113 protein-coding genes (1 of these 113 only partly in view) are annotated in these 113043 nt (G+C 63.8%); 53 read left to right on the top strand and 60 right to left on the bottom strand.

Going from position 1 to position 113043, the window contains the following annotated elements:
* Positions 1-615, top strand: the 3' portion of a protein-coding gene (locus tag AWB77_RS29440; protein ID WP_061138003.1) for an acyl-CoA dehydrogenase family protein. It extends 549 nt beyond the left edge of the window; 615 of the gene's 1164 nt are visible here — the last part of the coding sequence; its start codon lies off the left edge, out of view; it ends in the stop codon at positions 613-615.
* Between the two features lie 12 nt (positions 616-627).
* A complete protein-coding gene (locus AWB77_RS29435; protein WP_061138002.1) occupies positions 628-1806 on the top strand; it encodes a CaiB/BaiF CoA transferase family protein in 1179 nt (392 codons plus the stop codon).
* Between the two features lie 24 nt (positions 1807-1830).
* Here the strand turns inward: AWB77_RS29435 and AWB77_RS29430 are convergent, their stop codons facing one another.
* Positions 1831-3501 carry a PQQ-binding-like beta-propeller repeat protein gene (locus AWB77_RS29430; protein ID WP_061138022.1) on the bottom strand — a complete coding sequence of 557 codons (1671 nt, stop codon included), beginning with the start codon at positions 3499-3501 and terminating at the stop codon, positions 1831-1833.
* Positions 3502-3967: 466 nt separating this feature from the next.
* Here AWB77_RS29430 and AWB77_RS29425 point away from each other — a divergent pair, with 466 nt between their 5' ends.
* The 3 genes from AWB77_RS29425 to AWB77_RS29415 are packed head-to-tail and all read left to right on the top strand — an operon-like array spanning position 3968 to position 6981.
* A complete protein-coding gene (locus AWB77_RS29425) occupies positions 3968-4567 on the top strand; it encodes an SCO family protein (RefSeq protein ID WP_061138001.1) in 600 nt (199 codons plus the stop codon).
* A 23-nt stretch (positions 4568-4590) separates the two neighbouring features.
* On the top strand, positions 4591-6555 hold the full coding sequence (locus tag AWB77_RS29420) for an RICIN domain-containing protein (RefSeq protein WP_061138000.1): 1965 nt from the start codon (positions 4591-4593) through the stop codon (positions 6553-6555).
* Positions 6556-6981 carry a hypothetical protein gene (locus AWB77_RS29415; protein WP_061137999.1) on the top strand — a complete coding sequence of 142 codons (426 nt, stop codon included), beginning with the start codon at positions 6556-6558 and terminating at the stop codon, positions 6979-6981.
* Positions 6982-6985: 4 nt separating this feature from the next.
* Here AWB77_RS29415 and AWB77_RS29410 read toward each other — a convergent pair whose 3' ends face one another.
* From AWB77_RS29410 to AWB77_RS29370, 9 genes are all read right to left on the bottom strand, one after another.
* Positions 6986-7861 carry a D-psicose 3-epimerase gene (locus AWB77_RS29410; protein ID WP_061137998.1) on the bottom strand — a complete coding sequence of 292 codons (876 nt, stop codon included), beginning with the start codon at positions 7859-7861 and terminating at the stop codon, positions 6986-6988.
* Between the two features lie 82 nt (positions 7862-7943).
* A complete protein-coding gene (locus tag AWB77_RS29405; protein WP_061137997.1) occupies positions 7944-9485 on the bottom strand; it encodes a sugar ABC transporter ATP-binding protein in 1542 nt (513 codons plus the stop codon).
* A 60-nt stretch (positions 9486-9545) separates the two neighbouring features.
* Positions 9546-10493, bottom strand: coding sequence for a sugar-binding protein (locus tag AWB77_RS29400; protein WP_082852776.1), 948 nt, complete (start codon positions 10491-10493; stop codon positions 9546-9548).
* 34 nt (positions 10494-10527) lie between these two features.
* Complete coding sequence (locus AWB77_RS29395) at positions 10528-11532, bottom strand: ABC transporter permease (protein ID WP_061137995.1); 1005 nt, start codon at positions 11530-11532, stop codon at positions 10528-10530.
* A 142-nt stretch (positions 11533-11674) separates the two neighbouring features.
* The gene (locus AWB77_RS29390; RefSeq protein ID WP_061137994.1) at positions 11675-12958 is read right to left on the bottom strand and encodes a D-tagatose-bisphosphate aldolase, class II, non-catalytic subunit; all 1284 of its coding nucleotides are present in this window, start codon (positions 12956-12958) and stop codon (positions 11675-11677) included.
* Complete coding sequence (locus AWB77_RS29385; protein ID WP_061137993.1) at positions 12951-13937, bottom strand: tagatose kinase; 987 nt, start codon at positions 13935-13937, stop codon at positions 12951-12953. The genes AWB77_RS29390 and AWB77_RS29385 overlap by 8 nt, the downstream gene beginning before the upstream one ends.
* Before the next feature lie 59 nt (positions 13938-13996).
* The gene (locus tag AWB77_RS29380) at positions 13997-14806 is read right to left on the bottom strand and encodes a DeoR/GlpR family DNA-binding transcription regulator (RefSeq protein WP_061137992.1); all 810 of its coding nucleotides are present in this window, start codon (positions 14804-14806) and stop codon (positions 13997-13999) included.
* A gap of 100 nt (positions 14807-14906) precedes the next feature.
* Positions 14907-15176: a DUF3253 domain-containing protein gene (locus AWB77_RS29375; protein WP_061137991.1), complete on the bottom strand. Its 270-nt coding sequence runs from the start codon at positions 15174-15176 to the stop codon at positions 14907-14909.
* The gene (locus AWB77_RS29370; RefSeq protein WP_157694941.1) at positions 15173-15415 is read right to left on the bottom strand and encodes a hypothetical protein; all 243 of its coding nucleotides are present in this window, start codon (positions 15413-15415) and stop codon (positions 15173-15175) included. The genes AWB77_RS29375 and AWB77_RS29370 overlap by 4 nt, the downstream gene beginning before the upstream one ends.
* A 177-nt stretch (positions 15416-15592) precedes the next feature.
* On the opposite strand from AWB77_RS29370, the gene AWB77_RS29365 reads away from it, so the two are divergent.
* Positions 15593-16009 (top strand): ribbon-helix-helix domain-containing protein, encoded by a 417-nt coding sequence (locus AWB77_RS29365; protein WP_061138021.1) that lies wholly within the window; start codon positions 15593-15595, stop codon positions 16007-16009.
* A 31-nt stretch (positions 16010-16040) separates the two neighbouring features.
* Entirely contained in the window at positions 16041-17162 is a 1122-nt protein-coding gene (locus AWB77_RS29360; RefSeq protein ID WP_061137989.1) for an extracellular catalytic domain type 1 short-chain-length polyhydroxyalkanoate depolymerase, read from the top strand.
* Here the strand turns inward: AWB77_RS29360 and AWB77_RS29355 are convergent.
* The gene (locus AWB77_RS29355) at positions 17157-18011 is read right to left on the bottom strand and encodes a LysR substrate-binding domain-containing protein (protein ID WP_341845013.1); all 855 of its coding nucleotides are present in this window, start codon (positions 18009-18011) and stop codon (positions 17157-17159) included. The genes AWB77_RS29360 and AWB77_RS29355 overlap by 6 nt on opposite strands.
* 74 nt (positions 18012-18085) lie before the next feature.
* Between AWB77_RS29355 and AWB77_RS29350 the strand changes: the two genes are divergently transcribed.
* A complete protein-coding gene (locus AWB77_RS29350; RefSeq protein WP_082852775.1) occupies positions 18086-19027 on the top strand; it encodes a DMT family transporter in 942 nt (313 codons plus the stop codon).
* A 46-nt stretch (positions 19028-19073) separates the two neighbouring features.
* Entirely contained in the window at positions 19074-19736 is a 663-nt protein-coding gene (locus AWB77_RS29345) for an HAD family hydrolase (protein WP_061137987.1), read from the top strand.
* 48 nt (positions 19737-19784) lie between these two features.
* Here AWB77_RS29345 and AWB77_RS29340 read toward each other — a convergent pair whose 3' ends face one another.
* Positions 19785-19976, bottom strand: coding sequence for a hypothetical protein (locus AWB77_RS29340; RefSeq protein ID WP_061137986.1), 192 nt, complete (start codon positions 19974-19976; stop codon positions 19785-19787).
* Between the two features lie 219 nt (positions 19977-20195).
* Here AWB77_RS29340 and AWB77_RS29335 point away from each other — a divergent pair, with 219 nt between their 5' ends.
* Complete coding sequence (locus tag AWB77_RS29335; protein ID WP_061137985.1) at positions 20196-20579, top strand: DUF3331 domain-containing protein; 384 nt, start codon at positions 20196-20198, stop codon at positions 20577-20579.
* A 21-nt stretch (positions 20580-20600) separates the two neighbouring features.
* Here the strand turns inward: AWB77_RS29335 and AWB77_RS29330 are convergent, their stop codons facing one another.
* Positions 20601-20918, bottom strand: coding sequence for a hypothetical protein (locus AWB77_RS29330; protein WP_061138019.1), 318 nt, complete (start codon positions 20916-20918; stop codon positions 20601-20603).
* A 112-nt stretch (positions 20919-21030) separates the two neighbouring features.
* Between AWB77_RS29330 and AWB77_RS29325 the strand changes: the two genes are divergently transcribed.
* Positions 21031-22377, top strand: coding sequence for a Gfo/Idh/MocA family protein (locus tag AWB77_RS29325; protein WP_082852774.1), 1347 nt, complete (start codon positions 21031-21033; stop codon positions 22375-22377).
* Between the two features lie 189 nt (positions 22378-22566).
* Here AWB77_RS29325 and AWB77_RS29320 read toward each other — a convergent pair whose 3' ends face one another.
* Positions 22567-24918 (bottom strand): PAS domain S-box protein, encoded by a 2352-nt coding sequence (locus tag AWB77_RS29320; RefSeq protein WP_061137984.1) that lies wholly within the window; start codon positions 24916-24918, stop codon positions 22567-22569.
* A 215-nt stretch (positions 24919-25133) separates the two neighbouring features.
* On the opposite strand from AWB77_RS29320, the gene AWB77_RS29315 reads away from it, so the two are divergent.
* Positions 25134-25502 carry a hypothetical protein gene (locus tag AWB77_RS29315; RefSeq protein WP_061137983.1) on the top strand — a complete coding sequence of 123 codons (369 nt, stop codon included), beginning with the start codon at positions 25134-25136 and terminating at the stop codon, positions 25500-25502.
* Between the two features lie 118 nt (positions 25503-25620).
* Here AWB77_RS29315 and AWB77_RS29310 read toward each other — a convergent pair whose 3' ends face one another.
* From AWB77_RS29310 to AWB77_RS29295, 4 genes are all read right to left on the bottom strand, one after another.
* Positions 25621-27186 carry a methyl-accepting chemotaxis protein gene (locus AWB77_RS29310; protein ID WP_061137982.1) on the bottom strand — a complete coding sequence of 522 codons (1566 nt, stop codon included), beginning with the start codon at positions 27184-27186 and terminating at the stop codon, positions 25621-25623.
* A gap of 109 nt (positions 27187-27295) precedes the next feature.
* A complete protein-coding gene (locus tag AWB77_RS29305) occupies positions 27296-28948 on the bottom strand; it encodes a fatty acid--CoA ligase (protein WP_061137981.1) in 1653 nt (550 codons plus the stop codon).
* 42 nt (positions 28949-28990) lie between these two features.
* Positions 28991-29353 carry a BON domain-containing protein gene (locus AWB77_RS29300; protein ID WP_061137980.1) on the bottom strand — a complete coding sequence of 121 codons (363 nt, stop codon included), beginning with the start codon at positions 29351-29353 and terminating at the stop codon, positions 28991-28993.
* A 21-nt stretch (positions 29354-29374) separates the two neighbouring features.
* The gene (locus AWB77_RS29295; protein ID WP_061137979.1) at positions 29375-30523 is read right to left on the bottom strand and encodes a porin; all 1149 of its coding nucleotides are present in this window, start codon (positions 30521-30523) and stop codon (positions 29375-29377) included.
* A 328-nt stretch (positions 30524-30851) separates the two neighbouring features.
* On the opposite strand from AWB77_RS29295, the gene AWB77_RS29290 reads away from it, so the two are divergent.
* The 15 genes from AWB77_RS29290 (at position 30852) to AWB77_RS29220 (ending at position 45550) form a co-directional block, all read left to right on the top strand.
* Entirely contained in the window at positions 30852-31907 is a 1056-nt protein-coding gene (locus AWB77_RS29290; protein WP_061137978.1) for a beta-keto acid cleavage family enzyme, read from the top strand.
* Between the two features lie 93 nt (positions 31908-32000).
* A complete protein-coding gene (locus tag AWB77_RS29285) occupies positions 32001-33332 on the top strand; it encodes an MFS transporter (RefSeq protein WP_061137977.1) in 1332 nt (443 codons plus the stop codon).
* Between the two features lie 31 nt (positions 33333-33363).
* Positions 33364-33930 (top strand): RBBP9/YdeN family alpha/beta hydrolase, encoded by a 567-nt coding sequence (locus tag AWB77_RS29280; RefSeq protein ID WP_061137976.1) that lies wholly within the window; start codon positions 33364-33366, stop codon positions 33928-33930.
* On the top strand, positions 33927-34226 hold the full coding sequence (locus tag AWB77_RS29275; protein WP_061137975.1) for a Rieske (2Fe-2S) protein: 300 nt from the start codon (positions 33927-33929) through the stop codon (positions 34224-34226). Before AWB77_RS29280 ends, AWB77_RS29275 begins: the two co-directional genes overlap by 4 nt.
* Before the next feature lie 124 nt (positions 34227-34350).
* Positions 34351-34809, top strand: coding sequence for a PRC-barrel domain-containing protein (locus AWB77_RS29270; RefSeq protein ID WP_061137974.1), 459 nt, complete (start codon positions 34351-34353; stop codon positions 34807-34809).
* An 87-nt stretch (positions 34810-34896) separates the two neighbouring features.
* Complete coding sequence (locus tag AWB77_RS29265) at positions 34897-35610, top strand: PIG-L deacetylase family protein (RefSeq protein ID WP_061137973.1); 714 nt, start codon at positions 34897-34899, stop codon at positions 35608-35610.
* Positions 35603-36550: a glycosyltransferase family 2 protein gene (locus tag AWB77_RS29260; RefSeq protein WP_061137972.1), complete on the top strand. Its 948-nt coding sequence runs from the start codon at positions 35603-35605 to the stop codon at positions 36548-36550. Before AWB77_RS29265 ends, AWB77_RS29260 begins: the two co-directional genes overlap by 8 nt.
* A 183-nt stretch (positions 36551-36733) precedes the next feature.
* Positions 36734-38005: a glycosyltransferase family 4 protein gene (locus AWB77_RS29255; RefSeq protein ID WP_061137971.1), complete on the top strand. Its 1272-nt coding sequence runs from the start codon at positions 36734-36736 to the stop codon at positions 38003-38005.
* A complete protein-coding gene (locus AWB77_RS29250; protein WP_061137970.1) occupies positions 38002-38580 on the top strand; it encodes a D-glycero-alpha-D-manno-heptose-1,7-bisphosphate 7-phosphatase in 579 nt (192 codons plus the stop codon). Before AWB77_RS29255 ends, AWB77_RS29250 begins: the two co-directional genes overlap by 4 nt.
* Positions 38577-39734 carry a glycosyltransferase family 9 protein gene (locus AWB77_RS29245; RefSeq protein ID WP_061137969.1) on the top strand — a complete coding sequence of 386 codons (1158 nt, stop codon included), beginning with the start codon at positions 38577-38579 and terminating at the stop codon, positions 39732-39734. The genes AWB77_RS29250 and AWB77_RS29245 overlap by 4 nt, the downstream gene beginning before the upstream one ends.
* Before the next feature lie 3 nt (positions 39735-39737).
* Positions 39738-41483 (top strand): carbamoyltransferase family protein, encoded by a 1746-nt coding sequence (locus AWB77_RS29240; protein WP_061137968.1) that lies wholly within the window; start codon positions 39738-39740, stop codon positions 41481-41483.
* Positions 41480-42532: a glycosyltransferase family 2 protein gene (locus tag AWB77_RS29235; RefSeq protein ID WP_244158691.1), complete on the top strand. Its 1053-nt coding sequence runs from the start codon at positions 41480-41482 to the stop codon at positions 42530-42532. The genes AWB77_RS29240 and AWB77_RS29235 overlap by 4 nt, the downstream gene beginning before the upstream one ends.
* Positions 42529-43593: a glycosyltransferase family 9 protein gene (locus AWB77_RS29230; RefSeq protein ID WP_061137967.1), complete on the top strand. Its 1065-nt coding sequence runs from the start codon at positions 42529-42531 to the stop codon at positions 43591-43593. The genes AWB77_RS29235 and AWB77_RS29230 overlap by 4 nt, the downstream gene beginning before the upstream one ends.
* On the top strand, positions 43580-44539 hold the full coding sequence (locus tag AWB77_RS29225) for a glycosyltransferase family 4 protein (protein WP_061137966.1): 960 nt from the start codon (positions 43580-43582) through the stop codon (positions 44537-44539). Before AWB77_RS29230 ends, AWB77_RS29225 begins: the two co-directional genes overlap by 14 nt.
* A 30-nt stretch (positions 44540-44569) precedes the next feature.
* A complete protein-coding gene (locus AWB77_RS29220) occupies positions 44570-45550 on the top strand; it encodes a UDP-glucuronic acid decarboxylase family protein (protein WP_061137965.1) in 981 nt (326 codons plus the stop codon).
* On the opposite strand, the gene AWB77_RS29215 is transcribed toward AWB77_RS29220, so the two are convergent.
* From AWB77_RS29215 to AWB77_RS29195, 5 genes are all read right to left on the bottom strand, one after another.
* Positions 45547-48204: an ATP-binding cassette domain-containing protein gene (locus AWB77_RS29215; protein ID WP_061137964.1), complete on the bottom strand. Its 2658-nt coding sequence runs from the start codon at positions 48202-48204 to the stop codon at positions 45547-45549. The genes AWB77_RS29220 and AWB77_RS29215 overlap by 4 nt on opposite strands.
* On the bottom strand, positions 48201-48500 hold the full coding sequence (locus AWB77_RS29210; protein WP_157694940.1) for a hypothetical protein: 300 nt from the start codon (positions 48498-48500) through the stop codon (positions 48201-48203). The genes AWB77_RS29215 and AWB77_RS29210 overlap by 4 nt, the downstream gene beginning before the upstream one ends.
* A 123-nt stretch (positions 48501-48623) precedes the next feature.
* Positions 48624-50063, bottom strand: a complete 1440-nt coding sequence (locus AWB77_RS29205; protein ID WP_061137962.1) for an MFS transporter — start codon at positions 50061-50063, stop codon at positions 48624-48626.
* A 98-nt stretch (positions 50064-50161) separates the two neighbouring features.
* A complete protein-coding gene (locus AWB77_RS29200; RefSeq protein ID WP_061137961.1) occupies positions 50162-51313 on the bottom strand; it encodes a CaiB/BaiF CoA transferase family protein in 1152 nt (383 codons plus the stop codon).
* A 10-nt stretch (positions 51314-51323) separates the two neighbouring features.
* Complete coding sequence (locus tag AWB77_RS29195) at positions 51324-52274, bottom strand: hydroxymethylglutaryl-CoA lyase (RefSeq protein ID WP_061137960.1); 951 nt, start codon at positions 52272-52274, stop codon at positions 51324-51326.
* 133 nt (positions 52275-52407) lie between these two features.
* Here AWB77_RS29195 and AWB77_RS29190 point away from each other — a divergent pair, with 133 nt between their 5' ends.
* The 7 genes from AWB77_RS29190 to AWB77_RS29160 all read left to right on the top strand — a co-directional run bounded on the left by AWB77_RS29190 (position 52408) and on the right by AWB77_RS29160 (position 56635).
* On the top strand, positions 52408-53316 hold the full coding sequence (locus AWB77_RS29190; RefSeq protein WP_061138016.1) for a LysR family transcriptional regulator: 909 nt from the start codon (positions 52408-52410) through the stop codon (positions 53314-53316).
* Positions 53317-53440: 124 nt separating this feature from the next.
* Positions 53441-53689 (top strand): hypothetical protein, encoded by a 249-nt coding sequence (locus AWB77_RS29185; RefSeq protein ID WP_061137959.1) that lies wholly within the window; start codon positions 53441-53443, stop codon positions 53687-53689.
* Positions 53690-53795: 106 nt separating this feature from the next.
* A complete protein-coding gene (locus AWB77_RS29180) occupies positions 53796-54314 on the top strand; it encodes a DUF421 domain-containing protein (RefSeq protein WP_061137958.1) in 519 nt (172 codons plus the stop codon).
* Positions 54315-54403: 89 nt separating this feature from the next.
* A complete protein-coding gene (locus tag AWB77_RS29175; protein WP_061137957.1) occupies positions 54404-54778 on the top strand; it encodes a phage holin family protein in 375 nt (124 codons plus the stop codon).
* Complete coding sequence (locus AWB77_RS29170; protein WP_061137956.1) at positions 54775-55080, top strand: hypothetical protein; 306 nt, start codon at positions 54775-54777, stop codon at positions 55078-55080. Before AWB77_RS29175 ends, AWB77_RS29170 begins: the two co-directional genes overlap by 4 nt.
* A gap of 62 nt (positions 55081-55142) precedes the next feature.
* Complete coding sequence (locus AWB77_RS29165) at positions 55143-55397, top strand: hypothetical protein (protein WP_061137955.1); 255 nt, start codon at positions 55143-55145, stop codon at positions 55395-55397.
* A gap of 68 nt (positions 55398-55465) precedes the next feature.
* Entirely contained in the window at positions 55466-56635 is a 1170-nt protein-coding gene (locus AWB77_RS29160; RefSeq protein WP_061137954.1) for a zinc-dependent alcohol dehydrogenase, read from the top strand.
* A 3-nt stretch (positions 56636-56638) separates the two neighbouring features.
* Here the strand turns inward: AWB77_RS29160 and AWB77_RS36185 are convergent, their stop codons facing one another.
* Complete coding sequence (locus AWB77_RS36185) at positions 56639-56809, bottom strand: hypothetical protein (RefSeq protein WP_157694939.1); 171 nt, start codon at positions 56807-56809, stop codon at positions 56639-56641.
* A gap of 212 nt (positions 56810-57021) precedes the next feature.
* On the opposite strand from AWB77_RS36185, the gene AWB77_RS29155 reads away from it, so the two are divergent.
* From AWB77_RS29155 to AWB77_RS36180, 3 genes are all read left to right on the top strand, one after another.
* Positions 57022-57408: a DUF2231 domain-containing protein gene (locus AWB77_RS29155; protein ID WP_244158690.1), complete on the top strand. Its 387-nt coding sequence runs from the start codon at positions 57022-57024 to the stop codon at positions 57406-57408.
* Positions 57401-58720, top strand: a complete 1320-nt coding sequence (locus tag AWB77_RS29150) for a PQQ-dependent sugar dehydrogenase (protein WP_061137952.1) — start codon at positions 57401-57403, stop codon at positions 58718-58720. The genes AWB77_RS29155 and AWB77_RS29150 overlap by 8 nt, the downstream gene beginning before the upstream one ends.
* Before the next feature lie 176 nt (positions 58721-58896).
* Entirely contained in the window at positions 58897-59055 is a 159-nt protein-coding gene (locus AWB77_RS36180) for a hypothetical protein (protein WP_157694938.1), read from the top strand.
* A 2-nt stretch (positions 59056-59057) separates the two neighbouring features.
* Here AWB77_RS36180 and AWB77_RS29145 read toward each other — a convergent pair whose 3' ends face one another.
* From AWB77_RS29145 to kce, 3 genes are all read right to left on the bottom strand, one after another.
* The gene (locus AWB77_RS29145) at positions 59058-59936 is read right to left on the bottom strand and encodes a class I SAM-dependent methyltransferase (protein ID WP_061137951.1); all 879 of its coding nucleotides are present in this window, start codon (positions 59934-59936) and stop codon (positions 59058-59060) included.
* A gap of 61 nt (positions 59937-59997) precedes the next feature.
* The gene (locus AWB77_RS29140) at positions 59998-61353 is read right to left on the bottom strand and encodes an MFS transporter (RefSeq protein WP_061137950.1); all 1356 of its coding nucleotides are present in this window, start codon (positions 61351-61353) and stop codon (positions 59998-60000) included.
* Between the two features lie 46 nt (positions 61354-61399).
* Entirely contained in the window at positions 61400-62338 is a 939-nt protein-coding gene (gene kce / locus AWB77_RS29135) for a 3,5-dioxohexanoate:acetyl-CoA acetone transferase (RefSeq protein ID WP_061137949.1), read from the bottom strand.
* Between the two features lie 302 nt (positions 62339-62640).
* Between kce and AWB77_RS29130 the strand changes: the two genes are divergently transcribed.
* Positions 62641-63672: an AraC family transcriptional regulator gene (locus AWB77_RS29130; RefSeq protein WP_061137948.1), complete on the top strand. Its 1032-nt coding sequence runs from the start codon at positions 62641-62643 to the stop codon at positions 63670-63672.
* Positions 63673-63678: 6 nt separating this feature from the next.
* Here AWB77_RS29130 and bluB read toward each other — a convergent pair whose 3' ends face one another.
* Together bluB and AWB77_RS29120 are read right to left on the bottom strand one after the other, a co-directional pair.
* Positions 63679-64341, bottom strand: a complete 663-nt coding sequence (bluB, locus tag AWB77_RS29125) for a 5,6-dimethylbenzimidazole synthase (protein ID WP_061137947.1) — start codon at positions 64339-64341, stop codon at positions 63679-63681.
* 25 nt (positions 64342-64366) lie between these two features.
* A complete protein-coding gene (locus tag AWB77_RS29120) occupies positions 64367-65023 on the bottom strand; it encodes a FadR/GntR family transcriptional regulator (protein WP_061137946.1) in 657 nt (218 codons plus the stop codon).
* Positions 65024-65190: 167 nt separating this feature from the next.
* On the opposite strand from AWB77_RS29120, the gene AWB77_RS29115 reads away from it, so the two are divergent.
* The 5 genes from AWB77_RS29115 to AWB77_RS29095 all read left to right on the top strand — a co-directional run bounded on the left by AWB77_RS29115 (position 65191) and on the right by AWB77_RS29095 (position 72207).
* Positions 65191-66975, top strand: coding sequence for a gamma-glutamyltransferase family protein (locus AWB77_RS29115; protein ID WP_061137945.1), 1785 nt, complete (start codon positions 65191-65193; stop codon positions 66973-66975).
* A gap of 27 nt (positions 66976-67002) precedes the next feature.
* Positions 67003-68412 carry an MFS transporter gene (locus tag AWB77_RS29110; RefSeq protein ID WP_061137944.1) on the top strand — a complete coding sequence of 470 codons (1410 nt, stop codon included), beginning with the start codon at positions 67003-67005 and terminating at the stop codon, positions 68410-68412.
* Between the two features lie 12 nt (positions 68413-68424).
* The gene (locus AWB77_RS29105; RefSeq protein WP_061137943.1) at positions 68425-68958 is read left to right on the top strand and encodes a GAF domain-containing protein; all 534 of its coding nucleotides are present in this window, start codon (positions 68425-68427) and stop codon (positions 68956-68958) included.
* Entirely contained in the window at positions 68955-70259 is a 1305-nt protein-coding gene (locus AWB77_RS29100) for an MFS transporter (protein ID WP_061137942.1), read from the top strand. Before AWB77_RS29105 ends, AWB77_RS29100 begins: the two co-directional genes overlap by 4 nt.
* Positions 70260-70473: 214 nt before the next feature.
* Positions 70474-72207 carry an ATPase gene (locus AWB77_RS29095; RefSeq protein WP_244158689.1) on the top strand — a complete coding sequence of 578 codons (1734 nt, stop codon included), beginning with the start codon at positions 70474-70476 and terminating at the stop codon, positions 72205-72207.
* A gap of 17 nt (positions 72208-72224) precedes the next feature.
* On the opposite strand, the gene AWB77_RS29090 is transcribed toward AWB77_RS29095, so the two are convergent.
* From AWB77_RS29090 to AWB77_RS29080, 3 genes are all read right to left on the bottom strand, one after another.
* On the bottom strand, positions 72225-72971 hold the full coding sequence (locus AWB77_RS29090; protein ID WP_061137940.1) for an SDR family NAD(P)-dependent oxidoreductase: 747 nt from the start codon (positions 72969-72971) through the stop codon (positions 72225-72227).
* Between the two features lie 4 nt (positions 72972-72975).
* Positions 72976-73338 carry a cupin domain-containing protein gene (locus AWB77_RS29085; protein WP_061137939.1) on the bottom strand — a complete coding sequence of 121 codons (363 nt, stop codon included), beginning with the start codon at positions 73336-73338 and terminating at the stop codon, positions 72976-72978.
* A gap of 63 nt (positions 73339-73401) precedes the next feature.
* On the bottom strand, positions 73402-74718 hold the full coding sequence (locus AWB77_RS29080; protein WP_208601576.1) for a citrate synthase: 1317 nt from the start codon (positions 74716-74718) through the stop codon (positions 73402-73404).
* Positions 74719-74839: 121 nt separating this feature from the next.
* Here AWB77_RS29080 and AWB77_RS29075 point away from each other — a divergent pair, with 121 nt between their 5' ends.
* The 4 genes from AWB77_RS29075 to AWB77_RS29060 all read left to right on the top strand — a co-directional run bounded on the left by AWB77_RS29075 (position 74840) and on the right by AWB77_RS29060 (position 79477).
* Positions 74840-76201 (top strand): MFS transporter, encoded by a 1362-nt coding sequence (locus tag AWB77_RS29075; protein WP_061137938.1) that lies wholly within the window; start codon positions 74840-74842, stop codon positions 76199-76201.
* Positions 76202-76234: 33 nt separating this feature from the next.
* A complete protein-coding gene (locus AWB77_RS29070) occupies positions 76235-76996 on the top strand; it encodes a class II aldolase/adducin family protein (RefSeq protein ID WP_082852772.1) in 762 nt (253 codons plus the stop codon).
* Between the two features lie 119 nt (positions 76997-77115).
* On the top strand, positions 77116-79023 hold the full coding sequence (locus tag AWB77_RS29065; RefSeq protein ID WP_061137937.1) for an FAD-binding monooxygenase: 1908 nt from the start codon (positions 77116-77118) through the stop codon (positions 79021-79023).
* Positions 79024-79033: 10 nt separating this feature from the next.
* A complete protein-coding gene (locus tag AWB77_RS29060; RefSeq protein ID WP_061137936.1) occupies positions 79034-79477 on the top strand; it encodes a MarR family winged helix-turn-helix transcriptional regulator in 444 nt (147 codons plus the stop codon).
* Positions 79478-79569: 92 nt separating this feature from the next.
* Here AWB77_RS29060 and acnB read toward each other — a convergent pair whose 3' ends face one another.
* From acnB to AWB77_RS29010, 10 genes are all read right to left on the bottom strand, one after another.
* The gene (acnB, locus tag AWB77_RS29055; protein WP_061137935.1) at positions 79570-82155 is read right to left on the bottom strand and encodes a bifunctional aconitate hydratase 2/2-methylisocitrate dehydratase; all 2586 of its coding nucleotides are present in this window, start codon (positions 82153-82155) and stop codon (positions 79570-79572) included.
* A gap of 186 nt (positions 82156-82341) precedes the next feature.
* Positions 82342-82587, bottom strand: coding sequence for a hypothetical protein (locus AWB77_RS29050; protein WP_061137934.1), 246 nt, complete (start codon positions 82585-82587; stop codon positions 82342-82344).
* A gap of 249 nt (positions 82588-82836) precedes the next feature.
* Complete coding sequence (locus tag AWB77_RS29045) at positions 82837-83469, bottom strand: lysozyme inhibitor LprI family protein (RefSeq protein WP_061137933.1); 633 nt, start codon at positions 83467-83469, stop codon at positions 82837-82839.
* A gap of 222 nt (positions 83470-83691) precedes the next feature.
* Positions 83692-84162, bottom strand: coding sequence for a ribonuclease (locus AWB77_RS29040; RefSeq protein WP_061137932.1), 471 nt, complete (start codon positions 84160-84162; stop codon positions 83692-83694).
* Between the two features lie 108 nt (positions 84163-84270).
* Positions 84271-85578 (bottom strand): chloride channel protein, encoded by a 1308-nt coding sequence (locus AWB77_RS29035; RefSeq protein ID WP_061137931.1) that lies wholly within the window; start codon positions 85576-85578, stop codon positions 84271-84273.
* A 49-nt stretch (positions 85579-85627) separates the two neighbouring features.
* The gene (locus AWB77_RS29030) at positions 85628-86059 is read right to left on the bottom strand and encodes a MarR family winged helix-turn-helix transcriptional regulator (protein ID WP_061137930.1); all 432 of its coding nucleotides are present in this window, start codon (positions 86057-86059) and stop codon (positions 85628-85630) included.
* Between the two features lie 52 nt (positions 86060-86111).
* Positions 86112-87239, bottom strand: a complete 1128-nt coding sequence (locus AWB77_RS29025; RefSeq protein ID WP_061137929.1) for a YbdK family carboxylate-amine ligase — start codon at positions 87237-87239, stop codon at positions 86112-86114.
* A 202-nt stretch (positions 87240-87441) separates the two neighbouring features.
* Positions 87442-88200 carry a bestrophin-like domain gene (locus tag AWB77_RS29020; RefSeq protein ID WP_061137928.1) on the bottom strand — a complete coding sequence of 253 codons (759 nt, stop codon included), beginning with the start codon at positions 88198-88200 and terminating at the stop codon, positions 87442-87444.
* The gene (locus AWB77_RS29015; protein WP_061137927.1) at positions 88197-88451 is read right to left on the bottom strand and encodes a hypothetical protein; all 255 of its coding nucleotides are present in this window, start codon (positions 88449-88451) and stop codon (positions 88197-88199) included. The genes AWB77_RS29020 and AWB77_RS29015 overlap by 4 nt, the downstream gene beginning before the upstream one ends.
* Positions 88452-88593: 142 nt before the next feature.
* On the bottom strand, positions 88594-89850 hold the full coding sequence (locus AWB77_RS29010) for a tetratricopeptide repeat protein (RefSeq protein ID WP_061137926.1): 1257 nt from the start codon (positions 89848-89850) through the stop codon (positions 88594-88596).
* Positions 89851-89955: 105 nt separating this feature from the next.
* Here AWB77_RS29010 and AWB77_RS29005 point away from each other — a divergent pair, with 105 nt between their 5' ends.
* Positions 89956-90402, top strand: a complete 447-nt coding sequence (locus tag AWB77_RS29005; RefSeq protein WP_061137925.1) for a YjjA family protein — start codon at positions 89956-89958, stop codon at positions 90400-90402.
* A 78-nt stretch (positions 90403-90480) separates the two neighbouring features.
* On the opposite strand, the gene AWB77_RS29000 is transcribed toward AWB77_RS29005, so the two are convergent.
* The 8 genes from AWB77_RS29000 to AWB77_RS28965 all read right to left on the bottom strand — a co-directional run bounded on the left by AWB77_RS29000 (position 90481) and on the right by AWB77_RS28965 (position 97149).
* The gene (locus tag AWB77_RS29000) at positions 90481-90834 is read right to left on the bottom strand and encodes an H-NS histone family protein (protein WP_061137924.1); all 354 of its coding nucleotides are present in this window, start codon (positions 90832-90834) and stop codon (positions 90481-90483) included.
* Positions 90835-91053: 219 nt separating this feature from the next.
* On the bottom strand, positions 91054-91779 hold the full coding sequence (locus tag AWB77_RS28995; RefSeq protein WP_061137923.1) for a GGDEF domain-containing protein: 726 nt from the start codon (positions 91777-91779) through the stop codon (positions 91054-91056).
* A 2-nt stretch (positions 91780-91781) separates the two neighbouring features.
* Positions 91782-92177: a DUF1987 domain-containing protein gene (locus AWB77_RS28990; RefSeq protein WP_061137922.1), complete on the bottom strand. Its 396-nt coding sequence runs from the start codon at positions 92175-92177 to the stop codon at positions 91782-91784.
* A 19-nt stretch (positions 92178-92196) separates the two neighbouring features.
* The gene (locus AWB77_RS28985; RefSeq protein ID WP_061137921.1) at positions 92197-92760 is read right to left on the bottom strand and encodes a SiaB family protein kinase; all 564 of its coding nucleotides are present in this window, start codon (positions 92758-92760) and stop codon (positions 92197-92199) included.
* A 9-nt stretch (positions 92761-92769) separates the two neighbouring features.
* Entirely contained in the window at positions 92770-93888 is a 1119-nt protein-coding gene (locus AWB77_RS28980) for a SpoIIE family protein phosphatase (protein ID WP_061137920.1), read from the bottom strand.
* 298 nt (positions 93889-94186) lie between these two features.
* Positions 94187-94525, bottom strand: a complete 339-nt coding sequence (locus tag AWB77_RS28975) for a cupin domain-containing protein (RefSeq protein WP_061137919.1) — start codon at positions 94523-94525, stop codon at positions 94187-94189.
* The gene (locus AWB77_RS28970; protein ID WP_061137918.1) at positions 94506-96305 is read right to left on the bottom strand and encodes an ABC transporter transmembrane domain-containing protein; all 1800 of its coding nucleotides are present in this window, start codon (positions 96303-96305) and stop codon (positions 94506-94508) included. Before AWB77_RS28970 ends, AWB77_RS28975 begins: the two co-directional genes overlap by 20 nt.
* Before the next feature lie 100 nt (positions 96306-96405).
* Positions 96406-97149: an ATP-grasp fold amidoligase family protein gene (locus AWB77_RS28965; RefSeq protein WP_341845010.1), complete on the bottom strand. Its 744-nt coding sequence runs from the start codon at positions 97147-97149 to the stop codon at positions 96406-96408.
* 642 nt (positions 97150-97791) lie between these two features.
* Between AWB77_RS28965 and AWB77_RS28960 the strand changes: the two genes are divergently transcribed.
* From AWB77_RS28960 to AWB77_RS28945, 4 genes are all read left to right on the top strand, one after another.
* A complete protein-coding gene (locus AWB77_RS28960) occupies positions 97792-99000 on the top strand; it encodes a hypothetical protein (protein WP_244158688.1) in 1209 nt (402 codons plus the stop codon).
* A gap of 419 nt (positions 99001-99419) precedes the next feature.
* Positions 99420-100643, top strand: coding sequence for a glycosyltransferase family 4 protein (locus AWB77_RS28955; protein ID WP_061137916.1), 1224 nt, complete (start codon positions 99420-99422; stop codon positions 100641-100643).
* Between the two features lie 428 nt (positions 100644-101071).
* Positions 101072-102307 carry a glycosyltransferase family 4 protein gene (locus AWB77_RS28950; RefSeq protein ID WP_061137915.1) on the top strand — a complete coding sequence of 412 codons (1236 nt, stop codon included), beginning with the start codon at positions 101072-101074 and terminating at the stop codon, positions 102305-102307.
* Positions 102308-102345: 38 nt separating this feature from the next.
* Entirely contained in the window at positions 102346-102858 is a 513-nt protein-coding gene (locus tag AWB77_RS28945) for a hypothetical protein (protein ID WP_157694937.1), read from the top strand.
* 4 nt (positions 102859-102862) lie between these two features.
* Here AWB77_RS28945 and AWB77_RS28940 read toward each other — a convergent pair whose 3' ends face one another.
* From AWB77_RS28940 to AWB77_RS28900, 10 genes are all read right to left on the bottom strand, one after another.
* Complete coding sequence (locus tag AWB77_RS28940; RefSeq protein WP_061137913.1) at positions 102863-103021, bottom strand: DUF3563 family protein; 159 nt, start codon at positions 103019-103021, stop codon at positions 102863-102865.
* Positions 103022-103186: 165 nt separating this feature from the next.
* Positions 103187-104032: a helix-turn-helix domain-containing protein gene (locus tag AWB77_RS28935; RefSeq protein ID WP_061137912.1), complete on the bottom strand. Its 846-nt coding sequence runs from the start codon at positions 104030-104032 to the stop codon at positions 103187-103189.
* Between the two features lie 45 nt (positions 104033-104077).
* Positions 104078-104635, bottom strand: a complete 558-nt coding sequence (locus AWB77_RS28930) for a carboxymuconolactone decarboxylase family protein (RefSeq protein ID WP_061137911.1) — start codon at positions 104633-104635, stop codon at positions 104078-104080.
* 112 nt (positions 104636-104747) lie between these two features.
* Positions 104748-105626 carry a hypothetical protein gene (locus AWB77_RS37605; protein ID WP_510183491.1) on the bottom strand — a complete coding sequence of 293 codons (879 nt, stop codon included), beginning with the start codon at positions 105624-105626 and terminating at the stop codon, positions 104748-104750.
* A complete protein-coding gene (locus AWB77_RS37600; protein ID WP_510183490.1) occupies positions 105515-106633 on the bottom strand; it encodes a serine hydrolase domain-containing protein in 1119 nt (372 codons plus the stop codon). Before AWB77_RS37600 ends, AWB77_RS37605 begins: the two co-directional genes overlap by 112 nt.
* 78 nt (positions 106634-106711) lie before the next feature.
* Positions 106712-107944, bottom strand: a complete 1233-nt coding sequence (locus AWB77_RS28920; protein ID WP_061137910.1) for an MFS transporter — start codon at positions 107942-107944, stop codon at positions 106712-106714.
* 21 nt (positions 107945-107965) lie between these two features.
* Positions 107966-108520 carry a hypothetical protein gene (locus AWB77_RS28915; protein ID WP_061137909.1) on the bottom strand — a complete coding sequence of 185 codons (555 nt, stop codon included), beginning with the start codon at positions 108518-108520 and terminating at the stop codon, positions 107966-107968.
* A gap of 35 nt (positions 108521-108555) precedes the next feature.
* Positions 108556-109311, bottom strand: coding sequence for a hypothetical protein (locus AWB77_RS28910; RefSeq protein ID WP_061137908.1), 756 nt, complete (start codon positions 109309-109311; stop codon positions 108556-108558).
* Between the two features lie 150 nt (positions 109312-109461).
* Positions 109462-110835, bottom strand: coding sequence for a sigma-54-dependent transcriptional regulator (locus AWB77_RS28905; protein ID WP_061137907.1), 1374 nt, complete (start codon positions 110833-110835; stop codon positions 109462-109464).
* Positions 110820-112301, bottom strand: coding sequence for a sensor histidine kinase (locus AWB77_RS28900; RefSeq protein ID WP_061137906.1), 1482 nt, complete (start codon positions 112299-112301; stop codon positions 110820-110822). The genes AWB77_RS28905 and AWB77_RS28900 overlap by 16 nt, the downstream gene beginning before the upstream one ends.
* 145 nt (positions 112302-112446) lie before the next feature.
* Here AWB77_RS28900 and bfr point away from each other — a divergent pair, with 145 nt between their 5' ends.
* Complete coding sequence (bfr, locus tag AWB77_RS28895; protein ID WP_061137905.1) at positions 112447-112923, top strand: bacterioferritin; 477 nt, start codon at positions 112447-112449, stop codon at positions 112921-112923.
* Positions 112924-113043 lie beyond the last annotated feature (120 nt).

Raw genomic sequence — 113043 nt, 5'->3', positions numbered from 1 at the left:
ATGTCGATCTTTCTCGTCGATCTGCGCAAGGCGATCGGTCACGGCATGACGGTGCGGCCGATCCCGAACATGGTCAATCACGAGACCAACGAACTGTTCTTCGATAACCTCGAGATTCCGGCCGAGAATCTGATCGGCGAGGAAGGCATGGGCTTCAGGTACATTCTCGACGGCCTCAATGCGGAGCGCGCGCTGATCGCGGCGGAATGCATCGGCGATGGTTACTGGTTCATCGACAAGGTCTCGCAGTATGCGAAGGAGCGCGTCGTCTTCGGCCGGCCGATCGGACAGAATCAGGGCGTGCAGTTTCCCATCGCCCGGGCGCTGGTGAATGTCGAAGCAGCCAGTCTCATGCGCTACAAGGCGTGCGAGCTGTTCGACGCGCATCGGCATTGCGGCGCGCAAGCCAACATGGCGAAGCTGCTCGCCGCCGATGCTTCATGGGAAGCCGCGAATGCGTGTCTGCAATTTCACGGCGGCTTCGGCTTCGCATCGGAATACGATGTCGAGCGCAAATTCCGCGAGACGCGCCTGTATCAGGTCGCGCCCATTTCGACGAACCTCATCCTGTCCTACGTCGCCGAGCATGTCCTCGGTCTGCCGCGATCCTTCTGAGGGAGCATCGACATGCGTCCGCTTCAGGGCATCAAGGTCGTGACGTTCGAACATGCGATCGCCGCGCCTTTCTGCACGCGTCAACTCGCCGATCTCGGCGCGCGCGTCATCAAGATCGAACGGCCCGGCACCGGCGATTTCGCGCGTCACTACGACGAACGCGTGCGCGGTCTCGCATCGCACTTCGTGTGGACGAACCGCTCGAAGGAGAGCATCACGCTCGACGTGAAGCAGCCCGTCGCAATGAAAGTCATCCACGCCCTGCTTGCCGACGCCGACGTGTTCGTGCAGAACCTCGCGCCGGGCGCGACGCAACGCCTCGGGCTCGACTTCGCGAACTTGAGCGCGCGCTTTCCGAAGCTGATCGCGTGCGACATATCGGGCTATGGGCTTGACGGGCCTTATCGCGACAAGAAGGCGTACGACCTGCTCATTCAGAGCGAATCGGGGTTCCTGAGCATCACCGGTTCGGAAGACCGGCCCGCGAAAGCAGGTTGCTCGATTGCCGATATCGCCGCCGGCATGTACGGCTACACGAACATCCTCGCCGCGCTGATCGAACGCGGGCGTACGGGAAAAGGCAAGCATATCGACGTCTCGATGCTCGAAAGCATGGTCGAGTGGATGAGCTATCCGCTCTACTATTCGATCGACGATCAGCCCGCGCCCGAGCGCGCAGGCGCCGCGCACGCGACGATCTTTCCATACGGTCCCTTCCCCGCCGGCGACGGCAACACCGTCATGCTCGGCTTGCAGAACGAACGCGAATGGAAGCGCTTCTGCGATATCGTCATCGCGCGGCCCGAGCTTGCGCAAGACGAGCGATTCTCGTCGAACAGCCGCCGCACGGTGCATCGTGAGGCGCTCGCGCGGATCATCGTCGATGCGTTCTCGGCCTGTCAGGCGCAAGAGGTCATCGAACGGCTGGAGAAAGCGGGCATCGCGAACGCGCATATGAACGACATGCACGCGGTATGGAAGCATCCGCAACTCGATGCGCGAGGCCGCTGGACGCGCGTCACGACCGCGGCGGGCGACGTGCCCGCGCTCTATCCGCCGGGCATGTCGGCCGATGACGCGCCGCGCATGGATGCCGTGCCCGCGCTGGGCGAACACACGGTATCGATCCTGCACGAACTCGGCTACGACGAACGCGCGATCGAGCAGATGCGAAGCGCCGCCGCGATCTAGCGCAACGCTTCACACGAAGTCCCGCTATTGCGAGAACAGCCCGAACACCGCGACGCCGCTTGTCGTGCCCACATAGACCTTGCCGTTCGCGATCATCGGCGTGATGAACTTGTTGCCCGGGCCGAACTGGTCGCGCGCGCCTGCATCGACGCTGCTGTAGAGCTCGTGCGCGAGATTGGCCGCGTCGTATGCGCGCAGCACGCCGATCGAGCCGTTCTCGGCCGCCCACACGATGCCGTTCGACGCGCCGTTTGCGGACACGCTCGGCGTCGCGCCCGGAAAGCCGAACGCGTTCGGCGTCTGACTCGAGGGCGTTGCCGACAACGCGGCGTTCGACACCGTGAACGCCTTGATCGTGTCGTTCACCGAGCCGAAGTACACCGTGTTATTGAAATACGCGGGCGCGCCGAACATCGGCCCGCGAATCTGGCCGACGAGTTCCTGATAAATGTGGTCTGCGTTCGAATCGAACTTGCCCATCGACCAGCGATTGACGACGTAGATCGTCGAGTTCTTGCCCGCGCCGACGGCAAGACGCCAGACCTTGCCGTTCGCATCGGCGAAATCGGGCAAGACCATCGCGCCGCCGGAACCGAGGTCTTCGTCCTCGTTCGTTTCCTGCACCGTGTTCGACGGCTGGAAGTAGTCCTGCACCCTGAGCGGCGCGAGATTGAGGCGCAGGAAGCCATTGCCGAAATTGCCGTTGATCGGCATTTCATGCTCGTTCTGCGTCGGGTCGAAGGTGCCGTTCGCATCGAGCAGATAGATCGCCTCGCCATCCGACGCGGGCCCCGCGCCGCTCATCCAGATCGAACCCATCTGACCGTTCGGCGTGACGTTCAGCACGCTCGCCTGCTGCAGCGTGTTGGCGTCGTAGCCCATCACCCAGCCGGTATAGGGCATGTAATCGCAGTGCGACGTCCACGTGGTATAGACCACACCGTTCAGCAGCAGAAGCCCCGCGCGCTCGGCATACTGGCCCGGATCGAAGGTGAGCGTGCCGTTCTGGCTGCCCGCGCCGCTACCCGGATACGTCGCGCGAATCTCTGTTGGTCCGTTGAAGAGTTCGGCGCCGGTCGTGACGTCGAGCGCGTGAATGCGCTGGTGATAACCGCCCGAGCCATCCTTCGACATGCCGACGACATAGATCGCGCCATTCGGCCCGCGCGTGCGGTCGATGACCGGCGTCGCCGTTACGCCAATGGTCGGCGTGATCTGATGGCAGTTGTGATCGTCGCTCGGCTTTTCGCCGTTTCCGAGCGTCGAAACTTTCCACAGCACTGTGCCGTTATCGGCATCGAACGCGTAGACGCTCGCGTTTTCCGTAGCGACGTAGAGCACGTTATGCGTGGCGCCCGCGATCGTTACGCCCGCGAGAAAGAGCGGCTCGGCGTCGACCGCGCCATCGACCGAATAGATTGCGAGCTTGCCGAAGGCGTTCTTGGTGACGTTCGCGGGCGTCAAGACCGTTTCCGCCAGTTGCTGGCCGGTCCGGGCGATGTCGTTGTGCCACGTGACGACGTCCATCGCGTTGCCGGCTGTCGCGCCCGCCGCATTCGATACGCTCGACGCCGCCTTGCCCGCGGCCGCCGATGTCGAACTGACGCTGGAGTCACCGCCGCTGCACGCGCCGATGATTGCCGTGATCAGCACGGCGCCGAGTGCGGCTGCACAAACGGAAAAGCGCGCATTCATTGCATTCTCCTTCTCCGGAAGGGCCGGAACGGATAACGCGAGATCGACGGACACTGGTGCTGCATCAGAGCAATCGCAATGCCGCGTGATGCGACGGGCAGCTTCATGCACCCTACCGCACGTCGTGCCGCTGCCGCCACCGCGCGATGATGACAGAAAACGCGGACTTCATCGTCAAACTTGCGCGTCGAGGCGCAGCGCGTTCGATGAAGTCTAGGACATTCGCGGCACTATCAAGCATGCCGGAAGTTGCAAATTTTGAAATCGAAAGGCCCTGGATTACACACGGCTTGAGGCTTTAAGACCGAATGTGGCCGAGTGCACATATTTACCTACTTATTTCCGGCGCTGAATTTTTCTTGCCAATATGGGCTGCTAATCTTCGATCCAATGGTCATGCAATACGCGTAGCGCCAACCTCGCGCGAGTGCGGCCAGAGCGTTCGAAACGGGATCGTAACGTGCCGATGCCTGCTCCCTCACTGACTCGCCGCGCCCTGCTTCGCGACATGGCTGCGCTCGCGCTCGGCGCGGCGTCGCCGCTTTCGTTCGCGCAGCATGGCGGGCTGGGACTCGTGACGCCGCCGGTGCGTCTCGACGATGCCTGGCTCGTCGATCAGACCGGCAGAAAGCGGCAGTTGAACGATTTGCTGCAACGGCGCATCACCGCGCTGCAGACGGTGTACACCGGTTGCGGCACGGTATGTCCGCTGCAAGGCGCGTTGTTCAATGCGGTTCAGCAACGCATCGCGGGAATGCGCGCCGGTCGTCCCGTGCAGTTGTTGTCGGTCGGTATCGATCCGCTTTCCGATTCACCTTCGGCATTGCGCGCATGGCTCGCGCGTTTCGAGGCCGGTCCCGCGTGGAATGCCGCGACACCATCGCTCGAAGATGTCGACCGGATGCGTCTCGCGCTGTCGGGCAGCAAGGCGCCGCTCGGCGATCTCGCGGACCACTCCACGCAGGTCTATTGCTTCGATGCCAACGCGATGTTGCGCTGGCGCAGCGCCGATCTTCCCCGCGTCAACGACATCTGCGATGTTCTCGGCGCACTTGCACGTACATAACCCATTCGTGTACGGGAGCAACCATGTCAGAAGTCCGTTCGACGATGCCTGCGTCCGGCCTGTTCGCCCGATGCATGCGCTTCCTGGTGCTGATCGCGTTTGCGTTCGCGCTCGCGGGCGTATCGCACACCGTGCGCGCGCAAACCTCGGCGCCCATCACGCTCGCGGGCACCAACATGTGCGCCGATGTCAGCGGCGAATCGAAGACGCCGGGCGCGCCGGTGCTGTCCTGGCCGTGCTGGGGCGGCGCGAATCAGCAATGGCTTCCGTCCGCGACCGGCACGCGCTATAACCTCGTCAATCAGAACAGCGGTCTGTGCCTCGACGTATCGGGTCAAAGCACGAGTCCGGGCGGGCCTATCATCCAGTGGACCTGCAACGGCGGCCTGAATCAGGCTTTCTCGCTGATACCGCAAGGCGCGGGCTATGCCATCGTCGCGGGACATAGCGGCTTGTGCGTGAGCGCGTCGAGCACGACCTCGCAGGGCGTCCAGTTGACGCAGCAGGTCTGCAACGCGAGCGCGACGCAGACCTGGCAAGTGAGCGGCCTGCCGCCGCCGCGCTCCGCGTTGCCGTCGAAATGGACGGCGCCCATTCAGTTGCCGCTCGTGCCGTTGCAAGCCGCCAATCTTCCGAACGGCAACGTGCTGGTGTGGTCGGCCGACAGCGAACTCAACTTCACCGACGGATCGAGTCCGCCGGGCAGGACGTACACGGCGATCTTCAATCCGTCGACGGGCAAGAGCAACGAAGTCGTCGTGACCAATACCGGACACGACATGTTCTGCCCCGGCATCTCCAATCTGCCCGATGGACGCATCTTCGTGACCGGCGGGTTGAGCGTGCGGCAGACGAGCATCTATTCGCCGGCCACGAGCACATGGACCGCGAGCGATCAGATGAACATTCCGCGCGGCTATCAGGGCAGCGTGACCTTGAGCAACGGCAACGTGTTCGTGGTCGGCGGATCGTGGAGCGGCGGGCTCGGCGGCAAGAGCGGCGAAACGTGGACGGCGGGCTCGGGCTGGCGCATCAACAGCGCGATCATCGACGATTACATCGTCACCAACGACGCCCGCGGCGTGTTTCGCGCCGACAATCACGCGTGGATGTTCGCGGTCGGCGACGGGCGCATCTTTCATGCGGGACCGAGCCGCGCCATGCACTGGTTCGATACGGCCGGCAACGGCAGCGTGACGCCTGCCGGCAGTCGCGCCAACGACAACGACGCGATGAACGGCAACGCCGTCATGTACGACGTCGGCAAGATACTCGCGGTCGGCGGCGCGCCGAGTTATGACCAGTCGCAGGCGACCTCGAATGCGACGCTCATCGACATCACGAGCGGCAACGCAGTGACGCAGACCATCGCGCCGATGAGCTATCAGCGCGCGTTCAACAACAGCGTCGTGCTGCCGAACGGTCAGGTCGTCGTGGTCGGCGGACAGACCTTCGCCGCGCCGTTCTCCGACGACAACGCGATCCTCACGCCCGAGCTATGGGACCCGGCGACCAACTCGTTTTCGCCGCTCGCGCCGCAGGCCGTGCCGCGCACATATCACAGCGTCGCGCTGCTGCTGAACGACGGGCGCGTGCTGAGCGGCGGCGGCGGATTGTGCGGCGACTGCGCGACCAATCACACCGATGTCGAAATATTGACGCCGCCGTATCTGCTCAACTCGGACGGGTCCAACGCGTCGCGGCCGAGCCTTTCGTCCGTTCCGGGCGATGCGCAACTCGGCACCACGATCGTCGTCACGGCGAGCCGGAACATGCGCGCCTTCGTGCTGATGCGCTCGTCGTCGGTCACGCATTCGGTGAACAACGAGCAGCGGCGCGTGCCGCTCACGTTCAGCGTCGGCACGGCGGGCGAATATCAGTTGAACATTCCGTCCGATCCCGGCGTCGTGGTGCCCGGCTACTACATGCTGTTCGCGCTCAACGCGAGGGGCGTGCCGAGCGTCGCGCGCGTGCTGCGCGTGCATTGAATGCGCCGACGCTGTCGCTACGCCGCATTGACCCTCGCGCTCGCCGCGATGACATCGTTCGCGGGCGCGCAGACGGCGTGCGGCCCGGACGATGCCGGTTGCGCGATCTTCAACGGACAACATCCGATGGCCGCGCATCTGCGCGATGACGATCGCCCGTTGCCTGCGTGGACGACGCGTTGCGTGAACTGCCACGTCGCCACGCCGAAGTCGGCGGCGTTCGCCCCGCCGCTCACGCACGACACCCTGCTCGCGGCGGCATCGCGCCGTGGCGGGCCGATCAGCCACTACGACGAAGCCGCGTTCTGCCGCGCGGTGCGGGACGGCATCGATCCGGCGGGCGTCCTGCTGCGCAAGTCGATGCCCCGCTATCGTGTCTCCGATGCCGAGTGCGCGGCGCTCTGGCGTTTCGTCATGAATCGATGATGCGCTACGAAGAGAGCTTGCCGCGCACGAACTGCAAGGACCGGCGCGCGCGCTCGTCCATCTGCTCGTCGGTCGCACCGTTCGACATGTCGCGCCACACGCCCACGGCGCGGCTGACCGGGCCGCCCTTGCGCATGAACGGTTCCATGACGATGGTGCCGTCGTAGTCGATTTCCTTCAGCGCGCCGAAGATCTCATCCCACGGCAAGCGGCCTTCGCCGGGCGGCAGGCGGTTCGCTTCGCCCAGATGGAAGTGCCCGAGCTTGCCCTTGCACGCGAGAATCGCATCACGAAACGAACTCTCTTCGATGTTCATGTGGAACGTGTCGAGCTGCACCTTGCACGCGGGGCTGCCGACCGCATCTGCGAAAGCGATCGCTTCTTTCGCGTCGTTGCAAAGCCACTGCTCGAAGCGATTCACCACTTCCAGCGCGTAGATGATGCCGTAGCCTTCGGCGACATCGATGACGCGGCGCACGCTGTCGATCGCGCGATCGACATACGGGCGCTTGTCCTTCATGTCGAGCGGCGGCGACTGCGGCCATGCGCAGAACGTGAGGCCGGCGAAGACGGGCGCGTTCAGCATGTGGCAATCGTCGAGCAGACGCTTCACGTATTCCGTGCCCGCGTCGCGCACGCTCTGCTCCGGCGACGCGAAGTCGTATTCCGGCTTCAATCCGATGCAGCACATCACCGTGAGTCCGAGATCGTCGGCGACGGTCTTCAGCTCGCGCTTCTTCGCATCGGGAAGGTTATGAAACTCGCCCAGCGAAATCTCCATCATGTCGAAACCGAGGCCCGCGATGCGTCTCGCCGTTGCGGGAAAGTCGACCATCCATTCGGTCGACCAGTAGGTATAGAACATGCCGACTTTGTTCATGCTCGATGCTCCTTGAAATTTCGTTTATTCGGATTCCGAATCTATGTGACCTGAACCGCCGACACAGCCGCGAACGTGCGACTCAGGAGACGAAGCCGGTCGGCTTGACCTCGGGATGCGCGGGATCGGCATGTTCGAGCGCAGCCAGCGACATGATGCGTTCTTCGGACGCATCGTCGAAGCTGACTTCGCCGACCAGTTGACCCGCCCGCATCACCAGAATGCGATCGGAGATGGTCAGTATCTCGGGCAGGTCGCTGGAGATCACGAGAATCGCGAGCCCTTCGTGCGCGAGTTCGCGCATCAGCGCATAGATCTCGGCCTTCGTCGTGACGTCGACGCCGCGAGTGGGTTCATCGACGATCAGCACGCGCGGGTTCGACGCCAGCCATTTCGCCAGCACGACCTTCTGCTGATTGCCGCCGCTCAGGAGCTTGACGAGCTGTTCGACCGTCGGCGTCTTGATCTTGAACCGGCCGACATAGTTGTCGACCATGCGCGCTTCCTGCGCGGGCCGCACGATGGTCCCCTTCGACAGCCGCCCGAGCCCCAACGCCGCGAGTGAAAGATTGCTTCCAACAGACATGCCGAGCACGAGCCCTTGATCCTTGCGATCCTCCGGCGCAAGCGCGATGCCGAGCTTCATCGCATCGCGCGGCCGGGATATCTTCACCGGCTTGCCTTCGATGGAGACAGTGCCGTGCTTCGGCGGCGGCGCGCCGAAGATGCCCATCGCCACTTCGGAACGGCCCGCGCCGATCAGACCCGCGAGACCGACGATCTCGCCCCGGCGCAGCGAGAACGAAACATCGCGATAACGCTCGTCATCGCCGAGACCCTGCACCGAAAGCACGACCGGCTTGCCGTCGTTGTCGGGCCGCACGCGCTTCACTTCCGCGAGGTCGCGGCCGACCATGAGGCGGACCACTTCATCCGGCGATGTATCCGCGAGCCGCGCGGTGCGCACGTGCTTGCCGTCGCGCAGCACGGTGACGGCGTCGCAGTTGTCGAAGACTTCGCGCATGCGATGCGAAATATAGAGAATCGTCACGCCGCGATCGCGCAACTCGTGCACGACCTTGAAGAGCGTCAGGGAATCGGCTTCGGACAGACTCGATGTCGGCTCGTCCAGTATCAGAAGACGCGGCTCGTGAATGAGCGCCTTGCAGATTTCGATGAGCTGCTGCTGCGCGATGGTCAGATCGCCGAGACGCGTATCGGGATCGAGCGCGATGCCAAGACGGCGCATCGCGGCGCTCGCCTTGTCGAGCAGCGTGCCGCGATCGACGAGGACGCGCGCCATGCGCGGCTCCGCGCCGAGAAAGATGTTCTCGGCGATCGTCATGTTCGGCGCGAGCATCAGCTCCTGAAACACGATGGAGATGCCCTTCTTCGCCGCGTCGCGCGTGCCGGAGAACGCCACTTCCTGTCCGTCGAAGATGAGCCGGCCCGACGTGGGCGCATGCGCGCCCGCGATGACCTGCATCAGCGTGGACTTGCCCGCGCCGTTCTCGCCCATGATCGCGTGCACGGTGCCCGCCTCGACGCTGAACGAGACCTCTTGCAGCGCCTTGACGCCCGGATACGTCTTCGTGATCTGCTCAACGCTCAAAAGAACGGTCATGACGATGCTCTTCGCAAGGAAAGCGCGGGACCGGGCGCGCCCGGATCCCGCACGATTCGATTACTTGCCGCCGACGAACTTGTCGACGTTCGACGAATTCACGATGTCCACGCCCGTGTCCGTGACCGGCGGAATCTTCCCGCCCTTCGACAGTTCATCGAGCTGCTTGACCGACTCAATGCCCATCGCAAGCGGCCGCTGGCCGATCAGCGTCGTCGCATAGCCTTCCTTCAGCAGCTTGATCTGCGAGGGCAGCGTATCGAACGAAACGATCACGAACTTGCCGGACTTGATGTCGGCGGCCTTGTTCTTGACCGCGCGGATATACGCTTCGGGCGCGAACATCGGCCAGCCGCCCGCGAAGAAAATGCCGTCGAGATTCGGGTTCTTCGCGAGAATGTCCTGGATCAGCTGCACGCCCGTGCTCGAATCGTCGTTGCAGGCGAAGGGCGATCCCGAGACTTCCTTGAAGTTGCCGTTGAGCTTGGACTTGAAGCCCTTGATCCGTTCGTTCAGGTTCGCCGCCGACAAACCGCCGGTCAGGATCGCATACGTGCCGCCCTTCGGCAGCGCCTTCGCGAAGGCTTCGCCCGCCGCTTCGCCGCCCGCTTCGTTGTTCGTGCCGATGAACGCGGCGCGCTTGGACTTCGGCGCATCGGAATCGAACGTGACGATCGGAATGTTCTTCGCGACCGCCGCGCTGATCACGTTGCCGATGGAGTCCGCATTGTTCGGCGCGATCGCGATGCCGGCGACCTTCTTCGTAATCAGATCGCGCACGATGCGGCCCTGCTCGGCGTCATCGAGTTGCGCGGGGCCCGTGAAGAGGCATTCCGCGCCGAGTTTCGCGGCCTCCTCCTTGCAGCCTTTCTCCGCATCGGCGTAGAACGCGACGCCGAGCGCCTTCGGCACGACGGCGAACACTTTCTTGTCGGCGGCGTGCGCCTGCGTGATGCCGAGCCCGAGCAGAACGGTCGCGGCTACTGCACTGATCATGGTGCGTGTCATGGTCTTCTCCAGGGATTGTTATGGCTACAACTGCTCATCGACGTCGCCAGACGCCTTTTCTGAGTTGATCGATAAAGACGGCAAGCACGATGACAGATCCGACGAACACCCCTTGCCAATAAGCGTCCGTTCCAAGCAACACGAGACCATTGCGCAGCACTTCCAGAATCACGGTCCCGACGAACACGCCGATCACCGTGCCCTCGCCGCCGGACAGCGCGGTGCCGCCGATGACCGCCGCCGCGATCACGCTGAGTTCCTTGCCCAGGCCCTGATTGGAAATCGCGGAAGACAGATAACTCACTTCGATGATGCCCGCGACACCCGCCAGCACGGACGACATGATGTAGACGCTCATCTTCAGCCGGTCGACGTTCAGGCCCGTCAACGTCGCCGCGCGCTCGTTGCCGCCGACCGCGTACAACTGGCGGCCATACACCGTGCGCTTGAGCACGATCGCCGCGATGATCGCGAGCACGACGAAGATGACGAACGGAACCGGCAGGTCGAAAATGTCGCCGCCGCCGAGCGCGAAGAAGGCGTCGCCGTCGGGACGGAATCCGTCGATGGCCTTGCCGCGCGTGATGATGAGCGCGAGCGCGCGCGCGATGCTCATCGTCGCGAGCGTCGGCACAAAGGGCAGCATGCGCAGCTTCGTCACGCAGAAGCCGTTGAAGAATCCCACGGCCGCGCAAATGAGCAGCGTGAGCGCACATGCGGGCACGACGCCGATGCCCGACTGCATCATCGCGGCGGACGCCACCGCGGCAAGACCCCAGACGCTGCCGACCGAAAGATCGATGCCGCCGGTAATCATCACCGCCGCCTGCCCGAGCACCACGATGCCGATGAACGACAGATTGCGCGCGTCGTTGAGCAGATTGCCCTTGCTCGCGAAGTCCGGCGCGAAGATCGACAGCAGCACGACCATGATGACGAGCGCGCCGATGATACCGGTCTCACGTGAATGCATGAGTTGCGTCGCGAACCCCTTGCGAGGCTTCGGCTGTTTATCGTTGACCACGGTCGCCTTGCTCATGTGTCGCCTCCGGTAAGCCCCCGCGCGCGATCGGGCGGGCAAGCCTCTTTTGCCGTGAAAATTCTAGTTTCGAGTCGAAAGTCCAACAAAGCGGGTTTTCCCTGCACAGCGCGCCAAAAGCCGCACATCGGGCGCCCGGCGTTTACCTTCCGCATGCAGCCGCATACATGCCGATGACCTCCCTGACCTTGCTGAAGATCAGGCTCATCGGCGAGCCGTCGATCGATCCGCGCCGCAATTGCCAGTACTGGTACGGAAGATATCGGCTGATGAGGTTTTCGCTGATGACAACGCGCTCCAGATTGGCGACGAGCTTGCGCGTGGCGTCGCCGACTTCGGCATCGGCCCAGTAATAGCGGATCCGGTCGCTATAGCTGAAGATGCGCAGCAGCCTCTTCTCGTCCTCGCTGCCGTGGTAGTACTTCTCCCACTTATCGGGTTTTTCGAGCATCACACGTTCGACGACGGCGCGCAGACCGGAGCGCGCATCCGGTGCGATCAGCGCGTCTTCGATATCCGCGAGTGCATAAAGCGCTTCCCGCAACGCGAACGTCGCGCCCGGTCCGACCTTCAGAATCGCGAAGCCGTCGCGAACCAGCGCCGCGAGCGCCTCCGGTTTCTGATAGTCCGTCGAATGCGCTTCGAAGACGATGCCCGGCAAGCCGTCGAGCACCTTCGACAGTTCGCCCGCCGAAGACGCGTCATAGTCGACGACCTTCGTGTGGTCGAATTCGACGCCCGGCTGCACCACCAGCCCGACGACGCGCTCCCACGCCGCGTCCAGTCCATGCGCGTGCCACGCCGCGCGATGCACCGCGACGGTTTCGCGCGCCGCGCGCGGCTTCGTCACTTCGACGCCGGCAAGCGCCTCCGACGCGCCGCCCGGCACCGGCACTTCCGTCCCGACGATATAGACCGGCTTCTCACGCAGTCCCGCGCGTCCGGCCGCTTTCTCCGCGACCGCGCACAGGCGCGCCGCGCGTTCGGCGACGACTTCGTCGGAGAGGCGCGGCGGGTCGCCGGCGCATGGCATGCTCGTGTCGAGATGGAGCTTTCTGAATCCCGCTGCGGCGTAGGCGTCGATCAGCGCGTCGGCGCGTTGCATCGCTTCGTCGGCTGGAAGATCGCGCCACGCGTTCGGCCCGAGATGGTCGCCGCCGAGAATCAGGCTCTGTGCTGGAAAACCGGCTTTCTCCGCGATGCCCCGCACGAATCGCACGAAGACGGCGGGCGTCATGCCGGTGTAGCCGCCGTACTGGTCAACCTGATTCGAGGTCGATTCGATCAGCAACGGCGTGCCGTCATCGCGCGCCTGCATCAGGCTCGCTTCGATGACCCACGGATGTGCGGAGCACACCGAATAGATGCCCTTCAGCCTCGACGCCAGCCGCGCGTCGCCAGTGAGCCGCGTGACGATGTCAGCCATGGCTCACCTCGCCATTCTCCCGAATGAACGCGTCGAGTTCGGCGAGCGTGGCCGTTCCTTCCATCGGCCCGCGATGCGTGACGGCGCGCGCCCCCGCGGCCACGGCGTACTGCAACGCACGATCGACGGACATGCCCTGCTGGCGACAGGCAATATAGGTGCCGCCGAAGCAATCGCCGGCGCCCGTCGGATCGACTTCGGACACGGGCAGCGCAGGCAGATGACGCACGTCGTTGCCGTCGTAATAGCTGCAACCGTCCTTGCCGCGTTTCACGACGACCTCGCGCACGCCTCGGGCCAGCAGTTCCTCGATCGCGGCCTGCTCGTTGCTTGCGCTCGCGAGCAGCATGACTTCGTGTCCGCTCGGCAGAAACACATCGGTGTAGTCGAGGATGAAATCGAGCGCCTCGCGCATCTCCGGAATGCGCAACATCTCCTTGCGGATGTTCGGGTCGAAGCTGACCGTGCCGCCGTTCGCCTTCACGGTTTCAATCACTTTCTTCATCGCCTCGATGATGCGAAACGAAAAGAGCGACGAGCCCATCACATGGAAGTGGCCGCAGTTCTTCAGCAACGGCTCGCGTATCTCGCTCACCGACAGATGTCCCGATGCGCTGTTGGCGATGTTGTAGATGAAATCCCTGTCGCCGTCCTTGCGATACGTGACGAACGCGCTGCCGGTGGTGGCGGCCTTGACGACGGAGATGCCCGACACGTCGACGCCGTCATCGCGCAGGCGTTCGACGTTGAGCGCGCCGAAGTCGTCGTCGCCGACGCATCCGATGATCGCGCAAGGGCTGCCGCATTTCGCGACCTGATCGATGAAAATAGCCGGAGCACCGCTCGCGTATGGCCCGATCAACGTGCCCGGCCGCCGGAACGACTGCCCGATTTCGGTCGCGAGTATCTCGACGAGAATTTCGCCCATCGTCAGGATGCAGCCGGGACGATCGACCGGTTTCGCTTCGGTTTTGGCCATGACAGTGTTCATCAGGATAACGATGTAAATGAGCTGAGACGCCGGACGCCGCGCGCGCGTCAGGTTGCGCGAAACTCCAGAATGCCGGTGTCCCGCCTGTGCAGCCTGAGTCCGTTGCGCATCACGGTTTCCATCGTCGGCGGATCGATGCCATCGTCGATGAAAAGCGTGTCGATATCTTTCGCGCTCGCGAACACTTCGCCGCTGCGTTCGTCGAGCACCGGCTGAAAAGCAAGAACCATCGTTCGCTTCGCCGCGCGCCGCGCCGCCTGCGCCACGCGCGCGAGAGCCGAATCCATCGCGAGCAGGTTGCCTTCGCGATCCACGCCGCACGCCTGCAAGACGCACAGATCGATCGAGCGACGCGCGACGGCGGCTTCGGCATCGGGTCCGGTCATGATGGTCGAGCCATGTTCCAGTTGACCGCCCGTCAGCAGCACTTCGCAATGCAGGAAGCGTTGAATCGTCGCGGCTACGGCCACGTCCTGAACCAGCAAGGAAAGATTCGCCCGATCCGCGAGGAACGGGATCATCTTGTGCGCGATCTCTCCCGCGCCAAGCATCACGGCTTCGCTGTCTCCGATGCGCTCGGCCGCGAAACGCGCGAGCACCATCTCCGAGGCCTTGCGCGTGGCGCCATCGGATGCGGGCACGAGAATGTCGTCGCCGGGTTTCTGCGCGAGATAACGGGCCTTGCCGAAGGAGCGCAACAGATAACGCTGCTGTTCCAGATACGTCAGATCGCTGCGGATGGTCACGCTCGAAACATCGAACGCCTGACTGAGTTCATCGACGGAAACTTCGCCGCGCTTGCGAACGAGTTCGACGATCTGAAGGCGCCGCTTCAATGAACTCTTGTTGGTGAGCATTCGGCCCGTTTCCGCAGAAACTTTCGTTACGGAAGAGTCTAGTTTCGATTCGAAAGACGGTCAAAGCGATTCTGCTCGGGGTTTTCCCTCTCGGCTTTCATCACTCGAATTTCGGTCCGCGGATCAGGCGGATGGGACCGCGGCCGATCGCGTCCGGGTTCAATGCGACGCCGCCCTGCGTAATCGACACGGCGCCGTCGCGCGCAAGCCGAGCCGCCACTTCTCTCACGAGAGGCATCAGCGCGCGCCATGTGGATTCGTCGGAAGCGAGGTCGCGCGCGACTTCCGACGGACATATCGACGATTCAGGCGCGCGCCGCTTGAGCAATGTCAGCATGCTGCGTTCGACTTCGCTATCCGGTGTGTTCATTGGCTTTGTTTGCGGCGGGGAACGCATTTCGCGTCCCATTCGCTGTAGAGCTTCGAATTCGAGAGCGCGATCAGGCTTTGCTGAAGGCAATACAGCACGAACGTCGATTCCTTCGGATCCTGTCCCCGTTCGAGCTGCCGCGCGAGACGCTCGCACTGTCGCTCGATCATGCGATGACAATCCTCGATCTGGATCTCGATGGCGATCGACTGCAAACGCTCATTGCTCGCCGTATCCACGGTGTCCTCCGTTGCGCGGGCGCGATGTCGCGATTTGATTCGTCGATGCTGCGTCATGTATCGAGCACTGTGCTACGTGTTTGCGATTCCTGCAACTTCGACTTTTTGCGTTGACGCTCTCTTGAAATCGGGCTATAACCATCCATATGGATGGTGAACAGATGGCTAAAGGAAGATATGACGAAAGAATCGATGGAGAAGCCACGCGGCGGCGAGACCGAGAAAATCACGATCAACCTCGGCCCGGTCGATCTCGGCCAGATCGATCTGCTCGTCGAGGAAGGCTTTTACTCGAACCGCACGGACCTCATCCGCACGGCGATCCGCAATCAGTTGTCGATACACGCGCCGGTCGTGAAGGAAACCGTGACGCGGCGTCAGCTCGTGCTCGGCCTCCAGTATTTTTCGAAGCAGGATCTCGAAGCGACGCGTGCGGCGAATCAGCGGCTCAAGATTCAGGTGCTGGGACTGGCCAGCATCGCCTCTGACGTATCGCCCGAACTCGCGCTGGCGACGATCGACTCGATCCTCGTGCGCGGCGCGCTTCATGCATCAGCGGCAGTGAAGGCCGCGCTCGCGGATCGCATCCGCTAGCAACCCAACCCTATACCCGATAACGGACAACATGAAACTCAACGAAGGTTTTCTCGATTCGATGAAAGAAGCGTTCGCGCTCTTTCGCAACCACGACTCCGCCGCGGCGACGGAGATCGTGAAACGCGCCATGCGTGGCGAACAGGCGAACGCAGCGCCCGCGCGGCATGAAAACATCGATCAGGCACGCACCCATTTCACCGATGTGTTCCGCTTCCGGCGCGACGTCAATCACGCCAATCACGCCAATCACGCCAATCACGCACATCATGCGCACGCCGACGCCGATGTGCAGGATCGCGGACACTTCAGCACGCGCCGCTTCGCGAATGCCGCCGGGCAGCGCAGCTACAAGCTCTACGTGCCGAGCGCATACGGCAACGAGCCGGTACCGCTCATCGTCATGCTGCACGGCTGCACGCAGGACGCCGATGACTTCGCCGCAGGCACGCGGATGAACGCGCTCGCCGAAACGCACGGCTTCATGGTCGCGTACCCGATACAGCCGCAGGCCGCGAACACGTCGAAATGCTGGAACTGGTTCAAGCCGACCGATCAGCAACGCGATCACGGCGAGCCGTCGCTGATCGCGGGCATCACGCGCGAAATCATGGCGCAGCACAATGTCGATCCGAAGCGCGTGTATGTCGCGGGACTATCGGCGGGCGGCGCGATGGCGGCGATCATGGCACAGCGTTATCCCGATCTCTATGCTGCGGCGGGGGTCCACTCGGGCCTGCCTGCTGGATGCGCACGCGACCTGCCGTCCGCGCTCGCGGCGATGCGCGGCGGCAAGAACGCGAAAGCCGCCGTGTCCGAGCCGCGCTGCCCGCTGATCGTGTTCCACGGCGATGCCGACGCGACCGTGCATCACGGCAACGCGATCGAACTCATGCGCGGATTTACGATCGATGCCACCGCGCGCGAAGAGGTTTCATCGGCCGATCGCGGAGCACGCCGGCATACGGTGCGACGCATGAAATCCGCGCAAGGCGTACCCGCCGAATGGTGGACGATCCACGGCGCGCCGCATGCATGGTCGGGCGGTTCGCCCAACGGCAGTTATACGGATTCCACCGGACCCGATGCCAGCGCCGAGATGGTGCGCTTCTTTCTCGCGCATCCTCTTCAGGCATTCAAGGCCGCTTCATAACCTGAAGTGCTGCTTGACGGTGGTGACGAGCAAGTCGATCGCTTCGCTCGCGCGCCCCGCGCGATCGCGCATCAAGACGACTTCGTGGTCGCCGATGCGCGGCAGCATATCGAGCACCTTCATGTCTTCACTGACTCGCGCGCGATCGAGCAGCGTGACCGCCAGCCCCGATTCGACACAGCTCTTGATGACCTGACTCGACGCGCTATCGAGAACGACGCGCCATCGGCGGCCGGCGCGCTCCAGCGCGTTCATCATCGCCACGCGATACGGACACGGCTCGCCGTACAACGCAAGCGGCAGCGGACGGCTGTCGTCCCACACGTAGCCCGAACCGCCGACCCAGACCGGCGTGGTCATCGTCAATACGTCCGCCGGTCGCGTCGCCCTGGCGGGCTGCACCAGCAACGCGAGATCGAGCTTGCCGCGCGTCACCCAGTCGCGCAGCTTGAGGCTCGGCGCGGTCCTGACTTCCATCACCACGTTGGGCCAGTTGGACGTGAATGACGGAAGAATGTCACGGATCACATGCGCGGCATATTCGTCCGGCACGCCCAGCACGATGCGCCCGCCGAGCGTCTTCCCCTGTATTTCCTGCAGCACGCGATCGTGCGCGTTGAGCAGCTCGTTCGTGCTGGCGAGCAAGCGCTTGCCGAGCGCGGTCAGCGTAACGGACTGGTTGTCGCGATCGAGCAGCCTGCCTCCGGCAATGGCTTCGAGCCGCTGGATATGCGTGCTGATCGCCGCGGGGCTCTTGCTCACGAACTCGGCCGCCGAGCGGAACTTGCCGAGGCGCGCGACGGCATGAAAGGTGCGCAAGAGATCGATGTCGAGAACTGATTCCATCATGGTTCAACCGAATTGAACGACCTCATCATTATATTTTGATTTTCCGATCGTCATTCGACGGTTAGGCTGGATGCATGAAAAAAGTCTTGCGGTCCTGTCCCGCCCCGCTCGCATCCACTGCCGTTCCTTTGCGTCTGCGCCTGCCCTTGCCCGCGCTCGAGGCGCTGATGGTCGTCGCATGGAGCTCGGGCTTCGTCGGCATTCGCTTTTCGACAAACTACGCGCCGGTTCTGCTCGTCGTGTTCTGGCGCTTCGCCGCGATCACCGTCTGCCTGCTGCCCTTCGTCGCGCGCGAAATCGCAGGCGCATCGCGCGCGGCGCTGATGCGTCAGGCCCTGATCGGCCTGTTCGGTCTCGCCGGCTACATCGCAGGCGTGGCGAAGGGCATCGAACTCGGCGTATCGACGGGTCTTACCGCGCTGATCGCGAACCTGTTGCCGGTGGGAACCGTCGTGCTTTCGCGAGTCGTGTTTGGCGAGCGCAGCGGGTGGCGCACGTGGGCCGGCATGGCGCTCGGACTGGCCGGCGTCGCCATCGTGTGCCGCGATGCGTTGACGCCCGGTTCCGCGCCTTCATGGGCGTATGCGCTGCCGGTCGCGGGCATGATGTCGCTCGCGGTCGCGACCGTCTCGCAGCAACGAAGCGCTTCGCGCCGCGACTCGCTCGGCCTTGCGGCCACGCTGTGGATTCATTGCGCCGTGTCGCTGCTCGCGTTCGGCTGTCTGCAAGGCGCGAAAGGCAGTTTGTTGCCCGTGCCGAGCGCCGGTTTCGTGTTTGGCGTCGCGTGGACGGCGGTCCTGTCGACGCTCGGCGGCTACGGGCTCTACTGGCTGTGCCTGCGGCGTTCGTCGCCGGCGCGCGTATCGAGCGTGCTCTTCCTGAGTCCTTCGGTGACGCTCGTGTGGGCATGGGCGATGTTCGGCGAAGCGCTGTCGTGGCCGATGCTCGCCGGAACCATCGTGTCGGGCGCGGGCATCGTGATGATGGCGAGGCAGACGGCAAGCGCGCAGGGCTGACGCTCGCATAGAATGGATGCAACTCAAACGGTGTCATGGAGGCGTCATGCCGCAAGCTGCAATCTTCGATATCGACGGAACGCTCATCGACTCCGTCGATCTTCACGCGTGGGCATGGCAGGAGGCGTTCGCGCACTTCGGTCACGATGTATCGTTCGAACAGGTGCGCGGTCAGATTGGTAAAGGCGGCGACAATCTGCTGCCAGTCTTCCTCTCGAAAGACGAACTCGACGATCACGGCAAGGCGCTCGAATCATGGCGCGGCGCGCATTTCAAGGCCAACTATCTGCCGATGATCCGCCCCTTCGCCGCGGTGCCCGAGTTGCTCGGCAAACTGCGCGGTGCCGGATTGAAGATCGCGATTGCGTCGTCGGCGAAGAAGGATGAACTCGGCGTGTATCTCGACATTGCGGGCGTCGCGAATCTCGTCGATGTGAGCGTATCTTCCGAAGACGCCGACGAATCGAAGCCCGCGCCGGACGTCTTCGAAGTCGCTCTCGGCAAGCTCGGCGTCGCCGCGCAAGAAGCCATCGCGATCGGCGACGCGCCTTACGACGCGCAAGCGGCCGGGAAAACAGGCGTGCGAACCATCGGCCTCTTGTCCGGCGCTTTCCCGGAGCAGTCCTTGAAAGATGCGGGCTGCATTGCTATTTTTACCGGCCCCGCGGGCTTGCTCGCCAATCTGCATCGCTCGCCGTTCGCGATCTGAAGCGCGTTCGTGACACGCGACGGCGCGTCTTCGCTATCGCGCGACGCTTCATTGACTCGCGGGTGCCGGACTCGACGCCGGGCCGCCGCCGGCCGCGGCCGGGCTCGATGCGCCTCCGCCCGGACTGCCATGACCGCCGAGGCTGGAAGTCGCGTTGTCGCCGCTCTTCGAACAGCCGCCCAGCGCGGCAGCGGCGATCAGCAACGCGGCCGTGATGGCGCGCTGTCGTCTCATGTTCATGATCCTTCTCCTCGATGATCGCTGTGGTGACAGAGCATTGGCAGCAAGGCATGTTCCGAACGATGCGCTACTCGACGTCGGATGGGGACGGCTTACGTACGCCGCTCGCGGCCCGCATGGCGTGCGTTGCGGCATGTCGCATGCGTTCGTCGGGAGAGAGCCGCATCGAGCCGCATCGCATGAGCGACCGGCGCCCATCCGACGAACCAGAGGAATGCCATGCCGACCATCGACGATAGTCAAACGCAGTTGCCCGCGCGCGTAACCTGGTTCGACTGCCTGTTGCCGTCGTCCATTGCGATGCGATGCTTCGACGCAGCGCGCGCGGAATCTGTGAAGCTCGCGCACGTTTGGATCACGCTGCGCGACCGGCCGACGGAACGTACCGCGATCGTTTCGTGGTCCGACTCGCAATCGGGTTGTCTCGGCGAACAGATATGGTCGCTCGGCCGGGCGCGCGCGGAAGACTTCTGCGCGATCAGCGGCGAACGCATCCGGCGTGGCGACCTCGTCTTTCGTCCGCGCAAAACGACGCCGCCGGCGATCAACGAACACTCGGTAATCGCGGCGCATCACGTGTTCGAAGTGTCCGTGTCGATGTAAGCGGAAATACCGTAAGGAAAGTCAGCCGGATGTCGCGCTATTGCGCTTCGATGCGGACGATGATTGCGCTTCGACATCCGATGCGATCTGCTTGCGCAGCGCCAGCGACGACTCCAGCACCGGGCTGCTGCACGCGATGAACTGCCGCGCCCAGGCGACCGTCGCCTTTTCCACCGCCGCTTTCGTCGGTCCGAGAATGTGCGCGGGATATCGCACCTTCCACACTCTGCCGTGTCCGCGATAGTCGGCGCGTCGCGAGAAGATCGCATCGGCGGTCCATCCATCTCCGGCAATCGATTCGGCGGCGATCTCCACGAAGTACTCGTCCACTGAATACATTGCTCGTCTCCAGTCAGATGACAAGGTTTTGTCGAGCATAAAACAGGCCGCCTCGATGTTGGCATGTCCGATGCTGTCAGCCAGGCGCACCTGACCATTCATCGAGCCCTCCATGCGCTTCCGACACGATCCCACCCATTGCGATTCGCCGACACTCGCCGCAACCACCGCAACCACCGATGAAGGCGCAGCCCCGGCTGAAAACGGACGCCGCTCGTTCTTGCGGCGCGGCGGCGCCGGCATCGCCGCCGCGCTCGCCGCCGGCACGGCCGTGCCGGCGCTCGCAGCCGGGCCTTCGAACGCGAGTTCCAATCAGGTCCGGCTTCCGTTGATTCAGGATCCGGACACGGAGCAGAAGGAAGAGACGCCGGACGCCAATCTTCCGCCCGACGATCGCATCGGTTACGCGATCGTCGGACTCGGCAGGTTGTCGTTGAACCAGATTCTTCCGGCGCTCGCGCAGTGCAAGTATTCGAAAGTCACGGCGCTGGTATCGGGCGATCGCGCGAAGGCGTTGCGCGTCGCGCGTCAATGCGGCGTGCCCGAAGCGGACGTGCACGACTATCAGAGCTTCGAGCGCCTCGCGGACAATCCGCGCGTGCAGGTCGTGTACATCGTGCTGCCCAACGGTATGCACAAGGAATACACGTTGCGCGCGGCGAAGATCGGCAAGCATGTGCTGTGCGAGAAGCCGATGGCCAACAGCGCCGCCGACTGCCAGGCGATGATCGATGCGATGAAGCGCGCCAATCGCAAGCTCATGATCGCGTATCGCAGTCAGTACGAGCCGATGGATCGCATGATCGCGAAGATGGTGAAGGACAAGAAGCTCGGCGCGTTGCGCGAGTTCATCGCAGGGAATTCGCAGAACGTCGGCGATCCGTCGCAATGGCGGCTGAAGAAGTCGCTCGCGGGCGGCGGCGCGATGCCCGACATCGGACTGTATTGCCTCAATGCCGCGCGTTTTTTGTCAGGCGAAGAACCGCGGGAAGTCGTCGCGACCGTGCATCGGCCCGAAGGCGATCCGCGCTTCGTCGAAGTCGAGGAATCGGTGCAGTTCATTCTGCGCTTTCCGAGCGGACTCACGGCGACGTGCATGTCGAGCTATGCGAGCCACGAGTCGCGCTTCTTCCGGCTGCAGGGCGCGCAGGGCTGGGTCGAGATGGACCCGGCGTTCGGCTACAACGGCCTGCGCATGCGACATGGCATGCTGGTGGACGGCAAGAGCGCGACGACCGAAGTGCAGATCGATCCGCAGAATCAGTTCGCGCGCGAGATCGACCACATGTCGACATGCGTGAGCGACGACATCGTGCCGCATACGCCAGGCGAAGAAGGCCTGCAGGATCAGCGCATCATCGAGGCGATCTACGAATCGGCGCGCACGGGACGCGCCGTCAAGCTGGCACAGCCGGGCGCGCCGACGCGCGGTGCCGATCCGCAGGAAGAGACCTTCTGATCCAGCTTGAGCCACGTCGTCTTCATTTCGCGATCTCGATCGTGCGCGTAGGCCGACTTGGCGCGGCCGCCGCAAAGCCCCGCGCGCGACTTCGCGATATGGCCGAGCGCCTGGCGTCGAATCGCCTCCTCCGCGCGGCCTGCAACGCTCGCAGTCGTGCGGCTATATCGCACTGGGCCGCGAGACGCATCAGTCACGTAACGCGATCACCAGATCTTCGAAGGTGAACGGCTTGCGCAGCGATTTCCACGCGAAGCCCTGCACTTCGCCTGGAAGGACATCGGCGCCCGACGCGAACACGATGCGCGTGTCCGCGTGCCGCGCGAGCACGCTGCGCGCGAGTTCGGTGCCTTGCATGTCGGGCAGGTTGACATCGGTGAGCAGGACGTCGACCTGTTGGCTGTCGAGCATGGCGAGCGCGTCGGCTGCATTGGCCGCGCCGATGGCTTCGTGGCCGAGCACCGTCAGCAGTTCGCTGACCGCGATGCGCGAACTGTCGTCGTCTTCGACGATCATCACGCGTAAGCGGCGCGGCGCGCCCGCCTGCGGCAACATGGTGGCTGGCGAGTCGTTCGTATGCGGTGAAGCACCATCCGATACGCCAAGCACCTGCCGCACCTTGAACGCGAGATCGTCCCTGCTGTAGGGCTTGCTCAGCAATTCGACACCGGGATCGAGCCGGCCGCCGTGCACGATCGCGTTTTGCGTATAACCCGACGTGAACAGCACCCGAAGATTCGGCTGAAGCTGAACCGCGCGCCGCGCCATTTCCGGGCTTCGGAGCGCGCCGGGCATCACGACATCGGTGAAAAGAAGATCGACATGGACGCCGCTCGCGAGCACGGCCAGCGCCTGATCGGCGTTATCGGCCTTGAGCACGTGATAGCCCAGTCCGACCAGCAATTCGATGACCGTGGCCTGAACTTTCAGATCGTCCTCGACGACGAGTATCGTTTCGCTTCCGCCGCTCGCGGGCGCGTATTTCGACGCGATGGGTTCGAGCGCCTCTTCGCTCGATCGCGGCAGATAGATGCGCACGGTCGTACCGTGGCCCACTTCGCTATAGATGCGGATATGGCCGCCGGTCTGCTTGACGAAGCCATACGCCATGCTCAAGCCCAGACCCGTGCCCTCGCCTTCGGCCTTCGTCGTGAAGAACGGTTCGAACGCGCGCTCCATCACGTCGGGGGACATGCCGGCGCCCGTATCGGTCACGCCGAGCATCACGTACTGGCCGGCGGGAACATCGGCGAGCGAGCGGACGTAGCGATCGTCGAGCATCGCGTTCGCGATTTCCAGTGTGAGCTTGCCGCCGTCGGGCATCGCGTCGCGCGCGTTGATCGCCAGATTCAATAGAACGTTCTCGAGTTGATGCGAGTCGACGAACGCGTTCCAGAGACCGCCCGACACCACCGTTTCGACTTCGATGGTCTCGCCCAGCGCGCGGCGAAGCAACTGGTCCATGCCGCGCACCATCGACGCGAGATTCACCGTCACGGGACGCAGCGCCTGTCTGCGCCCGAACGCGAGCAATTGCGATGCGAGTTTCGCGCCGCGCTCCACCGCATCGATCGCATTGCCGATGCGATCCATCGACCAGTTGTCGCGCAGATTGCGCGTCTGCAGCAGTTCGAGGTTGCCGCGCAGCACTTGCAGCACGTTGTTGAAGTCGTGCGCGACGCCGCCGGTGAGCTTGCCGATCGCTTCCATCTTCTGCGACTGAAAGAGCGCCGCGCGCGTCTGCTCCAGCAGTTGATCGGCCTCGCGTTTTTCTGTGACGTCGCGCGTGATCTTCGCAAAGCCGATCAGCACGTCCGATTCATCGCGTATCGCATCGACGATGACGTGCGCCCAGAAGCGCGTGCCGTCGCGGCGCACGCGCCATCCCTCGGATTCGAAGCGTCCTTCGCGCGCGGCCGTCGCGAGCGCGCGGGCCGGCAAACCCGCCGCCGCGTCTTCCGGCGTGTAGAAGCGCGAGAAATGCGAGCCGACGATTTCTTCGGCGGTATAGCCCTTGATGCGGCGCGCGCCGTGATTCCAGTTCGTCACATAGCCTTCGGGCGAAAGCATGAAAATCGAATAGTCGGTCACGCCCTGAACCAGCAGTCTGAAGCGGCGCTCGCTCTCGATGACCGCATCGTGCGCCTTGCGTTTCTCGCTCTCGTCGCGCACCACTTTCGCGAAGCCGAGATGCCCGCCTTGCTCGTCGATGAGCGCCGTCGTGACGACGTTCGCCCAGAAGGTCGTGCCATCGCGGCGCTTGCGCCAGCCTTCGGTCTGGAAACTGCCGTGCTCGCGCGCGCCGGTGAATTCCGCTTCGAGCAGCGCGTGCGCGCGTGTGTCGTCCGGGAAGAATATCGATGAGTGCCGGCCCACGATCTCTTCCGGCGCGTAGCCGAAAATCGCCTGTCCGCCCGGCCCCCAGGTCTGGATCAATCCGTCCGGCGTCAGACAGAAGACGGCAAATTCGACCGTGGTATCCGCCCAGATGCGGGCCCAGTCGGTAAGACCGCCGTTAAAACTATGCGTGCTGCTCTGCATGGCAACTTGTCACCCCGATTGAAACATTCTTCTCCTCAAAATACACCAGAAACGCTTAAAAGATGAATTTTAGATGCGTGATTGTCAGCGTTTCGCCCGCACCGCGCGGCGCTCCGGCTCTCGCGCGAATAATTCCACGCGCGAAATTGCGTTATGGCATGACGATTGCAGCCGCCCCGTTCGCCCTGTGTGAACGTCGAGCCGAGGAGCGAGTCATGGAGAGCGGAAGTACGGGTTACATTTATCTCGGCATCCCCAGCCGGCTTGCAGGCGTGCTGTGGACCACCGTGAACGACATGCAGCGCAGTCTTTCGGGCCGCGAGAATTGCGCGTGGGCGCAACTGACGAGCGCGGCGCTCAGTCGCTGCGTGCTGCATTTCGCCTGCCTGTGCCGGGAGCGCGGCATCGGCGAATCCGATTCGGAGCTTGCGTGTTCCGAAGTCTTTCACGTCTTCGCCGAGCAACTCGCGAACGATACGACCGCCGCCGAATGGAGCGTGCCCCCGCATATGGTGCCGGTCGTCGCGGGCACGATCGCGGCGTGCGGGCAGCTCGTCGTCGACCGGATGGGTCAACCGATCTGAGCGCGATCAGAGTCTGTAACCGCGCCGGAGATCGCTTACTGTTCCGGCTTCGTGGTGCGCAGGTTGTAGACCGTGACCGACGCGGTGTCGATGTCGTTCCGATCCCGCACTACGCGAATCACGCGAGCACCGGTGCGGATGCGTGTATATGTGCGTCCTCGCGCAGCCTGAACACGGACACTACGTCACGCAGCGACGCGGCCTGTTCCGCGAGCGCATGCGCCGCCGCCGACGCCTGCTCGACGAGCGCGGCGTTCTGCTGCGTGACTTCGTCCATCTGCGTCACGGCGAGATTGACCTGCTCGATGCCGCCGCGCTGCTCTTCCGACGCCGCCGAGATGTCGCTCACGACGCCCGTCACGCGCTGCACGGAACCGACTATATCGGCGATGATCGCGCCTGCATCGCGCACGAGCGCCGCGCCGGATTCGACACGTCCCGTCGATTGTTCGATGAGCGTCTTGATCTCCTTGGCCGCCGATGCGCTGCGTTGCGCGAGCGAGCGCACTTCCGCCGCGACGACCGCGAAGCCGCGCCCTTCCTCGCCGGCGCGCGCGGCCTCGACCGCCGCGTTCAGCGCGAGAATGTTCGTCTGAAACGCGATGGCATCGATGACCGCGATGATCTCGCTCACCTTGTTCGAGCTCTCCGAAATGCCGTGCATCGTTTCGATGACCTTGTCCATCATCGCGCCGCCGGACGTCGCGGTCTGCCACGCGCTCTGCGTCAGCGACGACGCGGCAGACGCGTGATCCGCGTTCTGCCGCACGGTGGCCGTGAGCTGCTCCATGCTCGCCGCCGTTTCCTGCAGCGATGCGGCCTGCTCCTCCGTACGCGACGACAGATCGTGATTGCCCGACGCAATCTGCGCGCTCGCGGTCGCGACGCCTTCTGCGTTGTGCCGCACCTGACCGACGACGCGCGCAAGACTCGTCTGCATCTGCTTCAGCGCGGCGAGCAGTTCGGCGATTTCGTCCTTGCCGCGCGTATCGAAATCGAGCGACAGGTCGCCGGTCGCGACGGCCTGCGCGCAACCCAGCGCGCGCGCCAGCGGACGCGACACCGTGCGGCTGAACAGATAGCCGCCGACGAGCGCGAGCGTCAGCACGGCGAGCATCAGCGCGATGCTCGCGAACGATGCGCGGCGCGCGTCGCTATCGGCGCGTGCGGCGACGAGCGCGCTATCGGCGGCGATTTTCTTCGCGGCCTGTTCGAGCAACGCGGCCGGCTCGCGATCGACGCCCGCGACGGCGTCATCGCCCGCGGACGGCTCGAAATTCGCGGCCTTGAACGCCTCGAAACCGCGCCGGTAACCCGCGCCCATCGCACTGTGCGCGGCGGCGAATCGTTCGATCAGATCGCGACTCTCGCCTGCGGGAAGCGTGCGCTTCAGATCGTCGGCGAATTTGCTGACCGCGCGTTCGCGGGTCTCGAATGCACTCCAGTACTTCTGCAGCTTCGCGGGGTCCTTGCCGCGCAACAGCGTGTCTTTCCACTCCTGGACCTGGAGCTTGAACGTGACGAGCATCTCCGAAACCATGCGCTCGCTGGCGACGTTCGACGCGACTTCGTTGCGGTAAGCGTCGATGGAACCGTTGAGCGCGAATATGCCGTAGAGCGCGCCGGCGAACATGAGAACGAGCGCGGCGGCGAATGCGAGAGGAATCTTCAGGCTGAGCTTCATGGAGCGAATTAGCGATGGACGCAGTGAGCGCGTTTCGGCGCGGATCGCTGCTTATCGGCAATGCGCGCATCAAACTGGAGCGGATTGCCGATTTTTTTCCACTGTGCTCTTACCCGCCGAAGCGCTCGCGCAGGCGCTTTTTGTTCAGCTTGCCGACGCTCGTCTTGTCCAGTTCGTCGACGAACCTTACGACACGCGGCACCGCATACTTCGAGATGCGCCCGGTTTCGCTGTAATCGAGCACGTGCCTGCTGATATCGTCTTCCGAAACGGTCGCGTTGCAGCCGGCTTTCAGCACGACGAGCGCAACGGGACGCTCGCCCCACTTCTCGTCTTTCACGCCGATGACCGCAACCTCTGACACCGCATGATGTTGCGAGATCAGGCTTTCGATCTCGAGCGACGACACCCATTCGCCGCCCGACTTGATGACGTCCTTGATGCGGTCGGTGATCTGCAGATAGCCTTGCGTATCGATGCTCGCGATGTCCTGCGTATGCAGATAGCCGCCCGACCACAGTTCTTCGGACGCGGCGGGATTTTTCACATAGCCCTGCGTGAGCCACGGCGCGCGCACGACGACCTCGCCGCTCGCGCTGCCATCGCGGGCAACGTCCTGCATCTCTTCATCGACGATACGCAGATCGACGAGCGGCAAGGGCCGCCCGGTCTTGCAGCGCAGGCGCACTTCATCGTCGAGGTCAGCCGGCATCGACTGCGGGCCCACTTGCGCGAGGCTCAGCAGCGGGCACGTCTCCGACATGCCGTAGCCCGCGAACACGTCGATGCCGCGTTCGAGCGCCGCACGCGCGAGACCGTGCGGCAGCGCGCCGCCGCCGATCACGACCTTCCACTTCGAGAAGTCGATGCCCGCCGCATCGGGACAGGCGAGCAGCATGTGCAGGATCGTGCTCACGCAGTGCGAGAATGTGACGCCTTCATCGCGAATGAGCGCGGCGAGCCGGTCCGGCGCATAGCGGCCCGGATAGACCTGCTTCACGCCGAGCACCGTCGCGATGAAAGGCATGCCCCACGCGTGCACATGGAACATCGGCGTGATCGGCATGTAGACATCGCCGCGATGAAAGCGCTGGCCGGAAGCCGGACTCGCGAATGCGGCCATGCCGGTGATCGTATGCAGTACGAGCTGACGATGCGAGAAGGACACGCCCTTGGGCAAGCCTGTCGTGCCGGTCGTATAGAACGTGGTGGCGCGCGTGTTCTCGTCGAAGTCGGGGAAGACGAACCTCGTGTCGCTCGATCCGAGCATTTGCTCGTATTCGACGGCAAAGGGAATCGTGTGCGAAGGCGCGATGCTGCCTTGCTCGTCGATCCAGATAAAAGTCCGCACGGATTCGAGCCGGTCTTTCAGCGCTTCGATCACCGGCACGAAATCGGTATGCACGACGAGCACTTCCGCGCCCGCATGATTGAGCGTATAGAGAATCTCGTCGTGCGACAGCCGCACGTTCACGGTTTGCAGCACTGCGCCCATCATCGGCACGGCGAAGTAGGACTCGAGATACCGATGGCTGTCCCAGTCCATCATCGCGACGGTCGTGCCGTGACACACGCCGAGCTTCGCGAGGCCATCGGCGAGACGCGCGATGCGTTCGCGCAGCGTGCGATAAGTCATGCGCACGTCGCCCCGATAGACGATCTCCTGATCGAGCGACTGCGTGAAGGGCGTGTGCAACAGATGCTTCACGAGAAGCGGATAGGCATACGCCGGCTGCGTTGCTGCGAGAACTGCATCCTGCATTTCGATCTCCTGTCCCGGCGCCTGGTCGCCGGATGATTGCGCTTATTGATTGAAGGCGCGGCGCACGGTCAGCTTGTTGCGCACCGACACGACGCCGGGAACGCTCTTGGCCAGCGCGCCGGCCTTGTCGATCTGCGCGGCATCGCCCACGGTGCCAGTCAGCGTCACGACGCCGTTCTTCGCGCTCACGCCGATGCTGCCCGCATCGATCGCTTTGTCCTTCGCGAACGCGGCATAAACGGCGCGGCGCACCGCGCGATTCGATTGCTTCGCTTCGTTCGATTGCTTCGCGTCGTTCGTCGGACTCTGCGCGGCGGACGCGGCCGTTTGCGAGCAGGCGTTCGCGGATACGAGGGCGACGATCAGCGCCGCGCACGCGAGCTTGAATGTGTTCGCTGTTTTCATTGGCTTCTCCGTTGAGCCTCGTCAGAAGTTATGCCGCACGCCGATCATCGCGGCCGTGGTCGACGTGCCCGGCGCGACGGGCTGTCCATACACGATGGTCTGGTTCATCGTGCCGTTGTTTTCGACATGACCGACCTGCGCATACGCCAGCGTGCGCTTGGACAAGCTGTATTCGGCGCCCAGCGCGAACTCGGCCGAATGATTGTGCGAATTGTTGTTGTCCTTCAGGTAGTAGAAGCCCGAGGTCACCTTCAAAGCGGGCGTGAATCGATAACCGAGACCAGCCGAATACATATCGATATCGGCACGGCTGCTGTTCGCCGGGTTCTTGCCATGTCCGTATGAGCCGGACACGGAGAAACCGTAAAACGTATATTGGGCGCCCGCGTAGAAAAATCGGTTGTTCGCTTGACCTGTCGATGCAATCGCGGGCGTGGCGGGATAGGTCGCGGGAAACGGATTCGCGTCGTGTCCGTTGTAGTACGCGACGGCGAGATTCAGGCCGTAGTTCGAATACTTGACGACGGCCGATTCGCGCGTGCCGCCCTGAAAATGCCCCGGCACGCCGCCCGGCGCATATTCGAGCGCGAACGACGCGCCGTAGAACTTGGGCGATTCGTACACGAGCGCATTGCTGTCGTACAGCGCGCCGATCGCGCCGTTCGTGCTCGTGCCGGGCCAGCCCGCCGCCTGATTCACGCCGAGCCAGGCGGTCAGAATGCTGCCGAAGTACTGCGCGCCGCGCACGTCGGTGTCGTACATCGCCCAGATCATCGGGACGATCTGGCGGCCCGCGTCGAGCTTGCCGAACGGGCCCGAGACGCCGACCGTCGCGTACTGGTTGAACTGCGCGGTCACGCCGGGCGTGTCGCTGAGGCCGGACCTGCCCGTGCCGCTATCGAACGAGCTTTGCAGCTTGAAGTTGATGTGATAGCCGCCGCCGATATCCTCGGTGCCCTTGATGCCCCATCCGCTCGAATAGATGCCGCCGTCCTTGAAGCGATACACCTTGCCGAGATTCGGCGCATTCGGTGCAAACGATGCCGCCGCCGTGCTCTGATACAACAATCCTGAATCGACGACCCCGTACAGCGTCACCGCCGATTGAGCATGCGCGGCCGCCGACGACAATCCTATCAGTGCCGCAACGCTGGTTACTTTCGATTTCATTAGCTATCCGTATTGTCTTGAGTGGATTCCTGCGTTCGATCCGGGACGTGTCTTGCGAAGCGCAAGGCGCATCGCTCGAACGGGCTGACGACGCGCATCACCGATGCAAGACTACATAAAGGTGCCGGAACCATCCCCTCTCGCGGCGGGAGGGACAGGGAATACGCGTAGAAGCGTGCTAAGGCCGATTCATCTGACGTTTCATCGTGCCGCCCCTCTCACCGGGAGAGGGGCGCGCGCTGCGGGCGCGCAATAGCATACGAAGGAACGGGGGCAAACCATCGGTCATCGAATCCGCCCTCTCACCACGATCCTCAACGGAGCCAACATGCAATTCCTCGACGATTCGCTGCACCCCGAGAACCAGGACAAGGTCGTTATCACCGTTGCGCCCTACGGGCCGGAGTGGATGCCGGAAGACTTCCCCGAAGACATTCCGGTGACGATGGAACAGCAGGTCCAGAAAGCCGTCGATTGCTACAACGCGGGCGCGACGGTCCTGCATCTGCACGTGCGCGAACTCGACGGCAAGGGCAGCAAGCGCCTGTCGAAGTTCAACGAACTGATTGCGGGCGTGCGCGCGGCCGTGCCCGACATGATCATCCAGGTCGGCGGCTCGATCTCCTTCGCGCCGGAAAACGACGGTCAGGCCGCGAAGTGGCTCTCCGACGACACGCGCCACATGCTCGCCGATCTCGAACCGAAGCCCGACCAGGTGACCGTCGCGATCAACACGACGCAGATGAACATCATGGAGTTGCTGTATCCCGAGTATCTCGCGGGCACTTCGCTTTCGAACCCCGCGTTCATGGCCGCCTACAGCGAGATGACGGTGCCCGCCGGTCCCGCGTGGGTCGAAGAACATCTGCGCCGCCTGCAGGCAGCCGGCATTCAGCCGCACTTCCAGTTGACCGGCATTCACGCGCTCGAAACGCTCGAGCGTCTCGTGCGCAAGGGCGTGTACAAGGGAGCGCTGAACCTGACGTGGATCGGCATCGGCGGTGGCTTCGACGGCCCGAATCCGTTCAACTTCTTCAACTTCGTTCATCGCGCGCCGGACGGCTGCACGCTCACGGCCGAATCGCTCTTGAAGAACGTGCTGCCCTTCAACATGATGGCGATGTCGATGGGTCTGCATCCGCGTTGCGGCATCGAGGACACGATCATCGATCAGCACGGCAACCGCTTCACGTCGGTACAGCAGATCGAGCAGTGCGTGCGCGTCGCGCGCGAACTGGGACGCGAAATCGCGAGCGGCAAGGAAGCGCGCGAGATCTATCGCATCGGCGTGCAGTACGAAACCGTCGACGAAACGCTCGCCGCCAATGGCATGTCGCCGAATCGCGCGACGGGCGTGCGGAATCTGCCGTTGCGCGCGGCCTGACCGCGCCGCCGAACGATACATATAAAAGGCGGCGCTTCTTGCGCATGGCAGGCAAGAACAAGCCGCCCGACGAATTCATGAAGGAGACGATTCATGTTGATGCAACACGCCGAGCCCGCCGCCGATGCGGGCGTAGAGACACAGACAGACGTGCGCGCCTATGCGTGGGTGGTGTTCGCGCTGACGGTCGGCCTGCTGCTCTCCGACTATATGTCGCGGCAGGTATTGAACGCCGTGTTCCCAATGCTCAAAGCGACATGGGGCCTTTCCGACACGCAACTCGGTTCGCTCAGCAGCGTGGTCGCGCTGATGGTCGGCGTGCTGACGTTCCCGCTGTCCGTGCTCGCCGACCGATGGGGCCGCGTGAAAAGCATCATTCTCATGGCCGCGATGTGGAGTCTCGCGACGCTCGGCTGCGCGATCTCGACGAACTACGGCGAGATGTTGTTCGCGCGCGCGTTCGTCGGCATCGGCGAGGCGGCGTATGGCAGCGTCGGCATCGCAGTCGTGCTCAGCATCTTTCCGGTGCGGCTGCGCTCGACGCTCACCGCCGCGTTCATGGCGGGCGGCGCGTTCGGCTCGGTCATGGGCATGGCGATCGGCGGCGCGGTCGCCGCGCATCTCGGCTGGCGTTCGGCATTCGGCGCGATGGCCGTGCTCGGCTTCGTGCTCGTGATCGTCTACCGGATCATGGTCACCGAGAAGCGGCTTGCGCCGTTGCAGCCCGCGATTGTCCACGACATCAAAGCCGCGAACCTCGGCATGCGCATGACATTCCGCGCGCTGATGAAAGGACTTTTCTCGACACGATCCATCGTATGCGCGTATATCGGCAGCGGCTTTCATCTGCTCGTGCCCGCCGCGCTCTGGGCGTGGATGCCGAGCTTTCTCAACCGCTATTACGGCATGGCGCCGGCCAAGGCAGCGATGATCGCGGCGTTGTTCGTGATGGTGACGGGCGTCGGCATGGTCGTGTGCGGCAACCTGACCGACCGCATCAGCAAGAATGCGCGTGAGAAGAAATGGCTCACGGCGATCGTGTTCTGTCTCGCGTGCTTCGTGCTGCTCGCGCTCGCCTTCCGGATGCCCGCGGGAATCGTGCAACTTTTGCTCATCGGCGCCGGCATGTTTTTCAGTGCGGGCGCGACCGGGCCGTCCGGCGCGATGGTTGCCAATCTCACGCCGCCGTCGATTCACGCGTCCGCATTCGCCACGCTCACGCTCGCCAATAACCTGCTCGGGCTCGCGCCCGCCGCGATCCTCACGGGCATCGTCGCCGACAGGATCGGTCTTCTGGGCGCGTTGCAACTCGTACCGTTCGCGCCGCTCGCTGCCGCGATCGTGTTCGCCATCGGCAAGCGGCATTACGCGGGCGATCTGGATCGCGTGTGCGCGCTGCGCGATGCGGCCGCGCGCGGCATGTAACGCAGCGCGATCGTACGCACGAAGGACTTTCATGACTTCCGATACGACACCGACCATTCTCATCGTGCCGGGTCTGCGCGACCATGTCGCCAGTCACTGGCAAACGTTACTGCAGCAGCAGCTTCCGAAAGCCGCATCCGTGCCGCCGCTCGAACACGACAAGCTCAGTTGCGCCGCGCGTGTCGCCGCGCTCGATGCGGCCCTTGCGCGCATCGACGGTCCGGTGATTCTCGTCGCGCACAGTGCGGGCGTGATGATCGCCGTGCACTGGGCGCGGCAGCATCATCGCAAGATTCAGGGGGCGCTTCTCGCCGCGCCCGCCGATCTCGACACGCCGCTGCCCGAAGGCTATCCGTCGCTCGATACGCTCGCGCAAAACGGCTGGCATCCGGTTCCGCGCACGCCGCTGCCGTTTCCGGCGATTGTCGGCGCGAGCCGCAACGACCCGCTCGCGGGCTTCGAACGCGTCGCGCAGATGGCGCACGACTGGGGCAGCCGCCTCGTCGATCTCGGCGAAGTGGGCCACCTCAATCCGGCTGCGGGCTTCGGTGAATGGCCTATGGCAAGAACATTGATCGATGAACTCGCGATCCTATGATGACCGTCTGCGATAGCGAAGACCTGCGGCCGGGACAGCGCAAGCTCGTTTTCGTCGATGGCCGCAGCATCGTGCTTTTCAATATCGAAGGCACGTTGCACGCGATCGACAATGCGTGCCCTCACAACGGCGCATCGCTCGCGAGCGGGCAACTCGACGGCTGCATGCTGCGCTGTCCCGCGCATGGCCTGCGTTTCGATGTGCGCACCGGCTGCATGCCCGGACCGAGCGGCCTGCGCGTCGCGACTTTCAACGTACATGCCGTCGATGGCAAACTCGCAATCGATATCGACTGATTGAGAAGCATCTCATCGTCAATCGACTGAGGATCGTAGGTCGCGCGATAACGGCGAGGACGGAACGTTCCTTGCGCGATCTCTATGGCCGATTTCCATAGTCGGCTCATCAGGGAGAGAGATCATGTCAGTCGATAAAGGCCAGTTGAATATCGTCGGCAAGGGCGCTGCGACGGCGGAAGGTCCGGGACCGGACATCATGGCGGCAAGCACGCTCGACGGAAACAACGTGCTCAGTTCGGACGGAGACGACGTCGGCAAGATCAAGGAGATCATGCTCGATGTAGCATCGGGACGGGTCGCGTATGCGGTGCTGTCGAGCGGGGGCTTTCTCGGCATTGGCGACAAACTGCTCGCGATTCCGTGGAGCGCGTTGACGCTGGATACCGATAACAAGTGCTTCCGTATTTCGGCGACATCGGAACAGGTGAGGAACGCGCCGGGCTTCGACAAGGACGCGTGGCCGTCGATGGCCGACCGCTCATGGGCGGATTCGATCCATCAATACTATGGCCGTGCGCCGTACTGGCAACGCTTCGATCGCGACGACGATACATATCGCGACGTACCGCCCGCGCTCTAAAAGCGCCAACCTGAAACGATCGGCGGATCCGGTCACGACGAGGCACGTCCATTGCGCCTGGCACGTACTCATTGCCACGCGCCGACCATGACCCAGACCGTTCGCCGACCGCTCGTCATTTCCCCTCATCTCGACGATGCCGTATTCAGTTGCGGCGCGCTGCTCGCCGCATCGCCGGGCGCAATCGTCTGCACGATATTCGCGGGCACGCCGCGCGAGCCGCTTTCGACCGATTGGGACCGGCAATGCGGCTTCGATAACGCGCAAGAGGCGATGCCCGCACGTCACGCCGAAGACATCGCCGCGCTGCAAATGCTCGACGCGCGCGCGGTGCACCTTACTTTCCTCGACTCGCAATATCTGCACGGCAATGCCGACCATACGAGCGACATCGCCACGGCGATTCGCGAGGTGATGCGGGAAAACGATCACGATTCGCTGCTGATTCCACTCGGCCTCTTCCACTCCGACCATGCGCTCGTTCATGCCGCCGCGCGCGACACGTGCCTTTCGGACGCACCGATGGCATGCATTGCGTACGAGGACGGTTTATACAGGCGAATGAACGGACTCGTACAAATGCGGCTCGTCGATCTCGCGCAGCGCGGTATCGAAGCGACGCCGCGCGTCGATCCGTCCGGTCCGCCCGATTCTGCCAGGCTGCAGCATTGCTTCGAAGCGAAGCAGCGCGCGGTGCAATGTTATGCGAGCCAGCTTCGCGCCTTCGGACCCAACGGCTATGACGATGTACTCGCGCCCGAACGCTTCTGGACCTTGCGAGTCAGCGACCGCCGTGCATAAGGACGACACGTTTCCCGGCGCGGACCGCGCGCGGCTCACCGTCGTCGTGCTTACCTATAATCGTGCCGATCAGGTAGTCGATACGCTTGCAAGACTTTCCGCCTTGCCGGATCGCATTCGTATCGTTGCGGTCGATAATGCGTCCACCGACGGCACCGCCGATCGCATCGCGGCGCGCTTTCCATCAGTCGAACTGGTCGTCGCCCCGTCCAATCTTGGCGCGGCCGGACGCAATCTGGGCGTTGCGCGCGTTACGACCGACTATGTCGCCTTCTGCGACGACGACACCTGGTGGGGCGCCGGATCGCTCTCGCGTGCGGTGGCGATCCTCGATAAAGCGCCGCGTGTCGCGGTGTTGAACGCGCGCGTCGTCGTAGGCGAAGACGGCGCCGACGACGACACATGCGAGCGCATGCGCGACAGCCCCTTGCCGATGGACGGACTGCCCGGCCCATCGCTCATCGGTTTCATGGCGGGCGCTTGCGTGTTTCGCACGAACGTCTTCAGGAAGATCGGCGGATACGAGCCGAGGCTTTTCATCGGCGGGGAAGAAGCGCTCGTTTCGCTCGATGTGCTCGCCGCCGGACACGAGATCGTCTATATGGATGAGCTTGTTCTGCATCATCATCCTTCGCCGCTGCGCGACAGCGCCCAACGCCGCAGGCTCCTTGCGCGCAACGCCGCGTGGGTCGCATGGATGCGTCTGCCATTGGCCGAAGCCTTGCGCGCAACCCGCGATGCCTTGCTCATCGCAAACAGGGAGGGCGCGCTGCGTCTCGACCTTCTGGCGCTCTTGCGCGGCATCGCATGGGCGGCGAGCAAACGCCGTGTCGTGCCCGCGCGCGTGCGCGAGATGCGCCGCATCGTTCACGAAGACGATGCGCGCCGTGCACAGCAGGAAGCCGCACCGCCCTCTTTCCGTTCTACAAGTCCCACGTAAAAGCGCGTGCGTTGCGCAACGAACCAAACGAAATTTGGTGCGCACCGCGACGAACCGCAAATCGTTTCGTACTTCTCTCCAGTCACACAACGAGTGGCACAGCAAATGCTGAACGTTTGCGACTGATCCACGCGATTGCGCACCGCGCACCCGCCGTTGGGGATCGTATAACAGGGGGCTTCCGTGAAGATCGCTTTGATCAGTGAACACGCTTCGCCGTTGGCGATTGCAGGCGGCGTCGATAGCGGCGGCCAGAACATCTATGTAGCGAACGTCGCGCGGCAACTCGTGCGCCTCGGTCACGAAGTCGACGTATTCACGCGTTGCGATCGTTCCTTGTTACCGCTCGTCTCGCGCTTCGAAAACATCCGCGTGATAAACGTACCGGCTGGTCCACCCGTGCAGCTTCCGAAAGAACAGCTTTTACCGCACATGGATGCGTTCGCCGACTTCATGACCGGCTTCATGAAGCAGGAAGCGAAACCGTATGACATCGTGCATGCGAACTTCTTCATGTCGGGGCTCGTCGGGCTGCGTATCAAGGACGCGCTCGGCGTGCCGCTCGTCACGACGTTCCATGCGCTCGGCCGCGTGCGGCGTCTGCATCAGGGCGAATCGGATGGCTTTCCCGATACGCGCTTCGACATAGAAGACGAACTCGTCAAACGTTCCGATTCGGTGATCGCGGAATGTCCGCAAGACGAGAACGACCTGATTCATCTTTACGATGCCGATCCCGCGCGCATCGATCTCGTGCCGTGCGGTTTCGATCGCGCGGAGTTTCATCCATTGGATAAAGCGGCGGCGCGCGAACGGCTTGGCTGGCCGCAGGACCGCTTCATCGTGCTGCAACTGGGGCGCATGGTGCCGCGCAAGGGCGTCGATAACGTCGTGCGCGCGCTCGGCCTGTGCCATGCCGAACATGGCGAAACCGCCGAGCTCTATGTGGCGGGCGGCAATTCCGATGAAGCCAATGAGATAGCGACGCCCGAGATCGGCAGACTGCGCGGCGTTGCGCGCGAATGCGGCATCGAAGAGCATGTGCATTTCGTCGGGCGTCATGGACGAAACGAACTGAAGCACTTCTATAACGCAGCGGATGTATTCGTCACGACGCCGTGGTACGAGCCCTTCGGCATCACGCCGCTCGAAGCGATGGCATGCGGCCGGCCCGTCATCGGCGCGGATGTCGGCGGCATCCGCTACTCGGTCGCGCACGGTGAGACGGGTTTGCTCGTGCCGCCGAAAGACCCGTCGGCGCTCGCGGCCGCGCTCGCTACGCTCAAGCGCGATTCCGCACTTGCCGGCAGGATGGGCGCCGCGGGCCTCGCGCGCGCCAATGCGATGTTCACGTGGTCGAGCGTCGCACAGGCGCTCGCGCAGGTCTACGCGCGCGTGAGCGGCGACGAAGGACAGAGCGCGCAGCGTGTGGCAATGGGCGGAGCCGCGCGATGACGCCGCCCTTGCGCCCAGCCATTTTCATCGACAAGGACGGCACCTTGCTCGACGATGTGCCGTGGAACGTCGATCCGCTTCAGATGCGGCTCGCGCCCCGCGCGCTCGATGCGTTGCGCCTCTTCGCATGGCTCGAACTGCCGCTTTTCGTCATCAGCAATCAAAGCGGCGTTGCGCTCGGCAAGTTCGATATTGCTGCACTCGATGCCGTCGAAGCACGCTTACGCGAACTGGCGAAAGAGGCCGGCGCGACATTCGCGGGCATCTACTGGTGTCCGCATCATCCGAACGGTGTCGTGCCCGCCTACGCGCGCGCGTGCGAATGCCGCAAGCCCGCGCCCGGACTCTTGTTGCGCGCGGCGCGCGAACATCATGTCGATCTCGCGCAGAGCTGGTTCATCGGCGACATACTCGACGATGTCGAAGCGGGACACCGCGCAGGCTGCCGCAGCGTGCTGATCGACAACGGCAACGAGACCGAATGGGTCAAGGGCGAAGGCCGTGAACCCGATATCGTCGCTAAAGACATGTATGAAGCGGCGATCGCCGTCGTAAATGCGGAGTGTCCCGCATGAAGCCGATGCTCGCACCCGTCGTCGAAGCGCACGCGCGCAAGAGCGCGGCGAACGCAGCGCGCGAATGGGGCGCGGATGTAAAGCGCATTCTTTGCATCCGTCTCGACAATCTCGGCGACGTATTGATGACGACGCCCGCGCTGCATGCGTTGCGCGCCGCGCAGCCGGGGCGGCATCTCACCTTGCTCGCATCGGGTGCGGGCAAAGCGGCGGCGTCCTTCATCGATGCGATCGACGATGTCATCGAATACGACGCGCCGTGGGTCAAGCAGGATGCGCCCATCGACGCACTCGCCGATCTCGCGATGCGTGCGCGTCTCGCCGCATCGAACTTCGATGCGGCCGTGATCTTCAGCGTCTACAGCCAGAACCCGTTGCCCGCCGCGATGCTCTGCCATCTCGCGGGCATTCCGCTGCGCCTCGCGCATTGCCGCGAGAATCCGTACGGCCTCTTGACCGACTGGGTGCAGGAGACCGAACCGCAGCACGGCACGCGGCATGAAGTCGAACGGCAGCTCGCGCTCGTTGCGCGCGTGGGCGCGAAAGCCGACGACACGCGTATGCGTTTCTCGGTGCGCCGCGCCGATCTCGACTCGCTGGCGCAAAAGCTCGCTGCACGCGACATCGATGTGAACGCGCCGTTCATCGTCGTGCATCCGGGCGCGAGCGCGGCGTCGCGCCGCTATCCGGTCGAACGATTCGCGCAGGTCGTCGAGCATCTCGGCGCGCAGCTGCAATGGCCGATTCTCGTAACGGGATCGCGCAGCGAAAGTCATTTGTGCCGCATCGCGTGCGGTGCGAGTCAGTACGCACACGATCTCTCCGGCGCGCTCGAACTCGGCGAACTCGCGGCGCTCATCGACCATGCGAGCGTGCTCATATCGAACAACAGCGGACCTGTGCATCTCGCATCGGCGCTGGACACGCCTGTCGTCGATCTTTACGCGCTCACGAATCCGCAGCACATGCCGTGGCAGACGTCGCATCGCGTGCTGTACCACGACGTGTCGTGCCGCTGGTGCTATCGCAGCGTGTGCCCTGAAGGTCATCACGCGTGTCTCGTCGGCGTCGATGTGAACGAGGTCGTATCCGCCGCGCTGGAACTCATCGAAGAACATGCATCGCCCGTCAATCCGATAACACAGGCAAGCTAAGCTATGTACACACTGGGAATCAACGCGGTTTATCACGACAGCGCGGCGGCGCTGGTGAAGGATGGCGTCGTCATCGCCGCGGCCGAAGACGAGCGCTTCACGCACGTCAAACATGCAAAACGTCCGGTGCCGTTTTCCACGTGGCAGCTTCCGTTCGATGCGATCGACTATTGCCTGAAGGAAGCGGGCATCGAACTCGCGGACGTGGATCACATCGCGTATTCATACGATCCGCATCTATTTTCCGGCATGCCGAAAGATGCGAAGGCGAGCATCGCCTTGCCGATGATGCCCTCCGCCGAAGCGTTGACCAATCCGTCCGAATCGCCGTGGGATCCGCTCTTTCTGAGCTACATCGTCAATGCGAAGGGGCAGTTGCTCGACGGCGCGCCGCATCATCTGAAGCGGCGTTTCGCAAGCGGCGGCCGCGCGCCGCGCTTCGCATGGCATCATGTCGATCATCATCTGTGTCACGAAGCAAGCGCGTTTCTCGCCGCGCCTTTCGACAATACCGCCGTGCTCACGATGGACGGACGCGGCGAAGGCGTGACGACGAGCCTCGGCCAGTTCGTCGACGGCGAATACACGCGCATCAAGCAAGTGGAGTTGCCGCATTCGCTTGGCTTGCTCTATGAAACGGTGACGGGCTATCTCGGCTTTCTGCATTCGTCGGACGAGTACAAGGTCATGGCGCTCGCGTCGTTCGGCAAGCCTACGTATGTCGATCAGTTTCGCGAGATCGTGAAGTATCGGCATGACGGAAGCTATACCGTCGATGCGCCGCGTCTCGTCGAACGCTTCGGTCCCGCGCGCGAACGCGGCGGCCCGCTCACGCAGCATCATTTCGACATCGCGCATTCGTTGCAGGCCGTGCTCGAAGAAACCGCGCTCGAACTGACGAAGTGGCTGCACGAACGCACCGGCCTCAAAAATCTCGCGATGGCGGGCGGCGTCGCGCTCAACTGCGTGATGAACGCGCGTCTGCGCGATCGCGGTCCGTTCGAAGAAGTCTGGGTTCAGCCGGCCGCAGGCGATGCGGGCACGGCGCTCGGTGCGGCGTTGTGGACGGACTATCAGGAACGCGCGAAGACGGGCGACCGCAGCCGCAAGTGGCGCATGGATCATGCGTATCTCGGCCCTTCTTTCGATGACGAAGAGATCGAAACGTTTCTGAAGTGGACGCACGCGCCGTATCGCAAGCTCACGAATATCGCTGAAGAAACCGCGGACATTCTTGCGCAGAACCGCGTCATCGGCTGGTATCAGGGGCGTACGGAGTTCGGTCCGCGTGCGCTCGGCGCGCGTTCGATTCTTGCCTCGCCGATCGATGCGTCGATGCAGGCGCGTCTGAACGAGATCAAGGACCGCGAAGACTTTCGGCCGGTCGCGCCGGTCGTGATGGAAGAACACGCAGCCGACTGGTTCGTCGATGCGCGCGTTGCGCCCTTCATGCTCTTCGTGTTCGACGTGCGCGACGACATGACGACGCGCATACCGGCCGTGACGCACATCGATGGCACCGCGCGCGTGCAGACCGTCGACCGCGCTCAGCATCCGCTCTACTACGATCTGCTCGCGGCGTTCAAGGCGCGCACGGGCGTGCCGGTGCTCGTCAACACGTCGTTCAACACGCGTGGCGAGCCGATGGTCAACACGCCGCGCGACGCGCTCGAATCCTTCTGGACCTCGCCGCTCGACGCGCTCGTGATCGGTTCGTTCCTCATCGAGAAGCCGGGCGCGCACGCATGAGCACCTACGCCGAACTCTTCGAGCACGGCGCGTCGAGCGCGAGCGAGGCGGCGTTCGTGCCGCGCGGCGACTTCATACCGGACGTGTCCGTGGTCGTGCCGACATATCGCCGGCCCGCGATGCTCGAACGCTGCGTGCTCGCGCTCGCGGCGCAGACATACGATCCGTCGCGCTATGAAATCATCGTATGCGACGACGGTCCCGACGAAGCGACGAAGGCATGCGTGCAACGCCTCGCGCAATCGCGCGCGCGGCGCGGTCCGTTGATCCGCTATGTGCCCGTGAGCGCGACGCAAGGTCCGGCGGGCGCGCGCAACGCGGGCTGGCGTGCCTCGCTTGCGCGGCGTATCGCCTTCACCGACGACGACACGATCCCCGACCCGCACTGGCTCGAGAACGGCGTGCGCGCGCTCGATGCGGGCGCGGACGCGGTATCGGGCCGCATCGTCGTGCCGCTCGGTCCGCGTCCGACCGACTACGAACGCGATGCCGCCGGTCTCGCCAGCGCGGAGTTCGCGACCGCGAACGCGTTCGTCACGCGCGCGGCGCTCGAACGCACGGGCGGTTTCGATGCGCGCTTCACGTCCGCGTGGCGCGAAGATTCGGACCTGCAATTCGCGTTGATGCGTGCAGGACTCGTCATCGCGCGTGCGGAAGACGCGACCGTGCTGCATCCCGTTCGTCCCGCGCGCTGGGGCGTGAGCATCTCGCAGCAGAAGAAGAGCCAGTTCGATGCGCTCCTCTTCAAGAAGTATCCGGCGCTGTTTCGCACGCGCATCCGTCGCGGCCCGCCGCTTCTCTACTATGCGATGCTTGCGGCGCTCGTCGTCGCGGCCGGCTCGGTCATGGCGGGCGCGCCGCGTATCGCCGTTCTTGCATTAGCGGCATGGGCCGCGATGACGCTATGGTTCAGCATGCAGCGTCTGAAGACGACCGCGCGCACGCCGTCGCATGTGGCGGAGATGCTGTGGACATCGGCGATCATTCCGTATCTGTCGATCTACTGGCGCATCCGCGGCGCATTCAGGTTCGGGGTGTTCTTCCTATGAACATCGAGCGGATCGTCGTGTTTCGTGCGCTGCAACTCGGCGACATGTTGTGCGCCGTGCCTGCGTTGCGCGCGCTGCGGCGTGCTCATCCGGACGCGCATATCGCGCTCGCGGGCTTGCCGTGGGCGAAGAGTTTCGTCGAACGATACGCGCATCTCGTCGATGAACTCATCGTGTTTCCAGGCGCGATCGGCTTTCCCGAGCAGCCGGAAACCGATGCTCATCTGCCAGGCTTCTACGAAGCGATGCGCGCGCGCCGCTTCGATCTCGCGATCCAGTTGCATGGAAGCGGCGGCGTGGCCAACGATATCGTCGAGGCAATGGGCGCGCGTTTGAACGCCGGTTTCCTGAAGCCGGACGAAGCCACGCGCGACGGCGTTTTCATGCCGTGGCCGGACGACTTGCCCGAACCCGCGCGATACACCGCCCTCATGCAGCTTCTCGGCATCGACGCGCACGCGCTCGATCTAGAGATTCCCTTGACCGATGCCGACACGCATGAATGCGCCGCACTCATCGAAGCCCGCGCGATCGATTGCGACAGGCTTGTGCTCGTGCATCCCGGTGCGCAATTACCGTCACGCCGATGGCCCGTCGAACGCTTCGGCGAAGTCGCGCGGGCGTTGTCCCGAAGCGGCTGGCAAGTCGCCGTCACCGGCAGCGCGGGCGAAGCATCGCTTACCGCGCGCGTCGCGAACGATGCCGGAGCCGATGTCATCGACCTGGCCGGGCAAACGTCGCTTGGTTCGCTTGCCGCGCTCGTCGCAAAGGCGCGGCTCATCGTCTGCAACGACACCGGGCTTTCGCATGTGGCCGCCGCGATGCGCACGCCGAGCGTCGTCGTCGCATCGGGCAGCGATACGCATCGCTGGGCGCCGCTCGATCATGCGCGTCATCGCGTCCTGGCGGACTGGCCGGCGTGCCGTCCCTGTTCCTTTCGCGAGTGTCCGTATGGTCATGAATGCGCGCTGAACGTGAGCGTGCAGTCGGTGATCGCCACCGCATTCGCCCAGCTTGAAACGACCGTCCGAGAGGAGACGCTTCTTCATGCCCATGACTAGTTCACGGCGCCTGCGTGTGCTCACGTGGCATATTCACGGCAACTATCTTTACTATCTGAGCCAGGCGCCGCACGACTTCTATCTCGTCACGCGCCCCGGCTATCCGCCGGGTTATGCGGGCACGGCGGGCGCGTTGCCGTTCGGTGCAAACGTGCATGAAATTCCCGCGAGCGAAGTGCAGTCGCAATCGTTCGATGTCGTGCTCTTTCAGCACAAACGTCAATGGGACGACGATCGCATCAATCTTCTCAGCGATGCGCAACGACGCCTGCCGCGCGTTTATATCGAGCACGATCCGCCGCAGGAAAATCCCTTCGAACAAAAGCATTGGGTGCAGGAGCGCGATACGTTGCTCGTGCACGTCACGCACTTCAACAAGCTGATGTGGGACAGCGGCGAAACGCCGACGCGTGTGATCGAGCACGGCGTCATCGTGCCCGATGGCGTGCGCTACAGCGGCGAACTCGAACGCGGCATCGCCGTGATCAATCATCTGCGCCAGCGCGGCCGGCGCCTCGGCGACGATGTCTATGCACAAGCGGCCGCGCGCGTGCCGCTCGATCTCGTCGGCATGGATGCGCAGTCCGCGGGCGGCATCGGCGAGATCGGCAATCTGGAGCTTGCGGCGTTCAGCGCGCGCTATCGCTTCTTCTTCAATCCGATTCGCTGGACGAGTCTAGGGCTCGCCATCGTCGAAGCAATGACGATCGGCATGCCGGTCATCGGTCTTGCGACGACGGAACTCGCGACCGTGATCCGCAACGGCGAAAACGGCTACGTGCATACCGACACGCAAGCCCTCATCGACGCGATGCAACACCTGCTGCGCGATCCCGCCGAAGCGCGGCGTCTGGGTGAAGGCGCGCGCCGCACTGCGCTCGAACGCTTCCATATCGCGCGCTTCGCTCACGACTGGGACGAAACGCTGCGCGACGTATGCAGCTAGCAAGCACTTATTTCAAAGGACGAAGGCGACATGAAAGAAGCGTACAGGAAGCGGATTCTGGTGACGGGCGGCGCGGGCTTTCTCGGCTCACATTTGTGCGAGCGCCTGGTGGCGCTGGGACACGACGTGCTGTGCGTCGATAACTTCTACACCGGCACGAAGGACAACATCGCGCATCTGCTAGACAGCCCGAACTTCGAGCTGATGCGTCACGACGTGACATTTCCGCTGTATGTGGAAGTGGACGAGATATATAACCTCGCGTGCCCGGCATCGCCCATTCATTATCAACACGATCCCGTGCAGACGACGAAGACCAGCGTGCACGGTGCGATCAATATGCTCGGCCTTGCCAAGCGCGTGCATGCGCGCATCTTCCAGGCATCGACGAGCGAAGTGTATGGCGACGCGCACGTGCATCCGCAACAGGAAGCGTACTGGGGCAACGTAAATCCTATCGGCCCGCGCTCCTGCTACGACGAAGGCAAGCGTTGCGCCGAAACGCTCTTCATGGATTATCGGCGGCAGCATGGCCTGTCGATCAAGATCGCGCGCATCTTCAACACGTATGGACCGCGCATGCATCCATCGGATGGACGCGTGATCTCCAACTTCATGATGCAGGCGCTTTCCGGAGAACCGATCACCGTGTACGGCGAAGGCACGCAGACGCGCTCCTTCTGTTATGTCGACGACATGGTCGATGCCTTCATCCGTCTCATGAACACGCCCGACGAGTGCACCGGTCCCGTGAACCTCGGCAACCCGCACGAACTGTCGATGCTCGATATCGCGCGGCGCATCATCGCGCTGACGGGATCGTCGTCGGAGATCGTATTCAAGCCGTTGCCGATGGACGATCCGTGGCATCGTCAGCCGGACATCGCACTCGCCCGCGATGTGCTCGGATGGACGCCCACGACGCCGCTCGACGAAGGCCTGCGGCGCACGGCGCAGCATTTTCGCGGCGTGATACAGGCCGCTGAATCGCGCGCCGCGCACGTCGTCTAAGCCGATTTCGCGGTCACGCCGCCGATGGTCGCGATGAGTTTAGGCGCGGGCACCGGCTTCGTGAGGTGCGCCTGAAAACCCGCGGCCTGCGCGCGCGTGCGTGCGTCGGCCTGCGTATGTCCCGTCAACGCGATCGCGGGCATGCGCTCGGAAAGCGATGCGCCGCGATTTGCTTCTTCGTCGCGAATGAGGCGCACGACGTCATAGCCGTCCTGCTCGTCGCCGAGCACGATGTCGCACAGAAACACGTCGGGCCATTCTTTTGTCGGCAGAGCGCGCAAACGCTCGAGCGCTTCGGCGCCCGTGGCGCATGTCACGACGGATGCGCCTACCGATGCGAGCACCGCTTCGAGCGCATCGCGCGCGTCTTCCTGATCGTCGAGCACCATGACGCGGATGCCTGAAAGCGCGTCGTCGGGACTCGGGCCGATCACTTGCGGATCGTCGAGCACCGGTCGCAGGGGCATCGTCGCGACGTAGGTCGCGCGCGCGTCGATGTTGCGCACCGTGAAGCTGCCGCCCGTTTCCTGCAACGCGGCTTCGAGGCGGCGCATCTGTTGCGGCGATAGTTCGACGGGGCTCGCCTGCTGACCGATCACCGTGAGATTTGCCTGATTGCCTTCGCGGAACACGCGCAACTCGATGCGCTCGCCCCGCGCCGCCGCGCTCATCTGCGAGCGGCACAGTTCGGCCACGATCTGCTGCAGCACGCTGGCATCGCCCGATACGCGCAGACCCGGCTCGCTGATGACCGTATAGAGATTCACGCCGCGCGCGATGATCTCGTCGTGCAGCGCGTCGACGACGCCGGCAACGAGCGCATCGAGGCCGAGCGCCTGCGCCGACACCTTGCGCTGCGCGTGCTCCAGTTCGCCCTGCTGCCATTGCAGCGACCACATTCGTGCATAGACGCCGTCACGCGCGAGCAACTCGTCGTGCTGTCCCTGTTCGACGATGCGCCCGTGCTCCATCACGAGGATCCAGTCGGCATCGACGACCGTCGACAGGCGGTGCGCGATCACGATCGACGTGCGCCCTTGCGCGAGACGATCGAGTTCGTTCTGGATCATGCGCTCCGAGCGCGTATCGAGCGCGGAGGTCGCTTCGTCGAACACGATGATGCGCGGGTTCTTGAGTATCGCGCGCGCGATCGCGATGCGCTGACGCTCGCCGCCCGACAGCCGCACGCCGCGCTCGCCGACGCGCGTATCGTAATGATCGGGAAGACGCTCGATGAAGCCGTCGAGCTGTGCGGCGCGCGCGGCCTGCACGATGTCCGCGCGCGTCGCTTCGGGGCGCCCATAACCGATGTTGTACGCGATCGTATCGTTGAAAAGCACGGTGTCTTGCGGCACGATGCCGACCATCGCGCGCAGGCTGTTCTGCGTCACATGCGCGATGTCCTGTCCGTCGATGCGTATCGCGCCCGCCGTAGGCTCATAGAGTCTGAAGAGCAGCTTGACGAGCGTCGACTTGCCCGAGCCGCTGCCGCCGACGACCGCGAGCTTCTTGCCCGGATGCGCGCGAAAATCGACATCGCGCAGAATCTGCCGCGCCGGATCATAGCCGAACTCGACGTGATCGAATTCGATTTCGCCTGCCGTCACGACAAGCGGCTGCGCCTGAGGTTCGTCGATATCCTCACGCACGCGGCCGCGCGAAAGCAGAATGCCGAACATGCGTTCGACGTTCACCATCGCATCGTTCGTTTCGCGGAAAACGAAGCCGAGCGTGTTGAGCGGATTGCACACTTGCACGATATACGCGTTCACGAGCACGAGATCGCCAACGCTCATCGTGCCCGCGACCACATGCTGCGCCGCGCGCAACATCACCGCTGCGATGCCGATGGCGATGATCGTGCTCTGTCCCACATGCAGCAACGTGAGCGCGCGCTGATTGGCGATGCGCGCATGCACCCATTCTTCGAGCACGCCGGAAAGACGCCCGGTTTCGATACGCTCGCTCGCGAAGAACTTCACGGTCTCGTAGTTGAGCAGGCTATCGACGAGACGGCTGTCCGAGCGCGCTTCGAGCTGGTTGACCGCGCGCTGAAAACGCATGCGAAAGCGCGTGAAGATGAACGTCCACACGGAATACAGCACGAAGGTCGCGCCGATGATCGCCATGAACTCCAGCGAATAACTGCTCACCATGATGGCGACGACCGTGCCGATCTCGATCATTACCGGCACGATGGTAAAGAGCGACGTGCCGAGCAGAAAGCCGATGCCATCAGCGCCCTTTTGCACGTCGCGCACCACCGCGCCGGTTTCGCGCTGCGCATGAAAACGCGCGCCGAGCGCATGAAGATGTGCGAACGTTCGCGCGGTAAATGAAGCAACCGTGCGCTGCGTGACGATGCTGAAGACGACGTCGCGCGCTTCGTTGAGCACATCGCCAAGATAGCGCAGCAGCACGTAGGCGAGCACTAGAAAAACGGGAAAGACGACGCTCGAGGCAGGATGACTGAACTCGTCGATGACGCGTTTGAGCATCAGCGGCACTGCAACCACCGCGAGCCGCGCGCCGATCATCAGCACGATGGCGGCGGCGGTCTGATAACGCCATGCCCACACTGCGCGCCACAGATCCCCGGCGATGCGACGGCGAACCTGCGCGCGCTCTCTTGCGACGCCGGACGAGGCCGTCACTCCTTCCAGTCCTTGCGCTTGCCCGCGCCCGCTGTCGATGCCCCCTTCGCAGCCGTTGGCGCGTTCTTCTTCTGCACGCGCTGTTCCTCGATGCGGCTCAGCGTCGCCGGGTCCGTGCCCGACCGTCCGGCCGCGCCCGCGCCGCCGGCAAAGCCCGCGTTCTTGCCTGAATTGCTGCTGCCCGATGACGTATTGCCCGGCGGCGCGCCGTTCTGCTGCTGTTGCGCCCACGCGCTCGTCATACACAGCGAGCAGGCGAGCGCGAGGATCGTGGTCGATGGACAATGGACTTTCATCTGGCCCTCCCTGGCGAGCGACGAGCCGTGTGGCCCGAGTCCAAGCTGCTCAGCAACACTTGCGCCTGCCTTGAGGAGAAGCGGGGCATTTGTACCGGAAGGGCGCGCGACTTCATGCGCACATCAATGGCACAGCTCTTCCAGACGCTTGCCATTAGTGCGCGGCCCGAAGATGCCGATCGACAATACGACCACGAACATGCACGCCGTGATGCCGACAAACACGCCGCGTACGCCGAAATCGCGCAACAACGCCGCGATGATGAAGCCCGACATCATCGCGCCGATGCGGCTCGCGGAATAGACGAGTCCATTCGCGCGGCAACGGATCGCAGTCGGAAAGAGCTCGGCCTGATACGCGTGATAGCACACGGAGATGGTCTGCCCGGCGAGACTGATGACCACGCCGAGCACGATCAGCATCGGCACCGACCGCGCCTGCCCGAACGCGATGCCGCACACGATCACCATCAACGCGCCGCCGACGATCAGCCATTTGCGCTGGATGCGGTCGGCGTAAAGCATCGCGAGCATCGGACCGACGGGCAGCGCGAACGCGATGATGAACGAGTAAAGCAGGCTCTTCGTGACGGTGATGCCCTGCCCGATCAGCAGCGTCGGCACCCAGTTCGCAAAGCCGTAATAGCCGATCGCCTGACACAGATTGAACACGACGAGCATCAGGAAGCGCGAGCGGTACGGCGGCTCCAGCAATTCCGCGAACGACGCCCGGCGATGTACCGGCTGCTCCAGCACCGGCAGCGGTGGCGGCAACGGCGCGTGCGACTGCCGCGCGACGATGGATTCGATATCGCGCACGATGACGTCAGCTTTAGCGGCCTGTCCGTGCGACGCGAGCCAGCGTGGACTCTCTGGAACCGAGCGGCGGATGAACCACACGAGCACCGCACCCGCCGATCCCGCGAGCACGACGACGCGCCATCCGTCGATGCCGAACACGGTCGTCGGCACGAGCCAGTACGACAGGATCGCGGCGACGGGCGCGGCGGCGAACATCACCATCTGATTGAACGCCATCGCGCGGCCGCGCATGTGTTGCGGCACGAGTTCGGTCACGTAGCTGTCGATGGTGATGATCTCCACGCCCACACCGATGCCCGTGATGAAGCGCCATAGAATCACCATCTCGGGCGTCGTCTGGAATGCCATGATCGCCGAGCCGACCGAGTACCAGAGCAACGACACTGTGAACACGGCGCGACGGCCATAACGATCCGGCAGCCAGCCGAAACAGAACGTGCCGACGAACAGCCCCGCGAACGTCGCCGCGATGAATCCGGCGATGCCGGTGAAGCCGAAGAACGAATGCGTCGTCGTCGCGAGCAGTCCGCTCTTCGCCATGCCGGGCGCGATATAGCCCGTGAAGATCAGATCGTAGATTTCGAAGAAGCCGCCGAGCGAGATCAGCAGTACGAGCATCCAGAGATGCCGAGTGATCGGCAGTCGATCCATGCGCGCCGATATTTCCGCGCCCGGTTGAATGCCGGCCTGCACGTTCGGCGTGATGAGCGGGGCGCTGCCCGCCGTGACGGTCTGCTGCATGTTGTCTCCTGATCTTCGATGTGTCCGGCGGCCTGTCTCGATGCCTGCCTGCCGGGTCCGCTATCGCCGCGCCGCTCGACGCGCGCGCGGCACGAGGCTCATGCCGTTATCCGGCTTCTGATGCGCGAGAGCACCTCCTGAGTGTGCTCGCCGACGCGCGCGAGCGCCTGACGCACGCCGGGGCGGCGGCCGCCCATCGTGATCGGCAGCAGGACGACGTCGGTCGTGCCGCCATCGTCGGTCTGCATCGGCACGAGGCCGCCGCTCGCTTTCAGGTGCGGATCGTCGAGAAGCTGATCGGGCCGCACGATCGGCGCATAGGGAATGCCGGCCGCTTCGAGCTTCGGCGCGAGTTCGTCGACGCGATGATCCTTCAGGATCGCGCCGAGACAGGCGAGCAGCTCGGGGCGCACCGCGACGCGCATCGCGTTGGTCGCGAAGCGCGGGTCGGCGGCGATGTCGTCGCGCGCGAGCACATCGCAGAGCGTGACGAACTGTTTGTCGCTCACCGCGCCGATGAAAAGCTGCTCGCCGCCGGCCAGCGTGAAGACGTCGTAGACACTCCATGCCGATACGCGCGCGGGCATCGGCGGCGGCGCTTCGTGCGTCATCGCGTATTGCTGCATGTGCTGCGCCGAGAGGAACACGCAATTCTCGAAGAGCGCGCTCTGCACTTCCTGTCCGCGTCCGGTGATATCGCGCTCGCGCAGTGCGGCCAGAACGCCGATCGCGCCGAACATGCCGCCCATGATGTCGTTCACCGATGTTCCCGCGCGCAGCGGCCGCCCTACCGGGCCGGTCATGTAAGACAGACCGCCCATCATCTGCACGACCTCGTCGAGCGCGAGGCGCTTTTCATAGGGTCCGGGCAAAAAGCCCTTGTGCGACACATAGACGAGCCGCGGATAACGCTTGCCGAGCGTTTCGTAATCGAGCCCGAGCTTCTGCATGAGACCGGGACGAAAGTTCTCGAGCACGACATCGCATGTGCCGATGAGTTCGGTCGCGGTTTCGCGGCCTTCCTGCGTGTTGATGTCTATGACGACGCTCTTCTTGTTGCGATTGAACGAGCGAAAGAAGCCGATGCCCAGTCCCGGCAGCGTGCGGGTCTTGTCGCCGCCGGGCGGTTCGATCTTGATGACCTCGGCGCCGAGATCGGCCAGGATCATGCCGCACGTCGGCCCCATCACCATATGCGTGAATTCGACGACGCGCACACCGTCGAGAGGAAGTCCTGTATTCGAAGTCATGTGAGAAGCCTCAAACGGTCAGCGCGGCGCTCGCCGCATGGCGCGCGAATGATTCGGGAAGTCCGGCACGCCACAGCGCGCCGTGCAGCGTTTCGCCTTCGAGCCAGCGCGCGACCTTCTCGCGCAGCCTGAGCAATGCGGCAATGTCCACGCCCGTTTCGATGTCCATGCCGGCGAGCATGAAGGCGAGGTCCTCGCTCGCCGCATTGCCGCTCGCGCCGGGCGCATGCGGACATCCACCGATGCCCGCGAGCGTCGCATCGAAACGAGTGACGCCAGTTTCGAGCGCGGCATATACATTGGCGAGCGCGAGGCCGCGCGTGTCGTGGAAGTGACCGCACCAGAAGCGCTCGCCCGCGATGCGCCGCGCCTCGTCGAAGAGATCGCGCACGGCGCGCGGCCCCGCATGGCCGACGGTATCCGCGATGCTCACGCGATCCGCGCCCGCATCGAGCAGCGCCTGCATGCAGCGCAGCACTTCAGTTCTGTCGACGCGGCCCTGAATCGTGCAGCCGAACGCCGTGCCGATGCCGCCTTCGATCAGCGTCTTTGCGCCCGATGCATCGCGTGCCGCGCGAATGCGCGCGACCTCCGCAACGACTTCGTCCGGCGTCTTGCGCAGATTGGCGAGGCTATGCGCGTGACTCGCCGATAGCGGCACGAGCAGCAGATCGGCGCCCGATTCGAATGCACGTTCGGCACCCTTCAGGTTGGGCACGAGCACGGAAACGAAGAGGCCCGGCAGCGTCTTTGCGAACGCGACGAGCTCGGCGGTATCGGCAAGTTGCGGCAGAAGCCGCGCAGGCACGAACGAGCCGACTTCGATCTCGCGCTGGCCGGCGGCGTAGGCGTCGCCGATCCATTCACGCTTGCGCGACGTCGGCAGTACTTGCCGGATGCTTTGCAAGCCGTCGCGCAGACCGACTTCGCGAATCACGGCTTCGGTGGGAAATACAGGCATGAGGCGTCTCCTGGGGTGCCGCCGGTCATCGTCCCGCCGGCGTTGTGCTAACTTTAGACGTTCCGCTGAACCGCAGAAGCGGTAATTCGGAAGCGTCATCGTTCCCGTTCGGAACGTCTCAATGGAGCCCGCCGTGCGCGATATCGATCTGAAGACGCTGCGCCTGTTCGTTGCCGTATGCGATCACCGCAACATCGCGCGCGCGGCCGATGAAGCGCACATCGAGCCATCCGCGATCAGCAAGCGCATCGCGCAACTCGAAGCCGATCTCGGCGTGCCGCTCCTCTCGCGTTCGCGGCGGGGCGTCGAGCCGACCAGCGCGGGCATCGCACTCGTCGAACACGCGCGCAGCGTGCTCTTCACGCTGGATCGCATCGGCAGCGACATCGCGGCGTTCGGAAGCGGCTTGCGCGGACGCGTGAGCGTGTGCGCGTCGGCATCCGCGATTGCGGAAGCGTTGCTCGACGACATCGCCGCGTTCATGCGGGAGCCTGCGAACGCGAACATTCGCGTGGACGTGGAGGAACGGCTTTCCGCCGATCTCGTGCGCCAATTGCGCGAAGGCGCGGCGAGTGTCGGCGTGTGCTGGGATAACGTCGATCTCGAAGGGCTGGAGCACGAGCCGTATCGACGGGACCGGCTGGCGCTCGCCGTGCATCCCGATCACCCGCTCGCGAGCGCCACGCGCCTGAGTTTCGAGGACACGCTGCAATACGAGCACGTCGGCCTCTTACCGTCGACCGCCGTCCACACGATGCTGCGGCGCGCGGCGGCAAGCGCGGGGAAGACGCTGTCGTATCGCGTCATCGTGTCGAGTTTCGACGCGGCGTTTCGCGTCGTCGCGGCAGGGCTCGGCATCAGCGTGGTGCCGGTGGAAGTGGCGGCGACGTATCGGTCGGTCTTCGGCGTCGCCGTGATTCCGCTCACCGATGCGTGGGCGGAGCGCCGGTTCGTCGTCTGCTTCAAGCGCTTCGAACTGTTGCAGCCCGCCGCTCAACGAATGGTCGAGCATCTCACGCGCCGCGCGCAACGCCACGCCTAGCGAAACCGTGTGTGGTGTAACGAATAGAGCCCGCAGCGCGCCGCCGATACTTTCCTACAGAGCGAACCGCGCCGCCGAAGCGTCGCGTTCGTGGCCATCGATAAAAACAGCCATAGGGATGCCTATGCTCAACAAATACATTTGTGAAAATTCGCAGGTCCAGATCGGTCTCGTCACGCAGGGCCATATCCCGACCATCGAGTGCATGCTGGAAGGCGGCGCGCTGTGGCACGACATCGGCCGCGCGATCAACTGGGACCCGGCAACGGCGGCGCAACACTACGCCCGGTACGCGTTCGATCAGCTGAGACGCCTGCGCAGCGAACTCGAAACGCACGGCCTGTACGACGCCGAATCCGCGCCGCAGCGGTAAGACGGCGGGCGCGCGCATTGCTGCTCGACTTCGAAGGAGACGATGATTCGCCGCATTGCATTCGCGTGACGCGAGATTCGAACGCGCCGTAAGCGGCGCTTGCCGAATGGGAGGAACGATGAGTCTGCTGCTGAGCGTCTTTGGCGAAGGACGCGATCTCGACTCCCTGCAGATGTCCGCACGCGCCGTGGCGGTCTTCTTCGGCGCCCTGATCTTCATTCGCATCGCGGGGCGGCGTTCGTTCGGACAGCGTTCGCCGTTCGACTACGTCGTCGCGATTCTGCTCGGCGCGACGCTGAGCCGTGTCATCGTGGGCGCTTCGCCTGCCATTCCGACGGTCGCGGCATCGTTCGTGATTGTCTTCGTCCATCGCATTCTCGCGTGGACGTGCGTTCGTTCGCCGTGGCTCGAGAAGCTGATCGTCGGCGCGGAGCGCGAAGTCTTCAAGGACGGCAAGTTCGACGACAAGCAGATGTCGGCCGCTCTCATCACTCGAACGGATGTCTTCGAGACCGCGCGGCAGGAGCTCCACGCGACCGGTCTCGACGACGTGCAATCCGCGATTCTCGAACGCAATGGTCAAGTGAGTCTCATACGCAAGCCGAAGGACGCGCGCAACAGCTGAGCGCGCGCGCCGCCGATGCGGGCACGAATGCTGCGCGAGGTCTTGCGCACGACCGCCCATCTCTCTTCGACTTGGCTGGAGAATTCGCGATGACCATCCAGAGAAAGATCTCCAACTGGCGCAGGATCGGCCATTTCTGCGCGACGCGTCTCGTCGACTACGGCGAACTGATACCGATCGAGCTTGCGGAAACCAAAAAACGCGTGTTGCACGAAGTGGTCGCGATGGTCGCGCTCGCGATCGGCGCGCTCTTCACGTTGTCCTTCATATCCATCGCGGTGATCGTGACGGCGTTCGGCACGCCGCATCTCGTGCTGACGGCATGGTGCGTCGCCGCCGCGTGGCTCGCCGTCGCGGTGATCTCGATCGTCGTCATGATGTCGCGCAAGCCGACCGAACCGTTTCGCCTATTACGCGAAGAAATGCGCCGCGACGTCGAGACCATCAAGGAGGTGGCGCAATGAAGCACGCGATCAAACAGGACATCGTTCTTGCGCGCATGGCCGAATCGCGCGCCGAACTCGTGGCGGCGCACGCGCTCGACGAACCCGTGCGCGTCACGCGTGCGCGCATCGCGCGGCCGTCGACACCGGCGGGCAACGCGCCGTGGTTCCTGCGCACGCCCAACGCGGAACTGATCGCGCTCGCGCTCGTCGGCGTCGCGATTCTCGGCTTGCGGCGCACGGTGCAAACAGCGGTCGGCGCGGGACTGAGCGCATCGACGCATCGCGTGTTCGGCGATCTGCTCAACGCTTTGCGCGAGTGATGACGGCATAACGATTGCTCGATTGAGAAGCGCAGCTCTCTCTCAAGTTCAAGGAGCAATCGATGCAGAACGAACCATCCGATCCCGTCGAACGTGCGGACGAGCGCCGCGAGGCGCTCGGCGAAGGCGACATCAAGCAGAAGCGCGACGGCACCATCGAACAGCGCGAGCACGGCAACATCGACCCGACGCTCGTACCCAAGGGCAAGGATCATCCCGAAGAAGGGCCGTACGCGCCCGAGCACGATCACGTCGATCCCGATGTCGAACCGGCGAGCCGCAGCGGCAGGCCGGGGAAGTCCGACAACGAAGCCTAGACGCACGCCTGACCCGCTACCCAGCGCACGACCCCGACCAGCGCAGCAATCACCGCACGAGGCATTTCATGAAAGCACTCATCTGGCACGGCAAGAAGGACATTCGTTACGACACGGTTCCCGATCCGATCATCGAGCATGGCCGCGACGCAATCATCAAGGTATCGACATGCGCGATCTGCGGCTCGGATCTGCATCTGTTCGACGGCTTCATGCCCGGCATGAAATCCGGCGACATCATGGGACACGAGTTCATGGGCGAAGTGGTCGAAGTCGGCCGCGACAACACGACGCTCAAGATCGGCGATCGCGTGGTCGTGCCGTTCACGATCATCTGCGGCGAATGCGACCAGTGCAAACGCGGCAATTTTTCGGTCTGCGAACGCAGCAATCGCAACAAGGACGTCGCTGACAAGATGTTCGGTCACACGACGGCCGGCCTCTTCGGTTACACGCATCTGACGGGCGGCTATCCCGGCGGACAGGCCGAGTACGTGCGCGTGCCCTTCGCGGACAAGACGCACGTGAAGATTCCCGACGGCCTCACCGACGAGCAAGTGCTGTTTCTCGGCGACATCTTTCCGACGGGCTGGCAGGCCGCCGTCAATTGCGATATCGAACCGACCGATACCGTTGCCATCTGGGGCGCGGGGCCTGTCGGACAGATGGCGATTCGCAGCGCCCTGATTCTCGGCGCGAAGCAGGTCGTCGTGATCGATCAGGTGCCCGAGCGGCTCGCGATGGCGCGCGCGGCGGGCGCGATCCCGATCAACTTCAAGGAGGAAAGCGTGCTCGACCGCCTGGGCGATCTGACGCAGGGCAAGGGTCCGGAGAAGTGCATCGACGCGGTCGGCATGGAATCGCACGCGACGCGCTCGTTCGACGCGCTCTATGACCGCGCGAAGCAGGCCGTCATGCTGGAGACGGACCGGCCGCACGTGCTCCGCGAGATGATCTATGTGTGCCGTCCTGCGGGAATACTGTCGGTGCCGGGCGTGTATGGCGGACTCATCGACAAGATTCCGTTCGGCGCGTCGATGAACAAGGGTCTCACGTGGCGCATGGGTCAGACGCACGTGAATCGCTGGACCGACGACCTGCTGAGCCGCATCCAGGACGGCCAGATCGATCCGTCGTTCGTCATCACGCACCGCATGCGTCTCGAAGACGGCCCTTCGATGTACAAGACGTTCCGCGACAAGGAAGACGGCTGCATCAAGGTGGTCCTGAAGCCGTAACGGCTACTCGTGCTTTTGCGCCGGCGGGCTCGTGCCTGCCGGCGGAGCCGAACTTTCGATCTTGCTCCCGCCGATGCTCATGCTGTCGTTGCCCGCATCGTGCGCCTTCTTGCACGCCGCCATGCCGAAGGCCAGCGGAATCGTCAACATCACCGCGCATATGACTCGCTTCATTGTCTGCTCCCTCGAGATGTAAGCGCCCATCCGAATTCAGCAGTGCCTATGCCCGCACGCGGCACCTTGCAACCGTCAGGCAAACGAAGGACTCAGGCATGGACGATGCAGTATCGATCGCATCCGTCACGACTTGCAGAGGTAGCGCCATGTCCGCCAGGCCCGTCGTCGCCAGACATCCTTCGAGGATCGCTCCGGCCATATTCGAGTTGATGAATCCGGTACCGTACGGACTCTTCGTCGGCACGCTGATTTTCGATATCACCTACATGAGCACGCGCAACGTGTTCTGGGGCAAAGGGGCCGCGTGGCTCGTCACGGCGGGACTCATCATCGCGATCGTGCCGCGCCTGCTCAATCTCGGCCACGTATGGCTGCAGCGCCGCCGCGCCGTATCGCGCATCGAGAGAATCGACTTCTGGCTCAACTTGCTCGCGATCGTCGCGGCGATCGTCAACGCGTTCGTACATAGCCGCGATGCCTATGCGATGGTGCCGGAGAACGTCGTGCTTTCGGTGATCACCGTCGTGCTGCTGAGCATCGCGCACGTCGTCATGGCAATGGACCGCCTCGGACTCGCGGAGGCGGCTCATGAATAAGTATCTCGCGACATGCGCACAGGTCATCGCCGTGGCGGGACTGGTGAGCGGCTGCAACGAACATGCGCAATACGACGCGGCGCATCAGGCGGGCGCGAATCCGCCGATGCCCGAAGCGCGCAACTTCTTCGCGCCGCCGATGCAGGTGCCCAACTATGTCGGCTGGCAGAAGGACGCCACGCCCAAGGTCGCCGATGGTCTCAAGATCGAGAAGATCGCATCGGGCCTCGTGCATCCGCGCCAGGTCTATGTGCTGCCCAATGGCGACGTGCTCGTGGCCGAATCGAACAGCCCGAACGAAGAGGCCGTGACCACGCCGAAGCAACTCATTGCGGGGCTGATCGAAAGCAAGTCGGGCAAGAAGGCAAAGGGCGCGAATCGCATCACGCTGCTGAGAAAGTCCGCCGATGGCAACGGCGAATGGGAGCGGCACGTGTTCATCGACCATCTGCACTCGCCTTTCGGCATGCAGCTCATCGGCGATACGCTCTATGTCGCCGATACGGATGCGATCCTCAAGTTTCCCTACAAGACAGGCGAAACGCGTATCGATGAACGCGGCGTCGAGCTCGCCGATCTTCCCGACACGATCAATCATCACTGGACCAAAGCCCTGCTCGCGAGCCCCGATGGCAAGAAGCTGTATGTCGGCGTCGGCTCGAACAGCAATGTCGGCGAGAACGGGCTCGATGTCGAGTACCGGCGCGCGGACGTGCTCGAAGTCGATACCGCAACGGGCGCAAGCCGAATCTACGCGGCGGGCATTCGCAACCCGACCGGCCTGCAGTGGGAGCCGAAGACCGGCCAGTTGTGGGCGATCGCGAACGAGCGCGATGAAATCGGCGCGGACCTCGTGCCCGACTATCTGACTTCGGTGAAAGAGAACGCCTTCTATGGATGGCCGTACAGCTACTACGGCCAGCATGTCGATCCGCGCGCGCAGCCGCAACGTCCCGACCTCGTCGCCAAGGCAATTGCGCCGGACTTCGCGATCGGCTCGCACGTCGCGCCGCTCGGGCTGACGTTCTATACCGGCGACAATCTTCCGCCGCAGTATCGCGGCGGCGCGTTCATCGGCGAGCATGGCAGTTGGGACCGCACGCCGTTGAGCGGTTATGTGGTCTCGTATGTCGCGTTCGAAAACGGCAAGCCCACGGGCGCGCCGAAGGATGTCGTCACGGGCTTTACATCGGCGGATCAGAAGGAACTGTATGGCGCGCCTGTAGGTGTCACGCAGGACCGGCAAGGCGGGCTGCTGATTGCCGACGATGTCGGAAACGTCGTGTGGCGCGTAACCGGCAACGCGCGGTAACGCGAAGCAATTCCTCACCGGCGTTTCAAACTGTCTGCGGAATTCGCGACGAGTACATTCAACGCGGATTGAAACGGCGTGGCGTGGTGATTTAACTTGTACGAAAGGCGCCGGTTACATATCGTAGGGTCAAGGCCCTTCCAGAACCGCTTTTCACGCACGGCAAGGTGAACGCCATGGAATTCGTTCTGCTGCTCGCGGTTTTCCTCACGTCGTCGGGATATCTTTTCAACGCCGCCGTTCAGCCTGCCGCGCCAACGGCGGCGTCGGCGGCGCCCTATCCGGCTGCGGCAGCGGCTGCGGTTGCGGATACGGGCACGGCCGTCGCACGCTGACGCTACGGCTTGACGAACCTGAGCGTCATGCGATCCGACTCTCCGATCGCGGCGTAACGCGCACGATCGGCGTCGCCGCCCTTGTAGGTCGGCGGCAGCGACCACACGCCGTTCGGATAGTCCTTCGTGTCCTTGGGATTCGCATTGATTTCGCTGCGCGCGACGAGCACGAAGCCCGCCGCTTTCGCACGCTCGATCACGTAATCCTCGGTCACGTAGCCGGTATCGATCATCTGCTGAACGGATGTCCCCGGCCGCGCGCGATGCTCTTCGACGCCGAGTTCGCCGCCGTGCTTCAGCGCATCGTAGAACGCGTCGAAGTTCGCATCGACCTGTCCGTCCTTGATCCAGTTATGGATGTTCCGGAACGTCAGCACGCGCGCGAACCGTTCGTGCGCGTCGAAGCCGATGAACCGGCCCGCATGCAAGGTGCCGACGACGACGTTGCCGTAGATCGCCGGAGCGTCGGCGAGCTTGCGCCGATACGCGGCATCGGTGTCGCTGTCCTCGGCGGCGAGATCGGCGGACGTGCTGAGATATTGCGCTTCGTATAGCTGACCCGCGCCGTGCAGATACGGCGCGAGAATGTCCGTGTACCATCCGCCGCCGGGCGCGATCTCGAGCACCGTCTGCGTCGGCGCGAGCTCGAAGAACTGCAGCGTCTCTTTCGGATGACGGTAGACATCGCGTGCGCGCGCCTTGTCGGCGCGTTGCGGTCCGGCGATGGCGGCATCGAGCGATGCGGCGCTCACCTGCCTCGATGACGCATCGTGCGACGCAAGCTCGGACGTCGGCGACGAAGCGCATCCGGTCAGCGCGAGCGCAAGAAGCGCGGCGGCGCGCGCAATGACGCGCGCCCGGTTCAAGCGTGCAGTGTCCATGACATGAGCGCGAGTGTCGGATAGCACACCATACGCGAAACCGCGAAACCTTGCCCCGCGCTCAGCTCTTGCGCGCGTTCAACCGGCCCGAAGCGTCCGCGCCACCGGCGGGCCGCTCCGCCGCATGAATCGACTTCGCGAGCAGCGGCACGAGCAGCAAGCCCAGCACCGAGGCGCCCACGACGACATTGAAGCCCGAATCGCTTCTGCCGGTCATGGTTTCGGCAAGCCCGAAGAGATAAGGTCCGACGAAGCCGCCCAGAAGCCCGATCGTATTGATGAACGCGAGACCCGCAGCCGCCTGCACGCCTTGCAGGCGCTTCATCGCGACGGCCCAGTACGAAGGCAGGATGCCGCCCGCGAAGAAGCCGGTCACGCCGAGCAGCACGATCTGCACCGCCTGGTTCCAGCTGGCGATGAACCCGCACGCACTGACGACGACGCCCGCGGTCAGCACGCCAAGGAAGCCGCATTCGTTGCTCACGCGCCGATGAATGCGCGGCAGCGTCAGCACGCCGATCAGAAAGCCGATGCCGACACTGCTCGACAGCACACCGACGAGCAGCGGCGAGCTCACGTGCATCTGCGCGACGATCGACGGCGTGAAGAAGTACAGGCCGACGAACGCCACCTGATTCAGAAAATAGATGAGCGCGATGAGCACGGTCGTGGGGCGCTTGAGCGCCGAGAGCCAGTCCGCGGTGGTGAGTTCGGCATGACCGTGCGTATCGATGACCGCGTGCGTCTCGAGCGCCTGCGCTTCCTGCGGCGATAGCCATTTGACATCGGACGGGCGGTTCGGCAGCTTGAAGAACAGCACGACGCCAAGCACGATGGTCGGCAAACCTTCGAGCAGAAACATCCACTGCCAGCCGCGCAGACCGCCAATGCCGCCGAGCTGCATCAGCGCCGCGCCGAGCGGATTGCCGATGATGAGCGCGACCGACGGCGCCGTGTAGATCCATCCGACGGCGACTGCACGATCCTTCGGCGCGAACCAGAGCGTCACCATGTACATCAGCGCCGGAAAGAGGCCCGCTTCGGCCACGCCAAGCAGCACGCGCAGAAGATAGAACGACCATTCGCCGCGCACGAACATCATGGCGGTGGACAGCGCGCCCCACGTCACCGCGATGCGCGCAATCCACGCGCGCGGCCCGATGCGATGCGCGGCCAGATTGCTCGGCACTTCGAGCAGCGCATAACCGATGAAAAAGATGCCCGCGCCCAGGCCGTAAGCGGCGGCGCTGATGCCCAGGTCGGCGGCCAATGCGCTCTTGGCGAGCGCGACGTTCGTGCGGTCGATGAACGACAGGAAGTAAATCGCGCACATCAACGGAAGCAGTCTTGTCATTGCCTTGCGCGTCGCAAGCCGATGCGTTTCTCCGAGGCTTTGGTCAACAGTCGTGGCGGTCATGACGTCTCCAGAATTTGATCTTTGCTTTTCGCGTGCTTCGAAGGGATTAAAACGTGACGTTGTCGCGTCCCTTCAGTCCGAGGATCGCGCGCGCATCGGCGGGTGTTGCGATATCGAACGACAACTCTTCGAGAATGCGGCGAATCTTGCGGACCTGTTCCGCGTTCGATTTCGCCTTCACGCCGCGCGACAGATAGACGCTGTCTTCGAGTCCCACGCGCACGTTGCCGCCCATGATCGCCCCCATCGTCACGAGCGGCATCTGATGGCGGCCCGCGCCAAGTATCGACAGCCGATAGTTCTCGCGGCCGAACAGGCGGTCGGCCGTCGCGCGCATCATCGAAAGATTTTCCGGGTCCGGCCCGATGCCGCCGAGAATCCCGAGCACGCACTGGATGAAGAACGGCGGCTCGATAAGCCCGATGTCGATGAAATACGCGAGGTTGTACAGATGCCCCACGTCGTAGCATTCGAACTCGAAGCGCGTGCCGTACTCGCGGAACTCGGCGAGGATGTTCCTGATGTCGCGGAAGGTGTTGCGGAAGATCATGTCCTCCATGCCTTCGATGTATTCCTTCTCCCAGTCGAAGCGCCACGACGCCATCTTCGCCGCGACCGGATGCAGCGAGAAGTTCATCGATCCCATGTTGAGCGAGCACATCTCCGGTCTGGCGACGCGTGCATAGGCGAGCCGCTCGTCGAGCGTCATGCGCGTGCTGCCGCCGGTCGAGATGTTGATGACCGCGTCGGTTTGCGCCGCGATGACGGGCACGAATTGCCGGAAGACATCGGGCGAAGGCGTCGGCCGGCCGTCTTCGGGATTGCGCGCATGCAGATGCAGGATCGCGGCGCCCGCCTCGGCGGCTTCGATCGCCTGGCGCGCGATATCGCCGGGCGTGAGCGGCAGGTGCTCCGACATCGACGGCACGTGCGCCGATCCCGTGACCGCGCACGTGATGATGACTTTGCTGCTCGAATGGCTCATTCCATGTCCTTCTTTTTTGCGAGTGCGACAGGCGAGCGGCAACGCCGCCCTGCGCTCGCATGACGCAAGCGGGCAGCGGATGCCGCTGGAAATATTCGTGGATGACGCTACGCGCGCCGATGACTACGGCGGCGAGGAACCGGCTCGATGTGGGTATCGCATGTCTGTCTCCGATGGATGCGCGAGTCGCGCAAACGCCATGCGGACCCGTCTTGTTACATAGATGGTAGTGGGATACGATTCGGCGCGGAAGGTCTTATTCGGACAAGGTGGTGTCCCCGCAGGACACACGAGGAGGCGCGATGTCTTCGAAATTCCCACTGTCGAACGAACGCATCTACGCGCCTTACAAGATAGCCGCGCTGGTGGACGTGCTTGCCGAGCAAGGCATCGCGCCCGAGGACAGCCTGGAGGGAAGCGGCGTCGCGCCCGCGCAGATCTACGACGCTTCGGTCATGACATCCGTGCGCCAGTACGCGGCCGTCTGCGCGAACGCCGTCGCCATGTCGGAGGATCCGCGCACGCCGTTCAGGACCGGAGCGCGTCTGCATCTCGCCGCCTACGGCATGTACGGTTATGCGCTGATGTCGTGTCTTTCGCTGCGCGACTATTTCCGGCTCGGCGTGAAATATCATCGGCTCGCGACGCCCACGCTCACCATCGAATGGCACGAGCATCCGGCGACATCGGTATGGACGTTTCCCGATGCCTTTTCTTCGCCGTTCGCGCACGACGTGCAGCAGTTTCTGCTCGAACAACAATACACGCAGCACGTCACGCACTTGCAGGATGTCGCGGGCAGAAGCTGTCCGCCCGTGCTCGCGCGCTTTTCGTATCCCGCCCCGCCCCATGCCTCGATCTATTCCGAGTATCTGAACTGTCCATGCGAATTCGGCGCGGACGAATGCCAGCTCATCTACGACAGCGCGATCCTCGACATCAAGCCGCATCTCGCGGACCGGCATTCCGCCGCGCTGTTGCAGGAAACGTGCGACCGGCTCATCGGACAGGCGAAGACATCGACCGGTGTAGCCGGCGAGGTCTATCAGGTGCTAATGCGCAAGCCCGGCGAATTTCCGGGCATGGAGACCGTCGCCGCCGCATTGCAGATGACGAGCCGGACGTTGCGGCGGCGACTTGAAGCGGAAGGCACGTCGTTCGTCGCGATCGTCGACGACGTGCGCTGCTCGCTCGCCACCGAATATCTGAAGACGACGAAGCTCAGCACCGACGATGTCGCCATGCTCGTCGGCTTCACGGACACCGCCAACTTCCGCAGGGCGCTCAAGCGCTGGACCGGCAAAGGGCCCGCGGAAATCCGCGAGCAGCAGTGACCGCGCTTACTTTTTTAACTCGCTCATCGGCTGCGGCCAAGCATTCTCGAAAACACACTCGTCGCCGGAACGACGCTTTTCCCAACCTTCGGTTTCGAGCATCGGGGCATCGTAGTAGCGTTGCACGTGCCCGATGCACAGGATCGCGACGGGCCGCGCGCCCGCGGGCATCCTGAGCAGCGCGGCGATTTCGGCGGGATCGAACAGCGAGACCCAGCCCATTCCGAGCCCTTCCGCGCGCGCCGCGAGCCACATGTTCTGGATCGCGCACGCGACCGAAGCGAGGTCCATCTCGGGCAGCGTGCGCCGTCCGAAGACGTATCGCTCGCGGCCGTCCATCAACGCCATCACCAGCACTTCGGCGCACTCGCGCAAGCCTTCCACCTTGAGCCGCATGAACGAATCGCGCCGTTCGCCGAGCGCATCGGCGGTGAGCATACGTTCGCGTTCGACCGCATCGCGCAAGCGCGCGCGAATGTCCGCGCACGTGATGCGTACGATGCGCCACGGCTGCATGAAGCCGACGCTCGGCGCGTGCAGCGCAGCGTCGATGAGGCGCTGCATCACTTGCGGCGCGACCGGATCGCTCAAAAAGTGGCGCATGTCGCGGCGTTCGTGAATCGCGCGATAGACGGCTTCCCGGTCCGGCTCGCTGAAGGCGTGTTCCATGAGTATCGAAAGAATGGGTTTGCGTTCAATCCCGTGGCGACGGTATGCGCCATTGCACGTTGAGCAGATGATCGCGCATGCGCGCGGATGCGGTCGCGCCGTCGCGATCGATCATCGCCTTCACGACGGCCTGATGCTGCTCCGCGAAATGCCGCCGCGTGTCCTGATCGGCGGTTTTCTCGCGCGCGGCCGGCTTCACGCGCATGCCGTTCACCACTTCCATCAGCGCGATGATGGCGGGATTGCGCGTGGCCTGCGCGATCAGCAAATGAAAGCGATGATCCCACTGCTGCCATTCGTCGTCGTCCTTCGCCGTGGCGTTGCGGCGCGCGCACTTTTCCAGTTCCGCGAGATCGTCTGGGCTCGCCTTGCGCGTCGCCAGTTCGACGAACGCCGGTTCGAGCACGAGCCGCATCTCCGCGATATCCGCCGGGCTCGACCCCGCATTCAGACTGCGCAGCGACGCCGAAAACTTCAGCGGCCGCGCGCCCAGATACGTGCCGCGCCCGACGCCGCGCCACACGCGCCCCGCCGCTTCCATCGACGCCAGCGCGCCGCGCAGATCGCGCCGGCTGATCTCGAGCGATTCGGCGAGACTGCGTTCGGGCGGCAAGGCGTCGCCTTCCTTCAGGTTGTGCCGCGCGACGTAATCGAGCAGCTTCTCGAGTGCGGGCTTCTCCATGTTCTTCGTGCTTCCTGATCTGAACCAATCTACATTGGTTCACTTTAGCAGAGAGTCGTCCGCATGGCGACGAATTGCTTTCGCTTTTTTGGTGGCGTAATCTCATCACATATTCTGTATTTACTCGATGAACCAATCGATATTGGTTCACCAATCGGACGACATTCATGAGCTTCACGACACGACCCGAACTGATCGGCACTTTCGGCATGGTGGCGTCGACGCACTGGCTCGCCAGCGCCTCCGCGATGGCCGTGCTCGAAAAAGGCGGCAACGCGTTCGACGCCGCGGCGGCGGCCGGTTTCGTGCTGCAGATCGTCGAGCCGCATCTGAACGGGCCGGGCGGCGAGTTGCCCGCCGTGTTTTACAGCGCAAAGGAAGATCGCGTGCGCGTGCTGTGCGGACAGGGCGTGACGCCCGCCGCGATGACCATCGATCGCATGAAGGAAATGGGCCTCACGGTGATGCCCGGCACCGGCCTCTTGCCCGCCGTCGTTCCAGGCGCGTTCGGCGGCTGGATGACCTTGCTGCGGGATTACGGGCAACTGCCGCTGGAAGACGTGCTGAGCTACGCCCTCGGTTATGCGGAGCACGGCTATCCGGTGCTGCCGCGCATGGCGTCGTCGATTCTCGCGATTCAGGATTTCTTCAAGCGCGAATGGCGCACGTCCGCCGAACAGTGGCTGCGCGATGGCGCGGCGCCCCGCCCCAATCATCTGTTCGCGAATCCGGCGATCGCGGAAACATACAAGCGCATCCTGCGCGAAGCGAACACGCGGGGCGATCGCGCGGAACAGTGCGAACGCGCGCGCGTCGCGTTCTATCGCGGCTTCGTCGCGGACGCCATCGATCAATATTTCCGCTCGACCGACGTGCTCGATACATCCGGCCAGCGCAATCGCGGCCTGCTCGACGCATCCGATCTCGCGCGCTGGGAAGCCGCTTACGAAGACGCCGTATCGTACGAATACGAAGGCTTCATGGTTCACAAGACGGGACCGTGGGGACAAGGCCCGATGTTCCTGCAACAGCTCGCGCTCCTGAAGGGCTTCGATCTCGCGGGCATGGACCCGATGGGTCCGGACTTCGTGCATACGGTCATCGAATGTTCGAAGCTCGCATTCGCCGATCGCGATGTGTTCTACGGCGATCCGAATTTCTCCGACGTGCCGATGCAGACGCTCCTCAGCGACGCGTACAACGACGCGCGCCGCCAGCAGATCGATCCGCGCCGCGCATCGTTCGAATTCCGTCCGGGCAAGCTCTTCGACAGCGACGTGCGCGCCGCGAAGATTCTTGCCAACGCGGGCCGCCAGCAGCCGGGCGGCTTCGGCCAGGGCGAACCGACTTTCGCGCCGCTGCCCGAGTTGCGCGGCGACACGGTGCATCTCGATGTCGTCGACCGATGGGGCAACATGGTTTCCGCGACGCCATCGGGTGGCTGGCTGCAGGCATCGCCCGCCGTGCCGGGACTCGGCTTCAACGTCACGACGCGCGGCCAGATGTTCTGGATGGAAGACGGCCTGCCCTCCTCCCTTGGGCCGGGACGCCGCCCGCGCACCACGCTCTCGCCGACCCTCGTCACGAAAGACGGTAAGCCCTACGCCGCGCTCGGCACGCCGGGCGGCGATCAGCAGGATCAATGGTCGCTGCAACTGCTGCTGCGGCATGTGCACTTCGGCATGAATCTGCAGGCCGCCGTCGACGCGCCGTCGTTTCAGACCGCGCATTTTCCCGGCTCGTTCTATCCGCGCGACATCCAGCTCGGCAAGATGTCGGCGGAGCGCAATTTTCCGCAAGCGACGCTCGACGAACTGCGCGCGCGCGGCCACGAACTCACCGTCGCCGATCCGTGGTCGCTCGGGCGCGTATGCGCCGTGGGCATCCGCAACGGGCTGATGCGCGGCGCGGCGACGCCCCGCCAGATGCAGGCTTATGCGATCGGGCGCTGACCCGGCACTCATCGGAGAACATCGACCATGTCCGTTGTTGCCGCACGCCTCGAACGGCTGCCGCTATCCGGCTTCCATCGCAAACTGCTCATCGTCGGCGGTTTGGGCTATATGTTCGACGGCCTCGATTCGTCGTCGCTGGCGTTCCTGCTTCCGGTCGTCAGCAAGTTGTGGAATCTGACGAGCGCGCAGACCGGGCTCGTCGCGAGCAGCACGTATATCGGCTATTTCTTCGGCGCGTTCCTATCAGGCGTGCTCGCGGACATCATCGGCCGGCGTCGCATCATGATGAGCGCGCTCGCCATCTACTGCGTCGCCTCGCTCGCGAGCGCCACCGCGCAGGACTGGCATACGTTCTTCGCTCTGCGCATCGTCGCGGGCTTCGGCTCGGGCGCGGAAACCGTCGTCATCGCACCGTTTCTCGCGGAGTTCGTGCCGCGACGCTATCGCGGCATGTTCTGCGGCGCGCTCGTCGGCTTCATGTCGTTCGGCTATCTCAGTTCGTCGATCCTCGGCTACACGGTCGTGCGCAATTTCCCGGACGGCTGGCGCTATCTCGCCGTCATCACGTCGCTGCCCGTCGTGATGCTGCTCTGGTGGCGGCGCACGCTGCCCGAGTCGCCGCGCTGGATGGAATCGCAAGGACGCGTCGATGAAGCCGGCAGCATCGTCGACGCTATCGAAGCGTGGTACGTGAAACGCGGCATCGCGCTTGCGCCGTTGTCGGCCGTGGGCGCGATTCCGTCCGCCGCGAAGAGCAGCGGCAGCGCGTGGGGCAACGTGAAGACGTTATGGGGCAAGCGCCTCGCGGGCACGACGGCCGTGAGCTGGCTGATGTGGTTCGCCGTCGCGTTCGCGTATTACTCGTTCTTCTCGTGGATTCCGAGCCTGCTCGTCAAGGAAGGGCTCACGATCACGAAGAGCTTCGGCTTCTCGATCGCGATCTACGGCGCGCAGATTCCCGGCTACTTCTCGGCGGCATGGCTCAACGAGAAGATCGGGCGCAAGGGCGTGGTGGCTTCGTACATGACGCTCGGCGGCATCGCGGCGATCATGTTGTCGCTCTCGCACACGGGCACGCAGATCATGGCGGCGGGCATCTGCCTGTCGTTCTTCATGAACGGCGCCTTCGCGGGCGTCTATGCATACACGCCGGAGATTTTCCCGACTGCGGTGCGCACGACGGGCACCGGATCGTCGTCGTCGTTCGGGCGCATCGGCTCGGTGAGCGCGCCGATTCTCGTCGGCATCGTGTATCCGGCGTTCGGCTTCTTCGACGTGTTCGCGATGACAACCGCCGTGCTGCTCGCCGGCGCGTGCGTCGTGTTCTTCCTGGGCATCGAGACGCGCAATCGCTCGCTCGAGGATATCGAGATCAACGGCGCGATCGATGGCGATGCACGCGAGCATCTCGCCCCGACCAACCTGCGCGGCTAACCATTCATCGACATGCAAGATACGCAAACGCGCCCGCTGCAACTGAACGACCTGCATCGCCTCGCGCACGCGCTGCGCGAATCCGCCCAGCCGGCAACGCTGTTCGATGCGGTCGCGTCCGTCGCCGCCGAAACCATCGGCTATCGGCTTTTCACGATCATGGCCTACGACGCGCGCAATCAAGAAGTGGAGCGCGTCTTCACCAACATGCCCGGCGTCTATCCGGCCGGCGGCCGCAAGAAGAAGCGCGGCACCGCGTGGGCGACGCAAATCCTGCACGAATTGCGGCCGTTTCGCGGCGAGACCGCGCACGACATCCGCAACGCATTCGACGATCACATGACGATGGCGAGCCTCGGCCTCGGCTCGATCCTCAACATTCCGATCGCCTACGACGGCGAATGCATCGGCACGATGAACCTCACGCATGTCGAGCACTGGTACACGCGCGAGCACGAAGACGCGGGCGTGCTGCTCGGTTCGTTTCTCGCGCCCGCGCTCGTCTCGCGAATGCCCTTTCACGCCGATTCGGAGCCGCGTGCATGAGCCGCGCATCGTCTCCTGACACCGGGCGCTGGCTGATCGTCTTCGCGCTGGGCTATCTCGCGCTGCTCGTAGACGGCGCCGACGTCATGATGTACGGCCTCACGCTCACGCGCATCAAGGCCGAATTCGGTCTCACCAATGTCGAGGCGGGCGCGCTCGGCAGCCTCACGCTCGTCGGCATGGCGGTGGGCGGCATTCTCGGCGGATGGGCGAGCGATGCACTCGGGCGCGTGCGCGTCGTCGTATGGGCGCTCGCGCTCTTCTCGCTCGGCGCCGGTTTGCTCGGACTCACGCACACGTTCGCGCAGTTCGCGCTCGTGCGCTTCGTCAGCTCGCTCGGCATCGGCTGCATGGTGCTCGTGAGCACGCTGGTCGCGGAATACGTGCCGACCGCGCGGCGCTCGCTGATTCTCGGCGTGCTGCAGACAGGCGTGTCGGCGGGATATATCGTCGTGATCTCGCTCGCCAACTGGATCCTGCCGCATTATGGCTGGCGCATGCTTTTCTATGTCGCGACGATTCCCGTCGTGCTCGCGCTCGCGATCCACTGGTTCGTGCCCGAGCCGCCCGGCTGGCGCGCGAGCGCCGCGACGCGGCAGGGCGGGCCGCGCGTGCGCAGGCCGTGGCGCGAGAACCGCTACTACCTGATCTTTTCGGATGCCGAAGCACGCAAGATGTTCATCCTCTGGGCGCTCGCTTCGGTGTTCGCGTTGTCGGGCTTCTACGGATTGAACAACTGGCTGCCGACATATCTGGAAAAAGAACTGCACGTGCGTTTCGGCTCGATGGCGAGCTACATGATCGGCACGTATGTCGTCGCGTTCGTGGGCAAGATCGTCGCGGGCTGGCTCGGCGACGTATGGAGCAGGCGCGGCGTGTACGTGCTCGGGTGCATCGGCGCGGCGCTGTTCTTACCGGTGATCGTATTCTTCCATACGCGCGACAACATCGTCTGGTTGATGCTGTTCTTCGGCTTTCTCTATGGCGTGCCGCTCGGCACGCTCGGCGCGTTCATGTCGGAGAGCTTCGCGACGCGCGTTCGCGGCACGGCGGTCGGCGGCTCGTATAACGTGGGCCGCTTCTGCTCGGGGGCGGCGCCTGTCGTCATCGGCTACATCGCCACGCAGTTTTCCTTTGGCGTGAGCTTTCTGCTGGTAGGCGCGGTGTTCTTCCTGAGCGGCATCTGCACGCTGTTCATTCCGGACCGTCTCTACGATACGAGCGCACCGGAACCCGACGACGCCCTTCCTCCGACCGCCACGCGCGACCCCAACGCCGACAATCTGCCGCTCAAAGCGTGATCCGCGATCACGCTGCATGACGCATGACGCTAGCGCCCGCTCCGTCGCGCTTCGTCATCCGGCAATACGTAGAATTAATGATTGACGCCCTCCTGCCGAAAGGCTGAAGCTTCCGGAAATACTCCGTAAGAAAGCTTTCAGTTTGTCCGCGCGCTGAAAAAACGATTTCGTTCCGCCATGCCGGTCTGCATGGTCTCGATAAACGGAGAGCGTAATGAGAAGGATCAGAGGGCTGTTGCTGGCTATTTCGTCAGGAGTATTGATCAGTGCGTGCGGCGGCGATGCGGGCTCCGATGCGCCTGGCGCGAACGCGAAGAACGTCGTCGGTCAACCCGCCGCGCTGACGGAAGCCACGAGCAAGGGCTACGCGTTATCGACGGTCATCTGGAGCCGCGTGCCGATCGGCGTCTGCTGGGACTTGAACGACGCCGATTTCTCGCGCTATGCCGCGCAACGCAACTGGACACGTCTCGCGGTGCAGGAAACCTGGGAGCAGCACTCGGGCGCGAAATTCACCGGCTGGCGGCAGTGCACGAACGATCGGGACTACTACGGCATACGCATCTCGGTTGAAGACAGCGCGACGCCCGGACCGCACACGCTCGGCCTCGGCGCTATGCTGAACAACGAAGCGGGCGGCATGGCGCTGAACTTCACGTTCAGGAACTGGAGCCAGAGTTGTCAGGGACGCGAGGAATACTGCATACGCCGCGTGGCCGCGCATGAATTCGGTCACGCGCTCGGCTTCGCGCACGAGCAGAACCGGCCCGATACCCCATCGACCTGTACGGAGCCGCCGCAAGGCGTAAGCGGCGACACGATGATCGGCGCGTGGGATCTCGCATCGATCATGAACTACTGCAATCCCGAATGGAACGGCGACGGCAAGCTGAGCGCCACCGACATCGACATGGCGCAGAAGTACTATGGACCGCCGCCGCGCAGCCAGACCGTGTACACGTTGACGCGTGCGCAGGCTCCAGCACGCGTGACCGCGTACGATTTCGTGTCGCGCGCGGCGAAGGCATCGATCGATCTCGCGCTGACCGGCGACTACACGCGCGTCGATCAGATGTTCGCGAGCACGGATGGGCAGCGCCTCTACGTATCGATGGAGCGGAGCGCGGCATCGGTCGATCTCGTGACCATCGACACCGCGAGCAATACGATCGTGCGCGTCACGCCCATCGGCCCGTTTCTGTCGATGTCGGGCGGCTATGGCGTTCAGCCCGCGCTCAGCGGACATGACGTTTATGTGTCGAGCGGCAATGTCATCAGCGTGATCGATGCGGACGCCGGCACGCTCGTCCGAAAGCTCGTACTGCCGAAGGACTTCAGCCTCATCAAGGTCGTGACGGCCGCCGAAGATGCGGAGAATCTCTATGCACTCGCGAACGAGCCGGGCGCGAGGCTCGAAGTGCTGCGCATCGAAACGGCGAGCGGGTTCATCAGAAGCGGCTATCCCGCGGGTTCCGCGCCCGCCGCCGCGCGCGATCAGTTTGCCGTGACGCCCGACGCGAAGAAGGCATATTTCGTGGGCTTTGCGTCGCCGCTCGCCCAGGGCAGGTTGACGGAAATGGACCTGGAAAGCGGCATCGCACACGCGTTGACGGCTCTGCCGGAAAAGAATCCGCTGTTTCTCGCGGCCATCAGCAACCGGCAAATCCTTTTCGCCGACGACAACGCCACGAGCCCGAGCGCCATCATCCTCTACGACGTGACGAGCAACGCAAAGTCGACGCTGCTCGTATCGTCCGCGATGACGGCGTTCGTCCAGTACGAACCGAACAGCAAGTCGTTTCTTCTGGAGCAGAACGGCGTCTGGTCCGTCAATCAGTTGAAGCCGCGCGCGGGCGGCAAGTACCGGGACATCGATCTCGGGCTGCGTTCGTTCGCGAGCGGTGCGGTGTACGGCGGCGTCGCGCCGTTCGTTTTCGTGTCGCGCTGAACCGCAAGCGCCGATAACTAGAACGGGCTGATTCCCGACATGCCGCCATCGACGGCGATATCGGCGCCGGTCATGTATCGCGATGCATCGGTCGCCAGGAAAAGAATCGCGGCGGCGATTTCGGCGGGATCGGCGGGACGCTTCATCGGAATGACTTTCGCCCATTCGAGCAGTTGCGCTTCCGACATGCCGAGCGTGTCGAAGATCGGCGTGTTCGCGACGCCCGGCGAGATGCTGTTCACGCGTATGTCCTGGTCGACCAATTCGGCGGCGAAGCTTTTCGCCAGCGACACGACCGCCGCCTTCGACGCGCAATACGCCGAGAAATGCTTCGTGCCCTGATTGGCCGCGAGCGATGCGACCAGAACGATCGATGCGGGCCGCGCAACGAACGGCAAGGCTTCGCGCACCGTCGCATACACGCCGCCGACGTTGACGTTCATCACTTCCGAGAACTGTTCCAGCGATGTCTCGCGCACCGGCGTTTGCCGCGAGATGCCCGCGTTGGCGACGAGCACGTCGACAGCGCGCCCGAAATGCGCCGTCGCTGCGCTGTAGAGACGTTGCATGTCGGCGGGATTCGCGGCATCGGCCACGATCGGAAGCGCATGTTCGCCCAGTTCGCGCGCGGCCTGCTCGAGCTTGTCGGCGTTTCGTGCGCTGATCGCCACCCGCGCGCCTTCGGACACGAAGCGTTGCGCCGTCGCGAATCCGATGCCCGAACTCGCGCCGGTCACGACGGCCAGTCGATTTTCGAGCAGCATCGCTTCATCCCCGCAGGTTGATGACGAGGGCGCGGCCCGAGCGGATCGCGCGCGTCGTGTGTCCGGTGCCGTGCAGATCGCCTGCGACGAACACCGAGCCTTCGTCGAAACGCCGCGTGAGTTCGCCGTCGCGCACGGACACTTCGAGCTCGCCTTCCAGCACGACGACATACTGCCGCGCTGGCGGGTTATGCCGATCGAGGAAATAGCCTGCGTCGAACTCGTGCACGAGCACGCTTTCGCACGGCTGCGGCGCCGACAGCAACACGGCAACGCCGTTGAACATCACGGCGCCGGTTTCGAACACGCGGATGGTCCGGAATGCCGAATGCCCGTCGTGATCGGTGTAGAGCTCAACGCAGTCCATGATTTCTCCCGATGCCGCCGTCTTTGCGCAGACGAATGCGCGGTGAAACGCGACGTCGCTGCATCAATCGACTTTAGACGACGTTGCGGCGTCAGCCAAACCTGCGGATTGCGTCATGTCATATTTCGCGCGCGGACGCAGCAGGAACGCCTGCGTGCGCTGCTCCATCACATGCGCGACCCAGCCGGCCGTGCGGCTGACGATCCAGATGGCCGTCGCCGATCCATCGGGCAAGCCGAGCGCGCGAGCGAGCGTGACGAGGCCGAGCGCGACGCCGGGATGCGCGTTCAGTTCGCGCCGCATGCGCTCGAGAAACGCGATCGTCACGCGCGTGCGCTCGCTCGCGGCGGATGCGGCGCCGCCGTGCTCAGCGATCTGCGCGGCGGCGCGCAGCATCTGATCCGCGCGCGGATCGCCGCCGGGATAAAGCGGATGATTGAAGCCGAAGAGACTCGCGCCGTACTCGCGCACGCGATCGACACGCGCATCGAGTTCCGACAACGGCTCGCACAGCAGCAAAGTCTCGATCTTCTCGGTGCCGGTGCCAGTGGAAAAGCCGATATGCGAGCCGATCGCCGCCGCCACGCAACTGAACAGATCCGCATTGGTCGATGCCGCCACGCGCGCCGAAAACGTTGCGGGCGCGAGTTCGTTGTCGGCAAGCACGACGAGCGCCGTGCCGAGCGCGCGCATCGTCGCGGGTGAAACCGTCGCACCGGCGGCGCGCAGAATCTGCCCGGCGATGCTCTCGCCGTCCGCGCGGGCGCAAAAAGCACGCGCTGGGCCGAGAAAGCCCACGCAGCCCGCCATGCTCTGAAGCATCAGACGCGCGGCCTGCACGGCGCCGCCATCGGCGATTTCGCGCGTGCCGCGCCCTTGCATCGCGAGCGCGAACGGCACCATGCCGAGCAACGCGCCGATGTCGCCGCTCGCGACACCGCCCTCGTACACCGACAAAAAGCGCAGCACGTCGGGCGGCGTCTCCAGCACACCCCACACCGCGAGACCGCTTTGCCAGATGCCCGTCGTGAGCAGATGCACGACCGATTCGAACGCCGCGCCCGATCCGGCCAGATCGACCGCAAGCCGATTGCGATAGCGCGGCCCGTGCGGTGTGATCTGCGTGATCGCGGAATGCAGCACCGGATCGCCCAGACGCAGTGTGGATTCCGCCACCGCGCCGCTCGGCGGACGCCCGCGTTTCCGCGCCGCGAGGCGCTCGATATCGCGCCGCAGATAGAGACGCTTGCGGCCGTCCTCGTGCGGCGTGGCGCGCACCAGACCGCGGCTGACATAGGCGTAGAGCGTCGCCGCCTTGATGTTCAGCCGCGCCAGCGCTTCCTCGCAGCTCAGCACGTCGTTCCAGTTTCCTTCAGTCATGTTCGCCGTTCTTCTTGCATCGCCATCAATACATTGATTTTAAAACTCAATATTGATGAATATAAACTCTATCAGTAGAGTGAACTCCGCGACAACACAAAAACGATTCCGGAGACACCGCATGACCCTCGACACGACGCCCTTGCCGCGCGGCCGGCTCGACCTGCGCGACACGCTCCAGGCCGCGCCGCTCGGCGCGTTCCATTTCCGTCTCGCGATCCTGCTCGCGTTGATCCTCTGGTACGACGGCTTCGATCTGTACAACGCGTCGTACATCGTTCACGACGTCGCGCCCGCGTGGCATCTGTCGCCCAGTCAGATCGGGCTGCTGCTGTCGTGCGGACTTGGCGGCTTCGCGATCGGCTCGGCGGTCTCGGGCTTGTTCGGCGATCGCTTCGGGCGGCGTCGCGTGATTCTGCCGGGCGTGTGGATATCGAGCGCGATGAGTCTCGCCATCGCGGTATACGCGCACGATCTGACCTCATTCGTCGCGCTGCGCTTCGTCATGGGTCTCGCGCTGGGCTTGCTGATGCCGATGTGCGTCACGTACATCAACGAGATCGCGCCGAAGCGTGCGAACAACGTCTTCACGATCGGCTTCTTCTCGCTCGGCTGGATCGGCGGTGCGACGAGTTCGGGCTTCATCGCCGCGTGGCTGATGCCGCGCTTCGGCTGGCAGAGCATGTACTACACCGGCGCGCTGGCGATGATCCTCGCATTCGCGCTGCAATTCGTGCTGCCGGAATCCGTGGCGTTTCTCGCAAGCCGCAACCGCATGGACGAAGTACGCGCGCAACTCGCGCGCTTCTGGCCGGCGCGCGCCGCCGACTTCCGCGATGCCGAACTCGTCACGCCCGCGCCGACCGTGAAGGCCGGTTCGCTACGCGCGCTCTTAGCCGCGCGCTTTCGGCGGCAGACGCTGTGTTTCTGGGCGATGGGCGCGCTTTCGCTGTTCTCGTCGTACGGACTGTCCGGCTGGCTGCCGACCATCCTTCTGAAGCGCGGCGAAAACCTCTCGATCAGCTTCGCCTACGGTTCGCTGCTGGTGTTCGCTTCCGCGTTCGGCAGCCTGCTTTCGGGCTTCGTCGCGGATCGCATCGGCAACCGGCGGCTCGCAATGTCGATCGCATGGCTGCTCGGCGCGAGCGCCATCGCGATGCTCGGGCTGATGGCGGGCGGCCCGCTCTTTCTCGTCATCGTGGTCGCGGGCATGTTCGTGATCGGCACGCAAACGGTCCTGAACAATCTCGTCGCGGTGAGTTATCCGACCGAAATTCGCAGCACCGGCGTCGGTGTGTTCTTCGGCATTGCGCGCTTCGGCGCGATGTGCGGCCCCGCGATTTCCGGCGTGCTGCAGCAGGCGACCGGCGGCCCCGGCGCGATGTTTTTCGTGCTGGCGGCATCGCTCGTCACGGCTGCCGCGCTCGTCTTTCTCGTCGAGCGGCCGGAACGTCTGACCGAAATCACCGCATTCGGACACTGACACGTCCTTTCCCACTACACACAGAACGACACCATGACGCAGAACACGCCCTACACCGCCGCTCAAACGACCCACGACGCGCACGACATGCAGCGCCTCTTCGACGACCTCGCCGCCGCCAATCACATCCTCGCGCAGCATGAAGTGCTCGACGGCTTCGGTCACGTGAGCGTGCGCGATCCGCGCAATCCGCACCACTTCCTGATCGCGCAGTCGATGGCGCCCGAACTCGTTCAGCCCGACGACATCCTCACGCTCGATTTCGACTGTCAGCCGGTCGACGGCGACACGCGCAAGCGCTATCTGGAAACGTGGATTCACGCCGAAATCTATCGCGCGCGCCCCGACGTGCAGTCGGTCGTGCATAGCCATTCGCCATCGGTGATTCCGTTCGCGGCGTCGTCGGTGCGGCTGCGGCCGATCTATCACATGGCGGGCTTTCTCGCGAGCGGCTCGCCCGTGTTCGATATCCGCCATTGCTTCGGCTGCACCGACATGCTCGTGCGCAACAGCGCGCAAGGCCGCGCGCTTGCCGAAACGCTCGGCGATTCCGATGTGGCGCTGATGCGCGGTCACGGTTTCGTCGCGACGGGGCCGTCGCTGCCGGCGGCCGTGTATCGCGCGATCTATACGGAACTGAACGCGGGCATGCAGCAGAAAGCCATCGCGCTCGGCGGCGAAGTCACCTATCTCGACGAAGGCGAAGGCCGCGCCAGCACGGACACCAACCTCGGCGTGATCGAGCGGCCCTGGACGCTGTGGAAACGGCAGGTCGAAGCGCTGCGCCGCGATTGACCGCGCATCGTGCTGACGATCTAGGTGTAAACATCCGGTGGCGCGGAATCGCTAGGAAATAGTTGGTGTACGGAGTATATTTCGAATCAACGAGACATCGATTCAACGAGGAAGACACCATGCAATTCCATCTCGACGGTTTCCGCGTCGGCGACCCGGCGATCGAGCCCGCCATCGAAACCGCGCCGCGCGACGGCATGCCCGAAACCGTCGACGTGCTCATCGCCGGCAGCGGGCCTGCGGGGCTCGTGCTGGCCGCGCAACTGGCGCAGTTTCCGTCGATCGATACGCGCATCGTCGAACGCCGCTCCGGGCCGCTCCTGATGGGTCAGGCGGACGGCGTCGCGTGCCGTACCGTCGAGATGTTTCACGCGTTCGGCCTGAGCGACCGTCTGCTGCGCGAGGCGTACTGGGTCAACGAAACCGCGTTCTGGCGGCCCGATGCGAACGATCGCGGCGCGATCAGGCGTACCGGACGCGTTCAGGATACCGAAACAGGTTTGTCGGAGTTCCCGCATGTGATCGTCAACCAGGCGCGCGTGCAGGACTATCTGCTCGATGCGATGCGACGCTCCGCGCGGCGTCTCGAGCCGGACTACGATCTCGAAGTCGTGAACGTCGAGCGCGACGGCGAGGGCGACTATCCCGTGCGCGTCGCATTGCGGCGCACCGATGCCGCGCGGCTCGACGAAATCGTCACCGTGCGCGCGCGTTATGTCGTGGGTTGCGATGGCGCGCGCAGCCGTGTGCGCGCGGCCATCGGCCAGACGCTGCGCGGCGACGCGGCGAATCACGCGTGGGGCGTGATGGATGCGCTCGCCGTCACGGATTTCCCCGACATCCGTCTGAAGGCCGCGATTCAATCCGCGAGCGAAGGCAACCTGCTCATCATTCCGCGCGAAGGCGGCTATCTCGTGCGCTTTTACGTCGATCTCGGCGAAGTCACGGCGGAGAATCGCGACGCGCTCAAGCAGACGAAGGTCGATCGCATCATCGGCACGGCGCAGCGCATCCTGCATCCCTATTCGCTCGACGTCAAGGAAGTCGCATGGTTCTCCGTGTACGAGGTCGGCCAGCGCCTGACCGATCGTTTCGACGATGCCATCGCCGCCGACGGCACATCGCGCGAGCCGCGCGTGTTCATCGCGGGCGACGCGTGCCATACGCACAGCGCGAAGGCCGGCCAGGGCATGAACGTGTCGATGCAGGACGGCTTTAATCTCGGCTGGAAACTCGGCGCGGTGCTGCGCGGTATCGGCGACGCCGCGCTGCTGCGCACGTATTCCGACGAGCGTCAGCCGATTGCGCAGGAACTCATCGACTTCGATAAAGAATGGTCCGCGATGATGGCCGCGCCGCCGAAAGACCCGAACCGGCCCGAAGCGGGCGGCGTCGATCCGGCCGAGCTTCAGGCGTACTTCGTCAAGGCCGGGCGCTACACGGCGGGCGTCGCGACGCGCTATCGGCCCGCGATGCTGACCGGCGAGGCGACGCATCAGGCGCTCGCGAGCGGCTTTGCGATCGGCACGCGCTTTCACTCGTCGCCCGTCATCCGCTTGGCCGATGCGAAGCCGATGCACCTCGGTCACGTTGCGCAAGCCGACGGACGCTGGCGTCTGTACGCGTTCGCCGACGCGGACCGCCGCGCCTTCGACGCGCTATGCGAACATCTCGCGGCATCGCCGGAATCGGTGTTGCGGCTCGGCACGCCGCAAGGCGCCGACCTGGACAGCGTGCTCGACCTGCGCGCGGTGTTCCAGCAGGATCATCGCGACATTCGGCTCGAAGATTTGCCGCGCGTGCTGCTGCCGCGCAAGGGGCGCTATGGTCTGATCGATTACGAGAAGGCATTTACCCGCGATGGCGCGGCTGATATCTTTCACGAGCGCGGCATCGACCGCGAACGGGGCGCGCTCGTCGTGGTCCGTCCGGATCAATACGTCGCGCATGTCCTGCCACTGGACGCGCATGCGGAACTCAACGCCTTTTTCCGGCCGATATTTCCGCAGGCGCCGGCCCGCTCCTGAACCGATCAAATTGCCGAAGAAAGAAGACCATCCCGACGCATTGTCGAAATATACGGGCAGCCTCGTGCGGCGCGCACAGCAACGCCATGTCGCGGTGTGGCTCGCCGAGGTTTCCGCCGACATCACGAGCGTGCAGTACGCGGCGCTCGAAATCCTGCACAAGACGCCCGGCGTGAATCAGCGGCAACTCGGCGACGAGCTCGACGTGGACCGTTCGACCATCGCCGATCTCGTCGCGCGCATGGTCCGCAACGGCCTCATCGAGCGCTCCGACGATCTCGTCGACAAGCGCAGCTACGTGCTCTTTCTGACCGCCGCCGGAAAGAAGCAACTCGCGACGCTGCGCCCGCGCGTAGAAGAGGTCGAGCGCATTCTCACGGCGCGGCTCACGTCGAAGGAAAGTCTCGAACTCAGGCGATTGCTCGCCGCGCTGCTGCCGCGCGAAGGCGACTGATGCATGCAGCGCCCGATACTCGAGGCGCGGCAAGAAAAAAGCGCCGCGATCTTTCGATTGCGGCGCTACGAGCAAAGCTAAAACCAGCGTGCTTACATCTGCACGGTGTCGGCGACTTCCTTGAAGTCTTCGATGCGGTCGAAGTTCATGTACTGATAGATCTTGTCGCCGTTGGCGTTCAGCACGCCCATGTCGGCCATGTACTCTTCCTTCGTCGGAATCTTGCCCAGACGCGAGCAGATTGCCGCCAGTTCCGCCGATCCGAGATACACGTTCGTGTTCTTGCCCAGACGGTTCGGGAAGTTACGCGTCGACGTCGACATGACCGTTGCGCCTTCGCGCACTTGCGCCTGATTGCCCATGCACAGCGAGCAGCCCGGCATTTCGGTGCGCGCGCCCGCCGTGCCGAACACACCGTAATGGCCTTCTTCGGTCAGTTGCTTCTGGTCCATCTTGGTCGGCGGCGCGACCCACAGCTTGACCGGAATGTCGCGCTTGCCTTCGAGCAGCTTCGACGCTGCGCGGAAGTGGCCGATATTCGTCATGCACGAACCGATGAACACTTCGTCGATCGTAGCGCCAGCCACGTCCGACAGCGTCTTCACGTCGTCCGGATCGTTCGGGCACGCGACGATCGGCTCGTGGATATCGGCCAGATCGATTTCGATGACGGCGGCGTATTGCGCGTCGGCGTCCGGCTGCAGCAATTGAGGATCGGCGAGCCACGCTTCCATGGCCTTAATACGGCGTTGCAGGCTGCGCGGGTCCTGATAGCCCTGCGCGATCATCCACTTCAACAGCGTGATGTTGCTGTTGAGATATTCGATGATCGGTTCCTTGTTCAGATGCACCGTGCAACCCGCAGCCGAACGCTCGGCGGACGCATCCGACAGTTCGAACGCCTGCTCGACCTTCAGATCGGGCAGACCTTCGATTTCGAGGATGCGGCCCGAGAAGATGTTCTTCTTGCCTTGCTTCGCGACCGTCAGCGTGCCCGCCTTGATGGCGTACAGCGGAATGGCGTTGACGAGGTCGCGCAGCGTGACGCCCGGCTGCATCTTGCCCTTGAAGCGCACGAGCACCGATTCCGGCATGTCGAGCGGCATCGTGCCGGTGGCCGCCGCGAACGCGACCAGACCCGATCCCGCCGGGAAGCTGATGCCGATCGGGAAGCGCGTGTGCGAGTCGCCGCCGGTGCCGACGGTATCGGGCAGCAGCATGCGGTTCAGCCACGAGTGGATCACGCCGTCGCCGGGGCGCAGCGAAATGCCGCCGCGCGTGCTGATGAAGTTCGGCAGCGTCTGATGCGTCTTCACGTCGACAGGCTTGGGATACGCGGCCGTGTGACAGAACGACTGCATGACGAGATCGGCCGAGAAGCCGAGGCATGCGAGATCCTTCAGTTCGTCGCGGGTCATCGGGCCGGTCGTGTCCTGCGAGCCGACCGACGTCATGCGCGGTTCGCAATACGTGCCCGGACGCACGCCCTGGCCTTCCGGCAGACCGCATGCGCGGCCAACCATCTTTTGCGCGAGCGAGAAGCCACGGCCGCTGTCGGCGGGCTGCTGCGGCAGGCGGAACAGCGTCGACGCCGCGAGGCCGAGCGCTTCACGCGCCTTCGCCGTCAAGCCGCGACCGATGATGAGCGGAATGCGGCCGCCGGCGCGCACTTCGTCGAACAGCACGTCGGACTTGACCTGGAATTCGGCGATCACTTCGCCGTTCTTCAGCGCCTTTCCTTCGTACGGGCGCAGTTCGACGACATCGCCCATTTCCATCTTCGAGACATCGAGTTCGATCGGCAATGCGCCTGCGTCTTCCATCGTGTTGTAAAAGATCGGGGCGATCTTGCCGCCGAGACACACGCCGCCGAAACGCTTGTTCGGGATGAACGGAATGTCTTCGCCGGTGAACCACAGCACCGAGTTGGTCGCCGACTTGCGCGATGAACCCGTGCCGACCACGTCGCCCACATACGCGACGAGATGGCCCTTCTCTTTCAGCGATTCGATGAACGCGACCGGGCCGCGCTTGCCATCTTCTTCCGGCGTGATGCCGGGACGCGCGTTCTTCAGCATCGCCAGCGCGTGCAGCGGAATGTCCGGGCGCGTGGTGGCGTCGGGAGCCGGCGAGAGGTCGTCGGTATTCGTTTCGCCCGTGACCTTGAACACGGTGACGGTCAGGCTTTGCGGCACTTCCGGACGGCTCGTGAACCATTCGGCATCGGCCCAGCTTTGCAGCACTGCGCGCGCGTGGGCATTGCCGTTATCGGCGAGTTCCTTCACGTCGTGGAACTGGTCGAACATCAGCAACGTCTTCTTCAGCGCTTCGGCCGCCACCGCGCCCACTTCGGCGTCCGAGAGCAATTCGATCAGCGGCGCGATGTTGTAGCCGCCCAGCATGGTGCCGAGCAGTTCGGTGGCGCGCTGTCGCGAGATCAGCGCGCAGGCGGTCTCGCCCTTCGCGACGGCGGCGAGGAAGCCCGCCTTGACGCGCGCGGCGTCGTCCACGCCAGCGGGCACGCGGTTGGTGATGAGATCGACCAGCGTCTGCTCTTCGCCCGCGGGCGGATTCGTCAGCAGCTCGACCAGTTCGGCGGTCTGCTGCGCCGTCAGAGGCAGAGGAGGAATGCCGAGCGCGGCGCGCGCGGCTACATGAGCGCGAAAATTTTCAAGCATGAGGGACCGTTGTTATTGCGTTGCAGGGGAAGTCTTTCCAGACACGCCGAAGCTGCGCCGGGCATTGCTTTGAGCGCGATTTTACATGCGATGGCGCATCGCGTCAAATGTCTTATGTCTTATGTCTTATACAAGAGTTGGCGGCGACGCCTTTGCCTGCGTGAAATTTCGCGGCGGACGTGCGTTTCAGCCGAGCCGTTTCATGCCATCGCGTGCGCTGAGACGCTGCAGGCGATCGCTGACTTCCCGCGCTTTCGATTCCAGATTGCTGTCGCGCGGCCATGCATCGACGATATGTTCGAGCCTGCTTCGCCAGTAAGCGGGTTCCTTGACCGGCGTGCCATTGCACCAATCGATATCCGCCCGTTCCAGCAACGAGACGGCGGTCTTGAGGAAAAGCAGCTCGCGTTCGACTTCCGTGTACGATCTCATGCGTGCTTATCCGGTGATGTCGTCGTTATGCAGGATATCGAAACATTTCGCCGATGACCGAGGGCGAATCGATTCGCCAAATAGAAGGCATCGCCGCCCCTTGGCGGCCGTTTCGGACAAGTCCAGTTTAGACAAACAGAAACTGTACGTCGTACTTTTACATTTTCTACGCGCCCAATTACATCGTACGGATGGACGGTTTTCATCGGCGGGAAAACGCGGCCTGTCACGGCGCGTTTTCCTTCGCGATCAGAACGCGATGCGAACCTGGCCTTGCGCGCAACCGGTTGGGCATGGCGCGGACGCGCGTCCGGTCATCGACGAGTGCGACATGTTGAGCATGGACATGGGCGTCACGGTCCGCAGCCGTTCGATATCGCCCTGCCCCGGCACGGCGCCCGTCTGCTCGTCCTTCGCCGCCGCCAATCCTTTCAGACGCAACACGGCCGCTTCCGCCGATGGCGCTAGCCGCTGTTCCGCGATGCCCGCCTTCGTCCTCTTCGCGGTCTGCGTCATGCCATGCACGACGTCCGCCTCCAGTTCCGAGATTCGTCGCGTGTACCAGTCCGCCACGCACGCCTTGTCCTTGCAGTTTCGCTGACGCCATTGCCATTGCGTGACGCGGTCGGCATCGAGCGCCGTGGGATCGGGCGCCGCTTCGTGCGCTGCGCGGAACACGGCGGCGAGTTTATCGTCGAGCGATGAAAGCGCGGGGTCCGCGCAGACGATTCGCTCTGACGCGGACGCGTCACGCGGACAACGAAAGCTCGCCGCATGCGATACCGATATCGCCCCGAGCGACGTCAACAGCAAGCACGCCGCGAGACGCGCGCGGTGTCGGGCATCGATTGACCGGCTGCGCAGCTTCTTTCCTGAATTCATGGTTGGCCTGTTTCCCAGATGGATGGTCTCGTTCAACCGACAGCTCGTGTGCGCGCTTCGTCGTCGCATCGAACTGTGGTGTGTCGCGGCGGATCGAACCGCCGTATCGAACGATAGGCCAAGGCCCGCTTCGTCGAATCGCCGATCAATGCGCAATTCGCCTCAGGCGTTACCGGGCATTACTTTGTGTTGGCGTTGCTTATTCGACGGGCGTCGAACTCGCTATGGCGCGATGCGCTTGAAGCTGGCGTAGTAATCGTCGGTGTAGTAGCAGTCGCTGGTCTGCTTGCGCGCGCCGCCGCAGACGATGCGGCGCTGCCCGCGATCCGAAGAGCCTGGCGTGCGGACGGTGTAAGCGTGGTAATAGCCGCGCGGATGCTGCGCGAGCAATCCCGCGCTGTTGCGAAAGAGAACGCCGTCCTCGCCGAACGGGAACGGACCGCCTGCTTTGATGAGACGCAGCGTTTCGGCGGCTTCGCCCGGCAACTGCGCTTGCTTGACGACGGCCAGCGCGCCCGGCACTTGCGCGCTTGATGCCGCCTGCACCCCGCTCGCCGACGACGCGGCCTGATCCGCTGCCTGACTCGCGGATGCGCCCGTTTCCTGAGTGGCGTTTCGCGATCCGTCCTTGCCGCATCCGCCAAGGATCGCGCTGACGATGACGATGCTGGAGATAGCCCACGTTCGCTTCACGAAACGATTGTCTCCGGGTTAACCCGCGTTGGACGGACACGAACGTTTCAAGATTATCGCTAACGGCGAGGCGAAGCAACCGCGCGCACGAGAATCGCGCGCCGCGCGCTACTTGCTCATGTACTTATGCGCGAGCGCTTCATAGAGCGGCGGTGCGAACAGCTTCGAAACCTGGCTGGAGATCAGCGCCGTGGCCATCAGCGAGAGCACGAGCGCGTGTCCATTGATCATCTCGATGACGATCACGAACGCCGTGATAGGACTCTGCGTGACGGCGGCGAGATAGCCGACCATTCCGAGCGCGATCAGCATCGGCAACTGCATGCCGCCGAAGACGAGATGCAGCGCATTGCCGATGCCCGCGCCGATTGCGAGCGATGGCGCGAAAAGTCCGCCTGGCGCGCCCGGAAGATACGAGCCGATCATCGACGCCATTTTCAGCAGCGGATAGCTCGCGCCGAGTTGCGAGCCGCCTTCGAGCATGCCGCGCGCTTCGGCGTAGCCGCTGCCGAACGTGTGCCCGCCCGCCGCCACGCCGATCACGGCGATCACGAGGCCGCATGCCGCACCGAAGGCAACCGGCCGCGCCTGACGCCAGCTCACGAGTTGAGCCGGCATCCAGCGTTGCGTATTGAGCAGCAGCCAGCAGAAGATACCGCCCGCGATGCCCGTCACGACGCCGAGCAGAATGACGGCGAGCGCGAGCGACTCGGGAAAGTGCCCGCTGAAATCGATCGTGCCGAAATAGGTGTAGTTGCCTTGCAGCCCGAGCGACACGATCCCCGCGAAGATGATCGCCGTGATGAGCACGCCGCTCGTGCGCTGCTCGAAGCTGCGCGTGAGTTCCTCGATGGCGAACACCACGCCCGCGAGCGGCGCATTGAACGCGGCGGATAATCCCGCTGCCGCGCCCGCGAGCGCAAGATTGCGTTCGAGCGCGCCGCCACGCATGCTGCGCACGCGCGCCGGATAGAAGCGGCGCAGGCTGAACATGAGCGCCGCGCCGACGTGGATGGTCGGTCCTTCGCGCCCGATGGTGAAGCCGCCGAGTATCGACAGAAACGACACCGCGATCTTGCCCACGAGAATGCGGATCGTCAGAAGCTTCGGTCCCAGATCGCGGCCGTCGTGAAGCATCGCGATGACTTGCGGAATACCGCTGCCTTCAGCGCCCGGAAAGAAGCGGCGCGTCACCCAGACGCCGAACGCGCCGATAGCGGGCGTAATCAGCAGCGGCAGCCACCAATAGACCGCGGTGACGCGCAGAAAGTTGTTGTATCCGAAGTCGATCAGGCGCGCATACAACACCGCGACGAGCCCTGTCGCTACCGCGCCGAGCCAGAACGCGCCGTAGTGCAGCCACAGTCTTCTTGCACGCAGCAGCGTGCGCCGGTCAATGAATCCAGGAACGCGCATCAGGAAATCGTCGAATCGAATTTAAGGCACATTGTGACATAAACTGAACTCAGCCCTCGCCGAACACCCAGCCGAACGATCCGTAGTGCGCCTTGTGCGCGGCAGCGAGCCTGAGCAGACAGCGCTCGCCTTTTGCGGTCAGATGCACCTGCACCTGCCGTCGGTCGGTTTGGTCGGTCTTGCGTGTGACGAGCCCCGCCGACTCGCAGCGCGACACGAGCGCGGCGGTTCCATTGGGCGCGGCCTGGAGACGTTCCGCGAGTTCGCCGACGGTCGCCCATCGGCGCTCCGGGAATCCGCGTATGTGCAGCATCAACTGATACTGAAGCGTCGTGATGCCGGCTGCATTCGCGATCTCTTCCGACACGCGCAGAAACTTGCGCAACTCATAACGGAAGAGGGACATCGCTTCGAGATCGTGCTTGTCCGGCGGCGTGTTCTTCACTTTCGTCTTCTTGCTGGTATTCGTGTTCGACGACATTGGCGATCCTGATTCGTCACTTGTGCCGCGGATCATACAGCGTCGATGTCGCCTATCCGAGCGCCTGATCGCCGCGCCATACCCGGCATTGCTGTCGAACCACTTCGTGCAGCGAATCGTGCGCGCCGTAGACGCGGCGCAGCCACATGGCATCGCTCGATCCGGATGTCACGGTGCGCCGGATCATGTCGAGCCCTTCTTCCGCGCCGAGGATTCGCGCATGCCCGGCGATCGCGTCGAGCGTCGCGAGAATGTCGTCGCGGATCGCGCCGCGCTGACCGGACTCCGGATTCACGCAGGCGCCATCCAGCCCGAAGCGGCAGGCCATGAACCGGTTCGTCCGATACACCTCGTAATCGCGCTCGCTGAGATGCACGGGCGCATCGATCAGCAGATGGCGGGAGAGCGCCTGAATGTACGCGGCGATCGCAGCCGCCCATTCGACGCGTAACGGTGTGTCCATCACCCGCACTTCGATGGTGCCGTAGCCGGGACTCGGGCGGATATCCCAATAGAAATCCTTCAGGCTCTTGACGAGACCCGTGTTCGTCATCCGGTCGAAATACGCTTCGAACTCGGACCATCGCGTCATGAACGGCGCTTGCCCCGACAATGGAAACGGCGCGACCGAATTGAGCCGCGCGCACTGGAACTGCGTGTCGCTGCCCTGCACGAACGGAGACGATGCGGCCAGCGCGACGAAGTGCGGCACATAGCGCGACAGCGAATGCAACAGCACGAGCGCCGAATCGGGGTCCGGGCAGCCAACGTGCACATGCTGTCCGAAGATCGTGAATTGCTGATACAGCGCGCCATACAGATTCATCAGGTATTCGGAGCGTTCGCGTCCGTCCGAGCGCTGATCGAACCAGTTCTGGAAGAAGTTCGTGCCGCCGCCGCACACGCCCACGTTCAGGAAGTCGGCCGCGCGCACGAGCGTATCGCGCAGCACCTGCAGTTCGCTTCGCGCCTGATCGAAGTTCGTGCAGACACCCGTCGATAGCTCGATCATTCCTTCGGTCGTCTCGGGATTGATCGCGCCCGCGAAGCTTTCTTCCTTCACGCGATTGAGCAGCTCGGTCGTCGCCTTGGTCAGGTTGTAGTCGTGCGTGTTGACGACCTGAATTTCGAGTTCGACGCCGATGGTGAACGGTTCCGACGATGCGAATGGCTGCAGCATGGCATGTCCTGATTGCAACGCTGCACCGGCTCAGTGCATGAGCCGGCCAGGCGATCGTGGAATCATCGGTCAGAGAATGCGGCAACCGCGACCGATTGCGAAGCGCCGTCATGTTGCTTACGACGTGCTTGTCCAGCTTAGCAGGTTGCGTTCCGGCGGCAAACACCGGATCGGTACGATCCCGCCCGCGAAGAACGGCCGTTCAGAACGACCGTATCAGCCGCGTGAGATCGCGCGGCTCGACAAGGATGAGTCCGCCTTTAGGGCTGTCGATATCCGCGATGAGCGCAAGCGACAGCGCAACCGTCGCAGGAAGAATCGTGATAAGCAGCCCTTTGCGCAAGCTGCCCTTCGCGCCATAACCCTGCACGACGCATCCGAGCAGCGCGATCACGATCATCAGATACCACGCGCCCAGCGGAATGTGATTGATGCGCGCGGCCTCCGCGTAGTCCTGCGAGTCGAGGACATCGTTCATGCCCGCGACGACGAGCGCGCCGATGGGCGTCGGCTGATCTTTCGCCACCTGCGTCGCGAGCCGCCAGAGTTCCGTCTGGACGCTGGCCGTATCGCGGACGATCGCCGCGAGTTCCGCGGGCGCGCGCGTCTTGTAGTTGGCCAGTCTCAGCTTCGCATAGCGGACGAGCGCGGACTTGATCTTCGCGCCGGTGGCGGCATCGACGAGATCGGCGCGCGCATATTCGGTGCCGATGGCATTGGCCTCGCCTTCTTCCAGCGTCTTGCGCAGGTCGTAGCGGTTCACCGCCATCGACAAGCTGAAGCCGACCAGCAGCGCGAGCAGCGTCAGCGTCGAAGTCTGGATGAGGTTGAAGTCTTCGCGGTCCTCGTCCGGCAGCACGGCGAAGCGCCGCAACAGGAACGCGCCGCACGCCACCGCGCCGATGAACAGCGCGAGCAGCGCGACGAACAACAGTTCCGGACGATCGACGAATGCTGTCATGCGATGTCGATCGTCGATGGTTGCGCGTCGGCGAGCATGCGCGTCAACGTGTCGGTGGCGCTTGCAGGGGCGTCGACGTGAAAAAGCGCACGGGCGAGCGCGGCGTGCACGTCGAACTTGCGCGCGAGCCATACGCGCAAGCCCGCTTCCGCCATGACGATGATGTTGCTGCCTCGCGCGGCGTCGGTGGCCGCGAGGTCGGGCAGATCAAGAAGTGTCTCTCCATCGGCTGGATGCTTCGGCTGAGACATGGCTTTTCCCTCGTTTACGACGCCAGTCGCAGCCACGTGAGATCACGCGCCGAAACGGTGTCGACCTTTGGCACCGATAACGGAAAAGCCTTCCATCGGCGGTCGATAAAATCTATCGACGTCGTGTGCGAATAGAGGCGCGTTATGCGTTTCGCTGCCGCACGATGTCGCTGAGCGCGCGCGTAACATCGTCGATCACGCCGGGCCAGCCGCGCGCGTCCTGCCGAAAGAGAAACATCTTCTCCGGATACCACGGCGATGTGGTGCCCAGCCGATGCCAACGCCAGTCGACGCCGCGCCCGGGCAGCATCAGCCAGCAGGCGATGCCGAGCGCCCCGGCCAGATGCGCGATGGCGGTGTCCACACAGATCACGAGATTCAGTTGCGCGACGATGGCGGCCGTGTCGGCAAAGTCGCGGATATCGCGGCCGAGCCGCAAAATCGGTTGCTGTGTCTCGCGGCCTTCGCATTCGGCTTCGGCCTCGCCTACTTGCAGGCTGATGTATTCGATGCCCGGCACGGACCACAGCGGCGCAAGCTCCGCGAAATGACGCACGGATCGATGCGCGTCGTTGTCGTGTCCCGGATTCCCCTTCCAGACGAGTCCCACGCGAAGGCCATCGGCCGGCAATCGGGGCCGCCATGCGTCGATCCGGTTGCCGAACACGCCGAGATACGGCACGTTCGCAGGGATCGAATCGACCGTCGTGTTGAAACGCTGCGGCAGACTCAGCAGCGAAATCCAGTAATCGTGCATGTGCAGCGACTGCGGATCGGTCACGACGTGATCGATGTTGCCGGTCGTGCGCAGGAGCGGCGCGAGTTCCGGCTTGCAGGCGATGGTCACGGTGGCCACGCCGCGCTCCCGAAGCAGCGCGATGTATCGGCAGAACTGGATCGCGTCGCCGTAGCCTTGTTCGGTCAGCAGAAGAAGCGACTTTCCGCGCAGATCTTCGCCGTTCCATTTCGGAAAAGGCAGCGCGCCATAATCGCGAAAGACGCTCTCGCGCGCTTCGTAATAGACCCAGCCATCCGTGTAGTTGCCCGAGGCGAGCAAGAGCAGCGCGAGATTGAAACGGGCTTCGGCAAAGTCCGGATCGAGCCGCACAGCCGCGCGATATTCGGCTTCTGCGAGATCGTACTGACCCAGTTCCTCCAACGCGCCGGCGAGGTTGCTGCGAATGCCGGCCGAGCCGGGATGAGCGCGCAGCGCGAGGCGGTAATGCGCGACTGCTTCATCGAAGCGGCCCGAAATACGCAACAGATTGGCCAGATTGTTTTGCGCGACGCCGTTGCGTTCATCCAGTTCGATCGATGCACGCAGCTTCTCTTCGGCGGCGGAAAGATCGCCCGCTTCGTACGCTTTCGCTGCGGCTCGAATGAGTTCAAGATTCTTCATGTCAATGTCCGCGATGATCGCTCGATGTCTTTGGCGGCACGTCAGGCCCACGGCTTTTCCCGGCGCGTTCTTCGACTATAGTGAGAGATCAACCAAGGAGGCACCATGATTTTCTCAAGCCGTCGCACTCTGGCCAGCGGAATCCTGACTGCAACCCTTCTATATGTTCCGATCGCGCACGCGCAACTCGGCAATCTTCTCAATCAAGGCAAGGACGCCAGCAGCAGCAGCGGACTCGGCAACCTCGGCGGACTGACGAGCGGCTTGTCGCTGGACTCGTTATCGTCGGGCAGCACGGGCAACGTCGCGGGTGTGCTCGAATATTGCGTCAAGAACAATTATCTCGGCGGCAGCGCGTCATCGGTCAAGGACGGACTGATGAGCAAGCTCGGCGGATCGGCGACGAGCGACTCGGGTTACACGAACGGCGCAAAAGGCATTCTCGATAGCGGCAACGGCAAGCAGGTCGACCTGAGCGGCAGCGGCCTGAAAGAGCAGATCACCAAGCAGATCTGCGACAAGATTCTCGCGCAGGGAAAATCCCTTCTGTAGACATCCTGACTAAATCGCCGCACGCGTATGCGGGCGCTTCGAGCGCCTTCGATTTCGACACGAGCGATTAAGTCGACGTCAGCCTTCGTCGCCGAACAGCGCGGCTTGCACCGCTGCCTTGCTTGTCACGCTTGCGCGTTTTTCCGCGAGAAAGTCATCGCGATTCTTTCCGGCGATCCATTGCGGCGCACGGCCGCGGCCGCTCCATGTCGCGCCGCCAACCGGATCGCGATACTTCGCTTCTTTCGCCGGTTCCTCGGCTTTCGGCTTGCCGCCGAGCAGTTCTTCCAGACCGATGCCGTATTCGCGCATCTTCTGGACGATCTCGATGAGCACCTGACGCGTCTCGCGTTCCTTCGCCTCGGCGAGTTGCTTGTTCAACATGTCCTGTTTGGCCAGGAGCGCGGTAATTTCCGGGGTCGTGTAAGCCATTTTTGATTCGGTGTATGCGTGTCGACAGCTTGCGCGGCGTTGCGCGAGCGCGTACCGAAGTCGCCTCGATCGGATTTGCAAATGCGATAGCGTTGGGAGTTGCGCTCGTGTGCACGTTTGTGCGGTGTAGCGGCAGACCTTAACACAATGCTCCGCGCGCATCGCATTTTCGCTCCGTCCGCGCGCCGCGAGCCGCTCGCTGAAACGGACGCGAACGCGCTATCGCTCGGCGATTTCCACGCGATTGCGTCCGCCGCGTTTCGCACGATACAGCGCAGCGTCGGCGAGTCCGTAGGCGATGTCGAAGCCCGTGCCCGCGTCGTTGTTGCTGACGCCGAAGCTCGCGGTGATACGGCGATCGACCGATGCGACCACCAGCGTGTCGCTGATCGCCTCGCGCATGCGTTCGGCAAGCAGCGCGGCGCTGGCGGGATCGTGGCGCGGCAGCAGCACGGTGAACTCTTCGCCGCCGACTCGGCCGATGAAGCCGCGATCGCCCACGATGCGCCGCAGACAATCGACGACGCCCAGAATGACCGCATCGCCGGTCGGGTGGCCGAAGTCGTCGTTGATCCGCTTGAACTCGTCGATGTCGAGCACGATCATCGCCGCGCTTTCGGTGCGCAGCGCCTTCGCCGCCTGCTCGATGACGGCGCTGCGGTTGAGCACGCCCGTCAATGCATCGTGCGATGCGCGATGCGCCAGCTGCTGCGCGAGCGCCTGCATCTCACGCTCGGCGCGGTCGCTGCGGCCGATGAGGCGCCGCGTTTCGCGCATCAGGCGTTCGAAGTGATCGATGAGCTCCCCCAGCGAGCTGCGATACTCGGCGGCATCCGCGCCGCTCGCCGCGTGCATCGCGCGCGCCTTGTCGAGCGCCGCGCTCTCGTTCTGGAACAGATCGGGCGCCGCACCCGATGCCGCATCGGAGGAGTATCTCGACGACATGCCTAACGTCCCGGATGCGCGATGGGACGATCGCTGAATTCGATCGCACCGAAGTCGGCCTTCAACTCTTCGCCGAACTCCGCGATGGTCTCGTCTTCTTCGTCGTGATACCAGTTCATCAGCACGCGGCTGCCGGATTGCGCGGCGTGATCGAGCGCATCGAACAGGCTGAACAGCATCTTCGTGCTCGAACTGTTGAAGTACGTGAGCGCGACGTCGATGGTGACGACCGCGCCGCTCGTGCCCGCGAGATACTTGCGCATCTGCTCGATGACGGGCGCATAGAAAGCGGCCGCGTTCTCGGGATACGACTCGCCCTTGAGCAGCAGTGCGTGCTGGTCGAAACGGAAATCGACCTCGGGCGACGTCGTGGTGGCGGCAATATAGAAGTTGTCCATGGTTCTCGTGCCTTCGTGCTCAGATTATCGCCATAAGGCAAAACAGCGTGGTTCCGGGTTCGTCGGCACGCGGATGAAATGCGAATTCGAGCGGCGCGCTCGCATCGCGCGCCATCGTCAGGAAGCCGAGGCCGGCGCCTTTGCTGTCTTCCGGCGTGTCGGCGCGCAACGATTGCTTGTACGCCTGCCTGATTTCTTCGAGCGACATATTGCGCAGCGGCTCCAGCTTGTTGCGCAGGCTTTCCACGTCCGATGTCGCCATCGGATTGACGCACAGCATGACGTGATGCCCGCCGTCCTTCGAGATGCACACCGCGCCCTCGCGTATCGAACCCGTGCCTTCGCCGCCCGGCTGAAGCGCGTTCGACGAGTAGTGCACGATGTTCTGCGAAAGTTCGACAAACGACGAGAAGAGCTTGCGGCGCGTCGGACCGCTCACGCCCGCGACTTCGAGCTGCAGCTTCACGACCTCGCCCATTGCAGCGACGATGTGATGCGAGAAATAGCCCTTGTGGTAGAAGAGAACGTTGCGTCGCTGTGCGAGATCGAAGAAGGCGCTGTCGTGATCGAGTAGTTGAGACATGCTTGAAGTTCACCGGATACGGGCGCAAAAGAACGTGACATCGTCGCGGCGCGGCTGCGTGCCTTGCCAGTTCGCGAGCGCGAGGCGAACGTATTCGCAGATCGCCGACGGCGTCTCTTCGCGATGTGCGTGAATCACGTCGAGAATGCGGCGCCGGCCGAAGGAAATGCTTCGCGGGCCGCCGACCTGATCGGTCAGCCCGTCGGTGCAGATGAAGAGCAGACTGCCGGGCGCGGGTTCGAGCGTGCGCAGCGTCCATGCGTGATCGGCGCGGCTGTCCGCATAGCCCACGCCCATGCGATCGGGCGCGATCGTCTCGAACGCGTCGGCATCGGGCGGCAGGATATGCAGCGCGATGCGCGCGCCGGCGAAATGCAGCAGCTTCTGCGCGGCATCGAACCAGAAGAACGCGGTATCGAGTCCGTCGTTCGATTGCAGGCCGCCCGCCTCGTTGTTCACCTGCCCGAGCAAGCCCTTCACGTTGCGATTGACCGCTGACAAGAGCGCGGCCGGATCGCGCGGGCCGATCTGCTCGATCGCCTTCGAGAGCGACGCCGAAGCGAGCAAGGTCATGAACGCGCCCGGCACGCCGTGCCCCGTGCAATCGGCGACTGCGCCGAACCAGCCATGCGGGAACGCGGCGAAGTGATAGAAGTCGCCGCCGACCACGTCGCGCGGCTCCCAGACCATCGCGACATCGCGAAGCTGCGTCGACAAGGTGTCGTCGGATGCGCGCAGCATCGCGCGCTGGATCACGCTTGCATACTCGATGCTCTGCATGATCTGGCGGTTTTTCGCTGCCTGCATCTGCGCGACGGCGCTGACCAGTTCGAGACCGCTGCCCACGCCCGAGAAGCGTCCGTCGCGCGTGACGATGAAGCCGTCAACGAGCGCCTTCTCGCCGGCATCGACCGTTCTGAAGGCGAGCGTTTCGATGCTCACGTCCGCTTCGACGATCAGCGGTTCCTTGTCCATGAACGCGATGCAGCTCTTCTTGTCGTACAGCTCGCGATGAAACGGCTTGCTCATCTGCGACATGAAGATATCGCGGTTGATGAGCCCGATGGGACGAAGGCCCTCGATCACGGCGAGGCTGCTCATGTCGCGGCGCGCGGAGAAGATCTCCATGACCAATGCGTTAGAGCCCTCGGCGTCTACGGAAGGAACCTCCCTGCATAGATCGCCGGCGGTGCGAAGGTCCCCCTGCCCGGAAAAACGGCGAAAGCTCGAAAACGCTGGATGCATGGAAACGCTGGCCGGTGTATGACGAAACAGAGCACGCTAAGGGTTCTGTGTGAACTTTCGGTGACAAGGCGCGGCGCAATGCGTTGCGTTGTTGCGAAATCGTAAATGCCCGTTATTGCAAACGTTTGCCGGTTTTTGTGGCCTCGTTGCGCTTGTCGTTGCGCTTGCTACGGACGCCGGTTCACGCGCTTCGTTCGTGATAGATCGCGAGCCAGACGGTCGGCTGCGCATCGTGCGTCCACGCGACGCGATGCCGGCAATGCGGCTCGATCAATACGTAGTCGCCGGGACGCATCTCGTGAAGTGTCGAATCGTCTTCGAATTCGAGAGCGGCCGCGCCCGACAGCAGCACGACCCACTCCGCGCGAGAGTCGTCGTACCAGAAACCGTCCGGGCTCGCGTGGCCCATCGACACGATGCGCTCCACGTTCAGGCGCTGCCCCGTGACGAGCATGTCGATGCGTTCCCCGGCGTCGCGCTTCGCTTCGACGCTGAACAAGTTACCCGTTTGAAGTGGCATGGTTGGACCTCGGTGAACGATGAGTCTCGCCGAACTGCAGCGCCGCGAGTTGTGCGTATAGCGGCGAGCTTTGCAGCAGGTCGGCGTGCCGCCCTTGCGCGACGATGCGCCCGTGTTCCATCACGACGATGCGGTCCGCTTGCTGAACCGTCGCGAGCCGATGCGCGATGACGAGCGTCGTGCGATTCTGCGCGGCGTTGTCGAGCGCGGTTTGCACGAGCCGCTCGCTTGCCGCGTCGAGCGCGCTGGTGGCTTCGTCGAGAAGAAGGATCGGCGGATTGCGCAGGATCGCGCGCGCAATCGCGATGCGCTGACGCTGCCCGCCCGAGAGCCGCACGCCGCGCTCGCCGAGGAACGTGTCGTAGCCCTGCGGAAGCTGTTCGATGAAAGCGGCCGCGGCGGCCATGTCGGCGGCGCGGCGCACTTGTTCGAGCGTGGCCTCCGGCATGCCGTAGCGGATGTTGTCGAGCACGCTGCCCGAGAAAATCACGGAGTCCTGCAACACGACGCCGATCGCGCGGCGCAGTGTCGCGAGCGACAGTTGCCGCGTCGGCACGCCGTTGATGAGGATGCTTCCCGACTGCGCGTCGTAGAACCGCAGCAGCAACTGGAACAGCGTGGTCTTGCCCGCACCCGATGGCCCGACGAGCGCGACGTGCTCGCCGGGAGCGACATCGAGCGAAAACGCCGATAGCGCGGCAACGCTAGGACGCGACGGATACGAGAAGCCGACATTCTCGAATCGTATGCCCTCGCCTTTCGCGGGCAGCGGCACGGGCAACACGGCTTCGGTGACGGGCGATTGCGCCGCCAGCAATTGCATGAGGCGATCGGTGGCGCCCGCCGCGCGCTGCAGATCGCCCCAAACTTCAGCGAGCGCGCCGACCGCGCCCGCCGTGAAGACCGCATAGAGAATGAACTGCGACAACTGGCCCGCCGTCATCTGTCCGGCGAGCACGGCCTGCGCGCCGAGCCAGAGCACGTACACGACGGCGGCGAACACGAACACGATGACCACGGCGGTCAGTCCCGCGCGCGCACGGATGCGCGTGAGTGCCGTCTCGAAGGCGGATTCCACCGCCGCGCCGAAGCGCCGCGTCTCGTACGGCTCCTGCGTGTACGACTGCACGGTCGGCATCGCATTGAGGACTTCGCCCGCGAGCGCGCTCGCATTCGCGACCTTGTCCTGACTCGCGCGCGAGAGCCGGCGCACGCGCCGTCCGAAGAAGATGATCGGCGCGACGACCACGATCAGCACGGCGATGATGTATCCCGAGAGCACCGGGCTCGTCGTCACGAGCATCGCGATGCCGCCTGTCGTCAGCAGCGCATTGCGCAATCCGAGCGAGAGGCTCGTGCCGACGACGGTCTGGATCAGCGTGGTATCGGTCGTGAGACGCGAGAGGACTTCACCCGTTTGCGTGGTCTCGAAGAATTGCGGGCTCATGCCCATGATGTGATCGTAGACCGCGCTGCGCAGATCGGCCGTCACGCGCTCGCCCAGCCACGAAACGAAATAGAAGCGCAGCGCCGTGGCGCCCGCGAGAACGAGCGACACCACGAAGAGCGCGATGAAATAGCGGTCGATATGCGTCCGGTCGCCGCTCGCGAAGCCACGGTCGATGAGGTACCGGAACGCCATCGGCAATGCAAGTGTCGCCCCCGCCGAGACGACGAGCGCGAGGAACGCGAGCGCCCACCGCCCGGCGTAGGGGCGCAGGAACGGAACGAGCGCAAAGAGCGGGCCGACGCGGGGCGCGGAGGCTGCGGCAGTTGGCATGGACGGGCGTTGCAGTGAATATCAGCCGATAGTATCAATCACTGCACGGAACCGCTTTGCATGCCATGCGCGTTACCTGCTACCCGTTACGCGTTACGCGTTACATCAGGCTGCCCCACTCATAGTCGACCTTGTCCGGATGCAGCGCGAACATGCCCGCGCCCGGCGTGAAAGTCAGCTCCCCGAAATAAATCGTGTCTTTTGCATCGTAGAGGTCGACGCGCACGAATCCGAAATCGCTCGCGAGCGTGCGCGCGATCGACACCAGCGCCTCCAGATTGGCCGGTCGCGGCGCCGGCACCGGGCTGCGCGGATAATGCCCCATGCCGATATCGAGCAGATTCCAGTCGGCATCGTACATGTCGCCGCGCGGCTCGCCGAAGCGGTCCGTGATGACGAGAATGAAAATCTTCGGCTCGCCCGACTGCTTGTTGAAGACGTGGAACTTCAGGTCCGGCGGAATCTTGCCGTCCTCGCCGATCAGCAATTGTTCGAAGAAAATGCGCCGCTCGATCGTGCGGTAATGCCGCTCGCGCGCGACCGCGTAGAAGTCGGTCGTGAGCCAGCGTTGCGCCATCGCATCGAGCTTTTCGAACGACGTTTCGCGTTTGTCGCGAACCACGTGCACGAAGCCGCTGCCGTGATTCGCCTTCATGACGAAGGCTTGCGGAAGCGCATCGAAAACTTCGCGCGTGAAGGCGCCCGGCTCCGCGACGAGCGGCACCAGATATCCGCTGCCGATCTTGTCGGCCACGTAGTCGCGCACTTTCAGCTTGTCGCTCAGGTCGCCATAACGCGGGTCCGGTTCGAGGCAGCGCCGCAGGATTTTTTCATTGAACGTCATCGGATTTCGCAGCCTCGGAAATCGTCCGATTCTGCGACGGTGCCAAATGGTCAGATACAGGTTATCGGGTAACCAGTCCCGTACGCTGGAAAACAGCGTCTTCGAGAGCGTCATTCACTCGCCTCCAGTATTTCCTTACGTCAGACGAAACCCCATCCGCCTTTATCCCGCTGGGCACGAAGCGTGCCGCCGATTATCGAGGCGATTGAATTTTTTCGGACGACATGTCGATCAAGACCCTGATTTTCCGCTTAGTCGCTCACTGTCCGTATGTACGCGAACGCACACACTTTAAAGTTGCGATAAACGAACACGTGTCTAAAAGTAGTTCTTCTTGCGACCACGACGCTTCGAAGCTACATTGCCTCTGGCCGGTGAATCAAATAAACCGGACCGGTTTCTCCCTTTAGAAAAGTCGCCGAACTCCATCGGCATTCGGTCAATCGCCCGGATGCCGCGGCGGCAGGCGTCAACATTTGCGTCAATCGTATCGGACCGTCTCCACGAGCAAACGTTTTCAATTGCGTCGAGAGCCGCTCGCGATGCTTCAGATGCCGGATGCACGCCACGCATGCATCGCGCATGCGCCCGCAGTGCAACCCGCAACACCTACAGAAATCCTTCAAGGGGCGGAGTCGACACATGCTGAAAGAGAAACATACTTATGCTCGCTGGATGACCGGCGCAGCGACGGCGGCAGCATTGGCAACGCTCGCCGCGTGCGGCGGCGGTGGCGGCAGTTCGGGCAACGATTCGAGTTCGCCCACGAACTCGGGCAATACCGGCGGCAGCACGACGCCGACGGCCGCCACGCCGACGCTCGCCGCCGCGACCGCGCTCGTCGACGGCACGACGGTCGGCGCCTCGCAATGGAGCGACGGTTCGACAGCGACCGGCGGCACCGGCCAGGCGGTCAGCAATCTCAACTGCGCGGTCGCGGGCAACAAGTACAGCTACGCGCATCTGTCGATCTATCAGAACGGCAAGCAGCTCACGTTGCCGACGAACATCGGCACGGTCGCGCCGACCATGGCGAAGCAGACGGGCTGCGTCTATCCGGTCCACACGGTCGATGCGTCGGGCAAGATCCGCATGGACGTCACGTCGAACGCGTCATACACGCTCGGCCAGTTCTTCTCCGTCTGGGGCCAGCCGCTCAGCACGACCAACGTGGCGGGACTTGCCGGCAATGTGACCGCATGGGTCAACACGGGCGGCACGCTTTCCAAATACACCGGCGATCTCGCGAGCCTCGTGCTGCCGCAGAAGGGCGAAGTGACGCTCGTCGTCGGCACGCCGCCGGCGCAGATCGCAACCTACGCATGGACCGATCCGCCGCCGTTCACGTCGACGGTCACGACGCTCAGCTATGGCGGCGTCGTCGGCACGTCGTACTGGGCGGACGGCAATACGGCGACGGGCGGCACGGGCGCCAACGTGGACGGCCTGATCTGCGCGGCGGGCATGGCCGAAACGTTCCACGTGCACTCGCATGTCGCGATCTTCAAGGACGGGCAATGGCTCGCGTTCCCGAAGAACGTCGGCATCCTGCCGCAGTGCAACTATGAAACGCATACGCACGACAACACCGGCATTGTTCATATCGAAACGCCGAACATCAAGAACTTCACGCTCGGCCAGGTATTCGATATCTGGGGCCAGCCGCTCTCCAGCACGAATGTCGCGGGGATCACGGGCAACATCGTGGTCTATATCAACGATAACGGCGACGTCCGGCGCTACACCGGCGATCCGCGCAATATCCCGCTGACCTCGCTGCGGGACATCACGTTTCAGATCGGCACGCCGTTGACCACGCTGCCGACCTACTCGTGGTACGAGCCTCAATAACGGGAATGCGAACGCCGCGGTGCAAGCCGCGGCGTTCGATGTCCGCCTCTGTGATTCATCCCGCATGCGCTCGCCGCGCTGCCCTCTGCTCGCTCCACACGAAACGTGATCGGCGTCTATGTTCGGCACCACATTGAACGCCGGTGCGCAAGCTGTTATGTTTTCCGCATCGCAGTCGAGCCGTGATGCGCTCGCGCAAGTCTCTGTCATGGCAGAGACAGGCACGGCCCGGCGATGTTTCGTGAAGCACTACGCCCTCCATAACCACAACGCGGCGTCAGCGCACCGACGAGTATGATGATTCCAATTTCTGGCTGTTTTCCCGGGGTTTTTCTTTCGTGTCCTCGATCGTCGAACCCTGAAGGCATCTGGCTCCGCAGTGCTTCTGCATCGGGCCTTTTCAAGGGGACTTCGACGTCGTGAAGATACTGATCGTAAATACACTCTACTTTCCGGACGAACCCGGAGGAGCTGAAGTATCGACGCGACTGCTCGCCGAAGGTCTGGTCAAGGCGGGTATCGAAGTCTGCGTGGTCTGCGCGACGGGCACGGGCGTCGATCACGTGGACAACGTGAACGGCGTGAAGGTGTACCGGCTGCGCTCGGTCAATCTCTACTGGCCGCACGTGCGCGAGAAGCACGGCCGCGTTGCGAAGCTCATCTGGCATGCCATCGACGTCTATAACGTCATCATGTCGCGCAAGCTCGCGAGCATCATCGCGCGTGAAAAGCCGGATGTGATCAGCACGAGCAATCTCTCGTGCCTGTCCGTCGATATCTGGCGCCTCGCGCGCAATGCCAGCGTGCCGATCGTGCACACGGCGCGCGACTACTATCTGATGTGCCCGACCGCGATCATGTTCTCCCACTCGAAGCCATGCCAGCGGCAATGCGGCGTCTGCTCGCTGTATGCGCAGCCGAAGCGCGTGGCGTCGGCGCGCGTCGCGGCGGCTGTCGGCGTGAGCCGCTTCGTGCTGCAAAAGCATCTTGAAAGCGGGTACTTTTCGCGCGCGGCGCGCACGGCGGTGATCTATAACGCGTGCGAATCGCTCGAAGCGTCGGGCGTGCCGCAACGCACCCGCCGATATCAAGGTGGCCCGGTACGGCTAGGCGTGCTCGGGCGCGTTTCGCGCGAGAAGGGCCTGGAGCTGCTGCTCGAACAACTCCTCGCCGACGACACGCTGCAATGGACGCTCGCGGTCGGCGGTCATGCCGATGCCGATTACCTGCAGAACCTGAAGTCGACGTACGACGATCCGCGCATCGAGTATCTCGGCCGTGTGAAGTCCGACGACTTCTACGACAGCATCGACATTCTCGTTGTGCCGTCGATCTGGAATGAACCGTTCGGACGGGTCACAGTCGAAGCGTATTCGCACGGCGTGCCGGTCGTTGGTGCAAACACGGGTGGCATTCCCGAGGTCATCGAGCCGCGCACGAATCTGGTGTTCGACATGGCGCGCCCTTCGACTGTCATCGGCAAGCTGCACGAAGCGGTCGCGCTGCTCGAAGACCCGGGCGTGCACGATCGTTTCCGCGAGTACGCGAGGCGTTTCAGCATCGACGCCATGGTCGATTCTTATCGCGCGTTGTACGAAAGCGTGCTCGCGGAACAAGCTGTCCCGCGTGTCGTATGTCCATGAATTCCGGTCCCATCATTCTTACCGGCATCGCGCATAAAAATGATCGGGAGAGGGAATAAAAGACTTTCAATCGCCGCACAGTTCGACTATCGATTCATAAGGAAGCCGGAAAGTATGTAGGAAGCACGCAAACCGAAAAAACGCCATACCCCTTGCATCATTGGGGTAAACTGGGCCGCACTGCTTGCAGGATCAACGATCAGCCCGGCCGGTCGCGCGCGATATCCATCGTGCCGTCGATCGCACCGGGATGACGCGGCGCCAACTGACAGCCATCAGCTCATAGCTGCAATACCGGAGCCGTGACACATGAAGGGACACACGACCCGTCACATCCTCGGCAGGCGCTCATCAGAGTGCAGCGCGCGCGAAGTCCTTCACATCGCCAGGTCGCCGGCCCGTATTGATCCGCATCTTTTCCATACGCCGTGAAAGTACTGATCGCGAACACCTTATATTTCCCGGACGAAGTCGGCGGCGCCGAAGTCGCGACGCGACTGCTCGCCGACGGCTTGATGAAGGCGGGCCTCGAGGTCTGCGTGGTCTGCGCGACCGGCAGCGGCGACGACCGCAGCGAAGAGGTCAATGGCGCGAAGGTCTATCGCCTGCGTTCGACCAATCTCTACTGGCCTCATGCGCCCGGCGAGCACTCGCGCGTCGCCAAGCTGATCTGGCACGCCATCGACGTGCGCAACACGTCGATGTCGCGCAAGCTCGCCGAGATCATCGAGCGCGAGAAGCCGGACATCGTTCATACGGCGAATCTCTCCTGCCTGTCCGTCGATGCATGGCGCGTCGCGAACAACGCGGGCGTGCCTATCGTACACACCATCCACGACTACTATCTGCTGTGCCCGACGGCGAGCATGTTGAGCGGCGGCAAGCCCTGCGCGAGCCAGTGCGGCGTGTGCTCGCTGTACGCGAAGCCGAAGCAGATCGCATCGGCGCAGGTCAACGTCGCGGTCGGCGTGAGCGATTTCGTGCTGCAAAAGCACGTCGAGAGCGGGTTCTTCTCGCGCGCGGCGAAAACGACCGTCATCCACAACTGCTATCAGACCAAGGATTCCGCGAGCGTGGCGCGTGCGCCGCAAGCGGACAACGCGCCTTTGCGGCTCGGCATGCTGGGGCGCGTCCTGCCCGAAAAAGGTCTCGAATTGCTGCTCGACCAGTTGTTCGCAGACCAGACGCTCGACTGGACGCTGGCCATTGGCGGCACCGGCGATCAAGACTACGTCGACTCGCTCAAGACGAAATACGCGGACCCGCGCGTCAGTTTCCTCGGACGCGTCGATCCGTCGGCGTTCCTGAACAGCATCGACATTCTAGTGGTGCCGTCCGTCTGGAACGAACCGTTCGGGCTCGTGGTGCTCGAGGCCTACTCGCATGGCGTGCCCGTCGTGGGCTCGAACATGGGCGGCATTCCCGAGATCATCGAACCGCGTTCGAAGCTGTTATTCGATGTCGCTCAACCCGAGACGTTGATCGGCAAGATTCACGAGGCCGCGTCGCTGCTCGACGATCCATCGACGAACGACCGGCTGCGCCAGCATGCGCGAAAATTCAGCCTCGATACGATGATCCACGCCTACATCGAACTGTACGAAGGCATGGTATGTCTCGAAGAGCGCAAACCATGGGTGGCGACCCGGCGCGAGGCAAATTGAGCGGATTGAGGCCGGCGTGCCGGCCAGGCGAGGTCATCATGCGCAATGCAATGAGCGTGACTGTCAGATGGATGTCCGCGTTGCTGCTGTCCGTGGCGGCGGTGATATTCGTCAGCGTCCGCTTTGCCGGCGACGTGCATGGCGCGGTTCAGTCGATCGGACAGACGACGGTAGCCGATGGACAGATCATCGAAGTGGTCGTGCATTCGGCTCGCGACTGCAAGTACTGCGCGCGCTGGAAAGGCCCCGTCGCTGGCGAGGCGCGTTTCAATGCGTGGGCGAGCACGCATCCGGGCGCGCAGCTTCATATCGTCGAACGCGCGTCGATCAAGAGCGAGGAAACGGCGGACGATTATCCTCGCGAGCTTCAATGGCTTGCGCAGGATAATCAAAAGGCGCAGCGCATGCGCCCGGGCACGCCGATGTTCGAAGTCTTCGTCGCGCACAATCTCGTGCTGCGCAAATACGGCCTCGATTCGTGGGACGACGAGGTCTTCCCCGCCGTCAAGGAACTCGACGCGCGCCGCTTGCACGGCGCCGCACCGCAATGACATCTCAAAGCGACAGTCTGTACGCGCGGTCGTCTTCCTCTGCCTGACGCATGCGGCGTTCGAGATCGGCAAGATCGCTCGACGAAGCAAGATACGCGCTGTGCGAAGGCACGTCGCTGCGGGAAACGAGCTTGGCGAGAAGGTGTGAAAGCAGTGCGAACATGATGGGCTCCTTGTCTCGAAGACGGCGGCAGTGCGGGCCGCTCTGCCGCTGACGCAGCGCGCATGACGTTCGTTGATCGCTTTACATGCATCGCTGATGTGAAGCAGATTAAGTCTAGCGAATTAGTTTTGAATGAGCTTTTCCGGACGCGTTTGATATGACGTATCAGCGATGCTTCTCATGCGCGGCAAGCAGTTGCCGATGGCGTGCTTCGGTTTCATCGTCGGCGGGGAACATGCATTCGAGGCGTAGCTCCTGCGCCGCGACGTTGCGCGGCGCGCCCACGGTCGTCACCATCGAGAAATAGCGGAGCACGACGCCACCGCTGACGAAGCCGATGGGAATGACGGGCATCGTCGGCGTCGTCCGCGCTCCGTGATGCGTCTTCCAGTCACGCGGCACGTCTTCGTAGGCGAGCAGTTCGTCGAGCAGACGCCGCGTGCCGGCATCGACCGCGTGCCCCACCGACTCGTGATACACGCGTTGCAGCAGATTGCGCGAAACGGTGTCCCAGTCGTCGACGAATGGACGCATGCCTTGCGGATCGAAGATCAGATGCAGCATATTGCGCGGGCCCTGGCGCGCTGCCATGTCGATGAAGCAGCCGAAGAAGCGCGGCGCGGCATCGTTGGTCATCAGCACGTTCCAGTGACGATCCATCACGATCGCGGGAAACGGTTCATGCTGGCGCACGACGCGTTCTAGTGCGCGGATCACGCCGTGCATCTCCTGCGCATTCCACGGCGCCTCCGAATACACCGGCGCATAGCCCGCGGCGAGCAAGAGCGCGTTGCGCTCGCGCAGCGGCACTTCCAGCGTTTGCGCGAGCGTCAACAGCGTGTCTCTGCCCGGCACGCTGCGCCCGCTTTCGATGAAGCTGATCTGCCGTTGCGACACGCCCGCCTCCAGCGACAGATCGAGTTGACTCATGCCGCGCACGTCGCGCCAATAGCGCAGCAAGTCACCGAGTTCGTCCGGCGCGGCGTTCGGATCGGGACGTGTGTCGTTCATCGGATTCGCGGCCTCGTGCTGTCGTGCGGGATGAATCGAAGGCGCTCACGCTGCCGGCGCGTGCCAAGCGAACGCTTCGAACTGCGCTTCGAGCGGCGGCCGTGTCACGCTGGCGACGTAGTTCGTGATCGTCGATGCCGCCACCACCGCGACGACTTCGAGCATCTGTTCGGCGCTGAAGCCCGCTTCGAGAAAGCGCGCGCGATCCGCATCGGCGAGACGGCCGCGCTGCTCTATCAACGTGCACGCCAAACCCGACAACGCGGCGAGCTTCGCATCGCGTGGCGGCGCGCCGTGGCGGATCGCGTCGACGTCGGCGGAATGCACGCCTTCCTTCAGCGCGAGCGCGGTATGAAACGCGACCGGCCACTCGCTCGCATTCGTGACGGCGTTGGTCAGCAACAGCGTCTGAATCTGCGGCTCGCTCAGGCTGCTCGCATGCACGCGCTCGAATACGCCGATGAACGCATCGATCAGCACCGGCGATCCGGCCATCGCGCCCGCGATGTTCGGAATCATGCCGAACGTGCGCTGCAATTGCTCGAGCGCGGGGCGGGACTGTGCGGGCGCGGAGTCGATCGTGTGAACAGGATAGCTGGACATGGTATCTCCCTGACGGTGAGCGCAACCGGAATGGATGCGCGACAGCCAGAGAGTAGTTGCGCGCGTTGCTCGCGCCAATTACATCGCATGTAATCGGCTTCGCATGAGCGCGTCAGGCTTTGTCGTAGATCGAGCTTCCGAGCGTCAATGTCGTGCTGCTCGCCGACGCGAACCGGATCTCATACAGATCGCGGCCGAAATTGCCCGGCACCTTTACCGACATGCCGCCGCGATCGTCCGACAACGGCACGAAAAGCTGATAGCGAAGGTCGGTGTTGCCGTACAGCCCATAGCCTGGCAACTCCGGCAACGCGGTGAGAAAGGCCGGCTCGTTTTTATCGATGACGATCGGCACCGCCGTGGGCGAATCGTTCGTCAGCGTCCATTGCGTGTTGAGCCGCTGCTGCCACGCGCTGTCGAGCGGCGCGAGCGCGGCAAGCTGCTGACCGATCGGCAAGGTGAGATATGCGTAGCCCGCGCCCGGCACGACACGCTTCATCAGATAGCGATAGCTGAACGCCTTGCCCTCGCCATCCGTTCCCGATGCGACCGTGAAGCGATACGACGCGGTGTCGCTATTGCTCCACCACCAGCCGTCGCTGCGATACTGATACGCGCCGAGCGTCTTCCACACGCGCGTGGGGCCGTCCCACTGGTTCAACTGCACGCTGCCATCCGGATTGGCGACCACTTGCAGCGGCGAGTCGGAGTTGCCGTAGATGCCGGCGGCATTGGCGACAGCCGGACCCGACGCGGCCGAAGGCGCCGTCGTGCTCACCTTGGCCGGCAGCGACGCTATCGTGCCGTCTTCCCGCAGCGCGGAGAGCACGAGCGATTCCGCGAGCTTGCGGGCGTCGTAGCCCGAATTGCCCGTCACCATCAGCGCAAGTTGCGCCTGCGGCACGACGAAGAATTCGCTCGAATAGAACGCAGTGCCGCCGTCCTTTTCCCATCCGAGGATGCCCGCGGCGTCGAGTGCGGGTTGGCGCACCGAATCCCAGCCGAGACCCCAGCGCCATTCGGGCGACGGATTGATGAGGAGGCCGGTCGACTGATCCGTGCCCATTTGCGCGATGCCTTCCGCCGACACCAAGGCTGTCCCTGAAAGACGCCGCCGCCGATGATCATCTGCGCGAGATTCATCATGTCGCCGGGCGTCGAACTGAGGCCGCCGGTGGCGTAGGCGTTGACGAACTCCTGATACTGCGTGCCGTCCGCGAACGGATACGAGAACGAGCCGCCGCTCGGCACCGTCGTCAGATAGCTCGAATTCGTCATCTTCAGCGGCGCGAGGATGTTGGCCTCCACGAAGCTCGCGAAGCTCTGACCGGTCATCGCGAGGACGATCTGCTCGATCATCGTGAAGCCGTCGTTGCAGTAGACGGCGAGCTCGCCCGGCAGATGTTTGAGATGCGTGTTCGCCAGTTCGGCCTGCGTATCGGCTGCGTAGCCGGGAACCGGCGCGAACGTGAAGAGATTGCGCGAATTGGTGCCGGGCAGTCCCGACGAGTGCGACAGCAGATGACGCGTCGTGATGTTCGCGTACTCGGGCGACAGCATCGTGAAGGTCGGCAGATAGCGGACGATCGGTGTATCGAGCGTGATGAGTCCGCGATCCTGGAGAACGGCGGCCGCGAGCGCCGCGAACAGCTTGCTGACCGAGCCGATGTTGAAGCGCGTCTGCGCCGTCGCCTTCGTCTGGCTCGGCACCGACGATACGCCGAACGCCTGCTGCCAGAACACGTTATTCCCTTTGAGCATCGCCACGGATATCGCCGCGACGGGCTGCGCCGGATCGGCGATCGCCTGCTGGATCGCCTGCTGCCCCATGGCGACCGTTTGAGGATACGACTGGGAGTCGGAGCTGTCGCTGCCGCAGCCGGGCAGAAGCGTCGCGAGCATCCCGGCGCCCGCCATGCCGAGAAACTGGCGGCGGCCCGCGCTGGCTATGCTTGGGCCGGAAGGGAAAAGGTCGCTCGTACGATCTGATCGGGGCACGACGGCTCTCCTTGTTCTTCGAAGGTCGTACTGTCTGCGCGGCTCGTTTCCGTTCGCGCTCGATTATAGGCATGAAATTCATGCCGTGAGCGATGCGTCGTCGGGAACGTCGCGAGGAACGCCGCACGCCGTCTTGAGCGAGGCGCCGAAGAAGAGCCACAGTCCGAGCGAGCCGGTCGACACTGCGCCGAGCACGAGGAAAGCGGTCGAGTAGCCGAAATGCTGCGCGAGCACACCGCCTAACGCCGGACTGAGCGCGGCGCCCGCAGCCTGCACGGTCATGACGACGCCCTGCCCCACGTTCACGCGCCCCGTCCCTTGCAGCAGCCGCACGACGAGTGCCGGCACCGCGACGCTTTGCAGACCCGCGCCGACGCCGTCGAGCGCCTGAACCGGCCACACGCCCCACGCGCCGATGAACATCGCCGCGATCAACCCGCGCAACGGTAGCGCGAGAAAGGTGATCAATATGACGTTCCAGTATCCGAAGCGCCGGATCAACCGGCTCGCGAAGAACGCGGCGGCGACCATTACGAGTTGCGCGACGACGATCGTCTGCGCGGTGAACGCACTCGGATCGCCTTTGTGCGCGGCGACGACCGCGAGGCCGTAGAGCGGCAGCATGGCGGCATTGCCGAGATGGAACATCGCAAGCGCGGCGGCAAGCAGCAACAGCGGACGGGATTGCAGGAGCACGCGAAAGCCGCGCGCGTGCTCGTGTTCGTTCGACGACGATGCGCCGAGCCCGCGCGCGCTGTCGTGATCGATGGCATCGCCCCGGATCAGCAACGTCGATATGATCGTCATCGCGCCGAACACGCCCGCGAGCGCGAACACCGCACCGAATCCATAGCGCCAGCCGAGCCAGCCCGACAGTGCCGCGCCCGCGACATTGCCCGCATGATTGGCGACCTGATTGCGGCCGAACTGACGGTCGAAGCCGCGTTCGCGGACCATGCCGAGCGTCACGCCCGCGACCGCCGGACCGAGCGCGGCGCCGGTCATGGCCGTGACGATCTGCGACGCGGCGACCATCCAGTAACGTTGCGACACCCACAGCGCGAGCGATGCCAGCGTCACCATCACGCCGGCCGCGACGATCACGCCGCGCTTGTAACGGGTTGCATCGACGAGCGCGCCGGCGGGCGCCGTCGCCAGCATGCCCGCGATGCCGCCGAGCGTCATGACCGTGCCGATCGCATCCGGATGCCAGCCTTGCGCCTGCAGGAAAACGCCGAGGAACGGGCCGATGCCCGCCTGGACATCGGCCATGAAGAAGTTCAATGCCTCGAGCGCGTATCGCGGATTCATGATCGTCGGCTGGTCGTTGCGTCAGGCGGCGTCGGCGTCCGCGTCGATCAATTCGGCGATCTCGTCGACTTCGATCGTTCGGCCATGCTTGTTCTTCACGCCGTGTCCCCATGCGTGGACATGCGCGCCCGGACTCAAGTACGACGCCAGCGCGCTCGCGGCATGCGGCGGCATGCGCAGCGATGTGCCGTCGTCGAGCAGCGCGCCGCGCAACTCGCCCTTCGGCCCGAAAAGCGAAAGCATGACTTCGCCGGACGCTTCCATCGGCTTACGATCGGCATGCGGCTTCGGATGCTTCTCGCCGGCATGATGCGGGCCCTCGTCGAGAATCGTCTTGCCGGCCTTCGTCGTGAGCGAAACGGCCGCGACGATATCCGCGCCACGCGGCTTCACGCCTCGCACGCTGAGCGCATCGCCGGGCGCGACGTGCCGCGCGATCTGCTTCGACAGATGAGGCGGAACGTGAATCTGACGCGCGCCGAGCACGAAGCCGTCGATGTCGCCGTGCGGGTTCAGCAGAAAGCGCGTGACCTTGCCGCGCGTTTCGGGAAGGCTCTCGGGATCGATCCAATGCATGTGTTTCTCCAAGTTTGATGTTTTGAAAGCGGCGGTCACTGCGCCGGCGGGAGCGGGTCGTAGAGCCGGGTCAGTTTGCCCGGCGCGCCGAACTCCGTCGCCTGGAGCGCGGTGCCGTATTGGTTGCGCGTGCCATATCCCTGCGCCGATACCGTCGCGCCGGTTTGCACCAGCGTCGGAAATTGCTGCGCGACCGGCGGCGTGAGCTTGATTACCGTGCCGTCCGCGAGGATCACGCCGTCGGGTTCGCCGCGCGGCGCGGTCGTGACATGTGCCACGCGTCCTTGCGCGCTCAGATGCGACAGACCCGCGTTGCGCGGATCGCGCGGCATCGGCTGCACGCCGGGCATCGGCGGCTGATCGACGACTTGCTGTCCGCTGCGCGTATCGGCGATGCGCTGCGCCGTGACGTTGCCCGCCGCATCGCGCCATCCGCTCACCTGAACGGTGTCGCCGCCGCGCACGGCCGAAGTAAGCTGCCCGCTCATGTGCGGCGGGAAGCGGACCAGCGTGCCGTCGCCGGTCAGGAAGCCGTCGACGTCGCCGTCCGGGTTCGTGAGAAAACGCGTCACCGTGACTTGAGCCGTCGTGGAGGCGTTCGTGTCGACGGGCGCGGGTGGCGGTGCGAGTGCTGCGGGCCCAGCGGGCGGTGCGGGCGGTGCGGGCGGTGCGGGCCGCGGTGGCGTCTGCGCGACGCAGGCGGCGCTCGCCGCGAGCAGTGTCGTCAAACTCATTACGCGCGCGAGTCTCGATACAGCGCGTTCGATCGGGTGTTTCGATGTCGGTTGCATGATGCGCTCCCTTGCTGTGACGCAGAGCGTTCTGCAAGGGCCATGCCATTCGGCCGGAACCGCACGCCATCGTGAATCCGCGTCGCTGGCGGCGAGCGCGCTGTCAAGCAACCGGACACTCGTCGTCCGATTGCTTGACACCATCGGTCATCAGGCGGAATCGGAAAGCCCGAGGCTCGCCATGCGCGTATAGAGCGACTGACGGCTGATGCCGAGACGGCGGGCAGCTTCGGCGCGATTGCCGTTCGTGAGCGCGAGCGCGCGCAGGATCATCGCGCGCTCGAGTCGTTCGACGGCTTCGCCGAGCGGCAACTCGGCGAAGCCCGAGGGGATCGTGTCCGCAGGGGCGATGGCCGTGTCGAAGAGGAACGCGAAGTCGTCGCGCGTGAGGAGCGGACCGGGCGCGAGCGCGCTCGCGCGTTCCATCGCGTTGGCGAGCTCGCGCACGTTGCCAGGCCACGCGAGCGTGACGAGCAGACGCTGCGCGTCGGCGCTCAGATGCTTGCGCGCGGCATCCGGCGACGACGCGAGCATCGACAGAAAATGCTCCGCAAGCGGCAGGATATCGGCGACGCGCTCGCGCAGCGGCGGCATGTCGAGCGGAATGACATTGAGCCGATACAGCAAATCCTGTCTGAACGTTCCCGCCGATACCATCCGGTTCAGATCGCGATGCGTCGCCGCGACCACGCGCACATCGACGTCGACCACGCGGTTCGTGCCGAGCGGCGTGATTTGCCGCTCCTGCAGCACGCGCAGCAGCTTGGCCTGCATCGCGAGCGGCATGTCGCCGACTTCGTCGAGAAAGAGCGTGCCGCCGTGCGCCGCCTCGAAGCGTCCGCGGCGCTCGGCGTGCGCGCCGGTAAACGCGCCCTTGCCGTGTCCGAAGAGTTCGCTCTCGAGCAGTTCGTCGGGAATCGCCGCGCAATTCACCGCGACGAACGGCCCCGCCGCCCGCGCCGATGCAAGATGCAGCACGCGCGCGGCGACTTCCTTGCCCGTGCCCGTTTCGCCGGTGATGAGCACGGTCGATGACGTTCCCGCCGCGCGGCCGATGCGCTTTTGCACGTCGCGCATGGCTTCGCTCACGCCGAGCAGACGCGGCTCGCCCGGCTGCGCTTCGTCCGAGAAAGCGCCCGCGTCGGGTGCGTCGGCATGTGTCGACAGAATCCGTTCGAGCAATGCGGCGATGTCCTCGCGTCCGACAGGCTTCGTCAGATGCTCGAACGCGCCGAGCCGCATCGCGCCGATCGTGTTGTCGCTCGTCGCGTGCGCGGTCAGCATCACGACGGGCACCGTGCGCAGGCTCGCAATGCCTCGCAGCGATTCGAGCACCGCGAGGCCATCCGCGCCGGGCAGACGGAAGTCGAGGAAGATGCAGTCGGGCGGCGGCGTTACGCGCAGGCGTTCGAGCGCGTCCTCGCCCGAGCGCGCCGCGAGCGTCGTGTGCCCCAGGTCTTGAACGGTTTCGACGAGGCCTTCGCGGAAGGCGTCGTCGTCGTCGATGATCAGTATGTTCGCCATGGCAGCTCTATCACGAAGCGGGTCACGCGGGAATCGTCGGCGAGAAAGGCGCGGCCGCCATGCGCCGACGCGATCTCGCGCACGACGGCGAGGCCGAGTCCGGAGCCATCGGGACGGCCTGTCACGAACGGCTCGAAGATGTGTTCGCGCTCGTTCGCGCCGACGCCGGGACCGTCGTCGGTGACTTCAAGTTTAAGCACATCGCCGCGTTCCGACGATGCAGAGCGCGCGCTCACGGTCACATGACCGCCTTGCGGCGCATGACGCAGCGCATTGACGATGAGGTTGTCCAGCGCGCGCGCGACCTGCGCGGCATCGATTGCGGCGGGACGCGCCGGCGACGCGAGCTGCACGTCGACCGCGAGCGTGATGCGACGGCTTTGCGCGCCCGGAAGATGCACATGCACGACGCCGTCGATCCACGGACCAATATCGACATCGCTCGTCTGGATCGTCACGGGTTGCGTGAGCGCGAGCAGGCTCGCGAGCTGCGCCTCGATGCGTCCGACCTGCTCGATGATCGTGCGCAGCGCCGCTTCGCGCCGCGCGCCATCGCCCGCCAGCGCGTTCTCTGCCTTCAGGCGCATCGCGCCAGCGGGATTGCGGATCTCGTGCGCGATCTGCGCAGCCATCTTGCCGATCGTGCTGAAGCGCTCGGCCTGCGCGAGCTGCAGGCTGAGTTCATCGGCCTGCTTCTGAAGCCGATGGGCGCGTTCGGTGTAGCGGTTGAGCGCATCGACGATCTTGTCCAGATCTCGTTCACCGAGCAGGTCGAGCCGCTTGCTCTGCTCCAGATCGCCCTCGGCGGCGAGCGCGTGTTCGAGACGCGTCAGATTGCGCTTCCATCGACGTAATGCGAAGGCCAGGAAGAGCGCCGCACCGACGATGATCGCAAGCACGCCCGCAAGTATGCTCGCCGCGCGCTCGCCGTAAGGTCCGAGCGGCGGTCGCGCGCGCGTGAGCATCCACACGAAGAGCGCCTTGTGCCGCGGAACCGGGCATGCAACGACGATGACCGCATCCGAGCCGTTCGACAGATCATCGCGCCGCGTCGCACCGGTTCGCGCGGCCGTTTCGAGCGTCCGCAAGATGAGCGGCGTCTCCGCCTCGGGGACATCGCGCTTTACGCCGCTTCCCGTGTACGTCGGAAACGCGTAGGCGAGAAAACCCGGCGCGGCTGCCGCGCTGCTCCAGAAGCCGCCTTCGATGCCTTCGGTGCGGATCAGGACCAGATCGAGCACGGCGTGCATGAGTTCGATGTCGGTCTCGCCCGTGCGCGGCATCGACAGATCGTAGCGCGATGCCACCGCCGCGCATGCGGTGGCCGCATCCTGCGTTGCCAGGTTCACGCGCTCGGTCAGCGCCGACGAGAACATCAACCAGACAGCGCCCGCCATCAATCCGCATAGCGCGGCGATGAGCGTCGAGAGTGCCGTCAACTGAGCGGAGAACGAAAGTCTTGGCATCGGATGATGCTCGCAGGGGAAGCAGTGGAGGTAGCCTTAGCAATTTTCCCGCCATCGACACCGATGAGAATCGCGCTCGTTTTTGGCGCGGCGCGGCTCAGCGTCTATTCTGAGAGTATGCCAACGCGACGATGCGGGAGACGGAATGCAAGGCGATCCGAAAGTGATTGACAATCTGAATGCCGAATTGACGAACGAGCTGACGGCGGTGCATCAGTATCTCTTGCATGCGCGTCTTTATCAGCACTGGGGTTTCGAAGAGCTCGGCACGCACGAATACAACGAGTCGATGGACGAGTTGACGCATGCGGACAAGCTGATTCAGCGCATCCTCATGCTCGATGGACTGCCGAATTTGCAGGATATTCACCCGCTGGCTATTGGCAAAACGACTCTCGAAGCACTACAGAACGATCTCAAGCTCGAGAAGACGGCGCAAGCGCAATGCAAGGAGGGAATCGCTTATTGCGAGTCGGTGCATGACTTCGTTTCACGCGAGATTCTCGTCGAATTGCTCGACGCGACCGAGGAGCATATCGACTGGCTGGAGATTCAGATCGGGCTCATCGACAAGATCGGGATCGAAAACTATCAGCAATCTGGTATCAGCAAGCTTAGTTGAGGATTGCGTTTTCGCCACCCCAACGCAAAAACCCCACCTTTGTGGGGTGGGGTTTTTGTTTGGAGCATGAGGAGCCTGACGATTACCTACTTTCACACGGGAATCCGCACTATCATCGGC

Source organism: Caballeronia fortuita (genome assembly GCF_001544835.2).
Classification (GTDB): Bacteria; Pseudomonadota; Gammaproteobacteria; order Burkholderiales; family Burkholderiaceae; genus Caballeronia; species Caballeronia fortuita.
Note: the sequence above shows the minus strand (reverse complement) of the source record. Positions and strands in the feature narration are given on the sequence as shown.

Coding starts and splice junctions, on each gene's coding strand:
- AWB77_RS29435 (WP_061138002.1), top strand. CDS start 628: ATGCGTCCGCTTCAGGGCATCAAGGTCGTGACGTTCGAACATGCGATC.
- AWB77_RS29430 (WP_061138022.1), bottom strand. CDS start 3,501: ATGAATGCGCGCTTTTCCGTTTGTGCAGCCGCACTCGGCGCCGTGCTG.
- AWB77_RS29425 (WP_061138001.1), top strand. CDS start 3,968: ATGCCTGCTCCCTCACTGACTCGCCGCGCCCTGCTTCGCGACATGGCT.
- AWB77_RS29420 (WP_061138000.1), top strand. CDS start 4,591: ATGTCAGAAGTCCGTTCGACGATGCCTGCGTCCGGCCTGTTCGCCCGA.
- AWB77_RS29415 (WP_061137999.1), top strand. CDS start 6,556: ATGCGCCGACGCTGTCGCTACGCCGCATTGACCCTCGCGCTCGCCGCG.
- AWB77_RS29410 (WP_061137998.1), bottom strand. CDS start 7,861: ATGAACAAAGTCGGCATGTTCTATACCTACTGGTCGACCGAATGGATG.
- AWB77_RS29405 (WP_061137997.1), bottom strand. CDS start 9,485: ATGACCGTTCTTTTGAGCGTTGAGCAGATCACGAAGACGTATCCGGGC.
- AWB77_RS29400 (WP_082852776.1), bottom strand. CDS start 10,493: ATGACACGCACCATGATCAGTGCAGTAGCCGCGACCGTTCTGCTCGGG.
- AWB77_RS29395 (WP_061137995.1), bottom strand. CDS start 11,532: ATGAGCAAGGCGACCGTGGTCAACGATAAACAGCCGAAGCCTCGCAAG.
- AWB77_RS29390 (WP_061137994.1), bottom strand. CDS start 12,958: ATGGCTGACATCGTCACGCGGCTCACTGGCGACGCGCGGCTGGCGTCG.
- AWB77_RS29385 (WP_061137993.1), bottom strand. CDS start 13,937: ATGGCCAAAACCGAAGCGAAACCGGTCGATCGTCCCGGCTGCATCCTG.
- AWB77_RS29380 (WP_061137992.1), bottom strand. CDS start 14,806: ATGCTCACCAACAAGAGTTCATTGAAGCGGCGCCTTCAGATCGTCGAA.
- AWB77_RS29375 (WP_061137991.1), bottom strand. CDS start 15,176: ATGAACACACCGGATAGCGAAGTCGAACGCAGCATGCTGACATTGCTC.
- AWB77_RS29365 (WP_061138021.1), top strand. CDS start 15,593: ATGACGAAAGAATCGATGGAGAAGCCACGCGGCGGCGAGACCGAGAAA.
- AWB77_RS29360 (WP_061137989.1), top strand. CDS start 16,041: ATGAAACTCAACGAAGGTTTTCTCGATTCGATGAAAGAAGCGTTCGCG.
- AWB77_RS29355 (WP_341845013.1), bottom strand. CDS start 18,011: ATGATGGAATCAGTTCTCGACATCGATCTCTTGCGCACCTTTCATGCC.
- AWB77_RS29350 (WP_082852775.1), top strand. CDS start 18,086: ATGAAAAAAGTCTTGCGGTCCTGTCCCGCCCCGCTCGCATCCACTGCC.
- AWB77_RS29345 (WP_061137987.1), top strand. CDS start 19,074: ATGCCGCAAGCTGCAATCTTCGATATCGACGGAACGCTCATCGACTCC.
- AWB77_RS29340 (WP_061137986.1), bottom strand. CDS start 19,976: ATGAACATGAGACGACAGCGCGCCATCACGGCCGCGTTGCTGATCGCC.
- AWB77_RS29335 (WP_061137985.1), top strand. CDS start 20,196: ATGCCGACCATCGACGATAGTCAAACGCAGTTGCCCGCGCGCGTAACC.
- AWB77_RS29330 (WP_061138019.1), bottom strand. CDS start 20,918: ATGTATTCAGTGGACGAGTACTTCGTGGAGATCGCCGCCGAATCGATT.
- AWB77_RS29325 (WP_082852774.1), top strand. CDS start 21,031: ATGCGCTTCCGACACGATCCCACCCATTGCGATTCGCCGACACTCGCC.
- AWB77_RS29320 (WP_061137984.1), bottom strand. CDS start 24,918: ATGCAGAGCAGCACGCATAGTTTTAACGGCGGTCTTACCGACTGGGCC.
- AWB77_RS29315 (WP_061137983.1), top strand. CDS start 25,134: ATGGAGAGCGGAAGTACGGGTTACATTTATCTCGGCATCCCCAGCCGG.
- AWB77_RS29310 (WP_061137982.1), bottom strand. CDS start 27,186: ATGAAGCTCAGCCTGAAGATTCCTCTCGCATTCGCCGCCGCGCTCGTT.
- AWB77_RS29305 (WP_061137981.1), bottom strand. CDS start 28,948: ATGCAGGATGCAGTTCTCGCAGCAACGCAGCCGGCGTATGCCTATCCG.
- AWB77_RS29300 (WP_061137980.1), bottom strand. CDS start 29,353: ATGAAAACAGCGAACACATTCAAGCTCGCGTGCGCGGCGCTGATCGTC.
- AWB77_RS29295 (WP_061137979.1), bottom strand. CDS start 30,523: ATGAAATCGAAAGTAACCAGCGTTGCGGCACTGATAGGATTGTCGTCG.
- AWB77_RS29290 (WP_061137978.1), top strand. CDS start 30,852: ATGCAATTCCTCGACGATTCGCTGCACCCCGAGAACCAGGACAAGGTC.
- AWB77_RS29285 (WP_061137977.1), top strand. CDS start 32,001: ATGTTGATGCAACACGCCGAGCCCGCCGCCGATGCGGGCGTAGAGACA.
- AWB77_RS29280 (WP_061137976.1), top strand. CDS start 33,364: ATGACTTCCGATACGACACCGACCATTCTCATCGTGCCGGGTCTGCGC.
- AWB77_RS29275 (WP_061137975.1), top strand. CDS start 33,927: ATGATGACCGTCTGCGATAGCGAAGACCTGCGGCCGGGACAGCGCAAG.
- AWB77_RS29270 (WP_061137974.1), top strand. CDS start 34,351: ATGTCAGTCGATAAAGGCCAGTTGAATATCGTCGGCAAGGGCGCTGCG.
- AWB77_RS29265 (WP_061137973.1), top strand. CDS start 34,897: ATGACCCAGACCGTTCGCCGACCGCTCGTCATTTCCCCTCATCTCGAC.
- AWB77_RS29250 (WP_061137970.1), top strand. CDS start 38,002: ATGACGCCGCCCTTGCGCCCAGCCATTTTCATCGACAAGGACGGCACC.
- AWB77_RS29245 (WP_061137969.1), top strand. CDS start 38,577: ATGAAGCCGATGCTCGCACCCGTCGTCGAAGCGCACGCGCGCAAGAGC.
- AWB77_RS29240 (WP_061137968.1), top strand. CDS start 39,738: ATGTACACACTGGGAATCAACGCGGTTTATCACGACAGCGCGGCGGCG.
- AWB77_RS29235 (WP_244158691.1), top strand. CDS start 41,480: ATGAGCACCTACGCCGAACTCTTCGAGCACGGCGCGTCGAGCGCGAGC.
- AWB77_RS29230 (WP_061137967.1), top strand. CDS start 42,529: ATGAACATCGAGCGGATCGTCGTGTTTCGTGCGCTGCAACTCGGCGAC.
- AWB77_RS29225 (WP_061137966.1), top strand. CDS start 43,580: ATGCCCATGACTAGTTCACGGCGCCTGCGTGTGCTCACGTGGCATATT.
- AWB77_RS29220 (WP_061137965.1), top strand. CDS start 44,570: ATGAAAGAAGCGTACAGGAAGCGGATTCTGGTGACGGGCGGCGCGGGC.
- AWB77_RS29210 (WP_157694940.1), bottom strand. CDS start 48,500: ATGAAAGTCCATTGTCCATCGACCACGATCCTCGCGCTCGCCTGCTCG.
- AWB77_RS29205 (WP_061137962.1), bottom strand. CDS start 50,063: ATGCAGCAGACCGTCACGGCGGGCAGCGCCCCGCTCATCACGCCGAAC.
- AWB77_RS29200 (WP_061137961.1), bottom strand. CDS start 51,313: ATGACTTCGAATACAGGACTTCCTCTCGACGGTGTGCGCGTCGTCGAA.
- AWB77_RS29195 (WP_061137960.1), bottom strand. CDS start 52,274: ATGCCTGTATTTCCCACCGAAGCCGTGATTCGCGAAGTCGGTCTGCGC.
- AWB77_RS29185 (WP_061137959.1), top strand. CDS start 53,441: ATGCTCAACAAATACATTTGTGAAAATTCGCAGGTCCAGATCGGTCTC.
- AWB77_RS29180 (WP_061137958.1), top strand. CDS start 53,796: ATGGGAGGAACGATGAGTCTGCTGCTGAGCGTCTTTGGCGAAGGACGC.
- AWB77_RS29175 (WP_061137957.1), top strand. CDS start 54,404: ATGACCATCCAGAGAAAGATCTCCAACTGGCGCAGGATCGGCCATTTC.
- AWB77_RS29170 (WP_061137956.1), top strand. CDS start 54,775: ATGAAGCACGCGATCAAACAGGACATCGTTCTTGCGCGCATGGCCGAA.
- AWB77_RS29165 (WP_061137955.1), top strand. CDS start 55,143: ATGCAGAACGAACCATCCGATCCCGTCGAACGTGCGGACGAGCGCCGC.
- AWB77_RS29160 (WP_061137954.1), top strand. CDS start 55,466: ATGAAAGCACTCATCTGGCACGGCAAGAAGGACATTCGTTACGACACG.
- AWB77_RS36185 (WP_157694939.1), bottom strand. CDS start 56,809: ATGAAGCGAGTCATATGCGCGGTGATGTTGACGATTCCGCTGGCCTTC.
- AWB77_RS29155 (WP_244158690.1), top strand. CDS start 57,022: ATGAATCCGGTACCGTACGGACTCTTCGTCGGCACGCTGATTTTCGAT.
- AWB77_RS29150 (WP_061137952.1), top strand. CDS start 57,401: ATGAATAAGTATCTCGCGACATGCGCACAGGTCATCGCCGTGGCGGGA.
- AWB77_RS36180 (WP_157694938.1), top strand. CDS start 58,897: ATGGAATTCGTTCTGCTGCTCGCGGTTTTCCTCACGTCGTCGGGATAT.
- AWB77_RS29145 (WP_061137951.1), bottom strand. CDS start 59,936: ATGGACACTGCACGCTTGAACCGGGCGCGCGTCATTGCGCGCGCCGCC.
- AWB77_RS29140 (WP_061137950.1), bottom strand. CDS start 61,353: ATGACCGCCACGACTGTTGACCAAAGCCTCGGAGAAACGCATCGGCTT.
- kce (WP_061137949.1), bottom strand. CDS start 62,338: ATGAGCCATTCGAGCAGCAAAGTCATCATCACGTGCGCGGTCACGGGA.
- AWB77_RS29130 (WP_061137948.1), top strand. CDS start 62,641: ATGTCTTCGAAATTCCCACTGTCGAACGAACGCATCTACGCGCCTTAC.
- bluB (WP_061137947.1), bottom strand. CDS start 64,341: ATGGAACACGCCTTCAGCGAGCCGGACCGGGAAGCCGTCTATCGCGCG.
- AWB77_RS29120 (WP_061137946.1), bottom strand. CDS start 65,023: ATGGAGAAGCCCGCACTCGAGAAGCTGCTCGATTACGTCGCGCGGCAC.
- AWB77_RS29115 (WP_061137945.1), top strand. CDS start 65,191: ATGAGCTTCACGACACGACCCGAACTGATCGGCACTTTCGGCATGGTG.
- AWB77_RS29110 (WP_061137944.1), top strand. CDS start 67,003: ATGTCCGTTGTTGCCGCACGCCTCGAACGGCTGCCGCTATCCGGCTTC.
- AWB77_RS29105 (WP_061137943.1), top strand. CDS start 68,425: ATGCAAGATACGCAAACGCGCCCGCTGCAACTGAACGACCTGCATCGC.
- AWB77_RS29100 (WP_061137942.1), top strand. CDS start 68,955: ATGAGCCGCGCATCGTCTCCTGACACCGGGCGCTGGCTGATCGTCTTC.
- AWB77_RS29095 (WP_244158689.1), top strand. CDS start 70,474: ATGAGAAGGATCAGAGGGCTGTTGCTGGCTATTTCGTCAGGAGTATTG.
- AWB77_RS29090 (WP_061137940.1), bottom strand. CDS start 72,971: ATGCTGCTCGAAAATCGACTGGCCGTCGTGACCGGCGCGAGTTCGGGC.
- AWB77_RS29085 (WP_061137939.1), bottom strand. CDS start 73,338: ATGGACTGCGTTGAGCTCTACACCGATCACGACGGGCATTCGGCATTC.
- AWB77_RS29080 (WP_208601576.1), bottom strand. CDS start 74,718: ATGACTGAAGGAAACTGGAACGACGTGCTGAGCTGCGAGGAAGCGCTG.
- AWB77_RS29075 (WP_061137938.1), top strand. CDS start 74,840: ATGACCCTCGACACGACGCCCTTGCCGCGCGGCCGGCTCGACCTGCGC.
- AWB77_RS29070 (WP_082852772.1), top strand. CDS start 76,235: ATGACGCAGAACACGCCCTACACCGCCGCTCAAACGACCCACGACGCG.
- AWB77_RS29065 (WP_061137937.1), top strand. CDS start 77,116: ATGCAATTCCATCTCGACGGTTTCCGCGTCGGCGACCCGGCGATCGAG.
- acnB (WP_061137935.1), bottom strand. CDS start 82,155: ATGCTTGAAAATTTTCGCGCTCATGTAGCCGCGCGCGCCGCGCTCGGC.
- AWB77_RS29050 (WP_061137934.1), bottom strand. CDS start 82,587: ATGAGATCGTACACGGAAGTCGAACGCGAGCTGCTTTTCCTCAAGACC.
- AWB77_RS29045 (WP_061137933.1), bottom strand. CDS start 83,469: ATGAATTCAGGAAAGAAGCTGCGCAGCCGGTCAATCGATGCCCGACAC.
- AWB77_RS29035 (WP_061137931.1), bottom strand. CDS start 85,578: ATGCGCGTTCCTGGATTCATTGACCGGCGCACGCTGCTGCGTGCAAGA.
- AWB77_RS29030 (WP_061137930.1), bottom strand. CDS start 86,059: ATGTCGTCGAACACGAATACCAGCAAGAAGACGAAAGTGAAGAACACG.
- AWB77_RS29025 (WP_061137929.1), bottom strand. CDS start 87,239: ATGCTGCAGCCATTCGCATCGTCGGAACCGTTCACCATCGGCGTCGAA.
- AWB77_RS29020 (WP_061137928.1), bottom strand. CDS start 88,200: ATGACAGCATTCGTCGATCGTCCGGAACTGTTGTTCGTCGCGCTGCTC.
- AWB77_RS29015 (WP_061137927.1), bottom strand. CDS start 88,451: ATGTCTCAGCCGAAGCATCCAGCCGATGGAGAGACACTTCTTGATCTG.
- AWB77_RS29010 (WP_061137926.1), bottom strand. CDS start 89,850: ATGAAGAATCTTGAACTCATTCGAGCCGCAGCGAAAGCGTACGAAGCG.
- AWB77_RS29005 (WP_061137925.1), top strand. CDS start 89,956: ATGATTTTCTCAAGCCGTCGCACTCTGGCCAGCGGAATCCTGACTGCA.
- AWB77_RS29000 (WP_061137924.1), bottom strand. CDS start 90,834: ATGGCTTACACGACCCCGGAAATTACCGCGCTCCTGGCCAAACAGGAC.
- AWB77_RS28995 (WP_061137923.1), bottom strand. CDS start 91,779: ATGTCGTCGAGATACTCCTCCGATGCGGCATCGGGTGCGGCGCCCGAT.
- AWB77_RS28990 (WP_061137922.1), bottom strand. CDS start 92,177: ATGGACAACTTCTATATTGCCGCCACCACGACGTCGCCCGAGGTCGAT.
- AWB77_RS28985 (WP_061137921.1), bottom strand. CDS start 92,760: ATGTCTCAACTACTCGATCACGACAGCGCCTTCTTCGATCTCGCACAG.
- AWB77_RS28980 (WP_061137920.1), bottom strand. CDS start 93,888: ATGGAGATCTTCTCCGCGCGCCGCGACATGAGCAGCCTCGCCGTGATC.
- AWB77_RS28975 (WP_061137919.1), bottom strand. CDS start 94,525: ATGCCACTTCAAACGGGTAACTTGTTCAGCGTCGAAGCGAAGCGCGAC.
- AWB77_RS28970 (WP_061137918.1), bottom strand. CDS start 96,305: ATGCCAACTGCCGCAGCCTCCGCGCCCCGCGTCGGCCCGCTCTTTGCG.
- AWB77_RS28965 (WP_341845010.1), bottom strand. CDS start 97,149: ATGACGTTCAATGAAAAAATCCTGCGGCGCTGCCTCGAACCGGACCCG.
- AWB77_RS28960 (WP_244158688.1), top strand. CDS start 97,792: ATGCTGAAAGAGAAACATACTTATGCTCGCTGGATGACCGGCGCAGCG.
- AWB77_RS28945 (WP_157694937.1), top strand. CDS start 102,346: ATGCGCAATGCAATGAGCGTGACTGTCAGATGGATGTCCGCGTTGCTG.
- AWB77_RS28940 (WP_061137913.1), bottom strand. CDS start 103,021: ATGTTCGCACTGCTTTCACACCTTCTCGCCAAGCTCGTTTCCCGCAGC.
- AWB77_RS28935 (WP_061137912.1), bottom strand. CDS start 104,032: ATGAACGACACACGTCCCGATCCGAACGCCGCGCCGGACGAACTCGGT.
- AWB77_RS28930 (WP_061137911.1), bottom strand. CDS start 104,635: ATGTCCAGCTATCCTGTTCACACGATCGACTCCGCGCCCGCACAGTCC.
- AWB77_RS28920 (WP_061137910.1), bottom strand. CDS start 107,944: ATGAATCCGCGATACGCGCTCGAGGCATTGAACTTCTTCATGGCCGAT.
- AWB77_RS28915 (WP_061137909.1), bottom strand. CDS start 108,520: ATGCATTGGATCGATCCCGAGAGCCTTCCCGAAACGCGCGGCAAGGTC.
- AWB77_RS28910 (WP_061137908.1), bottom strand. CDS start 109,311: ATGCAACCGACATCGAAACACCCGATCGAACGCGCTGTATCGAGACTC.
- AWB77_RS28905 (WP_061137907.1), bottom strand. CDS start 110,835: ATGGCGAACATACTGATCATCGACGACGACGACGCCTTCCGCGAAGGC.
- AWB77_RS28900 (WP_061137906.1), bottom strand. CDS start 112,301: ATGCCAAGACTTTCGTTCTCCGCTCAGTTGACGGCACTCTCGACGCTC.
- bfr (WP_061137905.1), top strand. CDS start 112,447: ATGCAAGGCGATCCGAAAGTGATTGACAATCTGAATGCCGAATTGACG.